Annotated in this window: 103 protein-coding genes, 6 tRNA genes and 4 pseudogenes (1 of these 113 cut by a window edge); 41 read left to right on the top strand and 72 right to left on the bottom strand. The window is 39.9% G+C overall.

Features of this window, described 5'->3' with window-relative positions:
* The 3 genes from F902_RS08460 to F902_RS08450 form a co-directional block, all read left to right on the top strand.
* Positions 1-693, top strand: partial view of a LysR family transcriptional regulator gene (locus F902_RS08460; RefSeq protein ID WP_005202645.1) — the 3' portion only. 159 nt of this gene lie to the left of the window's left edge; only the last 693 of its 852 coding nucleotides appear in the window; its start codon lies beyond the left edge, outside the window; the stop codon is at positions 691-693.
* A 274-nt stretch (positions 694-967) separates the two neighbouring features.
* On the top strand, positions 968-2,311 hold the full coding sequence (argG, locus tag F902_RS08455; RefSeq protein ID WP_004652848.1) for an argininosuccinate synthase: 1,344 nt from the start codon (positions 968-970) through the stop codon (positions 2,309-2,311).
* A 194-nt stretch (positions 2,312-2,505) separates the two neighbouring features.
* Positions 2,506-3,189 (top strand): pirin family protein, encoded by a 684-nt coding sequence (locus F902_RS08450; RefSeq protein WP_005202644.1) that lies wholly within the window; start codon positions 2,506-2,508, stop codon positions 3,187-3,189.
* Positions 3,190-3,235: 46 nt separating this feature from the next.
* Here the strand turns inward: F902_RS08450 and F902_RS22870 are convergent, their stop codons facing one another.
* The 8 genes from F902_RS22870 to efp all read right to left on the bottom strand — a co-directional run bounded on the left by F902_RS22870 (position 3,236) and on the right by efp (position 11,247).
* Positions 3,236-3,463, bottom strand: a complete 228-nt coding sequence (locus tag F902_RS22870) for a hypothetical protein (RefSeq protein WP_017402025.1) — start codon at positions 3,461-3,463, stop codon at positions 3,236-3,238.
* 378 nt (positions 3,464-3,841) lie between these two features.
* Positions 3,842-3,918: transfer RNA gene (locus F902_RS08440), tRNA-Val, on the bottom strand.
* 35 nt (positions 3,919-3,953) lie between these two features.
* Entirely contained in the window at positions 3,954-5,939 is a 1,986-nt protein-coding gene (locus tag F902_RS08435; RefSeq protein ID WP_005202640.1) for a transglutaminase TgpA family protein, read from the bottom strand.
* A 2-nt stretch (positions 5,940-5,941) separates the two neighbouring features.
* Positions 5,942-6,859, bottom strand: coding sequence for a DUF58 domain-containing protein (locus F902_RS08430; RefSeq protein ID WP_005202636.1), 918 nt, complete (start codon positions 6,857-6,859; stop codon positions 5,942-5,944).
* 13 nt (positions 6,860-6,872) lie between these two features.
* Complete coding sequence (locus tag F902_RS08425; protein ID WP_005202635.1) at positions 6,873-7,832, bottom strand: AAA family ATPase; 960 nt, start codon at positions 7,830-7,832, stop codon at positions 6,873-6,875.
* A gap of 78 nt (positions 7,833-7,910) precedes the next feature.
* A complete protein-coding gene (locus tag F902_RS08420; RefSeq protein ID WP_004770453.1) occupies positions 7,911-8,213 on the bottom strand; it encodes a YbdD/YjiX family protein in 303 nt (100 codons plus the stop codon).
* Between the two features lie 2 nt (positions 8,214-8,215).
* Positions 8,216-10,318, bottom strand: a complete 2,103-nt coding sequence (locus F902_RS08415; protein WP_005183198.1) for a carbon starvation CstA family protein — start codon at positions 10,316-10,318, stop codon at positions 8,216-8,218.
* 359 nt (positions 10,319-10,677) lie between these two features.
* Entirely contained in the window at positions 10,678-11,247 is a 570-nt protein-coding gene (gene efp / locus F902_RS08410) for an elongation factor P (RefSeq protein ID WP_004808248.1), read from the bottom strand.
* Positions 11,248-11,601: 354 nt separating this feature from the next.
* Here efp and epmB point away from each other — a divergent pair, with 354 nt between their 5' ends.
* Genes epmB through F902_RS08395 form a run of 3 tightly spaced genes read left to right on the top strand, consistent with a single transcriptional unit; the run spans position 11,602 to position 16,458 of the window.
* Positions 11,602-12,618 carry an EF-P beta-lysylation protein EpmB gene (gene epmB, locus F902_RS08405; RefSeq protein ID WP_005202633.1) on the top strand — a complete coding sequence of 339 codons (1,017 nt, stop codon included), beginning with the start codon at positions 11,602-11,604 and terminating at the stop codon, positions 12,616-12,618.
* Between the two features lie 13 nt (positions 12,619-12,631).
* A complete protein-coding gene (locus F902_RS08400) occupies positions 12,632-14,386 on the top strand; it encodes a hypothetical protein (RefSeq protein ID WP_005202631.1) in 1,755 nt (584 codons plus the stop codon).
* Positions 14,368-16,458, top strand: a complete 2,091-nt coding sequence (locus tag F902_RS08395; protein ID WP_005202629.1) for an EAL domain-containing protein — start codon at positions 14,368-14,370, stop codon at positions 16,456-16,458. Before F902_RS08400 ends, F902_RS08395 begins: the two co-directional genes overlap by 19 nt.
* Positions 16,459-16,545: 87 nt before the next feature.
* Here the strand turns inward: F902_RS08395 and rpmE are convergent, their stop codons facing one another.
* From rpmE to F902_RS08375, 4 genes are all read right to left on the bottom strand, one after another.
* Positions 16,546-16,770 (bottom strand): 50S ribosomal protein L31, encoded by a 225-nt coding sequence (rpmE, locus tag F902_RS08390; RefSeq protein ID WP_004808257.1) that lies wholly within the window; start codon positions 16,768-16,770, stop codon positions 16,546-16,548.
* Between the two features lie 199 nt (positions 16,771-16,969).
* Entirely contained in the window at positions 16,970-17,938 is a 969-nt protein-coding gene (locus F902_RS08385; RefSeq protein WP_005202627.1) for a bile acid:sodium symporter family protein, read from the bottom strand.
* A 416-nt stretch (positions 17,939-18,354) separates the two neighbouring features.
* Entirely contained in the window at positions 18,355-18,756 is a 402-nt protein-coding gene (gene gloA, locus F902_RS08380; RefSeq protein WP_004808260.1) for a lactoylglutathione lyase, read from the bottom strand.
* A gap of 2 nt (positions 18,757-18,758) precedes the next feature.
* Complete coding sequence (locus tag F902_RS08375; RefSeq protein ID WP_005202625.1) at positions 18,759-20,933, bottom strand: AmpG family muropeptide MFS transporter; 2,175 nt, start codon at positions 20,931-20,933, stop codon at positions 18,759-18,761.
* Between the two features lie 186 nt (positions 20,934-21,119).
* On the opposite strand from F902_RS08375, the gene F902_RS08370 reads away from it, so the two are divergent.
* Positions 21,120-23,750 (top strand): Lon protease family protein, encoded by a 2,631-nt coding sequence (locus F902_RS08370; protein WP_005202623.1) that lies wholly within the window; start codon positions 21,120-21,122, stop codon positions 23,748-23,750.
* Positions 23,751-23,795: 45 nt separating this feature from the next.
* Here F902_RS08370 and F902_RS08365 read toward each other — a convergent pair whose 3' ends face one another.
* From F902_RS08365 to surE, 3 genes are all read right to left on the bottom strand, one after another.
* Entirely contained in the window at positions 23,796-24,725 is a 930-nt protein-coding gene (locus tag F902_RS08365) for a LysR family transcriptional regulator (protein ID WP_004808267.1), read from the bottom strand.
* A gap of 137 nt (positions 24,726-24,862) precedes the next feature.
* Positions 24,863-25,687: a peptidoglycan DD-metalloendopeptidase family protein gene (locus F902_RS08360; protein ID WP_004808269.1), complete on the bottom strand. Its 825-nt coding sequence runs from the start codon at positions 25,685-25,687 to the stop codon at positions 24,863-24,865.
* Positions 25,688-25,806: 119 nt separating this feature from the next.
* Positions 25,807-26,577: a 5'/3'-nucleotidase SurE gene (gene surE / locus F902_RS08355; RefSeq protein WP_005202622.1), complete on the bottom strand. Its 771-nt coding sequence runs from the start codon at positions 26,575-26,577 to the stop codon at positions 25,807-25,809.
* 337 nt (positions 26,578-26,914) lie between these two features.
* On the opposite strand from surE, the gene F902_RS08350 reads away from it, so the two are divergent.
* Positions 26,915-27,289: an MCR_0457 family protein gene (locus F902_RS08350; RefSeq protein WP_005202620.1), complete on the top strand. Its 375-nt coding sequence runs from the start codon at positions 26,915-26,917 to the stop codon at positions 27,287-27,289.
* A 98-nt stretch (positions 27,290-27,387) separates the two neighbouring features.
* On the opposite strand, the gene F902_RS08345 is transcribed toward F902_RS08350, so the two are convergent.
* The gene (locus tag F902_RS08345; protein WP_005202618.1) at positions 27,388-27,750 is read right to left on the bottom strand and encodes a VOC family protein; all 363 of its coding nucleotides are present in this window, start codon (positions 27,748-27,750) and stop codon (positions 27,388-27,390) included.
* Positions 27,751-28,085: 335 nt separating this feature from the next.
* Between F902_RS08345 and F902_RS08340 the strand changes: the two genes are divergently transcribed.
* The 3 genes from F902_RS08340 (at position 28,086) to F902_RS08330 (ending at position 30,398) form a co-directional block, all read left to right on the top strand.
* The gene (locus F902_RS08340) at positions 28,086-28,487 is read left to right on the top strand and encodes an MCR_0457 family protein (protein WP_004808275.1); all 402 of its coding nucleotides are present in this window, start codon (positions 28,086-28,088) and stop codon (positions 28,485-28,487) included.
* A gap of 127 nt (positions 28,488-28,614) precedes the next feature.
* On the top strand, positions 28,615-29,763 hold the full coding sequence (gene dacC / locus F902_RS08335) for a D-alanyl-D-alanine carboxypeptidase PBP5/6 (RefSeq protein WP_004808276.1): 1,149 nt from the start codon (positions 28,615-28,617) through the stop codon (positions 29,761-29,763).
* 92 nt (positions 29,764-29,855) lie between these two features.
* Positions 29,856-30,398 (top strand): gamma carbonic anhydrase family protein, encoded by a 543-nt coding sequence (locus F902_RS08330; protein ID WP_005202610.1) that lies wholly within the window; start codon positions 29,856-29,858, stop codon positions 30,396-30,398.
* A 72-nt stretch (positions 30,399-30,470) separates the two neighbouring features.
* On the opposite strand, the gene F902_RS08325 is transcribed toward F902_RS08330, so the two are convergent.
* Positions 30,471-30,767 carry an FmdB family zinc ribbon protein gene (locus F902_RS08325; RefSeq protein WP_005202609.1) on the bottom strand — a complete coding sequence of 99 codons (297 nt, stop codon included), beginning with the start codon at positions 30,765-30,767 and terminating at the stop codon, positions 30,471-30,473.
* A 43-nt stretch (positions 30,768-30,810) separates the two neighbouring features.
* Positions 30,811-31,986 (bottom strand): formamidase, encoded by a 1,176-nt coding sequence (fmdA, locus tag F902_RS08320; protein ID WP_005202608.1) that lies wholly within the window; start codon positions 31,984-31,986, stop codon positions 30,811-30,813.
* A gap of 300 nt (positions 31,987-32,286) precedes the next feature.
* Between fmdA and F902_RS08315 the strand changes: the two genes are divergently transcribed.
* Genes F902_RS08315 through purB form a run of 4 tightly spaced genes read left to right on the top strand, consistent with a single transcriptional unit; the run spans position 32,287 to position 36,106 of the window.
* On the top strand, positions 32,287-32,775 hold the full coding sequence (locus F902_RS08315; RefSeq protein ID WP_017402020.1) for an NUDIX hydrolase: 489 nt from the start codon (positions 32,287-32,289) through the stop codon (positions 32,773-32,775).
* Between the two features lie 4 nt (positions 32,776-32,779).
* Positions 32,780-33,913, top strand: coding sequence for a tRNA 2-thiouridine(34) synthase MnmA (gene mnmA, locus F902_RS08310; RefSeq protein ID WP_005202606.1), 1,134 nt, complete (start codon positions 32,780-32,782; stop codon positions 33,911-33,913).
* 18 nt (positions 33,914-33,931) lie between these two features.
* A complete protein-coding gene (gene hflD / locus F902_RS08305; protein WP_004652818.1) occupies positions 33,932-34,663 on the top strand; it encodes a high frequency lysogenization protein HflD in 732 nt (243 codons plus the stop codon).
* Between the two features lie 54 nt (positions 34,664-34,717).
* A complete protein-coding gene (gene purB, locus F902_RS08300) occupies positions 34,718-36,106 on the top strand; it encodes an adenylosuccinate lyase (protein ID WP_005202605.1) in 1,389 nt (462 codons plus the stop codon).
* 86 nt (positions 36,107-36,192) lie between these two features.
* Here purB and F902_RS08295 read toward each other — a convergent pair whose 3' ends face one another.
* From F902_RS08295 to F902_RS08285, 3 genes are all read right to left on the bottom strand, one after another.
* Positions 36,193-37,644, bottom strand: a complete 1,452-nt coding sequence (locus F902_RS08295; RefSeq protein WP_005202604.1) for an amino acid permease — start codon at positions 37,642-37,644, stop codon at positions 36,193-36,195.
* A gap of 449 nt (positions 37,645-38,093) precedes the next feature.
* Positions 38,094-39,137, bottom strand: a complete 1,044-nt coding sequence (astA, locus tag F902_RS08290) for an arginine N-succinyltransferase (RefSeq protein WP_005202603.1) — start codon at positions 39,135-39,137, stop codon at positions 38,094-38,096.
* A 386-nt stretch (positions 39,138-39,523) separates the two neighbouring features.
* Positions 39,524-40,426: a LysR family transcriptional regulator gene (locus F902_RS08285; protein WP_005202602.1), complete on the bottom strand. Its 903-nt coding sequence runs from the start codon at positions 40,424-40,426 to the stop codon at positions 39,524-39,526.
* Positions 40,427-40,675: 249 nt separating this feature from the next.
* On the opposite strand from F902_RS08285, the gene F902_RS08280 reads away from it, so the two are divergent.
* Together F902_RS08280 and F902_RS08275 are read left to right on the top strand one after the other, a co-directional pair.
* Complete coding sequence (locus tag F902_RS08280; protein ID WP_005202601.1) at positions 40,676-42,040, top strand: hypothetical protein; 1,365 nt, start codon at positions 40,676-40,678, stop codon at positions 42,038-42,040.
* 83 nt (positions 42,041-42,123) lie between these two features.
* Entirely contained in the window at positions 42,124-43,317 is a 1,194-nt protein-coding gene (locus tag F902_RS08275) for an OmpP1/FadL family transporter (RefSeq protein ID WP_005202597.1), read from the top strand.
* Positions 43,318-43,361: 44 nt separating this feature from the next.
* Here the strand turns inward: F902_RS08275 and F902_RS08270 are convergent.
* The 6 genes from F902_RS08270 to F902_RS08245 form a co-directional block, all read right to left on the bottom strand.
* Positions 43,362-43,435: transfer RNA gene (locus F902_RS08270), tRNA-Trp, on the bottom strand.
* Positions 43,436-43,502: 67 nt separating this feature from the next.
* Positions 43,503-43,587: transfer RNA gene (locus F902_RS08265), tRNA-Leu, on the bottom strand.
* 147 nt (positions 43,588-43,734) lie between these two features.
* Positions 43,735-43,808, bottom strand: a tRNA-Trp gene (locus tag F902_RS08260).
* 68 nt (positions 43,809-43,876) lie between these two features.
* Positions 43,877-43,961, bottom strand: a tRNA-Leu gene (locus tag F902_RS08255).
* A gap of 106 nt (positions 43,962-44,067) precedes the next feature.
* Complete coding sequence (locus F902_RS08250; RefSeq protein ID WP_005202596.1) at positions 44,068-44,886, bottom strand: protein kinase domain-containing protein; 819 nt, start codon at positions 44,884-44,886, stop codon at positions 44,068-44,070.
* A complete protein-coding gene (locus tag F902_RS08245) occupies positions 44,861-46,369 on the bottom strand; it encodes a DUF3336 domain-containing protein (RefSeq protein ID WP_005202595.1) in 1,509 nt (502 codons plus the stop codon). The genes F902_RS08250 and F902_RS08245 overlap by 26 nt, the downstream gene beginning before the upstream one ends.
* Before the next feature lie 174 nt (positions 46,370-46,543).
* On the opposite strand from F902_RS08245, the gene F902_RS08240 reads away from it, so the two are divergent.
* Entirely contained in the window at positions 46,544-47,434 is an 891-nt protein-coding gene (locus F902_RS08240) for an ATP-binding protein (RefSeq protein ID WP_005183333.1), read from the top strand.
* Positions 47,435-47,535: 101 nt separating this feature from the next.
* Positions 47,536-48,636 carry a DUF6670 family protein gene (locus F902_RS08235; RefSeq protein ID WP_005202594.1) on the top strand — a complete coding sequence of 367 codons (1,101 nt, stop codon included), beginning with the start codon at positions 47,536-47,538 and terminating at the stop codon, positions 48,634-48,636.
* Positions 48,637-48,700: 64 nt separating this feature from the next.
* Here F902_RS08235 and F902_RS08230 read toward each other — a convergent pair whose 3' ends face one another.
* Positions 48,701-49,261: a TetR/AcrR family transcriptional regulator gene (locus F902_RS08230; RefSeq protein ID WP_005202593.1), complete on the bottom strand. Its 561-nt coding sequence runs from the start codon at positions 49,259-49,261 to the stop codon at positions 48,701-48,703.
* Between the two features lie 91 nt (positions 49,262-49,352).
* On the opposite strand from F902_RS08230, the gene F902_RS08225 reads away from it, so the two are divergent.
* From F902_RS08225 to F902_RS08215, 3 genes are all read left to right on the top strand, one after another.
* Positions 49,353-49,895, top strand: coding sequence for an HPP family protein (locus F902_RS08225; protein ID WP_005183342.1), 543 nt, complete (start codon positions 49,353-49,355; stop codon positions 49,893-49,895).
* A gap of 146 nt (positions 49,896-50,041) precedes the next feature.
* The gene (locus F902_RS08220) at positions 50,042-50,620 is read left to right on the top strand and encodes a TetR/AcrR family transcriptional regulator (protein ID WP_005202592.1); all 579 of its coding nucleotides are present in this window, start codon (positions 50,042-50,044) and stop codon (positions 50,618-50,620) included.
* On the top strand, positions 50,617-51,543 hold the full coding sequence (locus F902_RS08215) for a DMT family transporter (RefSeq protein ID WP_005202591.1): 927 nt from the start codon (positions 50,617-50,619) through the stop codon (positions 51,541-51,543). The genes F902_RS08220 and F902_RS08215 overlap by 4 nt, the downstream gene beginning before the upstream one ends.
* 8 nt (positions 51,544-51,551) lie before the next feature.
* On the opposite strand, the gene F902_RS08210 is transcribed toward F902_RS08215, so the two are convergent.
* From F902_RS08210 to tsaD, 3 genes are all read right to left on the bottom strand, one after another.
* A complete protein-coding gene (locus tag F902_RS08210) occupies positions 51,552-51,875 on the bottom strand; it encodes a hypothetical protein (protein WP_005202590.1) in 324 nt (107 codons plus the stop codon).
* Positions 51,876-51,999: 124 nt separating this feature from the next.
* Positions 52,000-52,503: a hypothetical protein gene (locus F902_RS08205; protein ID WP_005202589.1), complete on the bottom strand. Its 504-nt coding sequence runs from the start codon at positions 52,501-52,503 to the stop codon at positions 52,000-52,002.
* Between the two features lie 181 nt (positions 52,504-52,684).
* Positions 52,685-53,692, bottom strand: a complete 1,008-nt coding sequence (tsaD, locus tag F902_RS08200) for a tRNA (adenosine(37)-N6)-threonylcarbamoyltransferase complex transferase subunit TsaD (RefSeq protein WP_005202586.1) — start codon at positions 53,690-53,692, stop codon at positions 52,685-52,687.
* A 145-nt stretch (positions 53,693-53,837) separates the two neighbouring features.
* On the opposite strand from tsaD, the gene rpsU reads away from it, so the two are divergent.
* Complete coding sequence (rpsU, locus tag F902_RS08195; protein WP_004652785.1) at positions 53,838-54,053, top strand: 30S ribosomal protein S21; 216 nt, start codon at positions 53,838-53,840, stop codon at positions 54,051-54,053.
* Between the two features lie 29 nt (positions 54,054-54,082).
* Positions 54,083-54,529, top strand: coding sequence for a GatB/YqeY domain-containing protein (locus F902_RS08190; RefSeq protein WP_004808327.1), 447 nt, complete (start codon positions 54,083-54,085; stop codon positions 54,527-54,529).
* Positions 54,530-54,618: 89 nt separating this feature from the next.
* On the opposite strand, the gene F902_RS08185 is transcribed toward F902_RS08190, so the two are convergent.
* From F902_RS08185 to F902_RS08150, 8 genes are all read right to left on the bottom strand, one after another.
* Positions 54,619-55,026, bottom strand: coding sequence for a hypothetical protein (locus F902_RS08185; RefSeq protein ID WP_005202585.1), 408 nt, complete (start codon positions 55,024-55,026; stop codon positions 54,619-54,621).
* The gene (locus tag F902_RS08180; RefSeq protein ID WP_005202584.1) at positions 55,004-55,363 is read right to left on the bottom strand and encodes a hypothetical protein; all 360 of its coding nucleotides are present in this window, start codon (positions 55,361-55,363) and stop codon (positions 55,004-55,006) included. Before F902_RS08180 ends, F902_RS08185 begins: the two co-directional genes overlap by 23 nt.
* A gap of 40 nt (positions 55,364-55,403) precedes the next feature.
* Positions 55,404-55,769: a GFA family protein gene (locus F902_RS08175; RefSeq protein ID WP_005202582.1), complete on the bottom strand. Its 366-nt coding sequence runs from the start codon at positions 55,767-55,769 to the stop codon at positions 55,404-55,406.
* 62 nt (positions 55,770-55,831) lie between these two features.
* On the bottom strand, positions 55,832-56,326 hold the full coding sequence (locus F902_RS08170) for a GNAT family N-acetyltransferase (protein WP_005202581.1): 495 nt from the start codon (positions 56,324-56,326) through the stop codon (positions 55,832-55,834).
* Positions 56,327-56,385: 59 nt separating this feature from the next.
* Positions 56,386-57,783: a M48 family metalloprotease gene (locus F902_RS08165; protein ID WP_374755509.1), complete on the bottom strand. Its 1,398-nt coding sequence runs from the start codon at positions 57,781-57,783 to the stop codon at positions 56,386-56,388.
* A gap of 170 nt (positions 57,784-57,953) precedes the next feature.
* Positions 57,954-58,541, bottom strand: a complete 588-nt coding sequence (locus F902_RS08160) for a 1-acyl-sn-glycerol-3-phosphate acyltransferase (protein ID WP_005202579.1) — start codon at positions 58,539-58,541, stop codon at positions 57,954-57,956.
* 111 nt (positions 58,542-58,652) lie between these two features.
* The gene (locus F902_RS08155; RefSeq protein WP_005202578.1) at positions 58,653-59,618 is read right to left on the bottom strand and encodes a 2-hydroxyacid dehydrogenase; all 966 of its coding nucleotides are present in this window, start codon (positions 59,616-59,618) and stop codon (positions 58,653-58,655) included.
* A gap of 17 nt (positions 59,619-59,635) precedes the next feature.
* A complete protein-coding gene (locus F902_RS08150; protein ID WP_005202575.1) occupies positions 59,636-60,283 on the bottom strand; it encodes a hypothetical protein in 648 nt (215 codons plus the stop codon).
* A gap of 261 nt (positions 60,284-60,544) precedes the next feature.
* On the opposite strand from F902_RS08150, the gene F902_RS08145 reads away from it, so the two are divergent.
* Both F902_RS08145 and F902_RS08140 read left to right on the top strand, forming a co-directional pair.
* Positions 60,545-61,648, top strand: a complete 1,104-nt coding sequence (locus F902_RS08145; protein WP_005202573.1) for an MBL fold metallo-hydrolase — start codon at positions 60,545-60,547, stop codon at positions 61,646-61,648.
* 211 nt (positions 61,649-61,859) lie between these two features.
* A pseudogene (locus F902_RS08140) lies at positions 61,860-62,495 on the top strand (SDR family oxidoreductase).
* Positions 62,496-62,568: 73 nt separating this feature from the next.
* Here F902_RS08140 and F902_RS08135 read toward each other — a convergent pair.
* Positions 62,569-63,165 (bottom strand): FMN-dependent NADH-azoreductase, encoded by a 597-nt coding sequence (locus F902_RS08135; RefSeq protein WP_005202570.1) that lies wholly within the window; start codon positions 63,163-63,165, stop codon positions 62,569-62,571.
* 98 nt (positions 63,166-63,263) lie between these two features.
* On the opposite strand from F902_RS08135, the gene F902_RS08130 reads away from it, so the two are divergent.
* Positions 63,264-64,172 carry a LysR family transcriptional regulator gene (locus F902_RS08130; protein WP_005202569.1) on the top strand — a complete coding sequence of 303 codons (909 nt, stop codon included), beginning with the start codon at positions 63,264-63,266 and terminating at the stop codon, positions 64,170-64,172.
* Between the two features lie 22 nt (positions 64,173-64,194).
* On the opposite strand, the gene F902_RS08125 is transcribed toward F902_RS08130, so the two are convergent.
* Together F902_RS08125 and F902_RS08120 are read right to left on the bottom strand one after the other, a co-directional pair.
* The gene (locus F902_RS08125) at positions 64,195-65,493 is read right to left on the bottom strand and encodes a Y-family DNA polymerase (RefSeq protein WP_005202568.1); all 1,299 of its coding nucleotides are present in this window, start codon (positions 65,491-65,493) and stop codon (positions 64,195-64,197) included.
* A gap of 4 nt (positions 65,494-65,497) precedes the next feature.
* Positions 65,498-66,109: a LexA family protein gene (locus tag F902_RS08120; RefSeq protein WP_005202567.1), complete on the bottom strand. Its 612-nt coding sequence runs from the start codon at positions 66,107-66,109 to the stop codon at positions 65,498-65,500.
* 293 nt (positions 66,110-66,402) lie between these two features.
* Here F902_RS08120 and F902_RS08115 point away from each other — a divergent pair, with 293 nt between their 5' ends.
* On the top strand, positions 66,403-66,633 hold the full coding sequence (locus tag F902_RS08115) for a hypothetical protein (protein WP_004652770.1): 231 nt from the start codon (positions 66,403-66,405) through the stop codon (positions 66,631-66,633).
* Between the two features lie 191 nt (positions 66,634-66,824).
* On the opposite strand, the gene F902_RS08110 is transcribed toward F902_RS08115, so the two are convergent.
* The 5 genes from F902_RS08110 to F902_RS08090 all read right to left on the bottom strand — a co-directional run bounded on the left by F902_RS08110 (position 66,825) and on the right by F902_RS08090 (position 70,568).
* Complete coding sequence (locus F902_RS08110; RefSeq protein WP_005202565.1) at positions 66,825-67,052, bottom strand: hypothetical protein; 228 nt, start codon at positions 67,050-67,052, stop codon at positions 66,825-66,827.
* 251 nt (positions 67,053-67,303) lie between these two features.
* Positions 67,304-67,927, bottom strand: a complete 624-nt coding sequence (locus tag F902_RS08105; RefSeq protein ID WP_005202564.1) for a class I SAM-dependent methyltransferase — start codon at positions 67,925-67,927, stop codon at positions 67,304-67,306.
* Positions 67,928-68,057: 130 nt separating this feature from the next.
* Positions 68,058-68,387 (bottom strand): hypothetical protein, encoded by a 330-nt coding sequence (locus F902_RS08100; protein WP_005202563.1) that lies wholly within the window; start codon positions 68,385-68,387, stop codon positions 68,058-68,060.
* A 144-nt stretch (positions 68,388-68,531) separates the two neighbouring features.
* The gene (locus F902_RS08095; protein WP_005202562.1) at positions 68,532-69,431 is read right to left on the bottom strand and encodes a LysR family transcriptional regulator; all 900 of its coding nucleotides are present in this window, start codon (positions 69,429-69,431) and stop codon (positions 68,532-68,534) included.
* A 156-nt stretch (positions 69,432-69,587) separates the two neighbouring features.
* The gene (locus F902_RS08090) at positions 69,588-70,568 is read right to left on the bottom strand and encodes an MBL fold metallo-hydrolase (RefSeq protein WP_026057490.1); all 981 of its coding nucleotides are present in this window, start codon (positions 70,566-70,568) and stop codon (positions 69,588-69,590) included.
* A 118-nt stretch (positions 70,569-70,686) separates the two neighbouring features.
* Between F902_RS08090 and F902_RS08085 the strand changes: the two genes are divergently transcribed.
* Positions 70,687-71,613 (top strand): LysR family transcriptional regulator, encoded by a 927-nt coding sequence (locus F902_RS08085; RefSeq protein WP_005202560.1) that lies wholly within the window; start codon positions 70,687-70,689, stop codon positions 71,611-71,613.
* Between the two features lie 67 nt (positions 71,614-71,680).
* Here the strand turns inward: F902_RS08085 and F902_RS08080 are convergent, their stop codons facing one another.
* From F902_RS08080 to F902_RS08065, 4 genes are all read right to left on the bottom strand, one after another.
* Complete coding sequence (locus F902_RS08080) at positions 71,681-71,965, bottom strand: hypothetical protein (protein ID WP_005202559.1); 285 nt, start codon at positions 71,963-71,965, stop codon at positions 71,681-71,683.
* Positions 71,966-72,189: 224 nt separating this feature from the next.
* Positions 72,190-74,535 (bottom strand): TonB-dependent hemoglobin/transferrin/lactoferrin family receptor, encoded by a 2,346-nt coding sequence (locus F902_RS08075; protein WP_005202557.1) that lies wholly within the window; start codon positions 74,533-74,535, stop codon positions 72,190-72,192.
* Between the two features lie 524 nt (positions 74,536-75,059).
* A complete protein-coding gene (locus F902_RS08070; RefSeq protein WP_005202556.1) occupies positions 75,060-76,076 on the bottom strand; it encodes an AraC family transcriptional regulator in 1,017 nt (338 codons plus the stop codon).
* 502 nt (positions 76,077-76,578) lie between these two features.
* Positions 76,579-76,920 (bottom strand): hypothetical protein, encoded by a 342-nt coding sequence (locus tag F902_RS08065; protein ID WP_005202551.1) that lies wholly within the window; start codon positions 76,918-76,920, stop codon positions 76,579-76,581.
* Positions 76,921-77,610: 690 nt separating this feature from the next.
* Between F902_RS08065 and pgaA the strand changes: the two genes are divergently transcribed.
* The 4 genes and pseudogenes from pgaA to pgaD all read left to right on the top strand — a co-directional run bounded on the left by pgaA (position 77,611) and on the right by pgaD (position 83,600).
* On the top strand, positions 77,611-80,076 hold the full coding sequence (gene pgaA / locus F902_RS08060; protein ID WP_005202550.1) for a poly-beta-1,6 N-acetyl-D-glucosamine export porin PgaA: 2,466 nt from the start codon (positions 77,611-77,613) through the stop codon (positions 80,074-80,076).
* Positions 80,076-81,890: a poly-beta-1,6-N-acetyl-D-glucosamine N-deacetylase PgaB gene (gene pgaB / locus F902_RS08055; protein ID WP_005202549.1), complete on the top strand. Its 1,815-nt coding sequence runs from the start codon at positions 80,076-80,078 to the stop codon at positions 81,888-81,890. Before pgaA ends, pgaB begins: the two co-directional genes overlap by 1 nt.
* Positions 81,887-83,130, top strand: a pseudogene (gene pgaC, locus F902_RS08050) (poly-beta-1,6-N-acetyl-D-glucosamine synthase). Before pgaB ends, pgaC begins: the two are co-directional and overlap by 4 nt.
* A complete protein-coding gene (gene pgaD, locus F902_RS08045; protein WP_005202546.1) occupies positions 83,127-83,600 on the top strand; it encodes a poly-beta-1,6-N-acetyl-D-glucosamine biosynthesis protein PgaD in 474 nt (157 codons plus the stop codon). Before pgaC ends, pgaD begins: the two are co-directional and overlap by 4 nt.
* A gap of 84 nt (positions 83,601-83,684) precedes the next feature.
* Here pgaD and F902_RS08040 read toward each other — a convergent pair whose 3' ends face one another.
* The 8 genes from F902_RS08040 to F902_RS08005 form a co-directional block, all read right to left on the bottom strand.
* A complete protein-coding gene (locus tag F902_RS08040; protein WP_005202544.1) occupies positions 83,685-85,403 on the bottom strand; it encodes an acetyl/propionyl/methylcrotonyl-CoA carboxylase subunit alpha in 1,719 nt (572 codons plus the stop codon).
* Positions 85,400-86,986: a 5-oxoprolinase subunit B/C family protein gene (locus tag F902_RS08035; protein ID WP_005202541.1), complete on the bottom strand. Its 1,587-nt coding sequence runs from the start codon at positions 86,984-86,986 to the stop codon at positions 85,400-85,402. Before F902_RS08035 ends, F902_RS08040 begins: the two co-directional genes overlap by 4 nt.
* Before the next feature lie 33 nt (positions 86,987-87,019).
* Positions 87,020-87,835, bottom strand: a complete 816-nt coding sequence (locus F902_RS08030; protein WP_085942817.1) for a putative hydro-lyase — start codon at positions 87,833-87,835, stop codon at positions 87,020-87,022.
* 2 nt (positions 87,836-87,837) lie between these two features.
* Positions 87,838-88,602: a LamB/YcsF family protein gene (locus F902_RS08025; RefSeq protein ID WP_005202537.1), complete on the bottom strand. Its 765-nt coding sequence runs from the start codon at positions 88,600-88,602 to the stop codon at positions 87,838-87,840.
* A 35-nt stretch (positions 88,603-88,637) separates the two neighbouring features.
* Complete coding sequence (locus tag F902_RS08020; RefSeq protein ID WP_005202535.1) at positions 88,638-89,891, bottom strand: NRAMP family divalent metal transporter; 1,254 nt, start codon at positions 89,889-89,891, stop codon at positions 88,638-88,640.
* A 345-nt stretch (positions 89,892-90,236) separates the two neighbouring features.
* Positions 90,237-91,148, bottom strand: a complete 912-nt coding sequence (mumR, locus tag F902_RS08015) for a LysR family transcriptional regulator MumR (RefSeq protein WP_005183446.1) — start codon at positions 91,146-91,148, stop codon at positions 90,237-90,239.
* A gap of 106 nt (positions 91,149-91,254) precedes the next feature.
* A complete protein-coding gene (locus tag F902_RS08010; protein ID WP_005202532.1) occupies positions 91,255-92,199 on the bottom strand; it encodes a DUF4424 family protein in 945 nt (314 codons plus the stop codon).
* A gap of 196 nt (positions 92,200-92,395) precedes the next feature.
* On the bottom strand, positions 92,396-93,922 hold the full coding sequence (locus tag F902_RS08005) for a TerC family protein (protein WP_005202529.1): 1,527 nt from the start codon (positions 93,920-93,922) through the stop codon (positions 92,396-92,398).
* Positions 93,923-94,588: 666 nt separating this feature from the next.
* Between F902_RS08005 and mutS the strand changes: the two genes are divergently transcribed.
* From mutS to F902_RS07980, 5 genes are all read left to right on the top strand, one after another.
* Complete coding sequence (mutS, locus tag F902_RS08000; protein ID WP_005202524.1) at positions 94,589-97,228, top strand: DNA mismatch repair protein MutS; 2,640 nt, start codon at positions 94,589-94,591, stop codon at positions 97,226-97,228.
* A 101-nt stretch (positions 97,229-97,329) separates the two neighbouring features.
* Positions 97,330-97,896: a GNAT family N-acetyltransferase gene (locus F902_RS07995; RefSeq protein ID WP_005202516.1), complete on the top strand. Its 567-nt coding sequence runs from the start codon at positions 97,330-97,332 to the stop codon at positions 97,894-97,896.
* 298 nt (positions 97,897-98,194) lie between these two features.
* On the top strand, positions 98,195-98,524 hold the full coding sequence (gene fdxA, locus F902_RS07990; protein ID WP_004652744.1) for a ferredoxin FdxA: 330 nt from the start codon (positions 98,195-98,197) through the stop codon (positions 98,522-98,524).
* A 124-nt stretch (positions 98,525-98,648) separates the two neighbouring features.
* A complete protein-coding gene (locus tag F902_RS07985; RefSeq protein ID WP_004808415.1) occupies positions 98,649-99,362 on the top strand; it encodes a D-Ala-D-Ala carboxypeptidase family metallohydrolase in 714 nt (237 codons plus the stop codon).
* 138 nt (positions 99,363-99,500) lie between these two features.
* Positions 99,501-100,169, top strand: coding sequence for an O-methyltransferase (locus tag F902_RS07980; protein ID WP_005202514.1), 669 nt, complete (start codon positions 99,501-99,503; stop codon positions 100,167-100,169).
* A 119-nt stretch (positions 100,170-100,288) separates the two neighbouring features.
* Here the strand turns inward: F902_RS07980 and F902_RS07975 are convergent, their stop codons facing one another.
* The 13 genes and pseudogenes from F902_RS07975 to F902_RS07915 all read right to left on the bottom strand — a co-directional run bounded on the left by F902_RS07975 (position 100,289) and on the right by F902_RS07915 (position 111,840).
* Positions 100,289-101,131 (bottom strand): universal stress protein, encoded by an 843-nt coding sequence (locus tag F902_RS07975; RefSeq protein ID WP_005202513.1) that lies wholly within the window; start codon positions 101,129-101,131, stop codon positions 100,289-100,291.
* 106 nt (positions 101,132-101,237) lie between these two features.
* Positions 101,238-101,855 (bottom strand): acyltransferase, encoded by a 618-nt coding sequence (locus tag F902_RS07970; RefSeq protein ID WP_005202512.1) that lies wholly within the window; start codon positions 101,853-101,855, stop codon positions 101,238-101,240.
* A complete protein-coding gene (locus F902_RS07965) occupies positions 101,845-102,447 on the bottom strand; it encodes an IMPACT family protein (RefSeq protein WP_005202511.1) in 603 nt (200 codons plus the stop codon). The genes F902_RS07970 and F902_RS07965 overlap by 11 nt, the downstream gene beginning before the upstream one ends.
* A 91-nt stretch (positions 102,448-102,538) precedes the next feature.
* Positions 102,539-103,729, bottom strand: a complete 1,191-nt coding sequence (locus F902_RS07960; RefSeq protein ID WP_005202510.1) for an HlyD family type I secretion periplasmic adaptor subunit — start codon at positions 103,727-103,729, stop codon at positions 102,539-102,541.
* A 17-nt stretch (positions 103,730-103,746) separates the two neighbouring features.
* Positions 103,747-104,832 (bottom strand): annotated as a pseudogene (locus F902_RS07955) (ATP-binding cassette domain-containing protein); the annotation flags it as partial.
* A gap of 14 nt (positions 104,833-104,846) precedes the next feature.
* Positions 104,847-105,524, bottom strand: coding sequence for an IS1595 family transposase (locus F902_RS07950; RefSeq protein WP_005202474.1), 678 nt, complete (start codon positions 105,522-105,524; stop codon positions 104,847-104,849).
* Between the two features lie 47 nt (positions 105,525-105,571).
* Positions 105,572-106,618: pseudogene (locus F902_RS07945) on the bottom strand (ABC transporter transmembrane domain-containing protein); the annotation flags it as partial.
* Positions 106,615-108,105 (bottom strand): TolC family protein, encoded by a 1,491-nt coding sequence (locus tag F902_RS07940; RefSeq protein WP_004808428.1) that lies wholly within the window; start codon positions 108,103-108,105, stop codon positions 106,615-106,617. The gene F902_RS07940 and the pseudogene F902_RS07945, both read right to left, overlap by 4 nt.
* Before the next feature lie 345 nt (positions 108,106-108,450).
* The gene (gene lptB, locus F902_RS07935) at positions 108,451-109,197 is read right to left on the bottom strand and encodes an LPS export ABC transporter ATP-binding protein (RefSeq protein ID WP_017402170.1); all 747 of its coding nucleotides are present in this window, start codon (positions 109,195-109,197) and stop codon (positions 108,451-108,453) included.
* Positions 109,197-109,745 carry a lipopolysaccharide transport periplasmic protein LptA gene (gene lptA, locus F902_RS07930; protein ID WP_005202505.1) on the bottom strand — a complete coding sequence of 183 codons (549 nt, stop codon included), beginning with the start codon at positions 109,743-109,745 and terminating at the stop codon, positions 109,197-109,199. Before lptA ends, lptB begins: the two co-directional genes overlap by 1 nt.
* On the bottom strand, positions 109,729-110,280 hold the full coding sequence (gene lptC / locus F902_RS07925; protein ID WP_004808434.1) for an LPS export ABC transporter periplasmic protein LptC: 552 nt from the start codon (positions 110,278-110,280) through the stop codon (positions 109,729-109,731). The genes lptA and lptC overlap by 17 nt, the downstream gene beginning before the upstream one ends.
* Positions 110,281-110,319: 39 nt before the next feature.
* Entirely contained in the window at positions 110,320-110,859 is a 540-nt protein-coding gene (locus F902_RS07920; RefSeq protein ID WP_005202504.1) for a KdsC family phosphatase, read from the bottom strand.
* A 3-nt stretch (positions 110,860-110,862) separates the two neighbouring features.
* On the bottom strand, positions 110,863-111,840 hold the full coding sequence (locus F902_RS07915; protein ID WP_005202503.1) for a KpsF/GutQ family sugar-phosphate isomerase: 978 nt from the start codon (positions 111,838-111,840) through the stop codon (positions 110,863-110,865).
* Positions 111,841-112,215: 375 nt separating this feature from the next.
* Here F902_RS07915 and F902_RS07910 point away from each other — a divergent pair, with 375 nt between their 5' ends.
* The 3 genes from F902_RS07910 (at position 112,216) to F902_RS07900 (ending at position 115,289) form a co-directional block, all read left to right on the top strand.
* Positions 112,216-113,619: a purine-cytosine permease family protein gene (locus tag F902_RS07910; protein ID WP_005202501.1), complete on the top strand. Its 1,404-nt coding sequence runs from the start codon at positions 112,216-112,218 to the stop codon at positions 113,617-113,619.
* Between the two features lie 110 nt (positions 113,620-113,729).
* The gene (cysS, locus tag F902_RS07905) at positions 113,730-115,151 is read left to right on the top strand and encodes a cysteine--tRNA ligase (RefSeq protein ID WP_005202499.1); all 1,422 of its coding nucleotides are present in this window, start codon (positions 113,730-113,732) and stop codon (positions 115,149-115,151) included.
* 62 nt (positions 115,152-115,213) lie between these two features.
* Positions 115,214-115,289 (top strand) — tRNA-Gly (locus F902_RS07900).
* Positions 115,290-115,343 lie beyond the last annotated feature (54 nt).

Below are 115,343 nucleotides of genomic sequence, written 5' to 3'. Positions count from 1 at the left end.
CCTAAAGGCGTCGAACTGACTGAATCTGGCATGAATTTATATGCCCAATATAAAAAGATGATTTTCACTTGGGAAGAAACTGAAAATAAAATCTACCAACAAGAAAGCGTTTTACGCTTTGGCACCAATACCAGTCTAGGTGGGATGCGTTTCTACCCTTCCTTTAGTCAGCTCTATGAAGCCTACCCTGATCTTTCCATCACCATGAAAACAGGTCCAACAGGTTATATTGAGGATGAGATTTTAGCGGGCAATTTGGATATTGCTTATGCCCTAGGACATCCTAAACATAAAAATCTGCAATATATTCAAAAAGCGGATGATCAACTGGTAATTATTGGTAAAAACATGATCAACCATGACAGTCTCGAAAAATGTCTGAATCATCAAAATATCTTGCTGGCTTCTGAACAATGCTGCTATGCCACCACCTTAGACAGCATCTACACCGACTATAACCTTAAAAAGGGTGAACTCACCCATATTTACGATCATGAAGCTCTAATTCACTTTACCCAGTTAGGTATGGGCATCTCGATGATTGCCAAATCTTTGATTGAAAAATATAACATTCAATACTATCGAGAAACGCCTGAACAGTATCGAGATATCGGCCTTTATCTGATTGCACGTCACGATCATGTATTTACCCCAATCGAGAAACAATTTATTGGCTTAAATGATTCACTTTGAACGAAACACTTTTTATAAACAGTGCTTGCAACCTCTTGATGTACTTTTCACGTGAGATTTTTTCAAGTTCACGACCTGTTAACGCCTTATTGTGAATGCTTATCGTAAAACTTTATATTTTTCCGATGTTAATCTATTTTTTAAATGAAAAAAAAAGAATTCCTTTCCTAACAGAAAAAAAATCGATTTGAAAAGTGATATAGTACGGGACGTATAAATTCTCTTTGGTCACCGAAGTATTAGGGTGCCTATTTCGAAATAGTTAGGACTAGCAATGACTGATAATGCAACGATCTTGCAGCATGTACCAGTAGGTAAAAAAGTTGGGATTGCCTTCTCTGGTGGTTTAGACACTTCAGCAGCTTTATTATGGATGAAACAGAAAGGCGCAGAGCCTTATGCATATACTGCAAATCTGGGTCAGCCTGATGAAGATGACTATGATGCTATTCCAAAGAAAGCTGAACAGTACGGCGCAGTCAAAGCTCGATTAATCGATTGTCGTTTACAACTTGCGCTTGAAGGTATTGCTGCGATTCAATGTGGCGCGTTCCACATCAGCACTGGCGGCGTTCCTTACTTCAATACCACACCTTTAGGTCGTGCAGTGACAGGTACAATGCTTGTTACCGCGATGAAAGAAGATGACGTCAACATTTGGGGCGACGGTTCAACTTATAAAGGCAACGATATTGAACGTTTCTATCGTTACGGTTTATTGACCAACCCTGCGCTTAAAATCTATAAGCCTTGGTTAGACCAAACCTTTATTGATGAGTTAGGCGGCCGTGCCGAAATGTCGCAATTCTTAATCGACAACGGTTTTGACTATAAAATGTCAAAAGAAAAAGCATATTCAACTGACTCAAATATGTTGGGGGCAACGCACGAAGCCAAAGATTTAGAATACCTCAATGCAGGTATTAAAATCGTAGACCCTATCATGGGCGTTGCATTCTGGAAAGATGACGTTGAAATCCAACCAGAAGAAGTGAGCATTACTTTTGAACAAGGTATGCCAGTTGCATTGAATGGTCAACGTATCGAAGATCCAGTTGAATTCATTCTTGAAGCAAACCGTATCGGTGGTCGTCATGGTCTAGGGATGTCTGACCAAATTGAAAACCGTATCATCGAAGCGAAATCTCGTGGTATCTATGAAGCACCAGGTATGGCTTTATTACATATCGCTTATGAGCGTTTGGTGACTGGTATTCATAACGAAGATACGATTGAACAATACCGTATTAACGGTTTACGTTTAGGTCGCCTACTTTACCAAGGTCGTTGGTTCGATTCTCAAGCACTCATGCTGCGTGAAACTTCACAACGTTGGGTTGCGAAAGCCATTACCGGTACTGTAACACTTGAATTACGTCGTGGTAATGACTACACCATCATGAACACTGAGTCTCCTAACCTCACGTATGAAGCTGAGCGTTTAACCATGGAGAAAGGCGATTCAATGTTTACGCCAATGGATCGTATCGGTCAGTTAACTATGCGCAACCTCGATATTACCGATACCCGTGCAAAATTGGGTATCTATACTGAAACAGGTTTACTCGCAGTGGGCCAAGGTTCTGCAATTCCACAGTTGGAAAACAAATCAAAATAAAAGATGGGTAAATTAATTTACCTATTTGAAAGGCTGAATATTTTTATTCAGCCTTTTTTATTTTATCCAAGAACATACGCATTACCGAATCATTGCATTTATAGAACAATATGTCGCAATTAAAGACTATTTATCATCATAATGAATCGATAATATAAGCATTAAGCAAAACACAATAATTTGGGAGATGAAAGATGAATGCTTATCTACATCGTAGTGAAAACCGTGGTCATGTCAAAGCAGGCTGGTTAGACACCTATCATAGCTTTTCATTTGGTAGCTGGTATAACCCGAAATATATGGGCGTCAGTGCGCTTCGCGTGATTAATGATGATACGGTTGCTGCACATAATGGTTTCGGTACTCATCCCCATGACAACATGGAAATCTTAACCTGTGTACTTGATGGCACCATTTCCCATAAAGACAGCATGGGCAATGAAGGTCAAATCAATGCAGGTGAATGGCAGTTGATGAGCGCTGGAACTGGGGTCACCCACAGTGAAATGAACAAGCATGATAAAGCGGTGCATCTATTACAGATTTGGATTCAACCGAATATACAAGATGCTGAACCAACTTATCAGCAAATTCATCTAAACCCGAAAGATCATCCAAACCAATGGCACTTGATTGCTGGTGATGAATCTGCGCCAATGTCGATCCGTCAAAATGCTGAAGTGAAAACTGCAGTCATTGAGAAAGATCAACATTTAGAAATTGCAGCACGGAAAAAAGTCAACTATGTGCATGTGATTTCAGGTGAAGTGATGATTGCCGATCATTTGGTTAAAGCGGGTGATGCCCTACTGTTTGATGAGACTGCAACGATTACTGCATTACAAGACAGTCAAATGATCTGGTTTGACTTACCTTAAACTCGGTTTAACTTGTACCTCTTACCCTCAAGGGGTACAAGCTTTTTTAATCATTATTGCTATTACTATCACAACTGCTTGAGTCAGAACTAGAGTCAGCATTAGAACCACAATTATCTATACCTTGATCATTATTATGCTGGACTGAATTGCAGCTGGATGTGGTTGAAGAATATGAATGGCTATAATCAGAAGTATCTTGTGTAGCATCTGTTTTCTTTGCGAAGAAAAACAATAAAATCAAGCCAGCCACAATAACTAAAAAAATAAACATCAGCCTCACAATCCCCTCTTGCTCCTCCAATCTTTATTTCACACTATAGCTTAATTCTTTTCAAAAATAATCGGCATTAAAAAAGCCCGATTAACGGGCTTTTCTACAACCTTGAACATTTTTAAAAACGATCTGAACCGTTTCGTTCGTTGTTAGCTGTGTGTTCAGGTTGTCATATCTTTGTTCATTTAGGCAAGATTCTCTTAAATCCCAAATAGTATATGACTTCCTTATTGATTAAATTAGCACCAATAGTGGGTTAGGTCAAGTCGCTTAATTTTCTAAAAATAAGCTGGAATAAAAAAAGCCCTGAATCTTTTCGACTCAGAGCTTTGGAGTTTTCGTAACTTCATTCGAAGCTATAAAACCTAAAAATCTTGGTAGGTATATCCAGACTCGAACTGGAGACCTCTACGATGTCAACGTAGCGCTCTAACCAACTGAGCTATACACCTAGAATGAGAAGCATCATATTCATTTTTTATCAGCTTCACAAGTTTTTTTGTGACTGTTTCAGTGCAATCGCACAGTCTTTAAGCAAGCGCTTAAATTCTTCAATATTTGCACCATCTTGCTGCTCTAAAAAAACAATTTGTTGATATAACACAATCGCTTGTTCAAACACCTGTTTATTTTCAACCTGACTTGCCAAACGCTGCATCCACACTTGAAAAGTCTCTGCGTGTTGTTTATGCAGATTTCTAGGTAGTTGCTTCTGAAACTTAAGTACAGCTCTTTGATAATCAGCTTGCTGCCTTGTTTGCTTCCACCAATAGATACCCACGTAAACCATCAAAATAGCGAATACGCCAACAATCAACACAATTGCATATGCATAACTTGAATCCAGACCTAATCGAGATAACCAGTTCTTCTGTTTGTTTGCATCATAACCAACGACTTTACTTTGCCATTGATAACTTAAATAATCACTCCAAATCCGCATATTTTTTAGAAACTTAAACTGTTGCAAACGCCAAGCTTTACTTTCATCTCCCCATACAGTTTGATCTTGTGCCAAATAATCCTGCATGCCCGTATCAATTCGTTGCGGTGCAATCATGGCTGTTGGGTCAATTCTTTTCCATTTTCCATCTAGATAGACCTCACTCCAAGCATGTGCATCCAGTTGTCGAACCTCCCAACTTTGCCCATCAGGCGCCAGTTGACCACCTTGATAACCCGTCACTACCCGTGCGGGAATACCCGCATAACGCATTAGCATGACAAAACTAGACGCATAATGCTCACAAAATCCTTTCCGACTGGAAAACAAGAATTGATCTATACGATCCCCACCTAAAGTCCCAGGCGTCAAAGTGTATACAAAGCCATTCTTTCGATACCATGACAGCACTGATTGTAGATATTGTTCAGGTTGCTTCTGACTTTTTTCAAACAGCTCATGCGCCAATTGCTGTGCTTTAAGATCCCGTCCCTCATCAAACCTAAGGTTTAACTCAAGTTGACGTGCTGACAACAAAATAGGCTCTGCCGACATGCGCCCCAACCACAACATCTGTATCGGTACATTGCGCTTAACTAATTTTGTTGGGCGAATACTATTATCTTGATACAACTGCAAATAACGTTCTTGCGGAATCGAGTATTCCAAACCCATGATCCAATTGGCTTGTTCATCTGCTGCTAAATATTGATAAGGTACGCTTCTTTGGGTGGACTGCACATTTTTAATTTGTTGATTAAAAAAACTACTGGTCCAAGTCGTTCCATCATATTGATCTAAGACTAAAGCTCTCCAGTACAATTCTGATCGACTTGGAAATTGCGACATATTTGCCACTACCCGAAAGGCCAAAGCCGAGGACTGTGATAATTGTGCAATATCTCCAGGTGACATGCGATCACTAATCCCAGTCGTGGCTTGATTAGTCTGAATTGGTACTGCCCAAAGCGGTGGCAATCGTGGAAAGAAAATAAATAAGATGAGAAAGAAAGGAATTGCTATGCCAACAAATTTAAAAATTTGCTTCACATCTTGTTTAAGTTGGTTTGATGAAAGTTTCGTTTGATTAAACAATCCCGTCTGTATCCGATACAAACCCAATAAACACATCATAAAGACTGTAAATACAATCAACGCCATCCAAAAAGCTTGGCTATGTAACAATAGGCTGGCACTGACAAATAGAGCAAAATTAAAGACAATCAATAAATCACGAGTGTTTTTAGCTTCTAAACATTTGGCAAATAAACAGGTACTTAAAAAGGCGACGCCCGCTTCCACCCCAAAGATCGTTTGATAATTGATATAAACGATACCCAAGGACAATAGAATAAAAATCACCAAAAACCATTTAGGAAAAGGCACCCAGCTTTGTTTACGATATCTACGAACCAATAACAGCCAAACCACCGCCCATAATCCCGTTAAAGCAGCAGGTGCAAAAGCGGTTTGCCCAAGTAATACAAAAGCCAAGACAGCTAAAACACAGAAGTAGATTTGCTTAGTCATCATTATGCCTGCGCCAATAAAAGTTTGGCCTGAATTAACTGAGATTGTCCTTGCCCGCTTTCTAAGCGAGCATGCGGCAAAATAAGTGCATAATCATCACCTAACTGTTCACATTGCTCGACCAAACCCATCATAAAGCTTAATTTATCTTCATGGCTTTGAGCTGGAATCTGCTGATAGTCAATTTCCAGATGCTGGTGATTAGCCTGAGCTTCAAACATTTTGATCAAAAATCCCTGCCCCCGTGCGACCTGTTTCCATGCCACATTTTGATAAGAATCACCGTGTTGAAAGCCACGTAACTCTTTAAATTCATCTAAGCTATCTTGGGCAGAAGTCGGCTTATTTTTATGCTCTTTCTGCCAATCATAGCCCTTCGGGGCAACCCAGACTTTATGTTTTGGATATAAATAAGTCCATGCGCGGACTAATCCTAATGGATAAGTAGAATAAATTTTAATGGTCTCAAATTCATAGAGTCCACGTTTGTCAGGCATAACTGCAAGCTCAACACTATGTTGTGTCTGATCTATAAAAACCAATTGCTCTTGAGCTTGCCACTGGATCCTTAGATAACGTACAGAACGAACAGGTTGTTTAAATAGCAGCTTTAAAATGATTGCTTGATCGACTTGTCCGACTTCAGGCAGCACAATATCAATTTGTAAATCATGTAATTGCTTAAAGGTCAGATAAAAACTAATACAAAGAATGGCACTGATTAAAAAGCAAAATCCTAAAATCAGATTGTTTGCATAGTTAATTCCAGCAATAAAGGTAATTAAAATCAGGACCAGATATAGAAAACCTTGTTTATAGACAAAAACCAAAACGTCCTTTTGTCGCAAGGTTTTACTACGATCCACTTGGAAACGCTTTGCGATCCATTGATTGACCTGTTGTTTAAGTCCAGTTTGCATAGTCTGTACTCACCTATAATGCATCAACTGACTGCAACAGTTGTTTTACCTCCATCTCCCCCAAACTTAAACGATGCGCAACTACAGCCACAAATACCGTCTGTACATCATCCGTGGTCACGAAACTGCGTCCTTCAACTAACGCATAAGCTTGTGCTGCAGCTTTCAGTGCCAATACTCCACGTGTAGACAGGCCATGTCGTTGCTTACGTGTTTCAGCAGCCAAATCTAAAATATAATTGAGTACGGCGTCACTGAGAAAAATCTGTTTTGCCAATTCACGCAAATGTAAAATATCGGCTTGGGTAAAGACTGCGTCTAATTGATGAATCAGGACTTGGCGAGAGCTTTGTTGTAACAGTAATTTTTCTGCTTGGCGAGATGGATAACCCAATGACAATCGCATCAAAAAGCGGTCTAGTTGAGACTCTGGTAATGTATAAGTTCCACTTTGAAACAGTGGATTTTGCGTAGCCAACACCCAAAAAGGTTGTGGCAACTCATAATGCACGCCATCGACAGTGATAGCCCCTTCTTCCATCGCTTCCAACAAAGCACTTTGGGTTTTAGGGCTACAGCGATTGATTTCATCGGCAAGTAAGATTTGAGTAAAAACAGGGCCTTGCTTAAACTCAAACACATGTTCTTTTTGATTAAAAATATTGATACCGATGACATCACTGGCCAACATATCATTGGTAAATTGAATGCGCTGAAAATGTAATCCAGCCAACCGAGCCAAGGCACTGGCTAATGTGGTTTTCCCCAATCCAGGTAGATCTTCAAACAATACATGTCCACCAGCCAATAGACAGGTCAAAGCCAGTTTGGTCTGTTGTGGCTTATCTAAAATCAGCTGATTCACTTCAATTAAAAAGTGCTCAATCTTTTGACCGAAGCTTTTAATATCTTGTTCTAATGCTTGGTTTTGTCTTTTTTTGTCTTGAATTGAAGCCTGATCCATGCCCCACATAATTTTATCCCCAAAATGAAACAGTGCATGTTTCAACATACACTGTTTTGGTTTTTTTTCAACGAAATCAATTGATTTCTAGCAAGGGCATTTTTTCATATTACCACCCGCAGAAGGATAACGTGCATCGATACAATGACGATAAAAAGTCTTGGCATCCATCGGGGTTAGATCAGGATGATGCGCTTTCATATGCTGTACATAAGTTTCATAATCTGGCACACCCACCATCAACCGAAAACTCTGCTGCAAACGCTGCCATAACACAGCAATACGCGACCAATTCTTGGGTGATAAAAGCAAATGTTTTTGCGACATGATGGTGAATTTAATAATCTTCACAATCACTGCGCTGCCTTGTCGAGCAATTTTAAAATCCATCGCTACTCTCCTTTGATGCTATTCGCCGTCATCGGGGTTTCTGAATAAACTGCTGGTGCCTCGTTCACTGTTGGTGTCGGGCTCGCCAATGCTCTGCGTACAATACCAATCGAAGCAATGATCATCACAATCGCAACAATCATAAAGAAGCCACACAGTGCAGCATTGATCTGATTTGACATCACAATCGTTTGCATTTCAGCAACGGTTTTGGCTGGTGCAAGCACCTCACCACGCGCAATTGCATCCGAGAAACGATTCGCTTGTGCAAGGAAGCCAATTTTTGGATTTTCATGGAAAATCTTTTGCCAGCCCGCAGTCATTGAAGTAATGAATAAGAAAATCGTCGGGACAATGGTGACCCAAACATACTTCTCTTTTTTCATCTTGAATAAAATGACGGTTCCTAAAATCAGTGCCATCGAAGCAAGAATCTGGTTACCAATACCAAATAACGGCCACAATGAGTTAATCCCACCAAGTGGATCAACCACACCTTGATACACGAAGAAGCCCCAACCTGCCACTGCGACAAAAGTCCCGACCAAGTTCCCAAAGAATGAACTCGATTGTTTAATCGCTGGAACCACGATACCGACTGTATCCTGCACCATGAAACGACAAGCACGTGTACCCGCATCTACAGCAGTTAGAATAAATAATGCTTCAAACAGAATCGCAAAGTGATACCAGAACGCCATCATTGAGCGATTGTTAAAAATCTCTGAAATGATATGTGCCATACCAATTGCAAATGTAGGCGCACCACCTGTACGAGACAGGATTGAACTCTCACCCACTTCCTGAGCCAATAAGGTCAACATTTCTGGACTCACCACGAAACCAAGATTACGCACAGCTTCCGCAGCGGTCTCTACCGAGGTCCCTAAAACTGCTGCTGGTGCATTAATCGCAAAGTAAATGCCTGGATCGAGTACTGTCGCACAGATCATTGCCATGATGCCGACGAAAGATTCCATCAACATACCACCATAACCGATCATACGAATATTGACTTCGTTATCGACCAATTTAGGTGTCGTTCCAGATGCAACCAAGGCATGGAAACCTGAAATCGCACCACAAGCAATGGTAATAAACAGGAAAGGAAATAAACTACCCGCAAATACAGGGCCTGTACCATCAACAAAATGGGTCACTGCTGGCATTTTCAAATCAGGCATCGCGAAGATAATCCCAATCGCCAAGCCTGCAATCACACCAATTTTAAGGAAGGTTGATAAGTAATCACGTGGTGCTAACAGCAACCAAACCGGTAAAACAGAGGCGATAAAACCATAAATAATTAAGGCCCAAGTCAATTGAGTACCACTGAGGGTAAATAACTGCCCCCAATATGGATCTTTTGCAACATCCCCACCATACACAATTGCCGCCATCATCAGTACAAAACCGATAATCGACACCTCTGCAATTTTCCCTGGGCGTAGATAGCGCATATACACGCCCATGAACAAGGCGATTGGAATGGTTGCAGCAATACTGAACACACCCCATGGACTATGCGCCAATGCTTTCACGACGACCAAAGCCAGCACAGCAAGGATAATGATCATCACCCCCAGCGTACCTAGCATCACAATCACACCCGCAAAGGTACCCAATTCCTGTTTGGCCATTTCTCCCAAAGAACGACCATCACGTCGTGTTGAAATAAATAGAACAAGGAAATCTTGTACCGCGCCTGCAATCACCACACCGACTAAAAGCCAGATCGTCCCAGGTAAGTAACCCATTTGCGCTGCGAGAATTGGACCGACTAAAGGCCCTGCACCTGCAATCGCGGCAAAGTGATGACCGAATAAAACGAACTTATTGGTCGGAACATAATCCAGACCATCGGCAAGGCGATGAGCTGGGGTTAACCGTTTAGGATTTAATTCAAAAACTTTGTTTGCAATGAATAAACTATAGAACCGATATGCAATGCTATATACACAGACTGCGGCAAGAACTAACCAGACCGCATTAACATGCTCACCACGACTAACCGCCAAGATCCCAAATGAAATTGCCCCAACGATGGCAACCAAACTCCAAAGGAGTTTCGAGGGAAGTGTTGACTTTGCTTGTGTTGTCTCCATTCAAAACCTCTCAAATACATAATGCGTGGTTAGGGTCTGTTGACATTTCACTTTACGAGCGATAGCTATCATTGCGACAGAGAACATTTTTAGAAGACATAAAGCATGTCTTATGCAATTTAGCTATTCTAAATAATGAGTAGCGATTACAGCTACGCAAGATAATGTAGTGGCAACAAAAAATGTCAGCAAGCCCTATTAGATTTCCCTTTCCATATTTTCTGTAGAAGAAATATCTTTGTAAGTTTACCTTCTAGCTTCAATTATTTATCTAATACTTTGGCATAAAAAAAGGGATGATTGTTTAATCATCCCTTCGATAATTGTATATCTTGAGTAGCTTGGCTACTCATTCACAATTATGCACGTTCTAGGTAGTCACCAGTACGTGTGTCTACACGAACGCTTTCTTCTTGCTGTACGAATAATGGAACACGTACAACTGCACCTGTTTCAAGCTTCGCTGGCTTACCGCCACCGCCAGAAGTATCACCACGTACACCTGGATCAGTTTCAATAATTTTCAACACAACAAAGTTTGGTGGATTTACGTTCAAAGGTACGCCATTGAATAACATGATCGTACATTTTTCATTTGAATCGTCCTTTAACCATTTCGCAGCATCGCCCATTGCTGTTTTATCAGCAGCGATTTGCTCGAAAGATACAGGATCCATGAAGTTCCACATTTCGCCATCGTTGTAGAGGTAATCCATTTCAACTTCTACAATATCAGCTGCTTCTAAAGAATCACCTGATTTGAATGTTTTTTCTAATACTTTACCAGAGCGAAGGTTACGTAATTTCACACGGTTAAACGCTTGACCTTTACCTGGTTTTACATATTCATTTTCCATGATTGAACATGGGTTGCCATCAAGCATAACCTTAAGGCCTGCTTTAAAATCATTTGTAGAATAATAGGCCATGAAAGGCGCACTCCAAACTTAAAAATCAAATCTTATGGGCTTGTTTAACATTCATATTTGGTTGCGACACAGGAGATTTTTTCGACGATACAAGGCATGGATGGTGAAATTTAGTTATTCTAAATGAACCATACATAACGCAGTAGCTACAAAAAATCTCCCTGTCCCGTAGGGTTATGGCTAAAATTTCCTCATACTTCGTTATGAAACTTGGCAAGGGAATAGCCATTCCCTGCGTTTCACGCCTCGCATGATTAAATTTTAACCAATAACGCAATTCATATATGAACGTTAAACAAGCCCCAATGCTAGACTAGGCACACAGCTGCGGCTAACACTATTTTTACGTATGGCATGATAAACTATTTACATCAAGAGCAAAACTGGCAATCACAACTCAGTGACCTAATTACTGATCCTTTAGAGCTGTTAAATCTGCTTGAGTTATCTACCGATCAACTATTATCAGGGGCAATCCTCGCCTCTGAACAGTTTAAATTGCGCGTGCCACGTGCATTCGTCGGAAAAATGACCATTGGCGATCCGCTTGACCCTCTGCTATTGCAAGTCTTACCCCATCATCTCGAACTGGAAGAACATCCTGAGTTTGTGACGGATCCTTTAGGTGAAGAAGCCGCAAATCAAATGGCAGGGGTTTTACATAAATATCAATCACGTTTTTTGTTGACCTTAACAGGTGCATGTGCGATTCACTGTCGCTACTGTTTCCGTCGTCATTTCCCGTATCAGGAAAATCTGCCTAAAAATGACGATTGGTTAAATATCAAACAGTATATTGAGCAAAATCCACAAATCAATGAAGTGATTTTGAGTGGTGGTGACCCCCTCACACTAAACAATCGAAAAATTTCGTTGTGGCTAGAACGAGTCGCATCTCTCCCTCAGATTAAGATATTGAGAATTCATTCACGGGTTCCGATTGTGATCCCGAATCGTATTGATGAAGAGCTGATTTCTATATTAAAAAACAGTAGGCTACGTATTGTAGTAGTGGTACACTCAAACCACGCAGCTGAACTTGATGATTTCACTTGCTCGAAGTTGCTAGAGTTGTCATTCCAGCATATAACCGTCCTAAATCAGGCAGTTTTGCTCAAAGGTGTGAATGATTCTGCAGAAACTTTAAATGCATTGAGTAGCCGTTTATTTGAAGCACGAGTAATGCCCTATTACCTTCATGTTTTGGATAAAGTTAAAGGTGCTCAGCATTTTGATTTAAGATCTTCAGAGATAGATCAGATATACAGTGATGTATTAGCGAGTTTACCAGGATATCTCGTCCCGAAACTCGTCAGGGAAATTGCGGGCGAAAAAAATAAAACACCGCTTTTTGGGGTTCAAACATTCTGAGATTGATAACACAATGATGAATAATGCTTTTTCGGATATTTTTCAAATTCCAACAGTCTTAAGACGGGACAAACTTAGCTTTTGTGATACCAATTCTAAAAGTCTCAATGAATGGATTTCAAATCTATCCATTATGCAGTTGGGCGATACCTCCAAAGCACTATTTGCAGCTTTATTAGAGCTGAGTGAACTGGAATGTTCGGAAACTTTACGTTTTGACTTGGTTCAGGTTCTGCACCCAACCATTGAAAATGTTTTGGGAAGTCTGGAAAAGAACTTTTTCAATCAGGGCGTGATTAGCTCAGATCGTAATGAGCATATCATTGAACTAGCAATGTTATTGCGTTGCTACTTTGCAGCAATCTATATCAATATTGTGCGTCGCAGTAATGACCAGCTTGATCAGCAAAAGTTTTCTATTTTCGCGCTGAATCAAAAGAAAAATCTGCAAACGGCAAGAACCTTAGCCACCTTTCAATCGCTACAGCAATTAACCCAATTGCTCTATCAACAACATATGTTGTATAGCGAGCCAGTTGCTGGGCAGTGGTTAATTGCCCATCAACTCTATGATGCAGCAGTGACACATAAGTATCAGCATACCAACTTAGATCAGTCTCAGGGTAAACCAAGTTCGATTACCAATATTACTCAGGCCTATGCCCAGCTGATCTTGATGGATATTTTTAATACCAATCAAATTCGTCAATCTGAAATACAAGCTCTGTTCCAGTGTAGTTTTGACTGGGCCAAAATGGTCCAAATCTTGGCTAAAGAAACTGATTTAACCAAGTATGTCGTAGATACCAGCAAAGACCATCCACCGATTTATAATAAAAAACAAAGTTCTGGCTTCAACCCAAACATCTTTATCAGCACACATAGTTTGTTGGATCATGTCACAGCAACACTGCATAAAAATGCAGAATATATTTCTAAAAATGAAAAAATCTATTTAACCCCAGCACTGAAATTTCATGTGCAAACTATTTTAGGTACAACTGCAGAACGCCGTCATGAGCGTTATGAATACTCAGCGCAACTGCATATTTGCTTTGGTTTACTGACTGCGCACTTCTATCTCTCCAAAGCTAAGAATTTCGCAGAGACCTTATTGCTAGACCACAGTTATGGTCTACAAAATGAATCGAAGTTTATGTCGGCTTGGGACAAAAAAAGTGCTTCTGACAACCAAGAGTCTGCGATTCAACGTTTAAGTCGTGAAAGTAAAGCCGTTTATCAAGCTGATATTCTAGATATCAGTGTCAATGGTTATCGTATTAAGTGGTCTGGAGAAGCACCAAAGAATCTAAGAACTGGCGAATATATTTTAGTCAAAGAAACATCACATGGGCATTGGCGTGGAGGCGTAATCCGTTGGCTCAAACAATCAAGCGAGAAAAGTCTAGAACTCGGTTTAGAAGTATTGGCACAAGAGATCTTCCCTTGTGCTGTTCGCATACAGGCTGATCGACATATCAGTAATTATCATCCAACACTTTTATTAAAAAACCAAAATCTGGATGAAACAAAAACAACTTTAATTTTACCAGGTTCACAAATTTTTAGAGAACATCAAGCTGTTCATTTAAGATTGGGGAAAGAGGAAGTCAAGGTGTATTTATTAAACGCACAATTAATTACCCAGAGTTTTGTTCAATTTGAATTTGAACTGCTAAATGATGAGGAACTTCCGGTTCTTCAAAAATATATGGCACAAAAAAATATGGACACAATTGATCAAGATTTATGGGAAGCATTAAAGTGAGAAATTCTTTACTGTCTAAGAAACTCAAACGGACAGAAACCCGTTTACTAATTATTGACGACAATCAACTTCGTTATAATCAAATTGCCGCGATCTTTAAGGCGCAAGATCATCAAATTCATGCCACCTTATTAGATGATCTTAAAACATTTGAAAAACAGTTAAATTTACCCTGGGATATTGTGATTTTTGGTCGTGCTTATGACTTAAAAATCGAACAAACTCTATCCTTGATTCAAGCTTCATCGCAGCCAAGCTTGCCTGTGTTGTTACTGGAACCTGATGACTATAACCATGATCAATATCAGACCTATATTCACAAAGGCATCTATGATGTTTTGAATCTTAAAATACCTGAAACGTTCTATATTAGCATGATCCGTGCATTGTCTTATAGTCGTCTGGTTCAAGCTGAACACCGCTTGCTCAATGAGCTTGAAGCAGCACAAACGCAAGCTCAATCCTTAGTCGCAGAGACGCATAAAGCTGTTGCCATTTTACAAGAAGGTATTCACATCAGTGCCAATACTGAATATGCCAACCTATTTGGATTTGCGAGTGAAGATGAACTGATTGGCTTACCGATCCTCGATGTTTTGCAACCTGAAGATTTAGCACAATTTAAACTGCGCTTTAAAAAGATTTCTCAAGGTCAGTTCGAGCAAGGACGTTTTGAGCTGCGTACTCAAAATGCAACTGTGAAGAACAACCCATTACATCTTGAGTTTTTACCTTCAGGCAATGAAGAGGAAATTCAACTCAATATTGAATGTGGAACATCATCACAAGTAACTGCAGCACCTGCAACTGTCATTTCATCTGAGAAAGTATCCAATTTAAATAGTGCTTTACAACAGATTAATCGACAGCTGACCAATCATCCAGCCAATGCCAATGCAGTTGTGCTGTTTAGCCTGAGCAGTTGTCCAAATGAGGTTTTTCAAAGTGATTGGCGTAGCACCAAAGCGTATTTTGCCAATATCCAAAACTTTATCAAAGAACAAGTCAGTGTTCCTGTTTATCCAGTCGATAGCACACTCTACGTTGCATTGTTTCAAGCTGAATCCAAAAATGTTTTGAATTCACTGCTGATTGGTTTAAACAGCTTGCAGAAACCACAACTTTTAGCGACTACTCAGCACACCTTCCCTTTACACCTTAAATTGGGTTATTGCGAACTTGCACAAGCCATTCCAGATGAAGCGGTTTTTGAGCAGGTCCTAAGTAAAGCATTCACTGCAGCTTTACCAGTATTCAATAGTCCAAAAATTGATACTGATATTGGTTTAACAACCGAACACATTCCAACAAAAGTCCAGTTAAGCTTGTTACAAGAACTGAAACAGAAACTGGATATCGGTGATATTCATCTTAAATATCAGCAGCTTTATGATAAACAAGATCAGCATACACATACTTATGAGGTTTCTGGCGGCTTTATCTATAACAATCAATGGCAAGACTTAAGTGATCTAGCCGATCTTAAAGATGATGTTGAATTATCAGTTCAACTAGACCGCTGGATTCTTGTTGAGGCATGTAAGCAATTACATAACTTCATCACTCAATATCCAAAAGCCAAGCTGATTGTCAACCTCAATCATCATGTGTTATTGAATGATCAAAAACTCCCAGAGTTAGTTGCAAAATTACTCACTATTATTGGCAGTAAACAAGCACACCCATTAATTCTGCAATTTTCTGAACAAGCACTGCAACAGAACCTATCGCAAGCACAGCCACAAATTGCCTTGTTGCGTCAACATGGTGCTGAAGTTTCGATCCGAGGTTTCGGTGATTCACTTTATAGTGACTCGATGCTGCAACAGATTGATGCTCAATATTTGAGTCTACATGGCAAATTGACCAAAATGCTTGCCTCTGAAAAAGACATGGCAAACTTACAAGAAAAAATCCTGCATTTTATTGGCCAAAAACCTGTGGAAATTTTCTTGATGGAACTCAATGACATGAACCTGTTTGCCAATGCATGGAATGTTGAAGCACGTTTTTTACAAGGGAACTACTTCCAGAAAAAGCTTGATCGCTTAACCGATGTACAAGACCAATAAGGTCTTGTACACCACTGTCTATATACATTATCGATAAAATATAGGCACAAAAAAACGGGCATATCGCCCGTTTTTTCTTTCTTGATATTAACGTTTGACAGAACGTGACATACCAGAGAAACGTTGTTTGAATTTGTCGATACGACCGCCAGTGTCCACATTCTTTTGTTTACCAGTATAGAATGGGTGGCAAGCTGAACATACGTCAAGGTAAATTGTTTCTTTACCAAGAGCAGAACGAGTTTCGATTACGTTACCACATGAACAAGTAGCAACTAAGTTTTCATATTTAGGGTGAATATCGGCGCGCATGGTCGATGCTCCTATTTAGTAAGAAAGGCTTAAGCTGTTATCGCAATTGATCACTCTCAATTTGAGGAAAGCAAAGTGTTTTCACACTTGCAGATCAACACCACAACAGACCATTTCTTTTGACTCACCGAGACTCTAAAGGTCAGAGCAAAGCCAACAAGTGCCGAAGATTATACGCCAAAAAATTAAATTTTGCGAACTATTCCTGATTTGATTTTGACCAACGATTCGCAATCACCCCACAAACCATCAACTGAATTTGATGGAAAATCATAATTGGCAGTACGATCATACCTAAAGGCTGCCCGATGAACAGGATTTGAGCCATGGGTACACCGCTCGCTAAGGTTTTCTTGGAGCTACAGAAGAAGATCGTCACTTGATCAGCATGATTAAAACCTAACCACTTAGGTACATACAACGCAAGCAACATCACGAGAGTCAATAATACCGAACACGCAAGTACCAGATACAACAAGGTTAAACCACTGACCTGATGCCATAAACCTGCTACTACAGCACTACTGAATGCCCCATAAACCACCATTAAGATCGATCCCTGATCAAACGCTTTGACGATACTAGGTACTTTGACCATATATGGAAAAACATACGGACGTAATAATTGCCCTAAAATAAAAGGCACCAGTAGTAACAAGGTGATTTGAATAATTGATGTGGTCGGATCAAAACCATGTTGGCTTTGTCCCAAAATAAAATAGCTCACCAAAATCGGGGTAATAAACATCCCGATAATATTGGAGAAGGATGCGCTACATACAGCGGCTGCCACATTACCCTTAGCCATCGAAGTAAATGCAATAGAGGATTGTACTGTTGATGGCAAAAAGCACATAAATAAGAAACCCCAATACAACTGCTGCCCCAGTAGAGGTTCCAACACAGGTTTAGCCAGCAATCCAATCGCAGGAAAAATCACAAACGTAAAAGCAAACACCAAAGCATGCATTTTCCAATGCAGCATCCCTTCAACCACGGCTTCACGTGATAACTTAGCGCCATGTAAAAAGAACAGCACTGCAATTGCGACCGTGGTTAAAATATTAAAATAATGTGCAATCTGACCTGAGACGGGTAAAAAAGTCGCCAGTACTACCATTGCGATTAATAATATTGTAAAGCGGTCCACTGCCAGTTGCTTCAACATAACTTATCCCTATCTACTCACTAAAACTAAAAAGCCCAATATGATGTTGTTGATCATTTGATCGCACCATCATACTGGGCTGAATAAATAAAGCTAGGGCTTTAGATTAGAAATCTTGGACCCAATAGACCAAAGAGAGGGTCTATTGATATTTCAGCCATGCCTTGCGTTATCGGCTAAAATGACATAAACAAGGCATGAAACGCTGGCAATGGCATTCCCTTGTCAAGTTTCATAACGCGGTTTATGGAAGTTTTAGCCATAACCCTACGGGACAGGAATGTTTTTTGCCACTAGTGTGTTAGATCTTGCTTACCTAGAATAACTAGGTTTCACAAAACCAGCCTTGCACCGTCTAAAAAACATCCTCTGTCGCAATGAGAGCTATAGCTCGTAAAGTGAAATGTCAACAGACCCTAGTTATTACGTGCGTTTTGATCCTGTTGAATCAATTCAACTTTATAACCATCTGGATCTTCAACAAAGGCAATCACTGTAACACCACCTTTCATTGGACCCGCTTCACGTACGACTTTTCCACCACGTGCTTTGATTTCTTCACATGCTTTATAAGCATCATCTACACCAATAGCGATATGACCATAAGCATTACCTAAATCATAGCTGGCTGTATCCCAGTTATGCGTGAGCTCAAGCACAGTATTGTTTTCTTCATCGCCGTAGCCAACAAAAGCCAAGGTAAAACGCCCTTCTTCGTAATCACGTTGGCGTAGCAATTTCATACCAAGTACCTCAGTGTAGAACTTCAAAGATTGTTCTAAATTACCTACTCGTAGCATCGTATGTAACATGCGCATAGTTATTCACCTGTCTGTTGAGTTGTTTGGTTTTCATGATCGCGCAACAGTTTCGCAACCCATACCACTAAAACTAAAATTGGAATACCAATTAAAGTCGTCATTAAAAAGAAATTCGGATAACCAATATTGCTGACAATCGTTCCTGAATAACCGCCCAATAATTTTGGTGTTAAAGTCATTAATGAACTGAAAATCGCATATTGAACTGCGGTAAATGATACGCTGGTTAAACTCGATAAAAAGGCAATAAATGCCGCACCAGCTAAACCTGAGGCTAAATTATCGACAATAATGGCAAAATATAACCATAACGAGCTATAACTTTTAATCACCTTACCAGACAATTCAACCATACCTGATTGAGCTGGATCAACCACAGTAATCGGTTGAATATCCACATTTAAATCCGTCTCTGCATGAGATGCCGTATCGACGCGATATTGTCTGGTTGCCAACAATTCACTGCCCGTATTGTTGGTTAAATTAGCCAAAGCCGTAATGGTCTTGGTCGGTGATGCTTGCAAAATTTTGCCATCAATCACGCCTGTGAATAAGCCATTTTGATCCACTTTCGCTACAAATTCCTGCCCATCTAATGTTAAAACAACAGGACTTTCTGCATTGAGTTGCTCAGCTTTTACACCGGCTAACTGACCTTTGATTACCAGACTTTGTTTTAACTCTTTCGGCGTGAGTTGATCATCACCACTCATTGGTAGCAGTTGAATCTGGGCGTGTTGCGCATTCACCAGATAAGAAACTTCAAACTGAGCCTTCGAGTCTGCTTGGTTTTGATATTGAGTACTGACCTGAACCGTATTTGCTTTAGCTAATACTTCATTTGGAACTTGTAACTTCCAATATCCCACCTCATCGGTCTGCACTTGATAATGCTGAGCGCCCACTTGGACTTCAACCTGATCCAATGGCTTGCCAGATTTAACTAAACCGATAAAGATCAAATTGGTTGAGCTTGCCAATACCGCACCAACGAACATGAGTTTCATAATGTTCATACGTTGCGCCAACAGGCCACCTAAGAAGCCACCGACCAAACTAAATATTACACCATAAATTTTGACTGCTTCAGCAATCTGCTCTTTACTAAAGTTTAGATCTTGATAGAACACATTTGAAATCACCCCTGCAATAATGTCAGAGATACGAAAGAAACCAATTAACAGTAATAAAACCAATGCCAGTTTAACGCCATAGCGCTTAAAGAAATCCAGAATCGGGGCAACCCATGTTTCTTTCGCCATTTGCTGATTGACAACACCCATTTTAACCAGCCCAAAACCGATCAATAAGGCAGTTGCGGTTGCAGTTAAAAAGCGCAGCGCTTCTAAACCAAATAATGCAGCGGTGTCTTTAATTGCTGCTGCCTTGGCAATGGCTTCAGTAACGTTACCTGAATAAATATAGCTCACCACAAAAGTTGCAACCGCGATAAAAAACACAAACACCAAACGGTAATAATCCGTGGTTTTATAATGCTTATAAACGCGATTCACTTGCGGTTCACGAACACATAAGGTGGTGATAATACCCACCACCATCACTGCGGCCATGGTTAAATAGGTATATTTCCAAGCTTCGTAGATATAATTACCTTTGGCCGTTCCCAAATAGGCTGCTAGGAATAACGCTCCTGCACCAGCAACAATCATCCCAATACGATAGCCCGCATTGTATGTTGAAGCCAACACAGTTTGCATTTCAGTTTCAGCTAACTCAATACGGTAAGCGTCAATCACAATATCTTGTGTTGCAGCTGAGAAACCCAGTAATACTGCACCAAATGCCATTTGGATTAAATAGCTTTGACCAAGCGCAGGATCTGAAAAAGCCATAATACAAATTGCACAGATAATTAAACATTGTGCAATGAGCAACCAAGCACGGCGACGACCTAAACTCTTGGTTAAAAATGGGACGGGTAATTCATCAATTAACGGTGCCCAAACAAATTTAAAGGAATAACCCAAGGCGGCCCAACTAAAAAAAGTGACCGCACTTTTATCAATACCAGCCTCACCTAGCCATAACGACAAGCTAGAAAAAATCAATAAAATTGGAATCCCTGCGGAGAAACCAAGAAATAACATAATCAGAGCACGGCGATCTAAAAATGCTTTAAATGCCGATGCCCAACCAGAGGCTTGAGTTGTCATTGGTTATTATTTTCCATGAACATGCGTGAATGTGCTTATTCAATCGTTTCTTGCCCTTGCTTGCAAGTTGCTTTATGCAATCATTCTTTTGTTTTGTCGATAAAAAACACAAGTTCGCTTGATCTTTAGGGCTAAAACTGTATACCTTTAATTACTCAACTTTAGTTTATTTGTTGGATAGCAACAGTGACCCAAAAACTCGATCAAATGACTGCAACAACTTTATCATTAACACCAACAAACACTATCACCGCAAATATAAACTCTTTACCAAGCGCATTTGACCAGACGGACATACAAGCAACACTGATTAAAACCGCACTACGTGCAGACCAACTCACTCATATTCCAGACCTAGCTGAAATACCAAGTTCGACCAAACGCATCAAGCCGCTCAATAATTTTTTAGGGCAAGATCGCGCACGTGCCTCTGTTGAAGCTGGTATTTCATTACCCTACTCAGGATATAATATTTTTGCTGTTGGCACGGCAGGATTGGGTAAACGTACCATGATCAAGCGTTTGCTGCAGCAACACGCCAAAACCATGCCGACACCAAATGATTGGGTCTACGTAAACAATTTCAAAAATCCAAGACAACCAATCGCGCTGCACTTTCCTGCTGGACAAGGCACCAAATTTCAAAATACATTGCAACAAGCATGGCAAATCATTTTGAAACAATTGGAACGCCGTTTTAGTGCAGAAAGCTATCACAACCGTATTGAGCGTATTCGTCAAGATACCGGAGATGTACAACAGCAAGCTTTGGTTGAACTCACTAAAGAAGGCGAAGAACTCGATTTAAAATTAGTTTCTCGCAATGACAAACATGTCTTTATAGCAATGCAGTTACGAAATGATGAATATCATGAATTAACGCAGAATGAGCTCAATGCACTCCCAACCAAAGAACGCACAGAAATTAATTCTAATATTCGTTATATGGAGAAAAAGCTAGAGCGCTTAGGTTTACATCTAGGTGATTTAGAAGATGATGCACGCGATCAAGTTTCGAGCCTCAATCGAGATATTGCGACGCAAGTGGTCATGCCACGCATTGAGTCCATCTTAAATAAAAATAAAGAGGTGAAAGGCTTAGATTTGTTCCTAAAACACTATGCTGAAGACATTATTGACAATGTTGAGCTGATCTTAGAGCAAGAAGAAGATGACTTTACCCCTGCCTTATTTAATCGTGTCCCGTCACGTTATCAAGCCAATGTGATTGTTGCCAATAAACCGAATAGCGGTGCTCCCGTTATTTTTGAAGACTTTCCAACCCACTACAACTTATTGGGTCATGTTGAGCAACTCACACATAATGGTACGATCACGACTGACTTCACTTTGATTCGTCCTGGCTCGTTGCATCAAGCCAATGGCGGCTTTCTCATGCTTGAAGCTGAACAATTGCTTGAGCAGCCGTATGCATGGCAAGGTTTAAAGCGTGCCTTAAAATCAGGACAACTTAAGCTCTCATCACTCGAACACATGCTGACCTTAACAGGGAGTATTTCAATTGAGCCAGCTTCAGTTCCGCTTGATATTAAAGTCATTTTATTGGCCGAACCTGAAATTTATTATGAAATTCTGGAAGTTGAGCCAGAGCTAGGCAGTGTCTTTAAAATCCGTGCTGACTTTACCGATACATTACAACGTAATGACAGTAACGAACAAGCGTACATGCAGTTGATTGCCGATTATGTACAAGCTGACAAGCTCCTTCCATTTGATCGCTCTGCGCTCGCAGCTTTACTGACCGATTCAAGTCGCCAAGCCGAAGATCAAAGTTCACTATCACTCCATGCCTCAACGCTGGGTGATTTAATTCGTGAAGCGCATCATCATGCTTTTAAAGCGGATGACAAGATCGTCACTGATCAGCACGTTAATCAGGCCTTACATCATCGTCAATACCGCTTAGGCTATTTACGTGAATTGTATTGGCAAGACCTGTCTCGTGGAACACAGCTGATTGAGACTTCAGGACATCGTCTTGGTCAGATCAATGCCCTCTCTGTGATTCACTATGCTGATGTTGAGTTTGGTCTACCTTCTCGTCTGACCGCATCTGTGTATCAAGGTGGCGGTGATATCCTCGATATTGAGCGTAGTGTAGAACTCGGTGGTTCACTGCATGCCAAAGGCGTCTTACTGATGTCGAGCTTCTTAAAAGCTCATTTTGGTCGTGAGCAAATTTTACACTTCTCTGCTGCATTAGCGTTTGAACAGAGCTATGGGCAAGTCGATGGTGATAGTGCTACGGTTGCAGAACTTTCAGCGCTTATCTCTGCGATCTGCCAAATTCCAATTGATCAGTCTTGGGCAATCACAGGCTCGATGAACCAGTTGGGTCAAGTACAGCCAATTGGTGGTGTCAATGCCAAAATTGAAGGCTTCTATGACGCTTGTAAATTGCAAGGCTTAACTGGCAAACAAGGTGTCATTATCCCACGTCAAAATATGCAGCACTTGATGTTACGTCAGGATGTAAGCGATGCTGTCCAAGCAGGACAATTCCATGTTCATGCGATTGATACCATTGATCAAGCTTTAGAAATTTTAATGGCACGCCCAGTCGGAACCCTTGATAAAAAAGGTCGCTATAGCAAAAACTCGATCTATGCTGCGGTGATGGAGCAACTTGAATATTGGCAAGCGATCGAGGATGGCGAAGCCGTTGAAGACGAGGAACCAAAGAAAAAGAAGAAGCGAAAAAAAACCAAGAAGGATGAAGTTACGGCGAAAACTTCTGAAGAAACAGCTGTTGAAGCAAAGAGCTTAAAACCACTCAGCAAAAAGAAACGAAAATAGAGCTAAAGGAAAAGCCATGTTCCTGACGGAACATGGCTTTTTTTATTAGGCTACGCCCTGCAAGGAACGCCCACCAGGAAGTTGAGCAAAATATTGCTTCAGCGCATCAATACAACGATGTACTTTCATTGGGTATTGCTCACGCTTAGAGGTTAAAGCATGCAAGGTATACGCTGGCAATTGCCAATCGGGTAATACCTCAACTAAAGAACCATTAATCAATTCTTTTTGAATATCCATATACAAAATACGTGCTACGCCATGCCCTTGTTGGCATAGTGATTTTGCGACAAAGACATTATTCGTACCTAAACGTGATTTCATATCCACATTGACAACTTCACCACTGGTACCATGACGGAATGCAAAATGTTGATAGCCTTGCATTAACGTGATTGGCAGTAATTCATGGTGACGTAAATCTTCAGGACGAGTAATCGGCTGAGCTTGATTGAGATAACTTGGTGAAGCAACTAACACCTGATCTACACGAGCCAAAGGTACAGCTGCTAATTGATGATCATCAACTTTCAGACTCATACGAATCGCAATATCAATACGTTCTTCGATTAAATCAATATAACGGTGATCCGCTTCAAAATGGATGGCTAAGCCTTTATGCGCTGACATCCAATGAGAAAGTGCGGGAATGACATGTAGTGCACCCAACTCTGGCGTAGTTGCAATACGTAAATCTCCGACGAGATCGTCCCGTAATTCATTGATTCTGATTTTGCCACGTTCAGCCGCAGCTAACATTTCTTGGCAACTTAAAAAGAATGCTTGTCCTGCTTCAGTGAGACTGAGTTTTCGAGTTGAGCGATGGAGTAACGTAACATCCATTTCTTGTTCTAAAGAACGGATTTGTTGACTGACTGCGCTGGTTGTAATTCCTAAGTCTCTTGCTGCACCACTAAAAGAGCTTTTTTCCACAACACAGGCGAACACCCCCATTGCACGCAATTGATCTAGCATAGACTTCCCTCTTACCTTAATTTATTAATATGCTTATTGTTCTAATGAAAGCAATCTCATTTCAGTATACAAGGAAGTCTATTTACGCACTAGAGGATTATTAATAAATAATTGAAATATTGTTAATAATCCTAAGGTTAATTTGGTAAAACTGTGACTGGATTCACAGGTTTTCCGTCTAAGCGGACTTGGAACTCCATCATGACACGTGAAGCGCCCGATGAACCCATTTCTGCAATTTTTTGCCCCGCAGTCACGGTATCGCCACTCTTGACTAACATTTTGCTGTTATGCGCATAAGCCGTGATATAACCATCGATATGTTTGACTAAAACAAGATTACCGTACTCTTTTAAACCATCTGCGGCATAGACAACTTGCCCATTTGCTGCTGCGAAGATTGGATCCCCTTCATTACCACCGTAACGCGTTCCTTTTACATTACTCGCCATATTATAGCTTTGAATAATTGGTCCATTCGATGGCTTCACCCAACGTAGACTTGATGCTAAGGTCGTAGATGGATTAACAGGCACTGCTGGAACCACTGGTCTTGGGATCACAGGCTGTGTTTTTGGAGCCACAGGTTGCTGAGTCGGTAAATTAATGCTTTGACGTTGAATTGGTGCGGTCTGTGTCATTGCTTGCGTAGAGGTTGTACGTTGTGCGACAGAACCTTTTAAACGTAGAGATTGATTGACATAAATACGGTACGGCGGCGCAATACCATTCAAAGCTGCAACATCTAAGTAGTTCAAGCCATAACGATTTGAAATCGCGCTTAAGGTATCGCCAGAGCGAACCGTATAATAATTTGGTGCTTGCACATAACGCGCGCCACCATTTACTTGCGGTTTAGATGCACAACCCGTCATAACTGCCACTGTTGCAACCGCCATAGACAAAACGATTGTTTTAATCGTTTTCTGTGATAGAAAAACCGAGACATGGTTTAAGTGCATCTTCGCCCTCATCGAAAAAAACCTTAATTCATTATTACATTTGCGCCTAAGAGTACCAAAAAAGTGAGAAAAAACGAGTTCTCACTTTCTATATTCACAAAGTTATAACATTCATACGGCTAACCATTTACATGAGCATGCAAATTTTCAAGCACAGCATAGTTGGTTGCATCCATCTGGATTGGAGTAATGCTGACATAACCGTTCGAAACCGCAAAGAAATCGGACTGAATATCACTGGATACCGCTTGTGGATCGGTAATCGCCTCTCCTGCCAACCCAATCCAATACACCTGACGACCACGCGGATCAACATGACTACTAATCGGCTTGGATTGAGCACGTCGCCCCTGATAGGTTACCTGTGCGCCCTTAAGCTGTTCAATATCTGGAATGTTAATATTAAAGATATGACGTGGTGGCAAAACAGGGAGCCCTTTGGCAATAAAATCATGAACCCACTGCGCTGCCACTGCATAATGTTGTGGGTGTTCATAAGAACGTACATTTGATCCTGCTAAAGAAACGGCAATCGCAGGATGTTTCATCAAGCGCCCTTCAAAAGCTGCACCCACCGTACCTGAATATAAAACATCATCGCCAAGATTTGCACCACTATTGATGCCACTCACGACAAGATCAAATTCAAAATCGAACAGCCCATTCATGGATAAATAAACACAGTCCGCAGGTGTTCCATTGACTGCCCACACATCTTCAGAAATTTGTATTGGTCGTAAAGGGCGATCAAGTGTTAAAGCACTAGAATAACCGCTGCGCTCACTTTCTGGCGCAACCACCACAACGCGGCCCAAAGGTTTTAATGCTTGCGCTAAAGCTTGTAGCCCAGGTGCAAACACACCATCATCATTTGCTATTAAGATATTCACTGGAATCTATTCTCTATTTGGGGATAACTGGTATTTCAGCCACTCCCTGTGTTTAGGCCAACATAATTTAAATCAGGCATGAAACCTAGGCAATGACACTGCCCTTGTCAAGTTTCATCCTCAAATTAGAGACAATTCTAATAAACTGTGCGCGAAGAACCTGACACAAATTGATTTGAACGTTCAACAAAGTTGAGAAGATAAACTGAATACGACCCATGCCATCAACATCGTTGAACTGTCAACTGACCTCAGCTTACTCAACAGTTTTTCCAATTGAATTATTCCTTGAATTATATATATTTAGGTCTTCATAGTATTAGAAATTTATACAGCCATGAGACATTTATCTAATTTTATCCGAATTTTTGGGGTGAGTTTCACACTTTTAGCAGCACCTACTGTTTTTGCTGATGAAGCGGTTTCTGTAAAAGAAGCAGATGCATTGATTAAAGATGATATCGCCAATGCACAAGTACTGGTTGAAATGTGCCCGAACTTGATTGGTAAAAATGCTAAATTTGACCAAAATATCAAAAAAATGATGGGTTCATATTTAAGTAATTATTCTGATAAATCTGCTTCTTTGGACAGCTTACAGAAAGATGCTGAATTTAAAACTTTGCTAAAAGATGCTCGTGAAGCAGCATCTGAAGTGGATAAAGCCGAACAAAAATCAGTATGTGAAGAAGTAATTAATTTTGAAGGTTAATCACTTTTAGAAATCTGATGTGGTTTTAACGATTAAATGAGTTAAAACCACTTCGCTGTATCTAATTGATAAAAGTTCTGATATTGCTCGAATAATACTTACCAAGCATCCGGTTCACGAACCATATGAATAATATTAGCTGGACTAGTAATCCACCCTCCTCGAAATCCCTCTGTTAAGGGTTCAATTGCATCACAACGAATTACACCCGCCGCTTCCAAATATTCAGCAGCTTCGGAGAAATTATCGGTAAACAATTCAAGCCAAAGCTCAGCTTGACTCATCTCAGGTGCCGCAGCGATCCATAATTTAACGGGTCCAAGTTCAAAGCCTATATCAGGCAGCTTATCTGTAATTTGTTTAAGGCCAATCACATCACGATAAAACTTAACGGTAGCTTCAAATTGATGTGGTGGAAGTTTAAGTGCAATATCAACACCGCCTGTGAATTTTGCTTTCATCTTATTACTCCTACTATCTACAGATTTCTTATTTTCTCTCACATTTTTATTTACTTTGCGTGCCTCTCTTGTGGCGCAGTGGCTTCATCCATGCTCATCGCAACCCTATTAAAACAAACTCATCTTAAATCGCCTACTTTTAAAGCAAACCATGTACAAGCAAGCATGTCAAAACATGGCTCATCAAACCTCAAAAAGATCACTACGTTTTATATTCTGTATATCTATACCCACATTTTCTCCACGCTTCCTACAGCAAACATACATTTTTTAACATGCTTTTGTGCTATAAGTTGTTCAAATTCTTTAAGTCTTGTTTTTGAGTTTGATTTGTTATGAAGAAAAATGTTTTTAAAACACTAGGTTTATCATTCCTCATCGCCTCAAGTGCACTTGCGCCAACAGCATTTGCAGCTGAAAAAAAGTCAGAACCTGAAAAGATTGAAGTCACGCCTATGTCTGATAGTGTGACCAAGCAAGAACTTGCTGCTATCTATGTTCTTTCTGAAATTTGTCCAAGTTTAATTGGCAAAGATTTAAAATTTAATAAAGCCTATGACAACCTCGTTAAAGCTTATTTAAACAATGAAGCGAATGCCGTTGAAACCCTTAATAAACGCGTCAAAGGCAAGGACTACCAAGAGGCATTAAAAGAAGCGCGTGCTGACGCAAAAGCAGCTTCTGATGATGATAACCGCCAGATTTGTGATGATGTTCGTAATTATTACTCGAAATAATCCGACCAATTAAGCTTCAGGTTACAATACTGTATGAAAAAGCCGACTTCCCCCGTAGAAGTCGGCTTTGCTTTGTCCTAAAATGCTAGGCTCGTCTGCTTCATACAAGATATTGGAACCACCTAGAATGACTCAAAAAAGCGCTCTTGCTGCATTACTCCTTTTGCCAAGCTTTTCATATGCAGCAACTGTCCTATCTGCTCCACCAGAATTAAATAATAAATCTTATGTATTGATGGATTACGAGACTGGACAGATTCTCGCTGCTAAAAACGAAGATGAAAAACTTGCACCTGCTTCAATGACAAAAATGATGACAAGCTACATCATTGAGCAGAAACTTTTAAAGGGTGAATTGACTGAAAACGAACAAGTACGCATGAATGAATCTGCGTGGTGTCGTGGTAGCAGTTCTGAATCATGTATGTACGTTCCTTTAAATGGCACGGCAACAGTTTTAGAAATGCTACGTGGTATTATTATCCAGTCAGGTAATGATGCATCTAAAGCAATGGCCGAACACATTGCGGGCAATGAAGGTACTTTTGCCCACATGATGAACCAAGAAGCAAAACGTGTGGGTATGGTGAATACGCATTTCATCAACTCAACAGGTATGCCAGCTGATGGTCATTATTCAACAGCAAAAGATATGGCAATTCTTGCTCAGCACATTATCAAAGATAGCTCTAAATACTACCCAATCTATTCTGAAAAAGAATTTACTTTCAACGGGATTAAGCAAGGCAATCGTAATGCCCTTCTTTATACAGATCCAAGTGTTGATGGTTTAAAAACAGGTCATACCAATGAAGCAGGTTTCTGCTTAACCACGTCAAGTAAACGCGGTCCAATGCGTTTGATCTCGGTGATCTTTGGTACACCAAGCATGAATGAACGTGCCAGCCAAACACGTACATTATTGGCTTGGGGCTTTGCAAACTTTGAAACTGCAAACGTTCAACCTGCTAACCAAGTTCTTGCTAAAGCAAAAGTATGGTTTGGTAAACAAGACGAAGTTCAAATTGGCTTAGCTGAAAACTTCAATGTCACCATGCCTAAAGGCCAAGCAGACAAGATTAAAACTCAGCTTGTGGTTCAACCAAAACTGAATGCACCTTTAGCCAAAGGTCAAGTGGTTGGTAAATTAGTCGCGAGTCTCGATGGCAAAGTGATTGCTGAAAAACCACTGGTTGCATTAAAACCTGTTGAAGAAGCTAGCTTCTTTGCACGTATGATTGACCATATCAAAATGTTCTTCAGTAACTTATTCTAAATTTTAGAAGAGTACGATTAAGCATTCATGCTCTTGGGCATGGATGCTTTTTTATTTTATAATTCCTTTAAATTTTCCGATCGAAAGCCATTATGCCAAAGAACATCCGTCCTTATTTAGACCAAAAACCTGACGTTGATTCAAGCTGCTATGTAGATGAGATGTCAGTTGTAGTTGGTGATGTCAAATTAGCAGAGAATGTTTCCGTCTGGCCTTTTGCTGTGATTCGTGGTGATGTAAATTCGATTCAAATCGGCAAAAACAGCAATGTGCAAGATCACTGTATGTTGCATGTCAGCCACAAAAATCAATCTAAACCGAATGGTTCTCCGCTGGTCATTGGAGAAGATGTAACTGTTGGGCATCATGTGACTTTACATGGATGCACCATTGGTAATCGTGTCTTGATCGGGATTAATACCGTGGTGTTAGATGATGTTGTTATTGAAGATGATGTGATGATTGGTGCAAGTAGTCTGGTGCCGCCACGCAAAGTCTTAAAAAGTGGCTATCTTTATGTCGGGAGCCCAGTACAGCAAGTTCGTGCGTTGACCGAAAAAGAAATGGAATTCCTTCCTTATTCAGCACGTCATTATGTGAAAGTGAAGAATAATTATTTAGATCAAGAGAAGTAATTTTAAAATCAGCATATAACAGGTGTTAAATGCTGATTAAATATGTGTCTTAAACACTAAAATAGTGAGATATTAAAGCTCACATAAAGAACAATTCACACCTCGGCAGTTATGCAACACTGAAGTCCGAGCACTTTTTTTGCTGGTCCCAGGCCCTTCAACCAAGGGCCCTGCCAGTTGCTCGGCACTCGATGAGGGTCGCCATTTATTTTTGACTGAGATCTTTTGATGCCCTGTAATCATTGGTTTCAACAACATGGATTTCTGGCAATACGGGCAAGATGTGTTATCCCTTGCAATACTGGCCATTGGGACACTCTGCTCAAAAATCCCTTCACAACACTCACATCTAAAATCATACAGTGGCATCTTAAAATCCTTCTTTAGCGATCAATCTTGCATTCACCCAAGACTAACGATATCCCCAAAACTTATTTTCGTTTAAGGCACCTTGCGGCAAAATATTCTTCTCAAAGATAGAAGTTGGTAAAGAAATTGTGCAGGCACAGTTTGGAATATCCACAATGCCACCGATACGCCCTTCAACAGGTGCAGCGGTCAGCAACATATAGGCTTGAGATCCCGTAAATCCAAAATTCTCAAGATATTTAATCGCTTTTAAACAGGCCTGACGATAAGCAACCGTGGCATCCAAGTAATGATTTACCCCATTTTCCACGCTAATACCTTCAAAGGTTAGCCACTGATCGTAATTAGGTCTGACATTGCTTGGAACAAAGATCGGTGAATCAATATTATATTTTTCCATTCCTCCTTTAATCAGGTCAAAACCAACACGCGTTACCCCATCCATTTCAATCGCACCACAGAATCCGATTTCGCCATCACCTTGTGAGAAGTGTAGATCACCCATCGAGAAGCCAGCGCCTTTCTGATACACAGGAAAATAAATACGACTGCCCGCAGCTAGATCTTTAATATCGGTATTACCGCCATGTTCACGCGGCGGCACTGTACGAGCAGCTTCAACTGCCATCCGATCAAACTCTGCCCCTGTCACACCTCGTAACACCGCAGTTCTTGGATCAGGTGGATTTGCCTGTCCCTTAGGTACCAATAACGCCTCTCTACGATTCCACTCTTTTAAAAGCTCATGTGAAGGAAGCGTCCCCATTAATCCAGGATGTTTTAAGCCAGCAATACGAACACCAGGGATATGACGTGATGTTGCAAATAATCCTTTTAAATCCCAAATTGCCTTATCTGCTTCAGGGAAATAATCCGCTAAAAAGCCACCGCCATTTTCTTTCGCAAACACACCTGAAAAACCAACTGCTGAGATCGGTTGAATATCCAAAAGATCGATCACCAATAAATCGCCTGGCTCAGCACCCTCGACATAAAAAGGTCCTGTCAAAGGATGTGCTCGAGTGAGATCAACATGTTTTACATCAGACACATCATCGGTATCTTTAATTTGAGCGTCCAGAAAATCCAGACTTTCAATGAGAATTTCTTCCCCTGGTTTCACCGATGTTAAAAATGGAATATCTGGATGCCAGCGATTATGGCCAATCTCTGCTTGTTCTGCTAAAGCGACACCAGGTTTAATTTTAATATGTTGCATAATACTTCAACTCCGTGTGCTGTATATGAGCCTAATTCTTCATCTGTTCTACTTCTAAATTATTGAAAGGCCTAAGCAAATAATACATCGCTTAGACGGAATTATTATTTTTACCTTGCGGTCAAAAAACACACTAGCACATTCTGTTTTTTTGAAGCAATTCCTTTTCGATTCTCAACACATCAAATACACACGGATCACAACAAATATTTTTCTTCCGCTTTAGCCAATTAACCTTCCTATGTAGCCAAAAACAGTCAAATTTTGTAGAATACGTTTTTTAAAATCATGGTGCTTTCTATGACCGCTTGGACACCTCATGTCACAGTCGCCACTGTTGTCGAAAAAGACGGACGTTTTCTGTTTGTTGAAGAACACAGCGAAGGCTTTGTACATACTGTGTTTAATCAACCGGCAGGTCATGTCGAATGCGACGAAACCATTATTCATGCAGCGATCCGTGAGACCTTAGAAGAAACAGGTCATCATGTTGAAATTGATCATCTGCTTGGGATCTATACCTATACCCCACCAATGTTTCCTGATCGTACCTACTACCGTTTTTGCTTCTTGGCCCATGTCACGGCAGTTGAAGAAAATGCGCAACTGGATACAGGTATTGTTGGTGCTGTATGGATGAACTTGGATGAGTTACAAGAAACAGCACGTGCACGTAGCCCATTGGTTTTAAAAGCCGTTGAAGATGCCCTAGCTGGCAAAAAATATCCTTTATCGCTTATTTATGAGCACCCTTTTTCTCCCTCATTAACTTCTCATTTGGATGCTTAATTAGATGCAACAACGTGTCATCGTCGGTATGTCTGGTGGTGTAGACTCCTCCGTTTCTGCCGCATTATTACTTCAACAAGGATATCAAGTTGAAGGCCTTTTCATGAAAAACTGGGAAGAAGATGATGGTACGGATTACTGCACAGCACTGGAAGACTTGGCAGATGCTCAAGCCGTTGCAGATAAAATTGGCATCAAACTGCATACTGCCAACTTTGCAATGGAATATTGGGATCGTGTCTTTGAGCACTTCTTGGCTGAATATGCTGCAGGTCGCACACCAAACCCTGATATCTTGTGTAATAAAGAAATTAAATTCCGTGCCTTCCTCGATCATGCCATGACTTTGGGTGCAGACTTTATTGCAACAGGTCACTATGCACGTCGTGGTGCGAGCATGCAAAACTCGCGTGGCGAAACCTATGCACCATTACTCCGTGGTGTTGATAACAATAAAGACCAAACCTATTTCCTACATGCAGTTCATGGCCGTGAAATTAACAAAACCCTGTTTCCTGTCGGTGAAATTGAAAAGCCAGAAGTTCGTCGCATCGCAGAACAACTTGATTTAGCAACAGCCAAGAAAAAAGACTCAACGGGTATTTGTTTTATTGGTGAGCGTCGCTTTACTGACTTCCTTAAACAATACCTACCTGCACAAGCCGGAAAAATTGTTTTGGAATCAGGTAAAGAAGTTGGTGAACATCATGGCTTGATGTACTATACGCTGGGTCAACGCGGTGGTATCGGTATCGGTGGTATGAAAGGTGTACAAGAAGGTGCATGGTTCGTATTACATAAAGATATTGCCAATAATCGCTTGGTGATTGGTCAAGGACATGAACACCCACTGATGCAAAGTACGCAGCTTTGGAGTGAGTCAATTGATTGGGTTGCAGGTGAACAGGACATTCCATCGGCTGGATTCCGCTGCACAGCGAAAACCCGTTATCGTCAGCCAGATCAAGCGTGTACCATCTATCGCGATGAACAGACTGAACATGGCATCCGTGTTGAGTTTGATGAGCCGCAACGCGCTGTGACTCCAGGACAAAGCGTGGTGTTCTATTCTGGAGAGGTCTGCTTAGGTGGTGGTGTTATTCATCATACCAATGCACCTGAACCAGATTTTATTTAAGGAAATTGGAAGCGAAGCATGGTCGAGTTACCCTTTCAGCACACTCAAGCGTTGAATGTTAGACAGAACCGTGCTCTAGCATTGGCCGCAGTCTTTCAGGCAACTCAGTTAACACATATGACTGCGATGGCTGGTCAGCAAAGCATTGGTGATAGTGGTAATTTCTATTTTGAACTATTGATTAAAGCCAGTCTAAATATTCGTCCTGCGGCAAACAATGCCACTCAGACCTTAGATTTTTTTAATCAACTTGCAGACATTTCACTCGGATTAAAAACATTAGAAGGCTGTATTACTCAGCCTTTTAATACCGCACCAAAATCCCGTGTTCCAAAAATGTCGACAGCAAAACTACCCATGTCCTATGCGATGGCCCTGTTGCAGTTGGAAAAGAAAGTCTACAGTAACCCTGAATACGTAAAAATTATAGAAAGCTCGCAACAAAAAATCTTAAAGCAACTCTCCTTTTTCGATAATAACTATTTACACCCAAGTATCATTGCCAACCTTGCACAAACCTATGTAGAAACGGCAGGACAGATTAATCCGCGTATTTTAGTACGTGGTAATGCCGAAGCATTTAAAGACATCAATCATACCAACCGTATTCGTGCATGCTTATTTACAGGCTTACAACTTGCGCATTTATGGAAACAGCTCGGTGGAAGCTCTTGGAGTATGATCTTTAGTAAACGCAAATTATTGCAAGATATTCAAGCTCTCGCTCGTTTGCAGTATCAGGTGGTATAGACCGATGCTACAACGAATTTATTTTTATGTTTATTCCAAAATTAAGGAATCTGTATGAATGCTTTAACCGCACTCTCGCCACTTGATGGACGTTACGCTAGCAAATGCGATGCCCTACGCCCTTTTTTGTCTGAGTTTGGTTTAATCCACGCTCGTGTCACGGTTGAAGTGCGTTGGTTACAAGCACTTGCAAATCGTGCAGAAATTATTGAAGTTGCGCCATTTTCAAATGAAACCAATGCTGCTTTAGATGCAATCGTTTCAAACTTCTCTGAAGAAGATGCAAACCGCATTAAAGAAATTGAACGCACTACGAACCACGATGTAAAAGCAGTTGAATATTTCCTTAAAGAAAAAATTGCCAACATTGATGAATTACAAAATGCAGGCGAATTTATTCACTTTGCTTGTACTTCTGAAGACATCAATAACTTGTCTCATGCGCTTATGCTGAAAAATGGCCGTGAAGTTTTAGTTTCAAGCATGAAGCAACTTCTCAATGCGATTTCAGCTTTGGCAACAACACATGCTGAACAACCAATGTTGTCTCGTACACATGGTCAAACTGCAAGCCCTACTACCTTGGGTAAAGAGATGGCAAACGTTGCATATCGCTTGGCCCGTCAAATCAAGCAGTTTGAAAATGTTGAGTTACTCGGCAAAATCAATGGTGCTGTAGGTAACTACAATGCACATCTTTCTGCATATCCAGAAATTGATTGGGCTGCACATGCACAAGCATTTGTCGAATCTTTAGGCCTAAGCTTCAACCCATACACCACGCAGATTGAGCCACATGATTATATGGCTGAATTGTTTGATGCTCTACGTCGTTACAACACCATCTTAATCGACTTTAACCGTGACGTATGGGGTTATATCTCGCTTGGTTACTTCAAACAAAAGTTAAAAGATGGTGAAGTTGGTTCTTCAACTATGCCGCACAAAGTAAACCCAATTGACTTCGAAAACTCAGAAGGTAACTTAGGTATTGCTAATGCTGTTTTAGGTCACCTAGGTGAAAAGCTTCCTGTTTCTCGCTGGCAGCGCGACCTCACTGACTCAACTGTATTACGTAATATGGGTGTTGGTTTTGCGCAAAGCTTAATTGCTTTTGATGCTTGCTTAAAAGGTGTTGGTAAACTTGAGCTGAATGCTGCTCGTTTAAATGAAGATTTAAACCAAGCCCAAGAAGTTCTTGCAGAGCCAATTCAAACTGTTATGCGTCGTTATAACGTTGAAAAGCCATACGAAAAATTAAAAGCTCTTACTCGTGGTCAGGCAATGACACGTGAGATGATGGTGAACTTCGTCAATGGCGATGAACTTGCACAAGTTCCTGCAGACGAACGTGCTCGTCTAGCTGAATTAACACCTGCAACTTATACTGGTAATGCAGCTGAACAAGCAAAACAAATCAATGATTTGATCAGCAAGATCTAAAACTGATTGACTCGAAAAAGCAGAGCTTCGGCTCTGCTTTTTTATTTTTACAAGTATCTCAATCTATAATCACCAATCAACCCAGCTTAAACATAGTCCACTGTTCTGGTTTTTATCAGATCAAGTTGCAGCATCTTTTTCTTTTTATAGCGATAGGCGATCAATAAACCAATAAACCACACTGGTGAAAGCCCCAATGCAATAAGAGTATCGTGGTCTAAAGCAAGGATCACAATTGTAAATATCAAAAATAGCATCGTCAGCCATGCCATGACCAAACCGCCAGGCATTTTAAACTTCGACTGTAAATGTAACTCTGGAAATTTCTTACGATAGCCAATATACGAAAGAATAATCAGCATGAAGGTAAATACACATAGAATTGAGGTCAATGCTGAGATAATCGTAAACGCCGTCATGACATTCGGCACAATAAATAAAATAGAGGTTCCAATGGTGACGCAGGTCATTGAAAAAACTAGACCTCGAATAGGTACTTTTTTCTTCGATAATTTACTAAAACTCTTTGGTGCATCATTATCCAACGCCAAACCATAGAGCATCCGACTAGTCGCAAAGATGCCGCTATTTGCAGAAGATAAGGCAGAAGTTGCAACGACAAAATTAACCAGTCCAGCAGCAATCGGCAAACCAATCAACGTGAACATTTCAACAAATGGACTTTTTTCAGGTGAAATTTTTGCCCAAGATGTGACCGCGATAATGCATATCAATGCGCCAACATAGAACAATAAAATACGTAATGGGATTGAGTTAATCGCTTTAGGCAGAGATTTATGCGGATCTTTAGTTTCAGCGGCGGTAGTTCCGACCAATTCAATTCCAACAAAGGCAAAAATTGCAATTTGGAAACCTGCTAAAAAGCCGGTGATGCCATAAGGAAACATCGACTGAGTTTCAAACACATGGCTCATAGATGCCTTAACACCATTGGGTGAAGTAAAGCCAGTACTGATTAAATAAATACCCGCAAGGATAAACAAAATAATGGCGGAGATCTTAATCAACGAAAACCAAAACTCCAACTCACCAAACATTCGAACAGCAACAAAGTTCAATATGGTCAGAATAGCCAACGAGGTAAATGCAGGTATCCAAACAGGTACGTCAGGATACCAAAACTGCATATATCCCCCAATCACGATGACATCGGCTATTGCAGTAATAATCCAGTTACACCAATAAGACCAACCGAGGAAAAAACCCGCCCAAGGACCGATATAGGCTGTCGCAAAATCGGCAAAGGTCTTAAAGTTGGTATTTGCCAGCAATAGTTCACCCATTGCCCGCATAACAAAGAAAAAGAAAAAACCAATAATTAAATAAGTTAAAACAATTGAAGTACCTGAAATACTTAAGGTCTTTCCAGAGCCCATAAATAGACCTGTACCAATTGCACCGCCAATTGCGATCATTTGAATATGACGATTGGTCAGCGAGCGTTGTAATTTTTCTTCGTCTTGCGAACTTTCCTGCAAATCTTCATCCAGAAGTTGCGTTCCTTTATTCTGACTCATGTCATCCTTACTCCAGTTTGCAGCAACCGTTATAAATGCTTAATAAAAATAAAATATTTTTAAAATGCTTTAATTTAAAAGTTCCATTTTTCTAAAATTATTTTGAAATTAATAGCTTAATCAACACACCTCACTTGTAAATGGTTCGTATTAGATCCCTGTTCTACACACTAAAACCTGTTGTTATTGATCAAAGATATTTTAGCCGCAAGCATCATATCTCATCCCCAAACGAGTTGAAGATGATGCTTTTCATTTTCGCTCAATTATTACCCAATTAACATGAAATATGCTCTATTATCCTAATTTCACTCCATCTGAGAAAGATATGAATATCGAGGATAGTAAAAATTATGCATCGATATAAATAAAAATATGGCTAAAAAATACAGTAAAAGTGTTGTGAATTAACATCTAAATCTGTGAATTTTCTACTTATACATAGCCCATCAACGCTTGTTCTGATTTGCAATATTGATATTGAGCAAACGTACCGATGCACCCTCTTTCACATGTAACTGATGGGCTTGTTCTACACTCAACGTCACTTGGTTTGAGTCTGGCTTGCTATAGGTCAAAATGGCGCGATAATTTTCATAATCATCATTGGCTACAATATAAGGTTCATCACCGAGCATAATGAGATCAGATTGTTCAATATGGACAGTTAACACATGGCTGTCTTTGATGGCTCTTAGATTCTCGATATCTGCCTGCAAGGTTGCACCCGCATCAAAGATATCGACATAGCCCTTATAACGTAACCCTTCTTCAATCAAAAGGTTATACGCGGGTTCTGTATTAGGATGAACTGCTCCAATCACCGCCTTCGCTTCATCAGGCAGCATATCGACATAGAGTGGATGCCGTGGCATGAGTTCCGCTATAAAGGCTTTTTTGCCTGTACCACTTAGATAATCTGCTTTGGTAAATTCCATATCAAAGAATTTATGACCGACCGCATCCCAAAATGGTGAATGGCCATTTTCATCAGAAAAACCCCGCATTTCAGCCACAATGGTTTCTTCAAAATACTGTCTAAACGCTGATAAAAACAAAAACCGAACCTTAGACAAAAACTTGCCATTCTTATTTAAACGATAATCGGGATCTAAAAATAAGGTACATAGCTCACTACAGTTAGTGTGGTTATTACTCAGATATAAGGTCGGCAATGATTTATAAACATTCAAGGGTTCGGAAGAATGAACTTGTGTGCCGATGTGAAAATTGTACCAAGGTTCTTTTAGACCTAAGGCAACCTCGATTCCGCATACACCAACTACTTTATGCAGTGAGGTATCTTCCAGCACAAATAAATAGCCCTGCTCCGACTTATCCAGTTTGCCTTCAACCGTTTTAATCGCCCGATCAATTCGTGCGGCCAGTATTTCCATATCTGGTTGTAAAGAGGTCAAACCAAAGCCTGCTTTTTGTGCCAAGTGGTAAAGATCATGAATATCTTTTTGTTTGATATAACGAATCATCATCATGTCTATTCCCCCTTATTTTCAATCAGAACAAACGAGACACAGGCGCTGATTGTACTCTTGAGTAAGACATCCAATTCATTTTTTCTATGCTGAACCATGCACAATCCCGACATGTGTTATTCCTTAATTCTTAAATTTTTCCCTAGCATCAGCTCATTGATGATCGAGCTGGCTTTATTTATCTAAGCCTTTTTTGTGACTTATTTCATCAAGCTGAAATCTAACTTGAATAATCTAAATTGATTAACAGCTAAGCTGATTACTCTATTATTCAAAAACTAATTGGCACAAAAAATTGAAAATTAAGCAAAAAATGAGCTGTTTTTTAGCATTTTATTGATTGACAGTGACAATATGAAAAAATTAGGAATGGGTCTAAAGTAAAATCAAGTATTCTTCAGTTCAAACCATTCTCGAATCATATCTAAAAATAGTTTCATGCCGATCGAATGAATGCTAATCGATTTATAAACAGCACATGCATGCCATGAAAAAGTAGGATTTTGATAATTTAAGACCGTGACATCCCGCTCCCCTTGTAATGACTGAAATAAATGGCTTGGCCCAGCCGTAATCGCATCACTATGCATGACATAATGAAGCAATAAGTCATAGTCGTTCACAGTTAAACTAATATGAGCTGATCGTCCTGCATGTGTTTGGGCTTTTAGCCATTGCTTTTTTTGCTTAGCAACTCTTGGTAAAGCAAATGGGTAATCAATTAAATGTTCAAACTTAAGATCTTCTATTTCCAACAAAGGATGTCCAGTTCGCACTACAAAAACGGTTGGATCTTGCAGCAATGGAATCGAGATAAACTCATCAGTAAGATCAACATACTCTGTACTTAATATCCCTAGATCTAGAATGCCATTTTCTATTTTCTCAATAATAGTTTTAGGATGATCAACATATAGATGTACTTCAATTTCAGGATATTGCTTTGAAAATAAAGGAATCACATCTTTCATCAATGCATGCATAATGACAGGCCCTGTTCCTATGTGTATTTCACCAACTTGACCACTTGAAAGGAGTTTAATCTCCTTATGTAAGGTATCTAACTGCTGCAAAATTTGAGGGGCTTGTTTTAGAATATGTTCGGTATATAAAGTCGGTTTAACGCCTTTACTGGTTCGCTCAAACAAGGTCACACCCAAGTCATGTTCTAATTTTTTAATACTGTTAGTTAACGATGGCTGGGTCATACAAAGTGCTTCAGCCGCTTGATTGATCGTTCCAATTTCAGTTAACACCATAATTTGCTGTAGATGTCTTGGCTTAATCATTTCTCATCCCTGAATATTTTATTGTGATTCATAAACATACTAAAAAAACATTTCCATTCGCCTTTGCCTAAAAATATACCTTAATTTTATTATTTTAGATGCTATTAGGTATATCTAAAAGCTATAACTTCCATACAAAAAATCCATTACACAATATAAGTCAAACTTCCTATGCTGCTTCTAGATTAAGCACCTTTAATCCGTTCTGTTTCGATTCAGAAATTAAAGTCATATGAGCAAGGATATAAAATGAAACACACTTTAATTCCGCTACTGATCAGCAGCGTCGTGATTTCCACCCCGTTTGCAACACAAGCACAAGAAACCATAGCCCAAGCAGCTCCTCAAACACTTGAGGCTATTCCAGGACCACGCTCCTGTTTTTGGGCTCGTGGTCCTGTCAGTGCTGATCCATATATCAATATCGCCTACCCAGACGCCAATGTTTATTATTGGGCAGGTACTTTCACCATCCCTCAAGGAGCAAGTCTTAAACTTAAAGGTGAATTTCCACGTTCACGTTATATGTCTTTTATTAGTTATGACGAAGCTGGGAAACCAGTTGAGTCCGTTGCAGACTATTTAATCAAGCCAAATAATAACTCTGGCAATCCCTTCGTTTATGGGCAACAACGGAGTCCATCACAACGTGAGTACAGCTTAAACGTATCTACCACCCCTGTGACAGCACAGCGCAAGGTTGGACAGCTCGGTCAAGCCCAGAGTGTTAACCAGCTATATGCTCCAGCCTATGGAAAACAACAACAAACCGTTTTATATCGAATCTACTTACCTGATCACGGACAAAGCGTCACAGGAGGTGTAAGTTTACCAACACCTCAATTAACGCTTGCAGATGGTCGTGTATTAGAGGGTGATCAAGCCTGCGCACAACTCAAAGCCAATCAGCCATTACAACTGACTTCTGCTGCAGTCAGTATTCCTTCCAATGAATATCGCCAGTTGATCCATCAGGCAGGAAAGCCAGATACATGGCCAGCACAGAATCCAGCACAATGGTTTATTCAACTTGATCGAGAAAGCCTTTTAGGGATCTTTACGGGCAAGATCAATGAACAAGCAAGACGCTCTGAAGGTGGCTTTTATCCAAATTTAGATAATCAATACATTAGAACAGTTGTGAATAGAAAATATGGCAAGGTCTTTGTCCTGCGTGGAAAAGCACCTACTGTTTCTAAGACCTTCAACAATAAAGGGCTTTTGACGCAGGGCGATTTGCGTTATTGGTCAATCTGTTCAAACCAAGGTTTTGCCAATACACGCGTCAATGATTGCTTATTTGATGAAGAAATTCCGGTTGATCAAAATGGTTATTACACTGTTGTCGTAAGTCGAGTCGCTGACCGTCCGCGTAATGCCAAACCAGAATGTGGTATCGGTTGGTTACCTATGGCAGAAGATGGAGACGGTGCTGCTGACCCAGATATGACTATTGTCCAGATCAGACACATGCTTGCATCAAGCAGTTTTAAACACACCATTGCCAATGTCGAACAGCAAAAAGATTTAGCTTCGGTGATGGGAGAATACCTGCCAAAAACCAACTACCTAATGCCAAATCAAGTCGAAATTTTTAATCCCTGCTTTAAATAATCAATAAAACCAATCCATACAACACCCAAGAACATAATAAAAACTTGTGTGTTGTATGCCCCAAAAGGAATTTGGAGGCTCCAATGTATTCACGCATCAAACATCACACCTTATCAGCTTTAGTCACAACACCATTTATCATCAGTACTGGGTACAGTGCAGGCCTTGATCGCTCTGGACAATCCATTACTGATTTTTTTCAAAATGGAACCTATGCATCCCTCTCTTATAATTATTCTATGCCAGATGTGAGTGGGCAGGATAAAGGACTGAGTAGCCAAGGCAATCCCAATGAAATTCCTAATATTAGTGCCAATAATAGTGCTTTACGTGGCAGCATAAAAACAGATTTAAATGAAAAAATAAGTCTAGGACTCATTTATGATCAACCTTTCAATATTAACCTTCAACATCGTGGGCACAGCGACTTTGTTTCTCAATTTGAAAATAAACCCGCTGAAGGTACTCAAGCCAAACTAGACAGCCATAATTTGACAGGGCTTATCGGTTTGAATATCAATAGAAATTTAAGTGTTTACGCAGGTCCTGCCTTAGAAGAAATTGAAGGTAACATCAAACTGCGTGGACAAATTTATAAAGGTAGCGCCAATTACAATGCCGAACTGCACTCTGATTATGCAATGGGTTGGGTAACAGGATTCAGCCTGAAAAAACCCGAAATTGGGCTAAAAGCAGCACTGACTTATCGCTCCGAAATAAAACATCAGACACGCACCACAGAGCAGTTTTCAGTATTAAGTAATGATCTTTACACGCTGCCTGTTACATTTACTTCACCCGAATCAGTAAATTTTGATTTTCAAACAGGCTTAAGTAAACAAACCTTACTCAGCGCCAATATTCGTTGGGTACCATGGAAAGACTTTGAGTTTAAACCCGCCAAATTGGCAGAGCGAACTGCTCCAGCCAGTCCAGATAAAACAGGACTTTCTCTGCTCAGTTATGAAGAAGATCAATGGTCAGCACAAATTGGAATCGCGCAGAAACTTACTGATAAATTTTCAGTCTCAACGTCTATCATTTGGGATTCAGGTCTTGGTGATCCTGCTAATGCGCTTGGGCCAGTCAATGGTTACTGGGGAGGCGGGCTCGGCTTCCAATATAATTTTCTACCGAACTGGGCAGTTTCACTGGGCGGAAGATACTTATGGCTAGGCGACGCTCAAGCAAAACGTCAGAATGGTGATTTAGTTGGAAGCTTTAGCGATAATCACAGTACGCTTCTAAGTTTAAAATTGGCATACCAAAAGAAATAGACCATAAAAAAGCCCTTGTTTTCACAAGGGCTTTTTTATTTATTTGGCAGAGGATCAAGGACTCGAACCTTGACGAACGGTTTTGGAGACCGTCATGCTACCATTACACCAATCCTCTAAACTGCACGATTAAATCATATTTGACTCAATCATAAGAAAGTAAGAAATGCTTACCTTCTTAAATATGGTGGGGGCGAAGAGACTCGAACTCTTACACCTTGCGGCGCTGGAACCTAAATCCAGTGCGTCTACCAATTTCGCCACGCCCCCGATGGGTGTGTATATTAGAGATAAACGTTTCTACTGACAAGCCCTTTTTATAAAAAAACTATGTTTATGAAAGCTAATGCTTTTTTAATATACAGATAGAAACAGCAGACACAAAAAAAGGAACTTTATATAAAGTTCCTTTGAATTTGGCAGAGGATCAAGGACTCGAACCTTGACGAACGGTTTTGGAGACCGTCATGCTACCATTACACCAATCCTCTATAACCACATGATTAAACTCTATTTCGTTTAATCATAAAAAAAGCAAGATACTCTTGCTTCTTAAATATGGTGGGGGCGAAGAGACTCGAACTCTTACACCTTGCGGCGCTGGAACCTAAATCCAGTGCGTCTACCAATTTCGCCACGCCCCCGATGGGTATGCATATTAGTGAGAAACATACTCTCTGACAAGTCTTTCTATTAAAAAAACCATTCAAATGAACAGATAATATTCAAATCACACATTTATGTTTACTTTTACAACATATTAAGTTGTTTTAAGAAATCTTTTGCCACTAAAACTGAATTAAAGCGTTGTTTAATATGCTTTTGCGTGAGGCCATTAAGTAAAGGAAAAAAGCATTGCAATGTAGATGGAAGTTGAATGTGTAGTTGCTGGCAATGTAATACTGCCCAATCGTGATAAGTACTCACTTTTAATCGAGATTGAGTGAGCCATTCATACACAATAATCCCCAAGGCATACAAATCACTTTGAATGCTTTTCCCTGCCCCCTGAAAAAGCTCTGGTGCCATATAATGTGGTGTTGCATCTAAAGTATGAATCGGATGCCCTATCCGAAAAGATTGCTCAAAATCAATCAGCCGACATGAGTTTTCATAGAAACGAAAATGTTCTGCTTTCAAATCACCATGCACCCACCCGAATTGGTGCAATGCATCCAGCGCATCTAAGGCCAAAAATATCTTTTGTTTGATCTGCTCAATATTTTCAAAAATAGGAGCTTCAGCAAAAAAATCATGCGAATCAACCGTGATCATCCCTATGCCATCCTCATCTAATCCATTGATAAGATGACGTAATGGAATCATTTGGAATGGTAATAAAAACGCTTGTTCATGCTGCTGACAGTGCTGATAAAAAGCTAACTCTCGTTGGAAAGCCTGTGCCAAAACAGGCTGATCGTTGGTGTTATGGAATTTCAGCCAGTAGCGCTGCTGATCAACTTGAAAGGTGTAGACACGCCGCCCAAAGGCATAACTTTGCGCTTTGGTCACTAAGTTAAGATCGTTAAGTTGAATCTTCGGATTAGAGATCCACGTAGTAAAACTCATTCTGCTGCTTTTCTTCCTGCTTCCGCAACGATATTAGACAATGCTCAATGGTTTTTCCAATTCGTGCATGTATTTCAATAGAAGCAATTTTCGGCCATGTGGCACGCTCACCTTCTTGCTGCAAGATTTTAAACAGTTTTGGGCGTGGATTTTTCAGCATATAGCTATAATGTCGGAGTCCATATTTGGCAATAATATTGACGTCACCATAATAACGTTGCCCCAAAATGCCATAGCCATGATCCAATACACGACGAATCGGGAAGAAACTGCCCATATGACTGCGTGTTAAATCCATGACTTCCATTGCAATAGCTTTGCCTTGACGGCGCACAATCCGTTCAGGCCAACTGAGTACATCTCTACGAAAACGTTCGGTGTCACTTTGCATAAACGGCACAATATGCGGATTGACCTGACTGGCAATGGTGTAATTAATATTATATAAACGAGCCATCTTTTCCTGCGGAAAATCACTGCGCATACTGCCATCCACCCACTTGGTATTGGCGAGATATGGCGTATGTTGCCCATCATATCGCTTACTGGTCAGATGCACAGGTGGAAATAACACAGGCACCGCACAAGAAGCCAATACTGCACTCCACACCAATACATTCGGTGCGGTCAGTGCATTCATAATACGTGGATTTTGGGCTGTGTTATAGGGTGCAATCACGATATTAATATGACGTTTAGATTGTTTATAGGCCTCGGCAAACGTGACATCGCCCAAGTTCTGCATCAGAAATTTTTTCAAATACATCACATCGGCAATACCACCATTCGCCCGCAATAATTCCGTTACTTTCCTAAATTTAAAGGCATCACTAAAAAAATGTTCCCCTTGCAGCAATTCATGAACTTGATCTGGCGTAGAAACACCTAACATGCCTGTCATGATTGCCCCTGCACTTGAACCCGATAAAACTTGAGGCATCAGATCTTGTTCTATTAATGCCTTACACACCCCTGTATGAAATAAACCTAGCGTCGCACCTCCAGAAAACATCACAGCGGGTTGACCATAGGCCTTTTGACATTCTTCAAAAAACTGAATTTTTTCTTTTAGTTGAAAGGTAATACATTCACTCGAAGCCAAGTAACGTAGGCAATCACTCATTTCCTCAACATAGTTTTCAATGATTTTTTTAGTACCAATATAGGTCTGTGCAAACAACATCGGATGCCCAATGTTGGCAAAGTCATAAGACAGGCCTTCTCTTAACACATAGATCAGATCTAAAGTCCGATGCTGCATACGATATTTTTTTAATAAGTTATAGCGTTTAGATAAAATTTCCGCATCATAATAAGGCGATTCATTGTCATATTTCCATGCTTCATGACCTGATTCTTCATCCAGTTTAAGTGCAATTTCTTTCCATTCGGCATAAGAACTGGCATGTCGTAAGCGTTCTTGCAACACATCAACTCTATGTGTCTGATATGTATTCTTTTTCTCTTGAACTCTATTGAACATTCGCGATCCTGATTTTCAGCTTATTTTTTATATTCTTGCACCTATACAATGCAAAAAGCAGCCACAACAATCAAGGGTAAAATCGATTTATTTCGATATTTCTGATGATATTTTCTTTATTTCGGTAATAGCAGTGATAGTATCCCTATTCATCATTGAGTTTGGTTTATATGTATGGCTATCCTTGATTTACCCGAATCTATTCTTCAATCGCTATCAAGTGTTTTAACACAGCTTCAGCAAGTTCTCCCTGCACCAAAGCAACCCACTGACTTTTCAGCAATCGCATTCCGTTGGGAAAATCAGCAGCTGGTCGCCATACAACAACCTAAGAAAATGCATTTGGAAGACTTAAAAGGCATTGAGCGCCAAAAAGACAAGATCATTCAAAATACCCTACAGTTCCTGAATGGCCTACCTGCCAATGATGTCTTACTGACAGGTTCTCGTGGTACTGGAAAATCATCGATTGTACGTGCGCTTCTCACCGAGTATTCAACTCAGGGTTTACGCTTGATTGAAATTGAGCGTGATGATTTATCTGATTTACCCAAAATTCAAAAGCTGATTGAACATCGTCCTGAAAAATTTATCGTTTATTGCGATGATCTGGCTTTCAATGCCGAAGATGAAAATTATCGTAGTTTAAAAAGCGTCTTAGATGGTTCACTGCAATCAGGCTCAAGCAATTTTATTATCTATGCAACCAGTAACCGTCGTCATTTACTGCCTGAGTTTATGCACGAAAACACACCGGTACGTAAGGTTGATGTACCGCAATATACAGAACTCCATCCACAGGAAGCCATCGAGGAAAAAATTTCGCTCTCGGATCGTTTTGGAATGTGGCTCTCCTTCTATCCAATGGATCAACAGTTGTATTTACAAATTGTAGAGCACTACATTGTGAAAGCTGGCTTGGAATATAACGATCTGGTTCGTGGTGAAAGTTTGAAATGGTGCCAAGCTCGTGGTCAGCGTTCTGGACGTGCAGCCTATCAGTTCTCAAAGCACTGGATTGGCTCACAAAATCTAGAAAAATTGTCGAACAAAGCCTCTGCGTAAATGTCCTGAAAAGCCGTAGCTTTGTCCTTATTTCCGCTTAGCATTGGCAATTGTTTCTCATAATCTAGCTGTCACAGCATGGATTGAGTTTAGGAAACAAGATGAAGAAACAATTGCCACCGACATCCCTGACCAGCAAAATTTTGGGTAAAAGCCTGTTATTGGCACAAGGTACGCTTGATAAAGCGGTAAAATATTCAACAACACCCTTTTCAGAACCAGACATCATTCGCCCACGCACTGATGGGATTTTTTATACCTGGACACATTATGGGATCTTCTTTCCTCTGCTGCCTGAGCCTCATCGTTATTTAAATATTATGATTTTATTGGGTACACCAGGGGCACTTGCATTTGACCATGATGATATTACCTTAGGTGACCCAAGAAAGACTGCAACGTTTTTCTCTAGTACTGCTGCGGTAGATGAGCATCTACTCAAAGCTTATATCATTCCAGAACAGACCAATATTCAAGACAATGGGACAACTATTGAGCTCGGTGAAGAAGTTTCGATCCAAGGAACTCTACCGAATATTCATCTCAAAGGTGCCTACCATGGACTCAGCTTTGAATTTGATTTAGATGTCACCAATCAAATCTCATGGTTTATCAAAACCCCGATTTATGATCATTTTAGTTTATTGGCAAACTTCAAAGGTCAGCTTGAGTATCAAGGTAAAATCACGCCTGCCGAAGGCTTATGTACCTATGAATATGCCCGCGCTACAGGTGCACACGGAGTCGTGAAAAAGCTACTCCCTGAACCGTATAAATTACCACTCGATTTCTTTACCTATCAAATTATCAATTTGACGGATAGCACCCAATTATTACTCACTAAAGCTGATATTTTGGGTCAACCAGCAGCCTATACATTGCATGTTCGACATACCGACATGCCTGCTGAAGTCTATACCAATGTCGAATTCAAGGTGATTGCACATCAAGTCGATGACTATGTTTCACCAAGTGGTAAGAAAATGCGCTTACCGCAATTGTTCTCTTGGTCCGTCAAGGATGATGCTGATCAGAAAGTTTTAGATATTACCGCAGAAATTGATAGTCCATTCCGTTATGGTCATGGCATTGGCTATGCCAGTGCTTATACCTTCACAGGTGAATATTTAAATACCCCTGTTCAAGGCCGTGGTTATATCGAATATGTGGATGTAGAAGATCAGAATGCATTTAAGGATTAAATAAACTGAACACGTTGATGAGTCTTTGCTAAAACGTCAAAGGCTCATCATTTCCCTTTGCAATCTAGTTGCTCTGAGGGTTCAAAGTATCAATCAATTGGTTAATTGAATCCTTGATCTCGGCTGCCACCTTTGCATCATAACCTTCGACCAAGAATCGGCTAATGAGCCCTTCAATCAGCGTATACGTCACTTCAACCAACATCTCTGTTTTTGAATAAGATTGCAAATATTCCGTAATCAAGTTTCTAATCCAAACTTTATGTTCTTTAGACACAGAGATGATGTCTTGATCACCCAAATGCGACTCAGCCACAGCTCTGACGAATAAACATCCTTTAAAGTTATCTTCTTGAAACCATAATAAGTGCCAATCGATCAACCTGTTCAATGCCTCTCGCCCTGTTGCCTCCGCCACATAATCCAATAGACGCTGCCTAAACTTTTCATCACGTGCTTCTAAGACTGACTTCACCAATTGATTTTTGTTTTTGAAATAGGTGTACATCGTGGTTTTTGAACAGCCAGATTCATCTCGAATAAGGTCGACCCCGACACCAACAAAACTATTTCCATAAAATAATTTTTCTGCGGTATGCAAAATTTTATCAGCAGACTTCGACATAAAGATTTACTCATTTAAAATAGTACAGATCTGTACTATTTATAATTTTAGTTCTATTATCGCCATAAAGCAACCCAGTCGTGAGATCACCATGTTATCTTTATTCAACGGTAGAGAACATCTTGCTCCCTTACCCCAATCCATTGATATTATAAGAAGTTTAATTGGCGGCACCTTAAGCATCTTGATCTTAATCCTGCTCAGTAAATTCACCCACAATCTATTTATCATGGCTCCTTTTGGCGCAACCTGTGTCATCTTATATGCCGTATCGCAATCGCCTTTGGCTCAACCTCGCAATGTAATTTTGGGACATTTTGTCTCAGCATTTATTGGCTTACTGTTTCTTAAAGTTTTTGGTACATCAGCTTTGAGCATTGCGCTTTCTGTCGGTTGTGCCATCGCAGCCATGCAACTTCTGCGTTGTGTTCATCCACCTGCTGGCGCAAATCCATTGGTGATCTTGCTAACAGCCAATACCATTCAATACCAATGGAGTTTCTTATTTTTCCCCGTGTTATTAGGCTCTATTGCACTCGTCATGGTGGCATGGTTGGTCAATAACCTTAAATCCGAGAAGAAATGGCCTGTGTATGGATTGGCTTTTATCCACAGTAAGAAAAATATTGAATAATCCATCTATCGATTAAAGCGTAATGTCAGCGTTTTAATCGATGCCATCCTGTTCATCTAAATTCAATGAAATTCCAATTTCCCCTTGCAAATAATTTACTTTTCAATAAAATTAGGTAGATCGGTATACATAAATAATTTTTTACTATGAACACTAAATCAGCAAAACAAAAAATCTTGGATGCAGCTTCTACATTGTTTTATAACGATGGCATTAGCAATACAGGCATCAATAGCATTACAGAGAAAGCCAATGTGGCAAAAATGTCGCTGTACAATAATTTTGCCACCAAATCAGATCTGATCACCTGCTACATCGAAGCTCGCCATCAAGAATGGCTGGATTTATATGAAAAGAGAAAAGCTCAAATCCAAACCCCGATTGACGGTATTTTGGCGGTTTTTGATGCTTATCAGGATCACGCAGAATTTGCTTATGAAAAAGGCTTTCGTGGTTGTGGCCTACTCAATGCAGCCGCAGAATTCCCTGCACATAGTCCTGAACGTTTGGCGGTTAAACAGCATAAAGATGAAATTGAAGCGATTTTAGCGGGTCATTTACAGCAGCTCAGCACCAACCCACAACGAGTCAAAGAACTGGCACTACTGATTTCATTTATCTTGGAGGGTTCGATTGCCCGTGCCGGTTTAGAAAGTTCAAGTGACAAAGTATTTGCTGCAAAACAAATAGTTCAGAGCCTATTAGCGCAAGAGGTTTCAAAGTGAGTAGCACCTCTTTTCGCCTCAGTGCTCATTCTGGTTTTATTGCCGTCCTCATTGCCTCTATTTTATGGGGAACGACAGGCACAGCCGCTTCTTATGCTCCAAATCTAAGTCCCTTAGCGATTGGCGCAATTGCAATGGGCGGCGGTGGTTTATTACAAGCTTTATTGGCCCATAAAAATATCCGCAGTCATTTACCTCAAATTCGCTCTTACTATCCATTATTGTTGATTGGCATGGTCTCGGTTGCGATTTATCCACTGGCTTTCTATTCGTCGATGCGTATGGCAGGGATTACCATTGGTACAGTAGTTTCAATCGGATCAGCCCCTTTATTTACGGCAATACTGGAGAAGTTCTTTGATAAAAAAGCACTGTCTGGCAAGTGGTTTATCAGCTTTATCTTTGGCGTCGCTGGTGTCTTGCTGCTCTCTCTAGGAGAGTCACACTCCCAAGCATCTGCACAAACGATTGCGGCAGACCAAAAAAGCATTGGCATTATTCTTGGACTGATCGCAGCCCTAACCTATTCGTTATATTCTTGGGCTGCAAAAAAGATGATTGATCGTGGTGTCGACTCAAAAGCATCTATGGGATTAATTTTTGGTTTTGGTGCTTTAATCTTACTACCGACATTATTTTTTACGGGTTCAAACCTGTTTGATGAACCTGTGAATTTGTATGTTGTGGGCTATATGATGCTGATCCCGATGTTTCTCGGTTATCTGTTATTTGGCTATGCTTTAAAGACCATTTCAGCCAGTACCGCGACCACACTGACCTTGTTTGAACCACTGGTTGCCGCTTTGTTTGCAGTATTATTAGTCGGTGAACAACTCGCCCCGATTGGTTGGATTGGAATGGCTTTGATTTTTGTTTGTCTGGCAGTATTGTCAAAAGCAGATCGTTCAAAACAAATCAGCTAAAAGATGTTCTAGACCATTAAAATAAAAAGTAGGAATATTGTACATACCAAGTTAAATGCAATCACTTTCCCGTTAAAGAACAATGCTGCTTTTGCTGATTCTTTAACGGGTTGCTCGCCATCCTTTGCTATCGCAGACAGTACCATGCCAATAAGATTACAAACAGTCGAGACCAACAGTACCAAAAAAAAGAATAAATGAATTGGGGGCATTTCACAGATTCGATCCGTTGTACATGGAATACTGAGAACATAGATTGAAAAGCCTGTAGCCGCAATAATAAGCAGAATACTTAACCATGCACAGCCATTGGCTGCTTTAACCACCCACATGATTCACTCCTTTTTATTTATATATTATTAAAAAAATACAATATAATTATTTGATAATTAAAATATTAATTATAAAAGATGCAGAGCAATAGATTTCCTCTGCATCCATTTCAAGATTTAAAGATCAATACTCTCTGGCTAATTTTTCCAATGTGGTGAGCATTTTTCTCACTACACTTCTTTTATGATGCAACATATTCTTAATGTTGCTTGGATTGAAACCTGTCAATTTTGCGACACCACGACTGGTCATGTATTCACCAGTTTTCGCAAAGTGTTTTTCACTTAACTCAGTTTTCGCATTTGAAAATCGAACTGCCAGCTTATAATCACTAAACTCAGACCATGCACCTGTCTTATATTCGTCTGCATCAAAGCTACTCTTCTGCTGAGTAGGTTTTTCTCGAAGAATATTGCTCAAGCGATTAATGACAATTTTTTCTTCACTTTTTTCAATTATTTGATAAAGTTCAGTTTCTTCAAAAGGACGCCCTAAAGCGATATCTTTTCTATATTGTTCAACGACTTTTTCTTTTGACTCGACCTTTTTCTCACCTTGTTGAGTGAGGCAGAGAATCTTAAATAAAGACTCTAATCGGCCACATGTAAAAATATAAGAAATTTTCAACTTTTGTACTCCACAATGAGTTTTAGCTCATCAAAAATAAATAATTTATCCAATACTCTAATACGATAGCGTCGACTTTAACTCTTTGCCATGTACATAAATCAAGAATTTGATTTTTAAATATAAGAATGGTCTAAATTGATCCATAATCTAAGGATCAATTTAGAAGAATGCGTTGCATTTAGGTTGGTTGTAACTCAGTCATTGGCCATCTTGGTGTTGTCGTCACCGCCAAACCATCATGTTGCCCTGCTTTTAAACGTTGATATCCAGCAAAGGCAATCATGGCGCCATTGTCTGTGCACAATGCGGGCTCGGCATAATAAACATGTGCCTTGATCTTTGCCAGTGAAGTTTCTAATTGTTCACGCAAACGCAGATTTGCACTGACACCGCCAGCAATCACCAAACGTTTTAAACCCGTTTGTTTTAAAGCTTTCACTGATTTTTTAGCGAGTGTATCTACAACTGCCTCTTGGAAAGATGCAGCCACATCCGCATCACGATTTTCTTCACCTAACTTTTTCAGTTGTACTGAAACTGCAGTTTTAAGACCACTAAAAGAAAAATCCAAACCTTGATGCAATATTGGTCTTGGGAATTCAAATGCTTTTGCATCACCTTGCAAGGCTAACTTCGCAATATTTGGACCGCCCGGATAAGGCAGCTTCATCATTTTTGCGACTTTATCAAAGGCTTCACCCGCTGCATCGTCAATCGATTCACCAAGCAATTCATATTGACCGATGCCATAGGCCGCCATTAATTGAGTATGCCCACCTGAAACCAATAAAGCCACAAACGGAAATTCCGGTGGAGTTTCCGAAAGTAATGGTGCAAGCATATGACCTTCCATATGATGCACACCAATCGCAGGTTTATTAAATGCAAATGCCAAACTGCGGCCAAATAAAGCACCTGTCATTAGTGCGCCCATCAGTCCAGGACCACGAGTATAGGCAACTGCATCAATTTCTTGTTTTTTGACACCACTTTGCTCAAGCAGTTGATTAATCAAAGGAATCATCTTGCGAACATGGTCACGTGAAGCCAATTCAGGAACGACGCCACCATATTCGGCATGCAATTTAATCTGGCTATATAGAACCTGTCCACGTAAGCCGAGCTCGCTATCATAGAGTGCTAACCCAGTTTCATCACACGAAGTTTCTAAGCCCAAAACAATCATTAAACTGCCTTTACAACGATCAAAAGTAATATCTGAGCTATTATAGACTTGTGATCTGAGTTGTAAATGAGTAAAATACTGACCTTCACTTGCGATCTAGTGCAATAGTGCGTTAGATCTTATCCATCATCTTAGAGGATTTTACATGCCACAAGTTAAGTTGAAAGAAGGCGAACCAGTAGACGTAGCTATCCGTCGTTTCAAACGTTCATGCGAAAAAGCGGGTGTTTTAGCTGACGTTCGTAAGCGCGAATTCTATGAGAAACCAACTCAAGAACGTAAGCGCAAAAAAGCTGCTGCAGTTAAGCGTTATCAAAAGAAATTGACTCGCGAATCTGTACGTACTACTCGCCTTTACTAATTAATTTGTGATTGACTGCTGAAGAGACTATGAATACTTTAAAAAACCAAATTACTGACGTGTTAAAAAATTCAATGCGTGCCAAAGATATGGCAACAGTAACGGTTATTCGTGGTGTACAAGCAGCAATTAAGCAAATCGAAGTCGATGAGCGCATTGAGCTTGACGATGCTCAGGTTCTTGCGGTCATTGAAAAGCAAATTAAACAACGTAAAGAATCGATCAAGGCCTTTTCTGGCGCTGGTCGAGATGATTTAGCTAGTAAGGAACAAGCCGAAGTTGAGGTTATTTCTCAATTTCTACCAGCAGCTATGACTGAGGAAGAACTTGATTCCATCATTGAGCAAACGATTGCTGCTCAAGAAGCTACTAGCATGAAAGATATGGGTAAGGTGATGAATTCTCTACGTCCGATCATAGCCGGGCGTGCCGATCCTGCACAAGTATCTGCTAAAATTAAAGCAAAATTAAGCTAAGCCAAAATTTTAATGCTTACTTTTGTGTTAGTTCCAAACACTTTTTTGTCTTACTAGATCTATTTATATTTACTTACAGATCAGCAAATTTAAGTAGACTGATAAATAAGATCTGAAGAATATGCGTATATTTCGCCTTCTTCTACGCTGTCCATACTATAATACAAAATTAAATTTCCCAATTCTGAAGATACGACTCCACTCGCTTTTTCTATATGACATTCACCTAAAGCTACATATATTCTGACAGTACTATATCCAAGTAGACAATTATTTTGGTAAACAATCGCTTCAATCTTAAAATCTATTTCATCTATACAACTCTTATTTGTGACTTTTTCGCCCACATCATCATAATTTAAAACGATAGTTTTCGCTTTTGATTCTTTTAAGAAACCCACCAAGTGGCCTCTTACATCTTTAAATACAATTTCTTCTGTAAAAATATTTTCAAGCTGTTCTGATATCACCATATTATTTAAAATCACACTGAACATTATATTTCGCAAGCATTTGCATTTCTTTTGATTCAACCACCTGCTTGATTAAATCCTGCTTGCTCATGTTGGCATATTGCGTTGGTAATGATGAACGATTTTGTTCAATCGCATCAGACATATCCTGAATATAACGCTGATTAATCTGACAGTACTTTGCTTGCTGCTCAGGCGTAAATTGTGACGTTTGTGGATTCAGACTCCGTAAAAAGCTGCGGATATCCTGTGCATATACACCACGAATTTTATCCACTGAGTTTGCATATTGCTCAATCGATGCTGCTGAGCTGATCCCCACACTGCTGATCGCAAAAATAAAAACTAAAATTTTCTTCATAAATGTTCTAACTTCTCAGCAATTGCTTACGCACGTCATCTTATCTTAATTCAATAAATTTTGGTTTATGCTCCAGAAAAAATTCTTCCTTCGGTGCGGGTATATTACCTTCTGTCACAGTGCCTAGGCGTAAACGAATTACATCAGGCAAATCCTTTCGATAAGAATAGAGCGGACTGGCACAATTTTGACAAAATACACGCGCCTTGTTAACTGTATGAAAATATTCTTTCAGTTGCTCTTGCCCAGAAATTAACTCAAATTTGCTTTGCTCAATCGGGCTGTTCCACCCTGCAATTGAACCTTGTGCCTGTTGGCAATGACTGCAATAACATAAAATGCTGTTTTCAATTTCTGCATGATATTGATACTGCACAGCACCACACAAACATTGCCCTTTGATCATAACAATTTTCCCCTCAGTTTTATAAATATAAGTCGTCTTTAAGTTTTATGGTTTGATATAAGTTAAATAAGGCTCTGCTTTAGTTCAAGTATTTCACCAGCAAGCCCATCATAATCTTTGAACGCTGTATGAATGAATCCCTGACTTGTTAAAATTTTACGTGATGCGATATTGTTAGGGTCAATAATCGCAAATATCCGATGAATTGAATTTTGCTTTTTGGCATCACTCAGTAGCTGTTGACTAACTTTACGAGCTATACCTTTTCCCCAATAACTTGGTAAAAGCATATACCCCAACTCAACCTCATTGTCATTCAAGTTTTTGATTTCCAATTTCGCTAAGCCTATATATTCATTAGTATTCACATCTAATATTTTAAAATGACCAAATTTCGGATGTAATCGATTATTGACGATAAGCAACTGAAAATCTTTCATCGCCTCTTCTTCAGGAATCGCTCTTTCTGTAATCATCGCCATAACTTTTTCATTTCCAACCAGTTGGTAATAAAGCTTAAAGTCATGCCTATGAAATTTTTCTAGTTTGATTTCCATATCGTTATTACTCTTTCTAAACTGAATACGTCTCAGTAAATATCAACTAAGGAAGTCGATTACAGTCGCATACGGCGTTCATCTTGCATCTGTTTTAAACGCGCATCAATCTTGGCTGACATGGCTAAATTCCCTTTCGCCAACCGTTGTGCGTGTAACATCGATTTAATTGCATTTTCTTCGTAACCCGACCAATACTCTGCCTCTGCACGATAACCCAATACATTGACTGCTTGTAATGGTGAACTCTTATCTAAATTGGTGGCTTGTTGCAGTAATTGCCAGCCTTCTATATCACGCTGGTTTTTGTGGATAAAGCGTTGTACCAAAGTTTGTGCCTGTGCAACTTGCCCTTGGCGAATCAAAACTTCCGCCAACTTATAGGACAAGGCTCTATTCTCCGGCATGGTCTTTTGAATCGGATTAATTGTGGCATAGGCCTGATCTAACTTATTTTGGCCCAAATAAATATCAGTTTGGATCAAAGGAATCAGCACATGATTCTTGAGTTTCGGCTTTACTAAATCCAAATTGGCCTGTGCTTGTGCGTAGTCACCTTGTTCAAGATAGAACTTGCTCAATGCCAATTGTGCAGCTGTATTTTTTTGATTTGCCATTGACTGTAATTGAAGTTCAGTGGCCTGACTTGAAACCACTAAGGTATAGAGTTTTAAAATTTCAAAATCGAGATCGTAAATTTTTGACTTCACTTTCGGTAATTGATTAGCACGTAAACGTGCTTCGCTCATCCGCTCAGTGGTTAAAGGATGGGTAAACCAGAAGTCTGGTAAAAAGCTAACACGACTGGTGGCACGATGCATGGTTTCAAAATAATCTGCCATACTCTGTGGGTTATAACCTGCAGCATACATAAACTGCATCCCGATACGATCCGCTTCACGTTCCTGATTACGACTATAACTCAACTGCTTATCCATCAATGCCGCTTGGGTCCCCATCATTACCGCTGCACCCGCATTGCCATCGGCTTGAGATGCAATGGCAGCCCCAACAAGAATCCCCGCCAATGCAAGCAAACCTTGCCCCTTAAATGCTTCTTGAGAGCGGCTATAGTGTCGCTGTGCAACGTGTGCAATCTCATGCGCCATAACCCCAGCAATCTCATCCAGATTTTTAGCTGAAGTAATCAAACCTGTATTCAATGCAAATAAACCACCAGGAACGGCAAAGGCATTAATTTGAGGATCTTTAATAATCACCAAGCCAATCGGTTGACCAAGTTGAGTCTGACTTAAAATACCTGAAAAGACCTGCAAGAACTGATCCTCCAACCATGCATCTTGCACCGTTGGCATTTGACGATGTACTTCACGATAGACTTTTTCGCCAATAAATTTTTCTTTTTGTTGATCGAGTAAACCTATACCGCTGCCAATTTCAGGCACTTCTGTTTGCCCAGCACTATGCGCAGGCAAAAAAACCTCAGTGTGACTCAGTTGAGTTGTGGCGAAAAGGCCACAGGCGAGCAGGAACGATCTCAAGTGGTTTCTCTATGATTTTAATAAAGAAATTTAATATAGCATTGAAAAAAGGAGAAATTTGCAACAAAGTGTTATAAAAGGCAGGAAAATCCCGCCTTACTTTATGATTTTTGAAATCGACTGAATTACTCTGCCGCGACGTAACGCTGATCTACACTAAATTTCTCTGGGAATTTCGCATTGATCGTGGCATAAAAAGACATGATCTCGGTCATATCCTTTTCATAATCCCCTGTAGGATAAACAATTTTTCCTACACCTGTTTTTTTCTTGGCATAGTCCATATACGCAAGTGCAATCGGTACACCCGCTGTTATTGCCAAATGATAAAAACCAGTTTTCCATTGCTCTTGTTTAGCACGCGTTCCTTCTGGAGTCACTAGCATGACTAACTTAGGGTGCGTCTTAAATAAATCACTCATCAGCTGAACCATACTTGGACGTTCTTGACCTTCATGCTTGGCACGACGATCAATACCGATCCCCCCCATTGCACGCACAAAAGGACCAAATGGCAATTTCATATAACTGTCTTTGATGGTCAGGCGCACATTAACACCCAAGGCTTTCAATGCTAAACGGGCATATAAAGCATCCCAATTGCTGGTATGCGGGGCCGCAATCATGACGCATTGGTCAATATTTAAATCCCAATGATTGTCAATTTCCCAGCCCATTAAACCCAAACTTTGTTCAGCTAATTTCTCGAACACCAGACACCCCAAGACGAAGTCACAAAGGGCGCAAGTGTACCAATATTAATCAATTTAAAAAGATGAGGCCGCACAATAATGCAGCAATCAAATGATCAGCATTGTAAGCAATTATTCAAACTTCGGATTCACTAAATAGCGAGGTGTACGATCTTCTAATGCATCAATCAAATTCTGATAGGCAAGGTTGACCATCTTCTGACGTGTTTCAGCAGTTGCCGAACCGATATGTGGTGCAGTCACGGCATTTGCTAGCTCAAATAATGGAGAACTTTGTAGTGGTTCCTTGGCATACACATCCAAACCTGCGGCAAAGATTTTATTTTGCTGTAATGCTTCAATCAATGCATGTTCATCCACCACCGAACCGCGAGCAATATTCACAAACACTGCATGTTTCTGCATTAAATCAAACTGTTCTGCACCAATCAGTGCTTTAGACTCAGTATTCAAATCAACGGCCACTACAATGAAATCAGATTGCTGCAATAACTGATCTAAATCACGATACTGTGCATTGAAGGCCTGAGCCACCTCAATCTTTTCACGGCGATTATGGTACAAAACATTCATATTGAAACCATAAAAACCACGACGGGCAATCGCGGCTCCAATATTACCTAAGCCAATAATACCAAGGGTTTTGCCGAAAACATCTACCCCAAATTGTTCCGTCGCAACGGTACGCTTCCACTGCCCTTGCTTAGTCCAAGCATCTAATTGTGGAATCTTACGTGCGGCACTCAGTAACAAGCTAAAGGCTAGATCGGCTGTGGTTTCCGTTAAAACGTGTGGCGTATTGGCAAGCCAAATTTTCTTTTGATTGAGATAGGCGACATCATAATTATCATAGCCAACCGACACGGTCGAAATAATTTTAAGTTTTTGTGCAGGTGCTAAGTTGCTTTCATTGAGTAAACGCCCTGCACCTATCATGGCATCGGCATCAACGACTTCGGCCCGAATCTGTTCATTGATATCACCAAGCTTAGGATTGAGCACCACCACCTGATAATCTTGCTGTAACTGCGCTATCACGTCCTGATCTATTTGGCTGAATACAACGACTTTCTTCATGATTCGATTTCCGTTCTTTATTGCATGAGCTGCCACAATCGTCTTTTCAAGACAGGTTGAGCCAGCATTTCTTCTAAACTCGCTAAATGTAATATATTAGAATGCTGAATAAAGTCCAGTTGACCTAAGCATAATATCTTTCTGCCGCTTGCAGTAGCATCCAGAAAGCCTTGAATATAGGATGGTAGTCCTCTGCTCTCTTGAAATGCAGCCAAGGGAAATGGCCATTTCAACTCTGCGTATTGACCCAATCGTGCCTTTTGAATATTTTGCCAGAGCTGCCTTTGTGCATCGCTGAGCTGACTGCTTTCCAACAAAATGGCACAGTTTTCTAAAACATACATTTGCAGTTCAAATGCCTGAATCTGCGTTGTAATAACAATCTGTTCTTTTTCAACAACAGCTTCTTTTACAACAGGCTTGGCAATAATTTCTGTAGGCTGAGGAATTTCTTTTTCAGTGATCGCTAATGTTGGTCGCGATGCAACTTGAATTTCTTTTGGCGTTGGTACGACATCTAATATCGGTGTCAACGGTTGCGAAGCTTCTTCAACAATTTGATCTCGCCATAGGTTCGGTGCAGTATTTTTTTGACATACCACTTCTCTAGGAATCCAAACATCTATTCCTAAAGTTGCCAATATGTTTCTTTGCTGCCCGATCATGCTACCTACTCGTTGTCTTGACTCACAGTGATTTACAACACTGTAACCTTGCATAGTCTAGCATAAACCAAGTCCTGCTAAATGACTTCCTTTTGCTCAATCACATCAATACACATTCAATTCTCGTTCGTTTAGGCAAATATTCAATAACAATAGGCAAGTTTTCATTCATCGACTTTTAGACAATATTTCATCATTTTGTCGCTTTTAGTTTTTATTAATATCGTATCGAATGCTCAAATGAAAAGGTTGACTCCATTTATGCTTATTCTTTTTGTTGCGATCGCCGTGGCCCTGCTTATTGCAGCGAGTGTTATATATGCACAACAACCCTTATTCGGTAGAATCCCTTCTGGTGAACGACTACAAGTCATTGAAAGCTCTCCCAACTATCGCCAAGGTCAATTTCGAAATTTAATTGAAAAATCAGGCATGAGCGAAGGCTCTAGTATTGCGGTTGAACTCTATAAAACCTTTATTAAAACCATTCCTCATCGTAATCCGATTGATCCCATTCCTTCCATTAAAACCAATCTACTTGCTCTTGATCCAAAACAAGATGTCATGATCTGGTTTGGACACTCATCGGTATTTATGCAGTTGCATGGTAAAACCTTTTTGATCGACCCTGTTATGAGTGGCAAAGCCTCTCCTTTCCCTTGGGGCACACGCGCCTATAAAGGGACTGATATCTATCGGGTTGAGGATTTACCTGAGATTGATTATTTGCTGATTTCGCATGATCACTATGACCATTTAGATTATGAAACGGCACTTAAACTCAAAGACAAAGTTAAATACGTGATTACTGGTCTAGGCGTCGGTGAACACTTTGAATACTGGGGTTATCCCAAAAATAAACTGATCGAGCGAGATTGGGGTGATCGAATCGAGTTTGATGATGGGATTAGCATTATCACTGAAACCACCCATCATGATTCACGACGTGCCTTTGATGGTGGTAAGAATTTATGGGTTTCTTTCGTGATTCAATCCCCGAATAAAAAGATTTTCTACACCGGTGATGGTGGTTATGACAAGCACTTTGTCGAGATTGGACAGAAATACGGTCCCTTTGATTGGGCATTAATGGAAAATGGGCAATATGACGCCGCTTGGCGTTCAGTACATTGCCATCCTGATGAGGTTGCCCAAGCCACTGAAGAACTGAATGCGCGTAATATGATTCCTGTACACCATTCAAAATTCAGTTTGGCCAAGCATGCTTGGTATGAACCGATTACCCGTATTGTTGAATATTCAAAAAGCAGAAAATATCGCCTTGCGACGCCGATGATTGGAGAATTGGTTGAGCTGGATAATGAACAGCAACCGTTTAAACAGTGGTGGAAGAATATTCGCTAATTCAATCATAATTGTTATATCAGCCTCATTTCGATGGGGCTTTTTTATGGATACTGCAAAAATCGACAAGCTCATCAAATTAGGCAAACAACTGAGCATTTCAGGTCAATCCTTTTCGTATTTTTAAGCTTAAATAAAATCATCAAAGATCAAGAAAATGACATTCACATGTGTTTTCTTGAATGAAAAAGTGAAATAAAGGTAGTTCAAAATGAAAAAAGTATTAATTCTTGGCGCATCAGGTCAAATTGCTCAATGGGTCATTAACATGTTAGCCAACGAGCCTGAACTGACTCAAACGCTATTACTCCGTGATGCAAAAAAATTAGGCACTGATTTGCCGAACAATGCAAAAGTCATTGAAGCGGATGTTTTAGATCTGGAAAAATTAAAACAGATCGTCCAAGGTCAAGATATTGTTTATGCCAACCTTGCTGGTGAATTAGAACAGCAAACACAGAATATCATTGAAGCTATGCACGGCGCAGGCGTTAAACGTATTATTCTGATCAACTCCTTAGGCATTTATGATGAAGTCAAAGGTAAATTTGGTGAATGGAATCGCAATGAAATCGGCAAATACCTTGGCCCATATCGTAAAGCAGCAGATTTATTAGAAGCCTCTGATCTGGATTATAGTATTTTGCGTGCGGCGTGACTCATGGATGAAGATGAAATTGACTATGAAACAACGGAACGCCATGAGCATTTTAAAGGCACGGTCATCTCACGTAAAAGTGTCGCTGCCTTCGTGGTGAAAATTATTCAAACGCCAGCATTAGCCTCTAGAAAAAACTTAGGGCTCAATAAACCACACTCAGATGCCGATCAACCTTATTTCATCTAAATATGAAAAAATCGGACAAACAGGCACCCTGCGTGTCCGATCCTACCAAGTCTCGGTAGTAAGGGGTATTTTTTTAAACAGCAACCTGTTGGGCTTTTAGATGTGCATCTTTTAATGCATCCACCTTTAAAGCAGGAATATCCAGACCTTCCGCATAAACGAAGCTCACTTCATGAATCCCCATTAAGCCTAAAACAGACTGTAGATAAGGCGTTACTGCATCCGTCACTTGCCCAAGGTGAATACCACCACGGCTGCTCATCACGATTGCCTTGACACCTTCAACCAGACCTTGAGGATAAGTTTCGGTATATCTAAAAGTATGGCGGGCACGCGCCACCAAATCGAACCAGTTTTTCAACTGTGTTGGCACATTCAAGTTGTACATCGGCGCGCCGATCAACAATAGATCCGTTGCTTTAAGTTCTGCAATCAACTCATCCGATAACTGGACAATCTTTTGTATCGGCGCTGCAACGTGTTCTGCACCACGCAGTGCATGGAAAATTTCAGCATCCAGTACAGGTAAGTTAAGCGTGGTTAAATCACGAATGATTACTTCATCCTGTACGCCTGCTTCTGCACGTTGTTTTAAAAATGCATCGATCAAACGGCTCGTCTGTGATTGATCACCCATAATGCTTGATTTCAATACCAACACTTTCGCCATGTTTGTTCTCCATATCTTGATGGAGCTATCTTACTATTACATTTTAATCGCCAGTAGTGATACTATTTCAGTGAATTGATTCCAAAAATTCTACAATCATGCAAACTGAGCTGAGTACGATTTCAATCTTTGTGACGGTGGTCGAGGCAGGAAGCTTTAGCAATGCTGCTGAACAACTACATCTGACCCGCTCGGCTGTGAGTAAAAGCATTGCGCGTTTAGAACAACGTTTGGGCGTGACTTTATTTAAGCGTACTACTCGAACCCTCAGCTTAACAGCCGAAGGTACGCTGTTTTATGAGCACAGTCAGCGTGCTATTGCAGAAATCCATGCCGCTGAAAGCTTGTTGGATCAGGGTAAAATCAGTGCAACGGGCTTATTAAGAATTTCGGCCCCAGTTCTGTTTGGACAACTCTATGTTGCCCCAATGATGATTGAACTGGCGCAACAGCATGCTGATTTGCAGGTAGAACTCTCTTTTAATGACCGAACTGTCGATTTGGTCGAAGATGGTTTTGATTTAGCTATTCGTATCGGCGCTTTACCAGATAGCCATCATTTGATTGCGAGAAAGCTAGGCGATCATCGGATGCTACTCTGTGCCACACCCAAATATCTACAGCAATCAGGCACAGTGAAGGACTTGGATGATCTACAACAGCACACGGCCATTGCTTATCCTTATTCTGGGTCCCCACCGAAATGGCATCTTCAAGATAAAAACAAACAACTGTATGCCATCAAACCCAAAGCAAAATTGCTGTTAAATGATATGCAGGCGATTAAAAATACAGTGTTATTAGATCAAGGAATTGCATGGCTTCCTGACTGGCTGATTCATAAAGAACTACAGGATGGCAGTTTAGTTCAGGTATTGGCAGAGTTTTCCAGTGTCGATTTCCCGATTCATGTGGTTTGGCCTGCTTTAAGCTATATGCCACTTAAAACGCGTTTAGCCATTGATCTGTTGGTCGCGGTATTCCCATCTCAGCTCAGTGCCAATTAACCACCCATCTATACAAAAATCATTATCCAATCTTTAAAACTTGATCCCAATTAGTCAAATAACTTGGTGATTTATGATTTTGCGTCATACGCCATGCCCTCCCATGAGGGGTGATTAAACGCCCCAACGTCATGGTGTCCCGTCCGAACTTTTCATTAATTCCATCGAAAGTTGTAGAGAGGTTACGACGAGCAATCAGTTCATCGGTATCATGAAATAAATCCACAGCATGGCTATGTTGCGGAATGATGTCTAACAAGATCACTTGCGCTTTTTTATAACGATGCCCAGCTTGAAAAATGCGATCAAGCCCCTGCTGTACCGCTTTGATAATCTCTAAACGATCATCACTGTAGTCAGGCAAATAGACGACCGTATAAGGTCGATAATACTGATCCTTATTAAAGCGGTTAGTACGAATACTTACCCCAACCGCCTTACATAATAGTTTCTGATGGCGTAAGCGCTCTATGGCACGTAAACTAAATTCAGTCAGTGCGCCACTTAAATCACTTTTCTCCTGAATCGGCTGTCCAAATGAACGACTACTCAACACCTGTTGACGGTCTGTCACAACATCCTCAAGTTCTAAGCAAGCCATACCTTGTAATTCTTTGACGGTATTTTCCATCAGCACTGAAAAATACTTTCCCATCATTTTTGCATCTGCTTGCAGCAAATCCATCACCGAGTAGACATTCATTTTTTCCAAACGTTGTCGAATCTTACGACCCACACCCCACACTTCCCCTACGGGCATATGCTGCAACAAATCTTCAATCACGCAGGGATCTTCAGCAACGATATTACAGACACTATTAAAACAGGCATGGGTTTTGGCGAGATTATTGGCGAGTTTTGCTTGAGTTTTGGAATAACCAATCCCGATACAGCACGGCAAGCCTAACCAATTTTTGACGGTATCTAAAATCTGATGCGCATAAGCAGTAAGATCATAACTTTGTTGATAGGCGGTTAACTCTAGAAAACATTCATCTATTGAATACACTTCCTGCTCGCATGGATCGACAAAGCTGCCCAATATATTCATGAAACGGCGCGACATTTCCGCATACAAGGCATAATTACTTGAAAAAACTTCGACTTGATGCCGTTGAATAATCTCTTCAATCTGAAAAAAAGGCACAGCCATCCGAATACCGAGCTGTTTCGCCTCATAAGAACGGGAAACCACACAACCATCGTTATTGGACAACACCACCACAGGACGATTTTCCAGCTTTGGATTAAACACGCGCTCACAACTAACATAGCAGTTATTTACATCAATCAAAGCAAAAATACGTTGTGGCAGACTCATGGGCTTATCTCATCGGTTTCAGGTTATAGGTCACAACACCCCAGATCAGTAACTCTTGTCCCTCGCTAATATAAATATTCTGGTAGTCAGGATTCTCAGCTTTTAACCACACTTTAGGTGGGCTGAAATGGTGATCAACCATTAAACGCTTCACGGTAAAATCATTGTCAATCAAGGCAATTACAATATCCCCAGATTTGGCAGGAAGACTACGATCTACCACCAAAGGATCATCGATATCAATGCCTGCATCTAACATTGAAAGTGAATTTGCTTTCACAATGAAAGTAGAATTTTCGTTACGAATTAAAAATTCATTTAAATCTAAAGCTTGTTCAACATGGTCTTGGACAGGCGACGGAAAACCGGCGGCAACACGTTCCGTTGCCAATGGAATGTGATAAAGTCGATCATTCTTAGCTTGGACATTCTGTATTTTCATTGATGTCGTCAAATCAGTTTGAGTACCAGTTTTGACATTATTCAGTAACCAATTTTTGATGAAATCAACTTGAGATTCGGGAACACGGATGACTTTGGTCGGCTCAGTGAACTGTGCCTTCCGCCCAGCATTGCTTCTTGCCCCTCCATGCTCAAATTCAGTTTTTTTGGACATAACTTCCCCCTACCCAAGCTTAAAATACTTTCAAATAATTTAACTTGAAAAAGTTACAAATTCAAGTTGACGTACAATTAATTTTGCATAACAATGAATCCATAGATCAGATTTTAGCTTGTTTAACTTAGACAAGGATGTATAAGACAAACTAAAATTAATGTTTTAAATGAATGACTTATCTTATTTTTACTCAGCTCAAAAATGTTAAGCCATTGATCTAATTCATTAATCTATTTGATCTCTCAGCAGTTAAGTTTTATTCAAATATTTTTGATGTGGAGACATGAAAAATGAACAATCGACGTGATGCTATTCTTGGTTATGCTGACGAACAACATGCTTTCTTTATTCGCCTGATCGAGAACAATACTGTGTTAGGTGATAGCTACGGACTATTTTGTGACAACCAAAATAGTGAAGCCGCAGAAAGTATTATGACCACACTTTTTTTAAAGAAATCTTTTTGGTTAAATGGTTCAGAGTTTAATGACATTGTTAAAGGTCTTAACCCCATTCATTGATAAAAACATATCGATTCAATATGACCTTGCGCTATAAAAAGAGCTTGTACCATGATCTCACTCAACAAGCTCTTTATTTTCAACTTAAATACGCTTCAACTTGTACATTATTTTAATACTCTCAAATAAAAACCCACAGATTGCAATCGCATCAGTGGGCCTTTTTATAAGGTTGAATCATCGGTTTAAATTCAGATAAATCTTTTGTCATTCACAGGTGCAACCAACTTATAAATTTTACCGTCAGTATCACTTTCAAAAAGTAAGTCAATATTCGGAAAAATGATATTTCCTTCTACTTCAATATGTTCAACCCGTTTAAAAAAAGGAATATCACGATCTTCTAAATCATTCAGCTGTGCAACGACAATCGATTCGTTTTCTTCTTGGTCCTTGACGATGACTGTAATCTTATCCATAACAGTTCTCCCAATATCTATAGGTTCATAGGACTATGGGAAATTTTCGATAACTTGTCGATAAAATCGTTGTAACAAGAGTTATAAGTATTATCTTTTTATTGTTTAAACCGCTAAGCCATTGAAATTAACTTTTAATTTATAAATTCCGTTAATATTTAATTAACCATCGAGTTACATTTACGTTTAAAACGTTTCAAAATAATTCACCTCTCGTCATCATTTAAATGAGCGGTAGATCTTTTAAAATATTAGTTTCTGAATTGCCAGATCGTATTGAGAAATTTTTGCTCTGTGCCCCAAGGGGTAATATGTAGCTCTATCTCGTGATGTAGCAATATAAAATCCTTGTCCAGTTTGTGACTCAACTTAGCCAAACTATAACGCTCTACCGTTAAGCCACTACATTGTGTTGGCCCATCTTCAGCAAAAGTAGACAAAATCAGATATCCGCTTGGCTTTAATGTTTGACGTAGATTGTGTAGATATTGTTCCTGTTGTATCTCTGTCAGCATAAAATGAAATACCGCACGATCATGCCACACATCAAAAAATTGAGACGCAAGTGCAACCGTACACACATCTGCAACTAACCAATGCACATGGCGACTGTCTAAGCTCTTTGCAGTTAACCTTGCACGGGTTATATCTAATGCAGTTTCGGATAAATCAAGCACATATAAAGATTGATATCCAGCTTCAAGCAGATGATCAATCAAGAGAGAGGCGCCACTGCCCACATCAATCAGCTTGGCATGCAACGGCACATCCAGAGATTGCATCAACTCAATTGTTTTACTTGGGTGTTGCTGATACCAACTCACTTGGTCAGCTTGTTTGGATTGATACACTTCTTCCCAATAATTTCTGCTCATTTGAGTTCCTTCTCAGCGCTAATCGGACACTCCAGCATCAGCGAAATGAAAAATTATCTGGTGATTATGGCACTGGCGTGAACAGCTTGATAGCTACAGAATTAATTTGTCCCCAGACATCAAATAAAATCTACTTCTGTGTCATCACATTGGATATTTCTTTCTGATTTTTGGTTTTATCATCGGGCTGTTCACGGCTCTCTTCTATTTCATTTTTTAACTCAAGGTATTGTCTAGCATCTTCTCGACGATGAATCCCACCTAATTTCAAAGCCTGAGTATCAACTTCTTCATCAATATCTGCTTTTTTCGTAGACTGTTTAATCAGAGAATCCTTGCTTTTTTGTAATGCTGAATGAATAGGAGCAACTCGCTCACCCTGCTGTTCCACTGGTAGTTCAGTTGCAAAAATCCCCGTTGATGCGATCAGAACAGACATCAAACCTAATGTTCTTCTCATGCTCAAGCCCTAGCTTGTTTTTAATTTTGATGCTTTATCTTAACATGTGTGCTTACGCTTATTGCTTTAAATCTTATCCCCCAATTTGCAGCATTTGAGCTTTTTTCTTAAAAGAGCAAGTCCAATCTTTGCCATGCTAACTGGCTAGAAGTATCGCTCTTTCACAATTTTTGCGAAATAATTCACTTCTTTCAAATGACGCTGATCAGCATAAATAATGCCTACATTAACACTAACATTAAAATCTTCGAGCGCCACAATTTCAAGGTCAGAGTTAAATGCCGAGTGCTGATCTATAAACGGCTTTGGAAAAATCCCCAAACCATCTCCATTTAAAATACTGTGTAACTGCGGTTCTATCCCGAAGATTTCTTTATTGGCATATAGGAACAACTTTCGTTCCTTTAGTTCTTTATTTAAGCATTCTCTAAAGCAACATCCTTCAGGGTGGATCACCCAACCTTTCTTACTGCATCGCTCCAAACTGGTATGTTCTTTCACGCCAGTTCTGGCCGAAACCACGACTAAAGGTAAAGTCCCAATGTTCAAGAAAGATAAATGGTTCGCAAGATTAAGATTGGAAGGAATCATCACAATGGCAAGCGGTAACTCACTCTCAGCGACTCGCTGAATTAGACTTCGCCCCCAACCACTTTGTATCTCAACACCTGTCAAATAATGGTCGTGCTTATACCTTTCATAAATATATTCAGAGAGATCATCCACCAAGGTAATTGGAACACCGATGCTCACTTTTTCTTGATTTGGAAGAACCTCTTGCTGATGAAAATACTCTAATTGTTCCATTTGCTCGAGGATATAACGACCTTTAAAGTATACCTGCTCTCCCAAATGCGTAAGCTGCAAAGGTCGGCTTTTACGATTGAATAGCTTTCCTTTTAGTTTTTTCTCAATATTATTGATGCGTTTGGTTACCGTAGATTGATCAATACCTAGCTTTTCTGAAGTTACAGTTAAAGAAGAGTTTTCAACAGCATATATAAACGTTTCTAAATCTTTAATTTCTAACACTTTAACACTCATTCATCTGTTGTTCAGACGCGTTCCAAATCAATTCCATCACTGGTTTTACATTTCAGCATAATGCATCACATGAATTTGCCTATTCAGACCAAATCATCAGACTCGATACAAACTCCTGCTTCAACAGAAAAGCCCTTATTTTATCTGACCATATGGCTACCAGTTCCCCCGACGATGATTGGCTACCCAACGATACATGCCTTGAATATTCGGTATTTTCATCGTACTGAAACCGATCCAGTCCTGAACTTCGGGGCTAACTTTGACATTACGATAGAGCTGATCCCACGACTGTCCTGCACGAACCAAATCCAAAACTTGTTGATGCAAGTCGACAATATAATGACGCAATGCGATCTGATCTTCACGTGTGGCAGGGCTATAATGTCCAACATCAATAAAATCGACATCTTGCTTGATCACCCAATCCAGGCTATCAATCCAGCCTGTGTAATAAAAATCTAAAAAATCATTGTATGGCATGCTTTTACTTTCACACACATCGGTACATTGCAGTGCTTTATATTTTGGAAACAGTACCATGACCATACTGTCTGAATGGCTCGGTGCAACGTAATGTAATAAAACCTCCTCGCCCCCTAAACTAATTTTCATGTCCTGATCAAAAACGCGATCTGGTAATGCTGTGGCTAACTTCTCCCCCACGATCGGTTCAAGACTACGTTGATTAGCAACAATAGTTGCACCATCTGCTTTAAAGATTTGCCCACCACTGATATGGTCCGCATGTGCATGGGTATAAACCACATATTTTACAGGCACATCAAAACGTTTCTTGATTTCATCTTTTAGCCATGTCGATGTGCAGGTCATCGCTGGATCAATCACCAAAGCACCTTCTTTAGTGATCAAAACTAAACCGCTATGTACGGCTAAGCCTGCACCCGTAGTATGTCGGTACAGATTACCTCTGACTTGCGTTAAGCTTCTTGGATTATCTGGACAGGATGCCGCGGTAAAATCCGCTAACACAGCACGATTCCGATAGATAGATTGATCTACGGCAATCCCATTATCTTTCGCAAAAACAGGGCTTAGAGGCAATGACAGCAATAATGCTACAAAAAATTTATAGCTCAAAAATACCCTAATTATTTGATTTTTAAACGTGCTCACCGACAAACCCTGCATAGATTTCACGGAGATCAATCTAACAAGTTCAGGCCTCTGACAAAACCCACAAAATCCACAATATACTGTCCTAAAATTAGCAACAATAATGGATTGGGCCGCCATGCAAAAACTGGATGATCTCTTATTATTCGTTGAGGTGGTCGAGCATGCTGGATTTTCAGCTGCGGCACGTGATTTAGGCGTACAGCGCTCTAAACTCAGTCGACATATTGCAGAACTGGAAAATAGAATTGGTGTCCGTTTATTACATCGCAATACCCGAAATGTTGTTCTGACGCCAGCAGGTGAAGAAGTCTATATTCATGCAAAAGCATTAAAACAAGCTGCACAAAATGCTTTTGCGGTTGCAACAGACCTTGCTGGCGACCCTAAAGGGACATTAAGAATCGGATGTTCCTCAACATTTGCACAAGAAGCATTGCTGCCTATTCTTGATTTGTTCTTACAAAAATATCCTAAGATACGCCTGATCATCAACACATCAGATCACAATATTGATTTGATCAGTGCACAAGTCGATCTGGTTTTTCGAATCTCTTCCAAACTCCTCAATGACTCGAGTTTAATTATTCGCCCTGTCTGTGATTTACCGATGATACTGGTTGCCAGTCAGGATTATATGAGTGATAAAGAAAAAATTGAGCTTCCAGAACAACTCAAACAGTTAAATTTCATTGCTTTAGGCGTGCAAAAGAACCTAACTTCTCAGATATTCACCAGTCAAAATAATGACTTAAATACAGTATTGCTCGAGCCTTATATCAGTTGTGGCAATATGTCAGTACTTAAATCGGCTGTGCAACAAGGCATGGGAGCTGCTGTTCTGCCCTGGTATTTATGTGCTCATGAATTGAATTCTGGCCAATTTGTAAATGTCTTTAAACCTGATTCGCCATGGTCACCTCAAGCATCTTTAGTGAATGCACTTATACCAACACGAGAAAATATTTTATTGGCAACAAAACTCTTTTTAGATTTTTCAATTCCGCGATTACGGCACACACTACATCCAGCATTAAGCGACTAAGTAGTTCCTTTTTTGATCCCAGTCATCCCCAATAATGTTATTTAATATCAAAATGCTATTATTCTTATTAGTCATGGAGGGAACAGCTACATTTTCCGAACATATTATAAATAAAATCAACAGGTGCATCGATCGGATATACATCCCGATCAAGTAAGTAAAAAATTTCTCCTTCATCCAATATGGTTAAAATTTTGTTTTTCCGTTTTAAGATAATGCCGTGTTTTATTATTTTCTGAATTTCTTCTGCATCAATTTTAAACTGATAAAAGAAAACAATTTGGCCTGTTTTCAAATTATCTGGGTCAATTTTTTTGTACTTTCCACAGGTCAAGCAAATCCATTTTTTCATTATCAATGCTCTGCAAAAAGCTCCCTTTATTGTATAAAAAGCATTCACTGAAAAATTAACATCAAAGCATTAAAAAATTATCATTTAGTGAAAATTTAAATATTTAATCATATTAGGACATTGTTATATTCTAAATGAAAAGTACAGATGCTTAGATACTCCTTCACATCTGTACCCGCTGGATAAATGCTAAAATTCACGCTAAATACGACTCTTTACGACCACTAGAATCGCTGTGAAATACTGAGCTTATAATCACGACCTGTACCGGTCATATATTCACCTAAATACATTTTATAGTCTCGATTAAATAGATTGTCGATTGAGAAATTTAAAGTAGGCCCTTTTTCTCCAACAGGTTGCCAATCCGCATAAATACCATGCAGTGAATATCCTTTAGTTTTGGGTAATGAAAAAGAGGATGCTGCAATCGATTTATCATTATCAGACAGGCTACGATCCTGTTTAGCAACAAATATCCCTCGCCAGCCCATTGTTAAATGATGCTCAGGCACATTCACACCTAAGGTTGCTGTTGCTTTTTTCGGAGGGATATCCGTCATCCATGTTTTTTGTTCAAACCATGGGTTTACAGGTGAATTATCACGTTGACCACGGATATAAGAATAGGTTAAACCTGTGAACCAAGTCGGCTGATTGTAGAAAATCTCGGCCTCATAGGCTTTGATGGTATAGTCAGTGACATTACGGTAAAAGCCATGCTTATAGTTTCCATTACAGTCATTAATGCTGCCATTTCCACCATTGGCATTATTTTCCGCTTGTGCCTTACAAAAGGTTGATCGATTGCGGAAAATTTCATCGCCCCCCCGATTATGGTGATAAGTCAACCGGACTTGCAGATGGTCTTGTTCTGAAAAAATATCATCAAAATTCATTTCATTGCCCAGACGGATCGCCAACATCTTTTCAGGCAATAAATAGCGACTGGTTGATGGCACAGAGGTCATTGCCGATTGCACATAATATTGCTCATCAACACGAGGGGCGCGCCATGTTTTACTGATATTGGCAAACCAAGTGAGATAATCTGCTTGCTTCCACGCCAAGGCCAAACGTGGTGACCAGCCTGTATAGGTCTTGCTGGAATAATCATGCCCTGCACTTGGGTCATTATAACGTGATGCTCGGTTTGGATGACCTGTATTGGTAATATGATCATAGCGAAGCGATGGGGTAATCGTGAAATTATCAATCTGGTATTGATCTTCTACAAATGTACTCAACATTTGCTGTTTGCCTGAAGGCATATAATTTGGCTCATAATAACCAAAATTATAGTCTGGTTTTTTGGCGTTGTTCTTATCATAGATGAGTGAGTTCTGCTCCATCTTTTGATATTGTGCCCCAACTTTTAATTTATGTGTGCCATAGTCAGTTGTAATATCACTGATATTACTAAGCTTAAACGCTGTATTGGTATAAGTTACCCAGCTTTCATTGCCCAGTGTAGCCGCCGATCCAGTCACGCTCGGTAATCTTTGATCATGTTGATCGGTCTTTGAATACGATGCTGTTGCTTTTAAATTTACATAAGGATTTGATTCAGGATTTAATTCATATCCAACTGAATAGCTGCTATCGTTTTGATCGCGATAGACCAAACGACGTTTCCATGCCTCCTCATATCCATATTTTTTAATATCCGCTTCTGTTGGAACGGCATCTTGATCACGCATTGCTGCAAAAGGTTCCCAGCCCTTATGCCCACTTTGCATCGCATTCAAACTAATTTTTTGGCTGTCTGTCGGATGAAAATTGAGTTTGGCCAAATACGTATCCTGCTGCTGCGCAGAATACAAAAACTTGCTGCCATCAGGGCGTTGAACATCGCCACTATCTCGATTGGTATAGTAGAACATCCCATCCATGACACCATTTTCACTCTTTCCATACACAGCACCTGTATAGGTATTTTGTGAATTATTGGAGAATCGCGAATATTTCAAAAAAGCACCGATATTTTTATCATCAACCAATAAATCAGCGGCATCCTTGGTTTCTAAGGTGACTTTCCCTCCAAAACCACCATTTCCAACTTCAACATTATGTGGACCTTTATCGACCGTAATTTTCTTTAACAGTTCGGGTTCAATAAACACTGAGCCTTGTCGATATTTATCGAAACTTTTAACCGAGTCATCCAAGGTAATCGGAACATCCTCAACCCCGCCCATACCAAGGATATTAATGGTTTGCCCACCTGGTCGCGGTGAACCTGCCGAACCCACACTTGGCATATGGTCCAGCAATTGTGCAACATTGTTGGCTTGATAACGGTCAATGGCCTTTTGATTTAACACACTCTGACCAAACTGGATGGTATCTTCCTTATCCGCCTGTACAACAATTGGCGTCATTTGATAAATTTGATTCTGAGCATTGCTCTTAGACAATGTGTCTTGTACGGTCGGTACTTTTGTGACGGTGTTTGCCAGAACAACCTTGGTATTATCTGCATAAACAGGTATGGTCGAGGCATACATAGATAAAGCAATAGCCAGTACAAGAGGCTTAATCACCTTTGTTTGAGAGGGAGATTGGGACATAAACTTCACCAGAAGATAAAAATCATCAGCAACCTAAACGAGGTCCTAAAATAATCGACGTCTTAACGATATAAAAAATAATAAAAATTAAGCTTCAATAAAGCGCTTGCAGCAAACGCCAAATCATTCAGACTGCAAACCTAATTGACTAGCGTCTGACAGCAGTATGACGTCGCTCTGTGGAGAACGACGATGAATCAACTGCTGTCGAGGAGGATTGAGGGAAGGTATCTCATTCAATTCAATAAAACGACACAAACAATATTGATTATCACTTGCATTTAAATAAATGTAAATGGATCGATAGAATTTTTAAGACATCTAAAATGCTCTCATCCGTTGTACTGCAATTGTTTTTGTTTCAATCATTGAAGTAGAGATTAACTATTTTCAGAATTTGATTTGTGCCCCACTTATGATGCTTTTGATATATAGCCAATAAGTGATGATTAGGACAAGTATTGGCTAGATGGCCTAAAGTTGAACCTCCTACACAGCAACATTGCAGTAGGAACATGCCAGAATCAAGAACGATGATTTAAAATTTTTTTCTTCCGATATTGTAACGGACTCATCCCAGTCCATGACTTAAATGCCCGGATAAAAGAGGTCTGTTCTTGGTAGGCCAATAACATTGAAATGTCCAGAATGCTCAAATTGAGATCGGCAAGATAATCAAAAGCCAAATCTCTACGAACCTGATTCAATCTTTCTTTGAAGGTATATCCTTGCTGCTTTAATTTCAGTTGAAATATCCGAGCTGGTAAGCCCAATTTATTTGCAACCTCCTCCACGCTGATATTCCCCTTACTTATAGCTTGAATAATTGTTTTCTGTATTAACTCATCAAAAAGATCAAGCTTAGGACGTTTTGACAACAATACATTTGCCTGCTTAATTAAAATATCATTTAACACAGGATCAGCATTAAAAACCTCTAAATCAAGGCTGGTCATGGAAATATATATTTCAACATCTTCACTTTCAAACTCGATAGGACAGCCAAAAAAATTTTCGTAGTTATAAAAAAATTTGGTTTTCTCTGTACTAAAACTGACTTTTTTCACTTCTATTCTATTCGGATGTACTAATTGATCTAAAAGTTTATAAAAAACCCCCATTAATAATTCATCTACCAAATGATTATTTTTAAGATAAGGGTCAAATCCCCACCGAATGACAATAAACTGATCGGAAATAGACATCTTTGCAGGCTTAGCCTCACAAAAGAGCCTTTGGTATTTTATAAATACATTTAATACATCTAATATATTTTCACATGATGAAGCAATATATCCTAAAATACCAAGATGTTTAGGTTGAGTATATTTTGATATTTCTAGTCCAAGTGTTGGTTTAGTCTGTTTTTGATTAATTTCCTCTAATAGTTCAATCCATTCCCCGATTGGAATCAGTTCACTTGTTTTATAATCACTCAAATATTTTACATTTTTAAGATTATTTTTTACACAAAAATTAATCAACAAATTAAGCATCGAACTTGATATTAATTTAACCTGATTAGGATGACTCAAAACCATTGCTCCCCACTCATATCATATCTAAAAGCCCACCTCAGAGAAGGAATCAAAAAACCAGTTACACAAGTACATTATTTAATCGACCTTAAAAATTAACGATAATCCAGTTTTCCATTTTTCATACTAATGCGGCAAAAAATCCATTTTTTGTGATATCAATCACAGATAATGCTCAAAATCTACTTTAAAATTCAATAAAAAAATTATCATTTCTATAAAAAAACTTATCATTTAAAGGAAAGTTTCAAGATTGCAAAAGTCTCTTCACGAAAGGGAGAGTTAAAAGTGATTTTTTATTCAACAATTAGATTTTTATATTTTTTATATTTCATTTTTATCATCTACATTATTTCATATTTATGAATACTGACTATTTTCAAAAAATTTTTAATTATTTTAAAGCGCTAAAATGACGACACACCGCCTCAATTTGGTGCAAAAATTTATAACATATCAAGACCGATTAAAGTCCTGTTTATTCCCCTATACGATAAATTCAAAATTATTTTGACGAAAAAAAAAGCTCAACAATAAACATTAAAAAGGAAATAGAAACAATCAAGCCAAAGCTAAATAACAAAGAAAATCCAACCAAAAAGTAGTAATCACTCATTTTCTCAAAAATATAATTCACAAAATACAAAAACAGAAAAACATAGCCAATATTTGAATTCCACAAGCACATGACCAGTAAAAAAAACAAATTATAATTCAGATATTTTTTACTTACTTTAACTTCACTTCCTTTATTTATCTTCCGATAATCGGATACTGTAATTTTTTTATATACCACATTTACACCTTGGCTATATAATATAAAAGTTAAAATAACGCCTTTGCTCATAAAATAATTAGCATTTAATACACAAAAGTTATCATTTTTTCAAAAAACAGTTTACCAACGTCTTTAGCAAAATAATATTTATTATATAAATTCAATTAGATACAAAAACAACTATTGAGAAAAGTCTTCAACAAAGCCCATCAAAGTAGCTAACTTTTTGAAAATAAAATTTATAAAAAAACTTAAATAAATATAAAATACAAATATTTAAAGTGTTAAAGGCAGTTAAATTAAAAATAGAATAGGTTTATTTTTTGTAATTATAATGCAAAAGCAAAGTTAATTTATATTTATGATTTTCGTCGGCTCAATACTTCATCTAGAGCAAACATGTACATGTCAAATAAATGATACAATCACATGATTTTACTTAAAAATATATTTATTAAAACTTAACTATATATCTTAAATATTATTATTTAACTTATTTTCCCACTCAGTTATTCATATTTTTTGTTCAATCTACACGACTCAAATACAAAACATAAAATACACAAACGCATGGACAGAAAAAACATAAAAGCCCTGTGAAAATCTAGATCTTGAAAACCAATGAATAAATAAAATACTGATTAATATATATTTATTTAAATAAAACCAATCAACATTGCCGTACACAAGCAAAACAATATGTGATTTAAATCACATATTAAAATAAAAAAGATAATTAACATACGCTTTAAACACTTTATGCAAAATTTTCACACTCTCTTTCCAGCCAGCCTGTTATTTTTTTTTATGTCTAATATTTCACATGCACATCCATCTGATTTTTTAAGAGAAAAAGCAGTTTCGCAAATTAAGAATGGACAACCTATACAAGGGTTAACAGCACTTGAATCTTTATTGCGGCAGTACCCAGATCAACAGTACATCCTAGCTGACTACTTATTATCTGCCTCACGCATTCAAGCTCTGCCACAAGTGACCCTAACTGATTTAACCCAACGTATTCAGCCAAGGCACTTCCCAGAATATGCTCAACTCGCAACAGTTAAACTTTTACGGGATCAAAAGCAATTTGCTGCAGCATTGGCACTATTAGATAAATTTGAACCTTATCAAATACATAACAGCATGCAGGTCACAATTCTTAAAGCGGCGCTATTTGCAGAAAATAAACAACCGACTGAAGCAGCACAGCAATTAAAGAATCTTGATACAACGCAAATGAATGCTGAACAGTTGGTCTTAGCCGCTTATGTTTATCGGTTATTGCAACAATACACTTATGCATTACAAGCCATTCAGTTGGCCTATACCCAACAACCGAATAATGAAGCCATTCAACATGAGTATTTGAATATTTTGGTGGCACTGGGGAGCTATGAAATGACAGCTGCTTTTTCTGCAAAGCACCACCTATCTGATAAAAACCAGAATTTTATTTGGCAGAATAAAATCGGAGGCTTTTCACAGCATGTGAATGAAGCGATTAAACAACAGAAATATTTATCCTCCCGTGCGGAAAGTGACCGTAAAAGCTTTGCCCAACTCGATCAAGTCTTGAAGCAGTCAGAACAAATCGCGCAACAGATTCCAGCTGATCAAGCCATGTTTAATCGCTTCTATTATGACTATCTCTACGCCTTAAGTTATCGAGGCAAAACACAACAGCTTTTGAGCCTATTAAATCAAGTCACCGTACCACCAGTTGAACAAATGCCTGCCTATACACGGCATGCGATTGCAAATACATACCTTGCAAATCAACAACCTGCCGAAGCCGAGAGAATCTACCGCAGCTTGCTCACGGAGAAAAACTATCCCGATATCAGCCTGTATACATCACTTTATTATGCATTAATCGAACAAGAAAAATATAAAGATGCAAATACCTTGATTCACGTCATTGATGACCTGATTCCCACATATGAATACAGTGAAGCGAAAGGTGTCGACAAAAGTGTACATGCAGATCGAAATGAATATTTGTCTTTGCTGGCTTTAAATATGGCTTATCGCAACCGCCTGGATTTATCAGAACAATATCTAAATAACACCGTAGCCAAAGCTCCGAATAATGCGCAATTTTTAAATGACCTGGCCAAAATCCAACGTTGGCGCGAAAAACCTCGTCAAGCTCAACAAACGATTGAGCGTTTAAATGGTTTACAACCTCAATCAAAATACACACGCATTAATGTCATGCAAAACACTCAAGCACTTGGCGATATCCAAGCTTGGCAGCAACAAACTCAAGCACTTATTGAAGACTACCCAAACGATAGCAGCGTCATAAAAAGTCGTAAAGAATTGAATGATCGTAATCACGCCAGTATGAGCCATGAAAGCCGCTTTTCACGTAGCCGCTCTGAGCAAAACCAATTACTCCAATCACTCAAAGGAACGGGTGATCGTGAATCCAACACCACCTTATATTCACCTTGGCTCACAGACAATTATCGCCTCTTGGTTGAGCATCAAGATATTTGGGGAAAATACGCCGATGGTGATTTACAAGAACAACGCTTTGGTTTAGGCCTGCAATGGCAAGACAAAGGTAAAAATTTGGTGCTGCTTGCCTCTCAAAATACTGAGGGTCAGCGTCAAGGCCTAAGAGCAGATTGGTCACACCAACTCAATGATTATTGGCAGTACGCATTATCCATCAACACCCAAGCCAATATTCCGTTACAAGCCATTGAACAAGACGAAAATGGCCAGTCTTACGGCGCAGCAATTCGATGGCAACAACATGAATCCCGGCAAGTCGATGCAGGATATAGCTATACCAAGATCAGTGACGGCAACACACGCCAAGACTTTTTTGCAAACTACCAGCAACGTATTTTCCAAGCTGCTCATCACACCACACAAGCAGGCTTTTCTGCATTTCTAGGAAAAAATCGTTTAGATAATGTTGCTTATTTTAGCCCTAAACAAAGTTATAGCCTTGCGATTAACATGAGTCATGACTGGTTAACTTGGCGAAGTTATGAACGTCATTTTAATCAAAATATTTCTATTGATGCAGGACTGTTCCAGCAGCAGGATTACGCTGCCAAACCGATTTTTGATGTGCAATATCGACATGAATGGCAATTGTCACGGATCTGGGCATTGCATTATGGCGTTGGTTGGAAACTACATCCCTATGATGGCATCAATGAAAAACAAAGTTATGCCCTATTCGGTTTTGGAGGGCGATTCTAATGAATTTTTTGAATATTTTTAAAATACTCTCCGCTTGTGCAGTTCTGCTTCCAGTTCATCTTGTTGCAGCGGAACCTGCTAAATTCGACGCTCATCATTTTGTCAGTTTGACCTTTCATGATGTGCGTGATGATGTTTTGAAGAATGGCGACCGAGATGTCTATGCAATTAATACCCAAAACTTAGTGCAGTTTTTTGAATGGCTGAAACGTTCTGAATGGACTCCAATTACCCTCAAACAAATTATGGCATCTCGGGAACATGGTGTTCCATTACCGAAAAATGCAGTTTTAATTAGTTTTGATGATGGTGCCCTAAGCGGATACAGCCATGTTTATCCTTTAGTAAAACAATATCAAATCCCTGTGGTCTTTGCTTTGGTGACCAGTTGGACCGAAGGCAATACTCAAGCAGCTTATGAAGCCTATGGTCAAAATAATTTGATGAGTTGGAAACAACTCCAAGATATCCAAAAATCAGGTTTAGTTGAGTTTGCCAGCCATAGCCATGATTTGCATAAAGGCCTATTGGCCAATATGCAGAAAAATGAAAAGCCTGCCGCCTTGACTCGACAATACGATCCGATTCAAAAACGCTATGAAACTGAGTCAGAATATAGCCAACGGATCTACACTGATCTGGTGAAATCCAAGCAGGTGTTACAGCAAAAATTAGGAATAGATCCGCTTGCAATCATTTGGCCCTATGGTGCGGTCAATCAACAAGTCACTAAAATTGCCAATCAAGCAGGTTTTCCTCTGTCTTTTAGTTTAGGGACGGAAAAGTTAAATGACAGCAATGACGCAACCTTTCAACGCGGTATTATCTCAAATAACCCAACAGCTGAAAATCTACGTGAACAACTCACTGGTTTTATGGAATACGCTCAACTACAAGATTATGAACCTATTCGAGCTGTACAATTTGACCTAGCTCAATTCTCACAAGACAATACACAGTTTAATCAGCAGTTAGGCAGTTTATTAAATAATTTAAGTGCCTTAAAAACCAATACTTTAATCGTTAATGCATTCACTGATCAAAAGAATGCTGCATATGCTCAGAGCTACTTTCCAACAACTCATCTAAAACTGGCTCAAGATATATTAAGCCGCACCCAATGGCAGACACGAACACGGGTTTTTCATCGAGTTTATACCCAGATGCCGATTGCCCCAGACCCAGAACAAGCGCATTTAGTTATCGATTTAAGCAAAGATCTGATTCGAAATAATCCCAATCTGGATGGCATTATTTTAAAAACAGACCAGCAACTGGCTTGTCGTTATAGCTCTGTTGTGAATACAGCTTGTCTGGAAAAAGAGGCTCAAATCGTAGAATTAACACAACAACTAAAAGTGGCTGTCGCACCTTATCTCAATCAAAGTAATACCTTCCAGTTAATCTTACAGCTCTCTCTGACTGATTTAGCAGATCAGGGACTAAAGCAAATTGTTAACACCTATCTACCCTTCGTATCTTTATTGAATATTGAAATTGATAGTCTAGACAATATCAATAGCTATCAAAAATTTATACAACAAGTGGGTCATTTAACTGCTTCACAAAAAGCCAGACTGATGGTGACTTTAGTGAATCACAATCCATCTTCGCCAAAGCAACTACAACGCTTGCAGCAACACTATTTAAATTTACAAAGACATGGAATTCAAAAATTGGTTTTAAGCAATTACCGTTTTGATAATGCAAAAGCGGTACATGAACAACTATTTACACCACTCAGTTTAAATGACAGTCCAATGAGTTATCGCAATCCATTTATCCAGCAGCACGTAAATGGAGAACAACCATGACCTTAATGGAAATTCTTTTCCTATTTGCCTTTATCTATCCCTTAGTCATGGCATGGACATGGATGGTTGGTGGTTTATGGTTCTACTTTAAACGCGAATATAAGCAAAACAATTACCCGAGATTTCAGAACAAGGATGCAGCATTATCATTCCTTGTTTTAATGAACAAGCTCAAGTTCGAGAAACCATACGGTTTGCACTACAAACACAATATCCAAAATTTGAAGTTATTGCCGTCAATGATGGCAGTTCAGACGATACCGCAAAAATTTTAGATGAGTTGGCGCTTGAACATCCAGATTTACGGGTTGTGCATCTGGCAGAAAATCAAGGCAAAGCTTTTGCCTTACGTTCAGGCATGATGGTCAGCCAATATGAATACTTGATTTGTATTGATGGAGATGCCTTGCTGCATCCCCATGCTGCGATTTGGATGATGCATCAACTCACAGCTTTTAATCAGGTCGGCGCCGTGACTGGTAATCCTCGGATTTTAAATCGCTCCAGTATTTTAGGAAAACTACAGGTCGGTGAGTTTTCATCCATTATTGGTTTAATTAAACGTGCCCAACGGACTTATGGACGTATTTTTACAGTCTCAGGTGTGATTGCAGGCTTTAGAAAAACGGCACTCATGCAAGTAGGATTATGGTCAGAAGATAAGATCACTGAAGACATTGATATCTCATGGAAACTTCAGCTCGCTGAATGGGATATTCACTATGTTCCCAATGCGCTGTGCTACATCTATATGCCTGAAACATTTAAGGGGCTGTGGAAACAAAGATTGCGCTGGGCTCAAGGTGGTGTCGAAGTCATTAAAACCTATTTTCCCAAACTCTTTAAGATTTCAGCACTCAAAATGTGGCCTGTCGCGCTTGAAGCGATCATCAGCATGGTCTGGGCCTATGTCATTTTGCTGATCATTGTCCTGTTTTTCCTTGGGTTGTTTGTTCCGCTATCCGCAGAATGGCACATCAAATCATTATTTCCACAGTGGTACGGCGTAATTCTAGCCATTACCTGTCTGATTCAATTTTTTGTGAGCTTGTTCATTGACAAACGATATGACGGAAACCGTTTCCTTAGAAATTACTTTTGGGTGATTTGGTATCCCCTGTTTTTTTGGATGCTCGGTGCAGCAACAACTGTGTTTGCTGTTCCCAAAGCTTTATTTACACGTAACAAAAGAGCGAGATGGGTCAGCCCAGATCGTGGTTTTAAAGGTGAGGCCGAATGAACAAATCACATTTAAATATCATTGAGGATGTTTCACAGCTAGATATTCCTGAATATATCGACCAACATCGGTATGTAAAAAACAAAGGCGCGCATTATTTGCTGCAAGGGATCGGTTGGGCACTCTGGACACTGCTATTTTTACCGTTATTGGCGATATTTTTATGGCTATACCAAGGTAAACTGATCAAAAACTATATTTTTGCAGAACAGATGAGCGTACAGATCCACAATTTCTTTTGGCTCGCCTTGATGGTGATGATCTGTTGTGCCTCTTTGTTGTTATGGGCGAGCTATAACTGGTTGCGATACCGAAACACGGAAAAAACGACAGTGGTTAACGTGAGCCATTCCATTCTTGCTGAGGGATTTTTGATTCCAAAGGATGAACTATCCAAAATTCAACGCTCAAAAAACATTGTACTGCACTATAACCAGGAAGGTATTTTAGCTGACTATGAACTGAGATAAATATTCACGAACGAAAATGAAAAGAGGCAATCAATTGCCTCTTTTCATCGCTTCAATTTCAAGCATACCGACTGGTGTCGAGTATCATTCGATCATGCCAATAATCGATTCTACCTGATAACTGTTTCCCTGTTCTGCCACGATTTGAATGACCCCACTTCGATGTGCAAGCACAGGCACTTCCATTTTCATGGCTTCCATAATTGCGACAACCTGACCTTCGGTCACCTGCTCACCCTGTGTAACTTTCCATGCACTCATCACACCATTAATCGGTGCCAGTAAATGCTCTGCACTCACTTCAAGCTCGGCAGTTTGTGCTTGGATTGCGGTTGCTGGGCCTTGTGCAAACATGCCCGCAGGTAGACCTAAACGGTGTAACTTGCCATCAATTTCAATATAGCTCAGCAACATGGGTTGTTGATGGTTTGGAATACCACGTTTAGTTGGCTTTAAATCTTGTTTAAAGTCATTTTCGATCCAACGCGTGTGTACATTAAATTCATCGGTAAAGTCAGGTTCATTGAGTACAGCACGGTGGAAGTCTAAAACCGAAGCTACACCTTCAATTCTAAATTGCTTTAACGCACGTTTAGCACGGGCAATTGCCACTTCACGGGTTGGGCCCGTCACAATCAGTTTTGCCATCAGTGAGTCAAAATGACTGGAGACCAATGACCCAGTTCGGACCCCTGTATCGACGCGTACACCATGACCAAACGGCGCTTCAAATAAGCTCAGCACACCAAATGCAGGAATGAACCCACGTGCTGGGTCTTCGGCATTGATACGAAACTCAATCGCATGGCCTTGTGCTTTTGGAGTTTCTTGAATCGACAAGGTATGCCCTTGTGCGACACGGATTTGTTCTACCACCAAATCAAATTTTGCTGTTTCTTCAGTAACAGGATGCTCGACTTGCAAACGGGTGTTTACTTCTAAGAATGAAAGCTTGCCGTCACGACTCAGTAAGTATTCAACTGTTCCTGCACCCACATAGTTTGCAGCCTGACAAATGTTTTTTGCCGAGCTTAAAATTTGCTGATAAATCTCATCGCTAATAAATGGCGCTGGCGCTTCTTCGACTAACTTTTGGTTACGACGTTGCAACGAGCAATCACGCGTTCCAAGTACCACAATATTGCCATGTTGGTCAGCTATCACCTGTGCTTCGACATGGCGCGGTTGATCTAGATATTGCTCAACAAAACATTCACCACGACCAAAGGCAGCTTTTGCTTCCCTTACTGCCGACTCATAAAGCTCTTGAACTTCTTCGAGTTTCCATGCCACTTTTAAGCCACGGCCACCACCACCAAATGCCGCTTTGATGGCAATTGGTAAACCAAACTGTTTAGCAAAATCCAAAGCTTCTTCTGCATTATTGAGTGGGTCTTGGGTCCCCTGCACCAACGGTGCGCCCACTGAAGCCGCAATTTTACGCGCTTCGATTTTATCGCCTAATTTTTCAATGGCACTCGGTGATGGCCCGACCCATTTTAAACCTGCCTCAATCACGGCTTGGGCAAACTCAGCACGTTCAGATAAAAAACCATAACCGGGATGCACCATGGTTGCCTTGGATTTCTTTGCAATCTCGATAATGGCAGCAATATTTAAATAGGTTTCACTGGCGTTAGCACCAGCCAAACCCCATGCTTCATCTGCAAGTTCCACATGCATATTGCCAATGTCGTCATCAGCATATAACGCGACCGATGCAATTCCCATATCACGGCAAGCATGGATAATACGAACGGCAATTTCACCACGATTGGCAATCAGTAATTTTTCATTTTTCATCTTTCATTCTCAAAATCTGTAAATTCGGCAATTTTTTTAAATTTGATGTGACAACCTGCTGGAATCTGTGCCACCAAGTCCCAATGGTGTTTAGCAACAGAGCCAATAACAGGATATCCGCCCGTTAAAGGATGATCATTCATAAACAAAACAGGTTGGCCACTCGGTGGAATCTGCAAAGCACCAATACATGTGCCTTCACTTTCCAGTTCATGTGTAATTTTGCGAGTTAGAGACTGCTCACCTGACAATCTGAGCCCAACTCGGTTGCTTTCGTTCGTTACCAACCATTCTTGCTGACAGAGCAGTTCAATACTATCTTGTTCAAACCAGTCAGTACGCGGCCCCATCACAATATCTAGCTCAACCACTTCGCCAGCTTTGGGCAAATCGCTTTTGCCTACTTCATTGACACTAATGTTGGCTGCCTTTATCTGTCCTTGGTAAATGGTATCTCCGAGCTTTAACGGCTCTGGCCCTAATACCGCTAAACTGTCAAATGAAGCACTATTCAGTACAGGCTGAACATCGATACCACCACGAACTGCCAGATAGTTTCGTAAGCCTGCTGTCGGTGGCTGAATTTGAAACTCATCGCCTGCGTCCAGATCAATCGGTTGATCGCTTGCAAAATCTGCGCTTTGACCATCGGCAAATTTCACACGAATATTTGAAATAGCACCTGCAATTGCAATAACACCCGCAGACTGCATTTTGGCTTTTAAGCCACCATTTAAAACTTCAATAACGGGTGTATCGGTTGGATTCCCCACAATACGGTTAGCACTGTGCATGGCAGATAAATCCATTGCACCTGCCATTCCAACACCAATCTTGGTCTGATTTAAGCGCCCTTCATCTTGAATCAGCATCTGTAAACTTGGTGCAGTGATCGTAAACAGCGGTATCGATTGTTGAGGTTCAACTGTATGGGTGATTTGCTGTGGTACAGTCACTGTGGTTGGACGATGCGTGACATCTTCAAAATGTACGGTCATACCTGGTAACAGCAAAGCAGGGTTTTTACGCTCTAAATCCCACATTTTTTCCGATGTGCTCCCAATCAACTGCCAGCCACCTGGGCTGTCTTTGGGGTAAATACCAGAGTATTTTCCAGCCAAACCCAAAGAGCCTGAGGGTATTTTTTTACGCGGAACCGTTAAGCGTGGGATATCGGTAAATGGTTGATCGGGACTGCTCATATAGGCAAAGCCCGGCGCAAAACCAATAAAAGCCACATTCCAGATGCTTTGCTGATGCGTTCTAATCACATCCGAGATCGATAACCCTTGCAACTCTGCCACCTGAGCAAGGTCTTCGCCATCGTAGCGAATCGGCACAATCACTTCTTGGTTGTTACGCTCAAATCCAACATCAATTTTGAGGTTCTGAATTGAAGCAACCAGCGTTTTAAAATTAGTTTCGATCTCATTAAAGAAAACCAAAATTGTTTTTGCAGCAGGGACTAAGTCTTTAATTCCATTCAATGGCGTATGTTGCAATTTATTGTACAACGCCAATGTTTCTTCGAGGCTCGCAAGCTCAATCAGAAAACAATCGGCGTTTACCGATAAAAAACGCATTTGCTTATCCTTTTTAAAGGTTCTTTAGCCCAATTAGCCCATCCAAGCACGGTCAGGGATGTCGGTAATCAACATATGACCTGGTGCATGACTAATCGCAAAAGGAATTTTCGAGTTCATAACAGCGGCTTGCGGTGTTACCCCACATGCCCAAAACACAGGAATCTCACCTGCTTCGATACGAGAGGCATCGCCAAAGTCAGGCTGATTTACATCTAAAATTCCTAAGCTTTCAGGATGCCCAATATGTACAGGTGCGCCATGCACGCTTGGCATACGTGATGTAATTTTTACCGCTTCACTAATTTGATGCGATGGAATTGGTCGCATGGAAACCACCATATTGCCTGAAATACGCCCTGCTGGTTGGCATGGAATATTACTGAGATACATCGGCACATTGGTGTTGTCATGAATATGACGAACTTCAATCCCCGCTTCTTGCAAAGCGGTTTCAAACGAAAAACTGCAACCAATCAGGAAAGTCACCAAATCAGGATGGGCATTATAAATCTCGCTGGCATCAGTCACTTCTTCAACCATTTCACCCTCTTTCCAAATGCGATAGCGCGGGAAATCAGTTCGAATGTCTGAGTCTGCTGCAAGCTGAGTTGCATAGATACCTTCTTCGAGCACATCAAGTACTGGGCAGCTTTGCGGGTTACGATGCGCATAGAGTAAAAAGTCATAGGCCCACGCTTTTGGCACTGAAATCATATTCACCTGTGTCATGCCCGCGGCCATCCCTGCTGTCGGTTTATCGAAACCTGCACGGACTTTTAAACGCGCATCTAAAGCGGCTTCAAGCTGAACTGGATCGACTTTAATATCCTTATACATGGTGCTCATCCTTATGCTTTGTTTACAAATGGGCGAATTTCAATCTTGTTTTTCACAAGCTCAGCTTTAATGGCTGCCGACATTTCTAGTGCACCGTCGGTGTCACCATGTAGGCAAATCGTGTCGGCTTGAATTGGGGTAAAGACACCGTCAATTGACTCGACCCCACCATTTTTAAGCATTGAAACTACACGACTGGCAACAAATGCCGAGTCATGTAAAACCGCCCCTTCTAGACGACGAGATACCAATGAGCCATCGCTGTTATATGCACGATCTGCAAATGCTTCAGACACCACGTTTAAACCAGCAGCACGTGCCTGCTCGACCAAGTTCGACCCCGCCAAAGCCACTAAAACCAGTTCAGGATTGTACATTTTAATCGCATCAATCACTGCGGCTGCCTGAGCTTGGTCATGGGCAATGGTGTTGTAGAGTGCACCATGCGGTTTTACATATTGCACTTTTGAGCCTGCCACTTTTGCCAAACCATCCAGTGCAGAAATTTGATACAGCACATCGGCAATCAGTTCGTCACGTGACACATCCATATTACGGCGGCCAAAACCAACCAGATCGGGATAAGACACATGCGCCCCAATCTTGACGCCCAATTCAACGGCTTTACCAACCGTTTTTAAAATCCCCAAAGGATCGCCTGCATGAAAACCACATGCGATATTAGCACTGGTCACCACAGGTAAAATCTGGTCATCATTGCCCATTTTCCATGAGCCAAAGCTTTCGCCCAAATCACTGTTTAAATCTACAAACATGGCATCATTCCTTTTTCGCTGTACGATTATCTGGCTTAAAGTTTGGTCAAATAGTTAAACACGGTCGTAAATGACATATAGCCCATCCACCACGTCAATACACAGGTGAGTGCACCTAAAACAATTAACCATTTTGGATAATTATAATTGCCCATCAAGTCTCTACGGCAAGCTGCAACATACACAAAAATTGTAAGGCCAATCGGCAACACTAAACCATTAAAACCACCGACAAAAATGAGTAGACCTGCTGGCGTTGCCCCCAATACCACATAGAGTAATAAGGCTAAGGCAATAAAAGTGATGGTGGTATAGTTGCTTTGTTTTGGGGTTAAATTCTTTTTAAATGCACTAAAGAATGAAACCGAGGTATAGGCTGCACCAATGGTGCTACTAATACCCGCTGCCCAAAAGATCAGGCCAAATAATTTATAACCAAATGTGCCCGCAGCATACTGGAATGCTTGTGCCGCTGGATTGGCATTATGACTAGCGAGATCTATGCTTGCACCGCTCACCACCACACCCAAGAAGGCTAAAAATAAGACATAGCGCATGATCCCAACCACGACAATGCCCTTGGTCGCAGCTTTTGCTACTTCATCAATATTTTCAGGGCCAACTGCACCTTTATCGAGTAGACGATGCGCGCCTGCATAGCAGATATAGCCCCCCACCGTGCCACCAACAATGGTGGTAATAATGGCAAAGTCAATCTGATCTGGCGCAAAGGTTTGCTGTACCGCTTGTCCAACAGGCGGCATCACAATCACAGCCACAATGATGATCAGGATGATTTTCAACAATCCCAATACGATCATGCTTTTATCCATCGCAAGCGTGGCTTTTCTGGAAGCGAAAATCAAAATCGCCAATGCACCACTGAGGATACCGCCCCATTTGATATCCAGACCAAACAATGCATTCAAACCTAATGCAGCACCTGCAATATTTCCGATACTAAAGAAGAAACCGCCTAGAATCACCAGAAATGCAAGTAAATAGCCACTGCCTGGTAAGGCCTTATTGGCAATATCGGATGCACGCATTTGCGTCAGTGTCACTACACGCCAAATATTCTGCTGTACCACATAATCAATCAAAATTGAAACTAAAATGGCAAAACCAAATGCAGCCCCTAGTTTCACTGTAAATACAGCAGTTTGGGTTAAAAACCCGGGTCCCATGGCAGAGGTTGCCATCATAAAGATCGAGGCGACAATGGCCCATTGGCGATCTGATAGCAAAGAAGATTTCAGTAAAGACATATTGATGCGTTCCTCATCCATTTGAGCTCAATAACGCGATTTTTGACTTGATCCAAGAGCATCATTTTGTTTATAAACGATCTTCTTTAACCCTTTTTAAATCACAAAGATTCCCTGTTCTCCCACTCAGCGATGGGTAATCAAATCTTCTCGTTCAAATAAAAACATATGCAAGCCAACTGAACAATACGACTTTTTAGATATAAAATTATAACCAATCCATTGAATTTAATTACTTTTTATTTATGATTAGTTCGAAGATAAATTTTACTTATCACTCCTGATAAGCTGCTTTTATAATTTTTTAACTCAGCAGCTGTTGGATTCCCACATACACGGCTCTTACAGAAGCTTACTTTAAGTACCTCAAATTTTTATTTTCTCATTCAAGCTTTTCATCGCGCTCTCAGAAACCATCACGGCGACATCGGTTAATTTTTCTTTCAATGCAGCATCATTGCCTTGAATATAAATCGAGGTAAAGTGAAAGGTCTTTAACTTGATTGGCGTATTTAATATTTCTAATCGGCCATCGGTAATTTCTTTTAAAGCGGTTAAAGTCGGCACCACAGCGATCCCCAAGCCTTGCTCGGCAAGACGTAATAAGGTTGCCAAAGAATAACTGGTGATCGAAAGCGGCTCATCCAGTCCTTGTTCCTTCATTTTGGCTTTCAGCTCTTTATAGGGGTAGGTAATTTTTGGATAGGTCAAAATGGTATGAGACATTAATGTCTTAAATGACATTTGAGCAATCCCTCCTTTAAATGAAGGTGAAGCCAAGAAGCTAAGTTCAAAATCACACAGTGCCTGTTCAATACATTCAAAAGCCAGCGTTGGTCCGAGTAAAAAGGCCATATCGAGATCACCTGTGCGGACGCCTTCTTGTAAATTTGGGGTTAGATCAACCACGATTTCTACAGAAACTTTAGGGAATTCTTGCTGAACTTTCTCGATATATTCCACCAACCATGTGTAGACAATGGTTTCCGAAACGCCCAAACGAATTGTGCCAGTCAAATGCTGATTTTCAGTTAATTCTGCGATCAGTTCTGTTTCTAAACGCATCAACTTTTCAGCATATTTAAATAAGGTCATCCCCTTGTGCGTCGGTTTCAGTTGGCGAAAACTTCGATCTAAAACTTTAAATCCAAGGTCATTTTCAATCGCGGTGATTTTCTGTGATACCGCTGGCTGAGTAGTTTGTAATTTTGTCGCTGCCTTATTAAAACTATTCAGCGTCACCACCCAGTAAAATGCTTCTAGATTCTTTAAATTCACTTTAAACCAAAGCTCGCTATCCTTTTCTCACTATATAGTATGGGAGTGATCCGCCTGATTAAGCTACCTATTTATTGATTTTTGTTGCAGTCATTTGCAAACCGACTTATTTCACACTCACAAAGATGATATCTAAATCCTGTTTGGGAACGAAGTTGCGCTTGGTCATCTGAAATTGCGTTGGACTAATTTTTTCGACTTTGCCATTCCAACAAAATGAGACCAATTCATTCTTATCACGCTCAATCGTCAATTTAAAATTTTCAATCGGTTTAGCCCAGTTTGCCCCCGTGGTCAGAATATAGCTTAAAGCATTAAACGGTGAATTCTCTGCTTTGGCTTTTTTTAAGCCCTGTTTAAATTGCGCATCCATACAAAAGTTTTGATTATATTCATCAGGATATAGAGCAACCGCGCCACCCACCAAAGGTTGATATTGATGCTGAATTTTGGTCAGAGCATTGGCTTTAAAGGTTTGCTTCCAACTATAAATCACTTGAGACGACCATGGAATTTCATCATCTTTTTTAAAGTTCGCCAATATCTTCTGCATTTGTGGCTGCTTACATTGCTTTAATTTATCGACAAAATAGCGATCGTCATCATTGTTACGCATCCAAGGATTAAGCATGTCGGTTTGACTAAAACCACATTGTTTAAATAGATCTGTTGCATCAATCAACGGCGACTTTTCATCCTTTTGGATAAAAGTACGCACATGCATTTCTGGCTGAATATTTTGACCATCAACAATAATTTTAAAGCTTTTTAGCAATGCTTCGGTATGGGCAAAATCCGCTTCAAAGAAGTTATCGATACGTGGTAAGGGAAACAAAATGGTTTCCGTCACATCTTTATTGCTTAAGTTTTTATAAAGATAATTCACTTTAATCAGTTTTTTGCTAATAAATAAGTCTTCACTTTGCATCGCAACATGCTCATTTTTAAGATAGGCCACTCCGCCCGTTCCCACATAGCCTGTTGAATCATTAGCTAGGCTATAGGTCGGTATTTGCAGCAAAATAGAACATGCCAAGATGATTTTTTTCATTTTTAAGTGTCCAATTTAAGACTGTCATTATCAGGATCAATCATAGCGGCTTAAAGGCGCATATGTTTACTTTTTTACTTATTGTACATTTAAAAAAGGAGCAGTCTGTTGATCACAAACTACTCCCCTGATTCAAACTTTTATATTCAAGTTCAAAATTTTATCAAACCCTGAACGCTGCTTTTAGCAAGATGATTTACTTTAATCGAATCATTACCGTTTTAATCCGATTGCTCTCCATCTCGACCACTTCAAATTGTAAGTCTTGATAGTCCAGCATTGAGCCAACTTCCACTAGGCCGTTACTTTTATCGAGAATAAGTCCCGACACGGTAATATAAGCGGTCTCTTCATCGACTAAATCGACGCCTAACTGTAATTCAAGTTGATACAAATCTAACGTGCCTGCAGCTTTCCAAGTACGTTGATCAACTTGAATCAAATCAAGCTGCTCATCTGCATCTGGAAACTCACCGGCAATGGCTTCAAAAACATCCAACGGTGAAATTAATCCCTGCACATTTCCAAATTCATCATTAACCAGTACCAATGAGCCTTTAGAAGTCCGCAATGTATTGATCACATCAATCACTTTCATTTTTTCAAAAATAAAGATCGGACGTTGTGCTTTGATCAAAGATTTTAATTGCGCTTCATCATCCAGTACATCCAAGATTTCCTTGGCGCGAACCACACTTAATACTTTATCCAAACTGCCACGACATACAGGAAATAAACTATGCGGTACAGATAAAATCTGTTCGCGTATTTTTTCAGGCGTTTCGTTGATGTTAATCCAAGAAATTTGACTACGTGGCGTCATAATTGAAGCCACAGATCGTTCTGCCAGTGTTAATACGCCCCCGATCATATAACGTTCTTGGTCATCAAATGTTTGTTGTGCTTGCAAATGTTGCAGCGGATTGGTCGCAGTGGTTTCGGCCTTGCCACCCATAAGCTTTAAAATCGTATCCGCAGTTCGATTACGTAGCGGAATCTTCGACTCATGCTTTGAACGGTTACGTTGCGTAAACTGGTTGAATGCCTCAATCACAATCGCAACACCAATACCCGAGTAGATATAGCCTTTAGGAATATGGAAACCAAAGCCTTCAGCAATCAAGCTAATACCAATTAACAGTAAGAAACTTAAGCAGAGAATGATAACGGTTGGATGTCGATTGACGAACTCTGTTAAGGGTTTAGAAGCCAGCAACATCACCAACATGGCCACAACCATTGCCACCATCATGACGTAGATATTATCCACCATACCAATGGCGGTAATCACCGAGTCTAATGAGAATACGGCATCCAATACCACAATCTGGGCGACAACTGCAGTAAAGCTTGCATAGACCACATTGGTGGTAATTTTGACTTCTGCTTTGCCTTCCATCCGTTCATGTAATTCACTTACCGCTTTATACAGTAAGAATAAACCACCGAATAAAAGAATCAGATCTCGGCCCGAAAAAGACCAGTCAAAAATAAAAATAAGCGGTTTGGTTAAGGTGACTAACCAAGAAATGGCGAACAGTAAGCCCAAGCGCATAATCAAGGCGAGCGATAAACCAATGACTCTGGCTTTATCACGTTGGGAAGGAGGAAGTTTATCTGCCAAAATGGCAATAAAGACGAGATTATCAATCCCTAAAACAATCTCTAAAACGATCAGAGTAAGCAAACCTACCCAAATCCCTGGATCTAATAAAAATTCCATTATTTACTCCTTACATAAAAACAAGGAGTCATGAAATTGTATTTTAACTTTGTACCCGGCGAGGGATCCATTTATGTTAACCTTTTTGACAATAGTTGCTCTGATTATGCCTAATCTTTCAGAATTGAGTTTATTTTTTTAAAAATCATATACAAGCTAAACAAATATGAACAAATCAATTAAATATCAATATGATATATAGAATTAAAGCTCATATTTTAATTATATTTTGAATAATTTGTTACATATTTTAAGCAATGAGATTCACAATAAAACCCATTAAACCAAACAATTAAGGACATTATTTTTCAGATTTAAAAGAGACCTAAGCAAATAATCTAAGCTATTTTTGCTTACCAATTTTAATGCTATAGCGACACTTGGCCGATTGCTCTAGTTCATCGAGTACCATTCTTTTGCTGTTTATTTCTTCACACATCGCGGATTCCTTTTTGTGAATCTTTCTCAATTTGTTAAGATGAGCGACTGAGGAAGTCATTTAATTTCTCATACCCTGTTGACTTAATTTTGACAGAAAAGAAGGCCTTTCAAAGGTATACTTTCTTGGCAATTAAGTCGAATTTTACAGTGGTTGTTAGAATTGGCGAGACAGCCAAACGTTCAAACTAAACTTATTTATTATTTAAATTTAAGGATTTAACATACATGAATAGCGCTGAAATCATGGCTGACCTTTCATCTCATACGCCGATGATGCAGCAGTATCTCAAAGTCAAAACAGACTATCAGCATGCATTGCTGTTCTACCGTATGGGTGACTTTTACGAGCTATTCTTTGAAGATGCGCATCTAGCAGCCAAACTTTTAGGTATTACCCTGACTCATCGTGGCAAAGCCAGTGGTCAACCTATTCCTATGGCTGGCGTTCCTTATCATGCAGCAGAAGGTTATCTCGCGCGTTTAGTCAAAGCTGGGCGAACTGTCGCGATCTGTGAACAAGTCGGTGAAGTCACAGGCAAAGGTCCTGTAGAACGTAAAGTTGTCCGTATTTTAACGCCAGGAACCTTAACCGATGATGCCTTACTTGGCAGCTATCAATCGTCAAATCTAGTCGCACTGTGTATTCAACAAAATCAAATTGGTTTTGCTTTGCTCGACTTGAGCGCAGGTATTTTTAAAGTTCAGCAACAAGACTATAAACCAGAGCAACTTGCAATTGAGCTGGCGCGTTTAATGCCAAGCGAAATCCTCATTGACGAAGATCTTATTGATAAGAATATTATTGAACAGATTAAAAAAAATCTGGACTGTCCAATCACCAAACGTCCAAACGTTGATTTTAATTTGAATAATGCACAAAAAACATTGTGCGATCAGTTGAGTGTTTCAACGTTATCTGGGTTTGGATTAGATCCGATTCCACTCGCGAAAGCTGCTGCCGCAGCGTTGATTCACTATGCGAAAGAAACCCAAAAAACAGCTTTACCCCATATTCGTTCAATTCAAATTGAACAAAGCACAGACTTCATTGCACTTGATCCAATCACGCGTCGTAATTTAGAAATTATTGAACCGTTGTTTGATCATGGTACATCGCTGTTCCAATTGATTAATGACTGCCAAACTGCCATGGGTGGACGCTTACTAAGCCGCACGTTAATGCAGCCTATTCGTGACACGGCAGTTTTAGATGCACGTCTTGATGCAACCGAACAACTGTTAAAGGGCTATCATGAATCGCCACTTCGTCTAGTTTTAAAAGAGATTGGCGATATTGAACGTGTGCTAAGTCGTGTTGCACTCGGCAGTGCTCGTCCACGAGATTTAGTACAACTGCGTCAAGCTTGTGCACAAATCCCTTACCTACGCCACGCCTTAGATCCTGTTTTAAAGACCCAGCAATCTAAGTTATTAATTCAATTAGATGAAGAGCTTGGTGACTTTAAGAGTCTGCATCAACATTTGATGGCTGCAATTGTTGAAAGTCCACCCGTATTACTACGTGATGGCAATGTAATTGCAGAAGGTTATGATGATGAACTGGATGAGTTACGTAAAATCCGTGATCATGCTGGACAATTCCTGATTGACTTGGAAATAAAAGAGCGCGAACGTACTGGGATCAATACCCTTAAAATCGGATACAATCGTGTCAGCGGTTATTATATTGAACTCACCCGTGCGCAGGCAGAACAAGCTCCAGCGGACTATATTCGTCGTCAAACCCTCAAAAATGCAGAGCGTTATATCACACCTGAACTGAAAGGTTTTGAAGATAAGGTTCTTTCTAGCGAATCACGTGCCCTCGCTCGTGAAAAGCTTTTGTTTGAATCATTACTCGATGAATTGCGTCAAAATATTGCACATTTACAGATGATGAGTGCTGCAATTGCCTATATTGATGTGCTAGCAAACTTTGCACATCAAGCTCGACTCAACAATTGGGCTAGACCTGAATATACGCCTGAAACCAGTATCAAAATTCAGGCAGGTCGCCACCCTGTTGTTGAAGCTTTAAATAAAGCCCCATTCACCCCAAATGACACCTTCCTAGATAGCCAACATCGTATGGCGATTATTACAGGACCAAACATGGGGGGGAAATCGACCTTTATGCGTCAGACCGCCTTGATTAGTCTGCTTGCCTATTGCGGTAGTTTTGTACCAGCTAAATCAGCAAAACTGGGTTCGATTGACCGTATCTTTACTCGTATTGGTTCTGCTGATGATTTATCGACAGGTAAATCGACCTTCATGGTGGAAATGACCGAAACCTCTCAGATCCTGCACCATGCCACCAGTCAGTCTTTAGTGCTGATGGATGAGGTTGGTCGTGGTACCAGTACTTATGACGGTCTTTCTTTGGCCTGGGCATGTGTGGTTGATTTAACCAAACGGGTGAAATGCCTGTGCCTATTCGCAACACATTATTTTGAATTAACAGAATTAGGTGGTGAAGCGGGCATTGATAACTATCATGTTACCGCACAAGAACTCAATGGCAATTTGATTTTGCTGCATAAAGTTCAACATGGCCCGGCTAGCCAAAGTCATGGTTTACAGGTTGCCAAATTAGCTGGTATCCCTGCCAACGTGATTAAAGAAGCACAAAAACGTTTGAAGATCTTGGAAAAACAACAGCATCAACATTTGCAAAGTAGCGTGCAGAATGATTTGTTTAGTGCAGTTGAACATGAGATCGAAACTCAAGTCATTGAGCGAGTTATTGAGGTTGAAAAACCATCACCTGCTTTAGAATTATTACATCAAATCGATGTCGATGATTTAACACCACGTCAGGCATTAGAGCAGCTTTATTCTCTAAAAGCTGCTCTGAAATCTTAAATGTACTTTCTGGAACAAGTTGATCATTACAGCTTGTTCCAGAACCATTTTCTGTTTATTTTTGACTGATATCACTCAACCTAAAAAGACTGAATAGATTTTTGTTCAGTATCCAACTAAGGGAAAGCACAATTAATATTCTGTTTAAGCCACTCGAACACTCAGAAATTGATTTAATCTGGCAACAGATTAGTCGGCGTGAACTGATCACTCAAATGTATATACAGCAGAGTTTAAATTTACAATTAATTGATTGTTTTTATGATGAGCAAAATTGGGATGCCTATCATTTGGAAAATGATCCCCCTTTACTCAAAAATTTACATCAACAAGGAGCTTTATGCGTAGGTGGATTTGACGAATCTAATCGACTGATTGCTGTACAGGTCGTTTCCAATCAGCACATTGCTGATTATCCTGAAGCAAAGTTACTGCAATATTTTTATGTGGATGCCGATCACCAAGGTTTAGGTATCGGTACTCAGTTGATGCAAGCTGCTATCGCATCTGCAAAGCAACTCAATGCAAAACAACTCTATATTTCGGCTACCCCAAGTAAGCGCACTGTAGACTTTTATCTTAAACAAAGTGCCCAACTTTTAGCACAACCTGATCAGCAGTTGTTTGAACGAGAACCAGAAGACATTCACTTGCTCTACACGCTTTAAGTGCTAACCAAGCAGAAATGAAAGCATGAAGATGGCTCAACCTCGTTAATTAGCTGTTTTAACTGAGAATAAAAATAAGATTCAGTTGCAATGATTAGGTCAATTGAGCTGACCATCACTTTATTTTTTAGTCAAAAAATCTTAGCACCCGATAATATTTTCTTTATTATCAATATATTAATTCATTTTTCATATGTATAAATAAACAATATCAATAAAAGCAATTGTTTGTTTACCCCTTTTTTGCCTACAATACCTCATTCCAAACAAAAAACCGTATTTTTAGGTAGCTGTCGCCATGACCTTTGTTGTCACTGAAAATTGTATTAAATGTAAATATCAAGATTGTGTTGAAGTTTGCCCTGTAGACTGTTTCTACGAAGGTCCTAACTTCCTTGTTATCAATCCAGATGAATGTATCGACTGTGCTCTATGTGAACCAGAATGCCCAGCAAATGCAATTTTCTCTGAAGATGAATTACCAGAAGGTCAAGAAGTCTTTATCGAACTCAATGCTGAATTATCAGAAAAATGGGCGGGTAATAACATCACGCAAATTGGTGAACAGCCAGCAGACCGTGAAGAATGGAATGGTAAGCCAGACAAGCTACAATATTTAGAAAAATAATTCAAAAGGCCAGTTTTACTGGTCTTTTTTATACCTGAACCACACATTTCTTTGCAATTACATCATTATTCATGCGCTATTTTGCATTAAAATAGTACGCCTACAGATTTTGAACTGCCTTTTTATGATGCGAAATAAATTACAGGGTCTATTATCATTATTTATCATCCCTGTGATGATGGCGGGCTGTACCAGCTCAACGACAAAAGTAAATCAGCAGCAAGGTAAAAGAATTTACATTCCCCAAGAACAAGTCACTTTTACCCGCCCCATCCCAAACAAAGTTGAACCTGCCTCTTATCGCCAATGGCTGAATCAAGGTGAAAACTATGCACGTGTTCGAGAATATGAACAATTTCTAACCCGTAATAATGTGGCACATATTATTCCAAGTTTTGAATTATTACGTACTGCTCGGGACTGGCAAAAATGCGGTCGTACTGAATATATGGTGCCTAACCGTGAATTGTGGAACAACTCCCTTTCGACCTTACGTGTCTTTAAATACTTAATTGCAGCCAAAATCTTGACCGATTTTGAGGTGACTTCTGTCTATCGAGACTTGCCACTCAATCAATGTGCAGGTGGTGCTGGCTCGTCGAAACACTTATTCAATTCAGCCATCGATTTTCGTATTGGACCTGAATATCCTCAACCGCAAGACTATGCCTATATTGAACAAACCAAGTTTAAGCTATGTCAGTTCTGGGCCCAGCATGGTCAAAGCCTAGATTTAGGCATTGGTTTATATAGTTCTGGTCAAATCCATATCGATACTCAAGGCTATCGGACATGGGGACCTGACTTGACCCGTAATAGTTCAATGTGTAATTTCTAAAACAGATATCTGAATAAAAAGAGATCAAAATGATCTCTTTTTTTGTTTCAATCATGCGGATTCATGCCGCAATAAAATTGCACTCTGAGCATAAACGTTTAAAATGCAGAGCTAACAAATTGGTAGGTAAACTTGATTATGCAACAGATGTGGACCGAGATTGATGACTATATCAATTCACATTTAATTCCCACAGACCCTAGACTTCAACATGCATTAGATAATACTGATACTCAAGGCTTTTCTAATCATTTGGCTGTTGCACCTAATCAAGGTATGTTTTTGCAAATGTTGATTCAAATGAATCAATGCAAACGCGTATTAGAACTCGGTACATTCGGTGCCTATAGTACCATTTGGCTAGCCAAGGCCCTTCCTGAAGATGGCTATCTACTGACGGTTGAAGGACGCGATACTCACGTGGTTATCGCTCAAGAAAATATTGATTATGCCAATATGCCGACCAATATCGAACTCAAAAAAGGTCGTGGTGCCGATATTATGAATCAGCTGATTGCTGAAGACAGCGAAGCATTTGATTTGATCTTTATTGATGCCGATAAGCAAAGCTACCGAGAGTATTTTGAACTCAGTCTAAAACTGTCTCATCCAGGCACAATCATTGTATTAGATAATGTGATTCGTGCAGGTGCGATCATTGATGAAAATAACAAGAAACCAAGTATTGAAGGAATCCGTGAAGCATTCACCGCTTTGAAAGATCATCCTCAGCTGCTTTCTTGCACAGCTTTGCAAACGGTTGGTTCAAAAGGCCATGATGGTTTTGCCATTGCAATCGTAAAATAGAGATTAAAAAACAACCTATTTAATTTAGTTGTGCAATATCAATAAATTATATTTATCTCCAGTGCTTTTCCATACAGTTATCCACAGGAATTGCGGATAACTATATGGAATAAAATGAATCACTTAGCAACTAATAGTGGAACATTGGCATTTCGGAAGATCGTCGTCGTGATACTGCCCAAGAAGAATTGATGAATTTTACTGTGACTAAATGCACCTAATACAATCAATTGAATATCATGTTCTCTTTGATATTCAAGAATATTTTGTGCTACATCACCATAACGATAGACTGAAACCACTTCCAGACCTGCATCAGTGAGATACTTTTCAGGTTCGGCCAACATTTCCGGATGATCACCTACATAGAGCAAATGGCATTGTAATGTTTTCAACAAGTCACTTTGAGCAATGCGTTGCAACATCTTTTGGCAGGTCGGTGAATATTCATAAGCAAAGATAAAGCGTTTCGGTGGCTGGAAATGTTCCCCAACGGTAATAACCGTACAATTTGCACCACGAATAAAGTTTTCAACATTACTTCCAATCGGCTTGTTCTTCTCAGCAGCTCGCTCACCCACTCGACCGATAATCACCACATCATTTTCATTGAGAAGATTAAAGCTTTGCTCAAGAAAATCGCCTTTTTCCTGAATTTTGGTACTGCTTAGACCGTACTGTTTTTCGATCAACTCAGAAATGTGATTCAGCAAATTATTACTATAATCGAGTGCTAACTCACTCTGTTTTTGTTCCAACTCTGCGAGTTCTTTAAGTAGCATGGCATTACTTTCAAAGCCAATCACGCCACTGATTTCACCTAAATGGTAGCTAGCTGGGTAATAGTCCAGGATTTGCAACAATACCAACTCTCTTTGCGTTTGTTTCGCAACCCATACTGCTGCTTCTGCAACAGCATCAATGCAGGGTGAAGAATCAATACATGCAATTACACGGTTCATTTTCGCCTCTCTCTAGGTATGTACCTTAGGTCTTCTACTTATTTTTAACTTAACATAGATAAAAGCATGGTGGGTTAAATTTATGTATCGAATCTCATACACTTTTTTATTCGCTTCGGTAACGAATTAATTTTGCGGGGTTCCCTGCAACCACTGCATAATCCTCAACATTTTTGGTCACCATACTGTTCATTCCAACCACAGCATGATCGCCAATTTTGACTCCATCTTTAATTCCGACGTGCGCTCCTAGCCAGACATCTCGACCAATCTCAATGCCTTTAGACGTAACAGGTTGTTGATAGATCGGACGATCCATTTCCATGCCATGATCAAATGCATATAGATGACTATAAGCCGCAATTCGAACTTGATCATGCAACTTAATCCCTGTACGACCGCCATCTAAAATACAATGATGGTTAATTGCCACTTCATTGCCAATTTCTAAAGGGCCATGCAAAGTACAATCTGCAGCAATAAAGGTATTATCTCCGATACTGATCTTGCGACCACGTTCAGCAAAGATATGGGCCAAGGGTGAAATAAAGCAGTTTTGACCAATTTCAACCGTTTCCATATCCATCAAATAGGCTTGGTACTCGGCTTGCCATGCTTCAGCCCATTCGCGATGTTTGGGTTTTAAAGTCCAATATAACCATGGCATATAGTTCAAACGATGCTTATGCTGCTCTCGGTATTTTAATAAAGGATCATTCATCATGTGCGTGTTCCTCTAGGACTTTCAGCTGCTCACGTCCTCTACTCACATCTTGCAGTTTTAACCTTAATGGTTCAATTTGATGCACTTGAACTCGTGCCTCAATCACGACACCTGTTTCGGTATATTGTTCTTGATACTCGATCTGCTGCTGCATCAGCTCATATTGCATAATCGCCCATTCATTGAACAAACACGCAAAACGAATTTCTTGCTTTTCAATCAATTCGATTTTTTCTGCCAAGAGCAAACATTGTCCTGCGCAACCACCGTAGGCACGAACCAAACCACCTGTACCCAGTTTAATTCCACCATACCAACGATTCACTAATACAATCACATTGGTTAAATCATTACCTTCAATGGTGGCAAGTATTGGCCGCCCTGCTGTTCCTGAAGGTTCGCCATCATCATTAAAACGAACATGATGGCCGATCTTCCATGCCCAGCATTGATGCGTGGTGGATAAGTCTTTGTTTTGTTCTAAAAAAATTTTCACTTGTTGTTCATTTTCAACAACTGCTGCAATCGCTTGGAAACGACTTTTTTTAATGTCTTCTTCAAAAGTTACCGAACTGGCAAGGGTGAATGGCATAGAACATGATTAAAAATTTAAAACGCGATTATAGCTTTTTACAGCACAAATAAAAAACCTCGCATCAAGCGAGGTTTTCAATCAGCACAAGTTAGCGTTCACGCAATGCTTCTTTGGCTTTATTAAACGGTTTCAACAAGTAATCCATAATGGTTTTTTGTCCAGTACGAATATCCACTGTCGCTACCATCCCTGGAGTAATACTGAATGCCTTACCCGCTTTGTTATATAAACGGTCAGAATCAGTACGAATGTATACACGATAATAGAACTGATCTTGCTTGACCTCATCACGAATGGTATCTGGGGATATCACAGTCACTTTACCGTCTAACCCGCCATAAATTGAGTAATCATAGGCGGTAATTTTGACTAAAGCTTCTTGCCCCGGGCGAATAAACGCAATATCACGCGGTGAGATACGCGCTTCAATCAGCAATTTATCCTCTAAAGGAACAATGGTCATCAACTTACCATTCTGAGGAATAACACCACCTAGGGTCGTAACATCAATTTCTTTCACTACGCCACGTACAGGTGCTTTAAATACCGCACGTTCTAAACTGTCATTTCGACCATTCACAATCTGCTGCTGAGTTTGAATATCGGTATTCGCCTTAGACAATTCTTCTCGTGCTTTGACATAGTACTGGTTGCGCGTATCATTGATTTTATTGTTTAAATCATTGGCTTCACGCTTTAAACGTAATACTTCAACCTCACTGGCCGCCCCTTTTGCCACCAATGGTTCTGTCATTGCCAGTTCTTGTCTTACCAACTTAGCTGCTTGCTCGTAACCTTCAATTGACTGTTCCAAATTAGCACGTCGTGACAAATATAGCGCTGTTTCTTCTTGCACCAATTTAGGACTCTTTTGCACGTCTTCAGGAAAACTTAATGGTGAACCCGTCACTTCAGCACGTAAACGTGCTGCAGTTGCCTGTGCTGAAGTCAGTAAAGACTTTGACTCTCCAACATTCGATGCAAATCGGGTTGGATCAAGTTGTGCAAGAATTTGCCCCTTTTCAACCACATCACCTTCATTGACATCAAGTTTAGTGAGAATTCCCCCTTCAAGTGATTGAATAATCTGCTCTTTTGAAGAGGGAATCACTTTCCCCGTACCCGTTGAAACCTCTTCTAGATTAAATAACCATGCCCAGATTAAGAGTGAAAGTAAACCAATCCCAATCATCCAAACAACAAGCGTCGAACGAGGTAACTTTGGTTCATTATAAGTTACGTTCATGGGACGACTGCTGTTCTGTTGTTGTTCACTCATAAAATTTCCTCAAAGTATTAAACTATTTTTTGTTTTATTGATGATTGTTGTAAAACTTGATCTACAGGTCCATCCATGACGATCTTGCCTTCATTCATGACAATAATTCGGTCAACCAATTCCAAAACTGCACGTCGATGCGTTGCAACAACTAAAGTTCGATAACCAAGCCAAGTTTTTAAGTGATCAATCAATTGCTTTTCGGCCACATCATCAATGGCAGCAGTTGGTTCATCTAGCAATAAGATATTCGGCTGACGAATCAATAAACGCGCCAACAATAAGGCTTGTCGTTGTCCCCCAGAGAAACCAACGCCACCTTCTAATACCAAATGATCTAGGCCTTCTTTCTTTTCATGCACAAAACTCAGTGCACCAGTCACTTTTAGTACCTTTAATATATCCTCGTCACGCGCTAGAGGTGCGCCAAGGGTTAAGTTTTCACGGATGGTGCCATAAAATAGATGTGCATTTTGATTAAGTAAGCCCATATCACGACGCACATCGGCAGGATCAATCAAACTAATATCCAGATCATCTAAATACACTGAGCCAGAATTCGGAAACTGCATCGCAGATAAAATCTGTAATAAGGTCGATTTACCTGCACCATTGCGTCCTAGAATTGCAATACGCTCACCTGCACGAATCTTAAGTTGTGGAATAACCAAACTTGGGCGTGGGTCATCTTCCGTATATTGGAACACCACTTTTTTCAACTCATAATCGCCATGCAACACTTCTTTATGTACCAAATGTGCTTGATCTGGTTGATCGACAGGTTTCTGCATTAACTCATCTAAGCTTTTCTTCGCCACTTTTGCCTGTTGCAAACGTCCCAAAATACCCGTGATTTGTGAAATTGGTGCCAACATCCGTGAAGATAAAATCGAACACGCCACCAAAGCACCTGTGGTCATATCGCCTTTCATCACCGCAAAACAACCCACTAGAATCACAGCTGCATAAGTTAGCCCCTGAATCTTTTGCGTCCACGCAGTCAGTACCCCCACAATCTTACGTTGCTGCATACTGATATCAGCAGACACTTCGTTCATATGGTTCCACTGGTTTTGGAAACGTGACTCCGCGCGTAATAATTTAGGGGCTTAGGAAGTTAAAGAGGATCATTGCGGAGTAGTTTCAGCAAATCGAGGTATAAATTACTATGCCGATGATTGAAGCGATACTCCGTTTCTTTAAGATGTAGATAAAACATCTTTTTGTCAATCCCATTAAACTTAATAAGCCTTTTCTTAGCATAGCCCCAGAATGATTCTATACCGTTGATATGACGCTCTCCACAGGCAAATTCATTGTCACCATGATTTACTCTTAAGTGCTTATCAAAGCCAATATCTACTAAACCATCATATCCCCGCCATCCATCTGTATTAATGACTGAATCAAGTTCTATATGCCCACGGATAATGCCTTGTAGCGTAGCTTTGGAGCAATCTGGTACAATTTCTGTGTATACATTTCCATCTCGTTTAAGCAAACCAAATACAATGGTCTTTCCTGACGCCCCACGACCTCGTTTACCACGAACACGACGAGCACCAAAGTAAGATTCATCCAATTCAACGATACCATTGAAGGGAGATATTTCTTCACATTGGATAGCAATCTTTTTACGCAATTTGATATAAATTGTATTGATAGAACGTACAGAAATATTGGTGAGTTTAGCGGTATCTGAAGCAGTAAAATCCATGGCAAAAAAGCGAATGATCTGCCTGAATTTTGCTTCTGTGATTCTTGAACGGGAATAGTATCTATTTTTTGCTTTCATATAAGGAAGTTACCATACTTTTTAATATGCTTAACTTCCTAAGCCCCTAATTTAATATCTTCAATACCCTGTACTGCTTCTACTAAAATTGCATTTCGAATCGAAGATTCACGCATCCCTTCTTGTGCAAGCTGTGCCAATTTATTTTGTGCCAAAATTGCAGGCAAGATCATTAGAGGCACGACCAATAACATGACCCAAAATAAGTTACCACCAATGATTGCGAAGATAATCAGGAATAAAAAGAAAAAGGGTAAATCGGCAATGGCCCCCATGGTCGTTGATGTCACTAGATCTCGAACACCTTCTAACTCACGGATCTGAGAAATAAAGGTTCCCGTTGACTTAGAGCGCTCACTATTCTTAATCCGAATTGCATGACCAAATACGCGATCAGAAATTCGTAAATCTGCCCTTTTACCAATAATATCTGAGATATAAACCCGTGAAAGTCTTAATACAAACTCAAAAATCGCAGCAATGAGTACACCACTCGCAAGTACCCAAAGTGTTGGAATCGACTGTGATGGAACAACTCGGTCATAGACTTGCATTGAAAAAATAATCGTGGCCAAGGCCAAAATATTGGCAATCATTGAGGCCAACATGATATCGATATAGCGTTTCCAGTCTTGCAATACAATTGACCAAAACCAGCTTGCCTCGTATGGTTTGATATATTCATCAATACGCGCATCGGGTACTGACTGTTCAGGGCGGAGCACATATACATTTTTAATAATATGCTTCAATGCGCCAACGGCAAATTTTTGGGATAGACCTTGATCGCCACTTAGTTGAACACTGACATGGCCTGAACCGTCAGCTTTATCAATAACACCAACCTGCCCGTCGGCTAATTCTACCAATACAGGTAAACGCCAAGGGTTAATCACGTCGTCGCTAAAGGCAACTCTTCTAAGGTTTAATCCAACCTGTCTGCTGATTAACACTAAAACTTCATCTAGATTCTGGTTTTGATTCCAGTCAAGCTGCAGGCGAATCCGTTCCTCAGAAGGTTCAATTCGATAATGCTTTGCAATGGTCAGTATGGCTTGTAACCAAGGCTGATAGTTTATTTTTGTAGTAATCATGGTTGTACCTCAAATCCTTGGATTTTTATATTATTGAGGTCATAGGCTTGGCGAGAACGTCCTGTTGCAGCAATATATTGAGCAATACTGCTGTAAATGTCATAACGTGCTGTTTCTGCCTCTGAATTCGCACTATGAATCGCCTGTTCTGCATTTAACAGATCAACCAGAGTCCGTGTTCCCAACTTATATTGTTCTTGATAAAGTTCTCTTGTTCGTATTGTTGTTGCTTGTTGTCCTGCTAAAACCTGCATTTGACGTTGTTTGTTTTCAATTTGTTCTCTGCTGGTTCGAATCTGATCCAATACTTTTAAATACACCGCATTGACTTGTGCTTTTGCTGCCTCTTCAGCAAAACTAGCCGCACGAGTTTTCGAGGATGTGGCCCCACCTTGATAGAACTGGCTACTAGCTTCCAACATAATCGCACTATCGAACCCACCCTCTTTATCATTTCCAGGGTTCCTACCATGTAAAGCTTGACTCAGTTCTCCTTTTACAGATAGTGTCGGATAATTACTAATCTGTGTCTGTAATTTTTGATTACGGGCAACCTCAATTCCAGCCTGAGCTGCGATCATTTGTGGAATGGTATTGAACTGCGGTGCAGCATATAAATCTGATTGTTTTACAAAATCTTCTGAAATCGCCCATTGTACATTTCGTGTATCAAAACCTAATAAGGTATACAAATGCTGCTGATATTGGCTCAGCAAAGATTGTTGCGCGATCATCGCTGATTGAGCGGATTGCAAATAAGATTGGGCCTGTATCGGATCAGCCTGACTACTAATTCCCGCATTAGCACGCAGATTAGCCATCTCTTGGATACGCTTAATCCCTGCGATTTGCTGATTCGCAATCTGGATCAGTTTTTGATAACGCTGAATATTAACAATTGTTTGCGCAACATCTAATGAAATATCATCAATTTTCACTAGAACATTCGCTTGCCCAACCACAACTTTGGCTTTTTCGACATCAACACCTGATTTAACTTTACCAAAGTCATAAAGCATTTGTGCAGCACTTAAAGTGAGTAACTGTTGGCCTCGAGTACTTTTTTTGCCCAAATCACCTGTGCTGACCCCACCACCTATCTGTGGATAGTAGCCAGATTTGGCAACATCAATATTGGCATTTTGTGAGGCTAATGATGAAATTCCTTGCGAAATTTCAGGGTTCCGCTGTACCGCAATCTGTACCGCATCTTTGAGTACTTTTCGCTGATTCTGCCAGAAAGCAGCAGGAACGGTATCGACTTGAGGACGGCCTGATCCAACCACAGGCAAATCACTCCCGAGTGAAGCATCAACAGAAAAATTACTTAATTTCTGCATTTGTGCCACTTTAAACTCATCACTACTTTTTGGGACAAAAAGCTGAGAAATATTGTTCTTTAAAGTGTGATACTGTTCACTTGGAGTTGTTGCATGTGTCATTGGCACAGACAAGGTTGCTACATAAAGTAACCACTTAAAATCCATACTTTTTTTCCATGATCCATTATTCACTTTTATATCGTTGTGCAAGTTCATATTTTTTTCGTATTGTTATCATTTCAGCATTTTCATTTTAAGCATTTTTTTATAAAAAACACTACGTTCCGCACATAATTTCATCGCTAGATATATGTATATTTTTGTAAAACAGTTCGCATTTTAATAGATTATGCCTTTATAGTGGAATCTATAAAATATATATTTATCATACAATTAGGATAAAATATAAGCCACCCCTTCATCAACAACTCAATATTTAACCATTTATTATTTTATTTACCCCAAAAAAAGAACCTTACGGTTCTTTTTTAAAAGTGATAATCGGCCGATTTAAACGACGAAATCATCACCTAAATATACTTTACGCACTTGCTCATTATCTAGAATTTCTTGTGGTGTGCCCTCTGCAATTACAGACCCTTCACTCACAATATAAGCTTTTTCACAAATTGCTAAAGTCTCACGTACGTTATGATCCGTGATCAGAACCCCAATACCACGATCCTTAAGTGTTTGAATAATATCTTTAATATCACCAACAGAAATTGGGTCGACACCAGCAAATGGTTCATCTAGAAGCATAAACTTAGGATCGGCAGCCAAAGCACGAGCAATTTCAGCACGGCGACGCTCACCACCAGACACACTCATCCCCAATGAATCCTTAATATGATTAATTTTAAAATCATTTAATAATTCATTCAGGCGTTGCTGACGTTGTTGCTTATTCAAATCTTTACGCGTTTCTAAAATTGCCATAATGTTTTCAGCAATCGTCAACTTTCTAAAGATTGAAGCTTCCTGAGGCAAATAACCAATACCTTTACGTGCACGCTCATGCATCGCCAGATCAGACAAGTCCAGATTATCTAAATGAATCTCGCCTTTATCCATACGAACCAAACCGACGACCATATAAAAGCTCGTCGTTTTACCTGCACCATTTGGCCCAAGCAGACCAACAATTTGTCCACTTTGCATAGTAAAAGAAACATCTTTTACTACCCAACGTTTACTGTAGTTCTTCGCTAAGTGCTTGATACAGAGCGTCTGTGGTTGCTGCATTGATTGTTCCATTAATCACGCGCCCCTGGGAAACTTTTTGAACTTGAAGGTGGAATAATAATTTGCACACGGTTAGTTGAAGATCCTTGTGCCTCTACATCACCTTTATTCATGCTGTATTTTAAGCTATTACCACGAATGCTTGAGCCATCCTGATAAAGGTATGCTTTACCCGTTAAAGTAAGAATACCCGTATCTGCATTGTACACGATCGTCTGTGCTTCACCTCGAGCTAAGCCCTTATTGGTATCCATTTGCTGCTGGAACTTTGCTGGCTGACCTTTGGCCGTAATGATTTGAATTTCTTTTTTGCTATTTAAATTTGCAACAAGTGAATCAGCTTGAAGCTTCATGGTGCCTTGTTCGATCACAACATTGCCTGTATAGGTCGTTATACCTGTTTTATCATTATAGGTTGCACGATCCGCAACCAAAGAAAGCTGTTGGTTACGATCCGATGGCAAAGCAAAACTAGCTGCAGAAGAAAGTGCAACAACAGCAACGCAGCTTAGTTGTTTAAGGAAAGTAGAACGAGATTTGGAATTAAGAACTTGGCGCATACTTTCCTCGAATTTTATAAAACTCATATTGACCATTATTTAAATTAGCCTTAAGACCTTGACTCACAAATTCAGCAGATGGTGATTGAACTATCACCTGATGTTGTGTTTCAAGCTCTCTTGTTTTTGGGTAACCAGTGAGTTCATCCGTATGAAACTCTAATTTGTTACCTTGATCGGACAGTTTCGTTGCAACAACATCTCCAAGCAAAATGACTTTAGTATTATCATCATAGCCATTTGCTTGTTTTGCATAGAATGTTGCATCAGGTTTGCCCTGTTTGTACATCACCGCATTCAGTTGATCAAGCTGGGAGGTTTTTTGTTGCATATTCTGTTGTAGCTGTTTAACTTCAGCTCGCATATACAAATTGCCCTGCTCGTCAGTTTGAGTTAAATGAACACCCTGGGCTGAATAGGTCATATTCTTGGCTGAATCAACATCCAACTTTTTTGCTTTGCCACTGTAGTAATAGTAGCCACCACTTATAGAAGCGACTACAACAGCAACAACATATAAAACTTTGGTATCCATAAACAGGGTTACCTAACCTTTGAGCGAATCAACACTATATTAATGTGGTACAGCAAGATATTTTTCAAGCAGTTCTTGGTAAACACCTTTTGCCATCAACAACATATCGCATACTTCTCGTACAGCACCACGACCACCCATCGCTTGGGTCACTAAATTAGCACGACGACGTACTTCTTCATGTCCATTAGGCACAGTAACTTTCATACCAGCGATAGCAAATGCAGATAGATCAGGCCAGTCATCGCCCATATAAATACAATCTTCGGGCAATAGATCCAATTGAGCACAAGCTTCACGCAATGCCACCCCTTTATCTTCACGTCCTTGGAATACCAAATCTACACCAAGATCAGACATCCGTTTTTCAACAATCTGACTTTTTCGACCTGTGATAATAATTACTTTCATACCCGCTTGTTGAACCAGCTTCATTCCCAAGCCATCACGGATATCAAATGATTTAATCTCATCACCTGAATTGGTTAATGTAACAAAGCCATCGCTTAAAATCCCATCCACATCAAGTACCAGTGCTTTTAAATGACGTGCTTGTTCTTGTAAAGCATAAGATGCCATGGCTTAATTTACTCCTGCCTGAATGAGGTCATGCATACTAATCACACCAATCACTTTATTGGCATCATCAACAACTACAAATTGATTCACTTTTCTGTCATGCATTTTTTCTAAAGCTTTCACCGCACGCGCTTCTTGTGAAATCGTTAGTGGATTTTTAGTCATTACTTCAGAAACCGCTAAGTTCACATCGAAGCCTTGTTGCTGGTCAATCATACGACGTAAATCACCATCGGTAAAAATACCCAATAAGGTATCATTTTCATCGACAATCGTGGTTAAACCCAGACGCTTATCAGAAATTTCATATAACACTTTATTCATTGGTGTATCTGGGCGAACCTTTGGTAATTCTGAACCTGTATGCATCAAATGCTTCACATGCAAAAGCAACCGTTTACCTAGGGCTCCAGCTGGATGTGAACGCGCAAAATCATCCGCAGTAAAACCGCGTGCTTCTAATAGCGCAACAGCTAATGCATCCCCCAACACTAATGTTGCTGTAGTGCTTGATGTTGGTGCTAAGCCTAAAGGACAAGCCTCGTCAGCTAAACCTAATGTCAATGCCACATCTGCATTTTGAGGCATTGGTCCTTTATTATCCCGACTAATGGTAATTAAAGGCACAGCTAAATGCTTGATTAAAGGCATTAACATCATGATTTCATCACTCTTGCCTGAGTTAGAAATTGCAATCAGTACATCACCACGCACTAACATTCCTAGATCACCATGGCCTGCTTCACCTGGATGCATAAAGAAAGATGGTGTTCCAGTCGATGCAAAGGTAGCTGCCATTTTACGACCGATATGACCAGACTTACCCATACCAGTTACAACAACACGTCCTTGGCATTGCAAAAGGATTTCGCATGCAATATCGAAGCGTTCATCAATTTGCGCAGTTAAGACATCTATGGCTTGTTGTTCGACACGCAACGTTTCTAATGCGCTTTTTTGGAAATCTATAGTGTGTGACATATGAGTTTGACTCAAAATAATACTCTATCCACCTGATGGTAGATGATTTTAATCAAAAGAATGGTGGCGATTCTAACATATCTGCAAATCATACACGTTTCTAAATGTATAAGTTTTCATGAAAAATGAAGAGATGAAGTATGAAATAGGACTCATAATATTTGGGCTATACACCCATATGTTGAATCCCAATTTAGTTAGGCATATGTACATTCATTCTTAATCGTAGATCCCTTCTATACTTCACAGGAAAACTTGCTTATTATTAACTCAAGTTGTATATACATATACAAATAAGATCATACATGATCATACCTAAGCAATAATTAGGTATTTTTTATGACGAAAAGTGCTTCAAGGATACGGAGTAAAAAGATGACCTCAGTGGATGGGAAAGAAAAACATCAATTTATTGAAAACCGCAGTATTGATTTCATTCCAGAACACGAAAGACATGGCAGTGTTTTCGGCCAATTTACCCTGTGGTTTGGTGCTAATTTACAAATCACAGCGATCGTTACAGGTGCTTTGGCCGTTGTACTGGGTGGTGATGTGTTTTGGTCGATTATCGGTTTATTGATTGGCCAATGCTTCGGTGCCATCGTCATGGCATTGCATGCAGCACAAGGTCCCAAACTTGGCCTTCCTCAAATGATTTCAAGCCGCGTGCAATTTGGCGTATATGGTGCATGCATTCCGATTCTCTTAGTTTGCTTAATGTACATTGGGTTTACAGCCACGGGTGAAGTTCTCGCAGGTAAAGCGATCGCACAACTCATCAATGTCAGCAATAGCACTGGAATTTTAATCTATGCGGCTTTTATTGTGATCTTTGCCACCATTGGTTATCGCCTAATCCACTGGGTCGGAAAAGTTGCAAGCGTTATTGGCATAATTGCCTTTATTATTATTTTGACTCAAATTTTAACTCATTCAAACTTTTCAGAATTAATTGCCGTTCAAAAGTTTAGCTGGTCCTCATTTTTGTTAGCAATTTCGCTTTCGGCCTCTTGGCAAATTTCATTCGGTCCTTATGTAGCCGATTATTCCAGATACCTACCGTCAAACACCTCCTCCACCCGTGTCTTTTTGGCTGTTGGTTTAGGTTCACTCCTCAGTTCGCAAATTTCCATGACTTTGGGTGTATTGATTGCACAGATTTCACAAGGCGGCTTTGTCGGAAATGAGGTGCAATATGTCGTGGGAATGAACGCCGTCGCACTGATCATTACGTTCTTATATTTCAGTATCGCCTTTGGTAAGGTCACACTCTCCACGCTGAATGCTTATGGATGCTTCATGTGTATTGCAACCATTTGGAATAGCTTCAAACCGCGCTATCAAATTTCAAGAATGACGCGTTTAGGTATTGTACTGGCTATGGTTGCCATTTCTACAATCATCGCAATTGCTGGTGAACATACTTTTTTAAACAGCTTTAAAGCATTCATTCTGTTCCTACTCACCTTCTTCATTCCTTGGAGTGCAATTAACCTTGTAGACTACTATTTCATCTCTAAAGAAGAATGTGATGTTGACGCCTTATATGATCCAGATGGGAAATATGGCCGCTGGAATCATATCGGCATTGGCTGTTATATCATGGGCGTGTTACTACAACTTCCGTTTATTCATAGTAAAGTTTACACGGGTCACATCGTGACCATGTTAGGTGGTATTGATATCTCTTGGTTGGTCGGCATTCTGGCAACGGCTGTGATTTATTATTATTTCGCAAAAAAAAGTTCAACTTCGGACAGTGAGTCAAATTGGTTTTGAATAAAGAAATATTGCAAATGAAAGCCATCTTTTTTCTGCTGATAACTTTATGAAATATGGTGCATACGTTATGATGAATAACGATTTTTGTAGAGTGTTTGAAAACCCTTATGCAACCTTTTGTTCTATATAACTCTGAGCAACGTAAAAAAGTTGAATTTGTCCCACGTAAAGAAGGTCAAATCGATATGTATGTCTGTGGTATGACGGTTTACGATTACTGTCATATCGGGCACGCTCGGGTTATGGTTGCATTTGACTACATCATTCGCTTTCTGCGCAGCCAAGGTTGGAAAGTTCGCTATATTCGCAACATTACCGACATCGATGACAAGATCATTGCCCGCGCCAATGAAAATGGTGAAAGCATCCAACAACTCACTGCTCGTTTTATTCAGGCAATGAATGAAGATGCGGCTAACTTAGGTTGTGCTGAACCAGATGAGGCGCCCAAAGCAACTGAATATATTGATCAAATGCAAAATATGATCGGTACATTGGTTGACAAAGGGGCTGCATACCCTGCTAGCAATGGCGATGTTTATTTTGAGGTGAGCAAGTTCAATAAATACGGTCGTTTATCTGGTCGTAAATTGGATGATATGCAAGCGGGTGCATCTGAGCGTGTGGATGTTGAAGTTGAAAAGAAACATCCCTTTGACTTTGTACTGTGGAAACATGCCAAAGCAAATGAACCTGCTTGGGCTTCACCTTGGGGTAATGGCCGCCCAGGTTGGCATATTGAATGCTCTGCAATGTCGACTTGCTGCCTAGGCAATCATTTCGATATTCATGGGGGTGGTTCAGATCTGATGTTCCCGCATCATGAAAATGAAATCGCACAAAGTGAAGCATCGACTGGTGAACAATATGTTAATTATTGGATGCATGTTGGTTTCATCAATGTTGATGGCGAGAAAATGTCTAAGTCTTTAGGCAACTTCTTTACCATTCGCGATGTGATGGAGAAATTCCATCCTGAAGTGATTCGCTACTTCATCGTGTCTTCGCATTATCGCAGCCCAGTTAACTTCTCTGATGTGGCTTTAAAAGAAGCAAAAACTGCGCTAAGCCGTTTTTATCATTCATTTAAAGCCTATCAACAGGTGTATGGTCAAAAAACGGTTGAGACATTAGAGCAAAACTTTGTAGAACGCTTTAACAATGCGATGTGTGATGATTTCAATACCGCTGAAGCAATGGCGGTATTGTTCGAACTGAATAAAGAACTTAATCGCGCGGTGAAAGAAGAGCAAGCGGAACAAGCAACGCTGCTTTACTCTACTCTGCGTCATTTAACCAACATTCTTGGTCTGGTTCAGCATGATGTAGATGAATTCCTAAAATCAGATATTGGTCAGGAAGCACTTAGCCTTTCCGATGCTGAAATTGAAAGTTTTATTCAACAGCGTGTTGATGCGAAAAAGGCCAAAGACTTTGCTCAAGCTGATGGCATTCGCCAGTCTTTATTGGATCAAGGTGTGGTTTTGGAAGATACACGTCAAGGAACAATCTGGCGACGTGCTGATTAATTAAACACTTAGCATTATAAAGAGTTGACACTTGAATGAAACTCTCTATAATGCGTCCTATTGCGGGAATAGCTCAGTTGGTAGAGCATAACCTTGCCAAGGTTGGGGTCGGGAGTTCGAGTCTCCTTTCCCGCTCCAGATTCAAAAAAGCCCTTATCGAAAGATAAGGGCTTTTTTATTATTAACATTTAC

The sequence above is a fragment of the Acinetobacter higginsii genome, from assembly GCF_000369525.1.
Classification (GTDB): Bacteria; Pseudomonadota; Gammaproteobacteria; order Pseudomonadales; family Moraxellaceae; genus Acinetobacter; species Acinetobacter higginsii.
Note: the sequence above shows the minus strand (reverse complement) of the source record. Positions and strands in the feature narration are given on the sequence as shown.

Bases quoted from the DNA above. Each gene is read 5' to 3' on its own strand.
- F902_RS08185 (WP_005202585.1), bottom strand. From the start codon at position 55,026: ATGTTCAGTGTGATTTTAAATAATATGGTGATATCAGAACAGCTTGAA.
- F902_RS08430 (WP_005202636.1), bottom strand. From the start codon at position 6,859: ATGCAAACTGGACTTAAACAACAGGTCAATCAATGGATCGCAAAGCGT.
- F902_RS08030 (WP_085942817.1), bottom strand. From the start codon at position 87,835: ATGAGCACCATGTATAAGGATATTAAAGTCGATCCAGTTCAGCTTGAA.
- F902_RS08130 (WP_005202569.1), top strand. From the start codon at position 63,264: ATGCAAACTGAGCTGAGTACGATTTCAATCTTTGTGACGGTGGTCGAG.
- F902_RS08125 (WP_005202568.1), bottom strand. From the start codon at position 65,493: ATGAGTCTGCCACAACGTATTTTTGCTTTGATTGATGTAAATAACTGC.
- F902_RS08325 (WP_005202609.1), bottom strand. From the start codon at position 30,767: ATGCCACTGTATGATTTTAGATGTGAGTGTTGTGAAGGGATTTTTGAG.
- efp (WP_004808248.1), bottom strand. From the start codon at position 11,247: ATGGCCTATTATTCTACAAATGATTTTAAAGCAGGCCTTAAGGTTATG.
- F902_RS07940 (WP_004808428.1), bottom strand. From the start codon at position 108,105: ATGGATTTTAAGTGGTTACTTTATGTAGCAACCTTGTCTGTGCCAATG.
- F902_RS08085 (WP_005202560.1), top strand. From the start codon at position 70,687: ATGCAAAAACTGGATGATCTCTTATTATTCGTTGAGGTGGTCGAGCAT.
- F902_RS08145 (WP_005202573.1), top strand. From the start codon at position 60,545: ATGCTTATTCTTTTTGTTGCGATCGCCGTGGCCCTGCTTATTGCAGCG.
- tsaD (WP_005202586.1), bottom strand. From the start codon at position 53,692: ATGATTGTTTTGGGCTTAGAAACTTCGTGTGATGAAACTGGGTTAGCA.
- F902_RS08450 (WP_005202644.1), top strand. From the start codon at position 2,506: ATGAATGCTTATCTACATCGTAGTGAAAACCGTGGTCATGTCAAAGCA.
- mutS (WP_005202524.1), top strand. From the start codon at position 94,589: ATGAATAGCGCTGAAATCATGGCTGACCTTTCATCTCATACGCCGATG.
- F902_RS08350 (WP_005202620.1), top strand. From the start codon at position 26,915: ATGAGACATTTATCTAATTTTATCCGAATTTTTGGGGTGAGTTTCACA.
- F902_RS08365 (WP_004808267.1), bottom strand. From the start codon at position 24,725: ATGCTAGATCAATTGCGTGCAATGGGGGTGTTCGCCTGTGTTGTGGAA.
- F902_RS08295 (WP_005202604.1), bottom strand. From the start codon at position 37,644: ATGAGTCAGAATAAAGGAACGCAACTTCTGGATGAAGATTTGCAGGAA.
- F902_RS08240 (WP_005183333.1), top strand. From the start codon at position 46,544: ATGGCTATCCTTGATTTACCCGAATCTATTCTTCAATCGCTATCAAGT.
- dacC (WP_004808276.1), top strand. From the start codon at position 28,615: ATGACTCAAAAAAGCGCTCTTGCTGCATTACTCCTTTTGCCAAGCTTT.
- F902_RS08340 (WP_004808275.1), top strand. From the start codon at position 28,086: ATGAAGAAAAATGTTTTTAAAACACTAGGTTTATCATTCCTCATCGCC.
- F902_RS08105 (WP_005202564.1), bottom strand. From the start codon at position 67,927: ATGAGCAGAAATTATTGGGAAGAAGTGTATCAATCCAAACAAGCTGAC.
- F902_RS08020 (WP_005202535.1), bottom strand. From the start codon at position 89,891: ATGGATGAGGAACGCATCAATATGTCTTTACTGAAATCTTCTTTGCTA.
- lptA (WP_005202505.1), bottom strand. From the start codon at position 109,745: ATGCGCCAAGTTCTTAATTCCAAATCTCGTTCTACTTTCCTTAAACAA.
- F902_RS07970 (WP_005202512.1), bottom strand. From the start codon at position 101,855: ATGATGAATGATCCTTTATTAAAATACCGAGAGCAGCATAAGCATCGT.
- pgaD (WP_005202546.1), top strand. From the start codon at position 83,127: ATGAACAAATCACATTTAAATATCATTGAGGATGTTTCACAGCTAGAT.
- fdxA (WP_004652744.1), top strand. From the start codon at position 98,195: ATGACCTTTGTTGTCACTGAAAATTGTATTAAATGTAAATATCAAGAT.
- hflD (WP_004652818.1), top strand. From the start codon at position 33,932: ATGGTCGAGTTACCCTTTCAGCACACTCAAGCGTTGAATGTTAGACAG.
- F902_RS08065 (WP_005202551.1), bottom strand. From the start codon at position 76,920: ATGAGCAAAGGCGTTATTTTAACTTTTATATTATATAGCCAAGGTGTA.
- F902_RS08415 (WP_005183198.1), bottom strand. From the start codon at position 10,318: ATGGAGACAACACAAGCAAAGTCAACACTTCCCTCGAAACTCCTTTGG.
- F902_RS08280 (WP_005202601.1), top strand. From the start codon at position 40,676: ATGAAACACACTTTAATTCCGCTACTGATCAGCAGCGTCGTGATTTCC.
- pgaB (WP_005202549.1), top strand. From the start codon at position 80,076: ATGAATTTTTTGAATATTTTTAAAATACTCTCCGCTTGTGCAGTTCTG.
- F902_RS08285 (WP_005202602.1), bottom strand. From the start codon at position 40,426: ATGATTAAGCCAAGACATCTACAGCAAATTATGGTGTTAACTGAAATT.
- F902_RS08040 (WP_005202544.1), bottom strand. From the start codon at position 85,403: ATGAAAAATGAAAAATTACTGATTGCCAATCGTGGTGAAATTGCCGTT.
- F902_RS08330 (WP_005202610.1), top strand. From the start codon at position 29,856: ATGCCAAAGAACATCCGTCCTTATTTAGACCAAAAACCTGACGTTGAT.
- gloA (WP_004808260.1), bottom strand. From the start codon at position 18,756: ATGCGCATGTTACATACGATGCTACGAGTAGGTAATTTAGAACAATCT.
- F902_RS08345 (WP_005202618.1), bottom strand. From the start codon at position 27,750: ATGAAAGCAAAATTCACAGGCGGTGTTGATATTGCACTTAAACTTCCA.
- rpmE (WP_004808257.1), bottom strand. From the start codon at position 16,770: ATGCGCGCCGATATTCACCCTAAATATGAAAACTTAGTTGCTACTTGT.
- F902_RS08435 (WP_005202640.1), bottom strand. From the start codon at position 5,939: ATGACTAAGCAAATCTACTTCTGTGTTTTAGCTGTCTTGGCTTTTGTA.
- F902_RS07950 (WP_005202474.1), bottom strand. From the start codon at position 105,524: ATGAAAGCAAAAAATAGATACTATTCCCGTTCAAGAATCACAGAAGCA.
- F902_RS07980 (WP_005202514.1), top strand. From the start codon at position 99,501: ATGCAACAGATGTGGACCGAGATTGATGACTATATCAATTCACATTTA.
- F902_RS08395 (WP_005202629.1), top strand. From the start codon at position 14,368: ATGGGAAGCATTAAAGTGAGAAATTCTTTACTGTCTAAGAAACTCAAA.
- argG (WP_004652848.1), top strand. From the start codon at position 968: ATGACTGATAATGCAACGATCTTGCAGCATGTACCAGTAGGTAAAAAA.
- F902_RS08175 (WP_005202582.1), bottom strand. From the start codon at position 55,769: ATGATCAAAGGGCAATGTTTGTGTGGTGCTGTGCAGTATCAATATCAT.
- F902_RS08245 (WP_005202595.1), bottom strand. From the start codon at position 46,369: ATGTTCAATAGAGTTCAAGAGAAAAAGAATACATATCAGACACATAGA.
- F902_RS22870 (WP_017402025.1), bottom strand. From the start codon at position 3,463: ATGTTTATTTTTTTAGTTATTGTGGCTGGCTTGATTTTATTGTTTTTC.
- F902_RS07975 (WP_005202513.1), bottom strand. From the start codon at position 101,131: ATGAACCGTGTAATTGCATGTATTGATTCTTCACCCTGCATTGATGCT.
- F902_RS08070 (WP_005202556.1), bottom strand. From the start codon at position 76,076: ATGGTTTTGAGTCATCCTAATCAGGTTAAATTAATATCAAGTTCGATG.
- F902_RS08100 (WP_005202563.1), bottom strand. From the start codon at position 68,387: ATGAGAAGAACATTAGGTTTGATGTCTGTTCTGATCGCATCAACGGGG.
- F902_RS08385 (WP_005202627.1), bottom strand. From the start codon at position 17,938: ATGTTGAAGCAACTGGCAGTGGACCGCTTTACAATATTATTAATCGCA.
- F902_RS07965 (WP_005202511.1), bottom strand. From the start codon at position 102,447: ATGCCATTCACCCTTGCCAGTTCGGTAACTTTTGAAGAAGACATTAAA.
- F902_RS08075 (WP_005202557.1), bottom strand. From the start codon at position 74,535: ATGTCCCAATCTCCCTCTCAAACAAAGGTGATTAAGCCTCTTGTACTG.
- F902_RS08035 (WP_005202541.1), bottom strand. From the start codon at position 86,986: ATGCGTTTTTTATCGGTAAACGCCGATTGTTTTCTGATTGAGCTTGCG.
- F902_RS08275 (WP_005202597.1), top strand. From the start codon at position 42,124: ATGTATTCACGCATCAAACATCACACCTTATCAGCTTTAGTCACAACA.
- F902_RS08220 (WP_005202592.1), top strand. From the start codon at position 50,042: ATGAACACTAAATCAGCAAAACAAAAAATCTTGGATGCAGCTTCTACA.
- lptB (WP_017402170.1), bottom strand. From the start codon at position 109,197: ATGGAACAATCAATGCAGCAACCACAGACGCTCTGTATCAAGCACTTA.
- pgaA (WP_005202550.1), top strand. From the start codon at position 77,611: ATGCAAAATTTTCACACTCTCTTTCCAGCCAGCCTGTTATTTTTTTTT.
- F902_RS08110 (WP_005202565.1), bottom strand. From the start codon at position 67,052: ATGGATAAGATTACAGTCATCGTCAAGGACCAAGAAGAAAACGAATCG.
- F902_RS08425 (WP_005202635.1), bottom strand. From the start codon at position 7,832: ATGTGGGGCATGGATCAGGCTTCAATTCAAGACAAAAAAAGACAAAAC.
- F902_RS07960 (WP_005202510.1), bottom strand. From the start codon at position 103,729: ATGAGTGAACAACAACAGAACAGCAGTCGTCCCATGAACGTAACTTAT.
- lptC (WP_004808434.1), bottom strand. From the start codon at position 110,280: ATGGATACCAAAGTTTTATATGTTGTTGCTGTTGTAGTCGCTTCTATA.
- F902_RS08400 (WP_005202631.1), top strand. From the start codon at position 12,632: ATGATGAATAATGCTTTTTCGGATATTTTTCAAATTCCAACAGTCTTA.
- F902_RS08230 (WP_005202593.1), bottom strand. From the start codon at position 49,261: ATGTCGAAGTCTGCTGATAAAATTTTGCATACCGCAGAAAAATTATTT.
- F902_RS08315 (WP_017402020.1), top strand. From the start codon at position 32,287: ATGACCGCTTGGACACCTCATGTCACAGTCGCCACTGTTGTCGAAAAA.
- F902_RS07910 (WP_005202501.1), top strand. From the start codon at position 112,216: ATGACCTCAGTGGATGGGAAAGAAAAACATCAATTTATTGAAAACCGC.
- F902_RS08010 (WP_005202532.1), bottom strand. From the start codon at position 92,199: ATGAAAAAAATCATCTTGGCATGTTCTATTTTGCTGCAAATACCGACC.
- F902_RS08210 (WP_005202590.1), bottom strand. From the start codon at position 51,875: ATGTGGGTGGTTAAAGCAGCCAATGGCTGTGCATGGTTAAGTATTCTG.
- F902_RS08190 (WP_004808327.1), top strand. From the start codon at position 54,083: ATGAATACTTTAAAAAACCAAATTACTGACGTGTTAAAAAATTCAATG.
- F902_RS08420 (WP_004770453.1), bottom strand. From the start codon at position 8,213: ATGGATTTTAAAATTGCTCGACAAGGCAGCGCAGTGATTGTGAAGATT.
- F902_RS08115 (WP_004652770.1), top strand. From the start codon at position 66,403: ATGAACAATCGACGTGATGCTATTCTTGGTTATGCTGACGAACAACAT.
- F902_RS08095 (WP_005202562.1), bottom strand. From the start codon at position 69,431: ATGAGTGTTAAAGTGTTAGAAATTAAAGATTTAGAAACGTTTATATAT.
- F902_RS08225 (WP_005183342.1), top strand. From the start codon at position 49,353: ATGTTATCTTTATTCAACGGTAGAGAACATCTTGCTCCCTTACCCCAA.
- cysS (WP_005202499.1), top strand. From the start codon at position 113,730: ATGCAACCTTTTGTTCTATATAACTCTGAGCAACGTAAAAAAGTTGAA.
- mnmA (WP_005202606.1), top strand. From the start codon at position 32,780: ATGCAACAACGTGTCATCGTCGGTATGTCTGGTGGTGTAGACTCCTCC.
- F902_RS08250 (WP_005202596.1), bottom strand. From the start codon at position 44,886: ATGAGTTTTACTACGTGGATCTCTAATCCGAAGATTCAACTTAACGAT.
- F902_RS07915 (WP_005202503.1), bottom strand. From the start codon at position 111,840: ATGTCACACACTATAGATTTCCAAAAAAGCGCATTAGAAACGTTGCGT.
- purB (WP_005202605.1), top strand. From the start codon at position 34,718: ATGAATGCTTTAACCGCACTCTCGCCACTTGATGGACGTTACGCTAGC.
- F902_RS08170 (WP_005202581.1), bottom strand. From the start codon at position 56,326: ATGGAAATCAAACTAGAAAAATTTCATAGGCATGACTTTAAGCTTTAT.
- F902_RS08375 (WP_005202625.1), bottom strand. From the start codon at position 20,933: ATGACAACTCAAGCCTCTGGTTGGGCATCGGCATTTAAAGCATTTTTA.
- F902_RS08080 (WP_005202559.1), bottom strand. From the start codon at position 71,965: ATGAAAAAATGGATTTGCTTGACCTGTGGAAAGTACAAAAAAATTGAC.
- F902_RS08180 (WP_005202584.1), bottom strand. From the start codon at position 55,363: ATGAAGAAAATTTTAGTTTTTATTTTTGCGATCAGCAGTGTGGGGATC.
- F902_RS08360 (WP_004808269.1), bottom strand. From the start codon at position 25,687: ATGCACTTAAACCATGTCTCGGTTTTTCTATCACAGAAAACGATTAAA.
- F902_RS07985 (WP_004808415.1), top strand. From the start codon at position 98,649: ATGATGCGAAATAAATTACAGGGTCTATTATCATTATTTATCATCCCT.
- F902_RS08155 (WP_005202578.1), bottom strand. From the start codon at position 59,618: ATGAAGAAAGTCGTTGTATTCAGCCAAATAGATCAGGACGTGATAGCG.
- F902_RS08120 (WP_005202567.1), bottom strand. From the start codon at position 66,109: ATGTCCAAAAAAACTGAATTTGAGCATGGAGGGGCAAGAAGCAATGCT.
- F902_RS08235 (WP_005202594.1), top strand. From the start codon at position 47,536: ATGAAGAAACAATTGCCACCGACATCCCTGACCAGCAAAATTTTGGGT.
- F902_RS07920 (WP_005202504.1), bottom strand. From the start codon at position 110,859: ATGGCATCTTATGCTTTACAAGAACAAGCACGTCATTTAAAAGCACTG.
- astA (WP_005202603.1), bottom strand. From the start codon at position 39,137: ATGATGATGATTCGTTATATCAAACAAAAAGATATTCATGATCTTTAC.
- rpsU (WP_004652785.1), top strand. From the start codon at position 53,838: ATGCCACAAGTTAAGTTGAAAGAAGGCGAACCAGTAGACGTAGCTATC.
- F902_RS08135 (WP_005202570.1), bottom strand. From the start codon at position 63,165: ATGGCGAAAGTGTTGGTATTGAAATCAAGCATTATGGGTGATCAATCA.
- fmdA (WP_005202608.1), bottom strand. From the start codon at position 31,986: ATGCAACATATTAAAATTAAACCTGGTGTCGCTTTAGCAGAACAAGCA.
- F902_RS08150 (WP_005202575.1), bottom strand. From the start codon at position 60,283: ATGATCGGGCAGCAAAGAAACATATTGGCAACTTTAGGAATAGATGTT.
- epmB (WP_005202633.1), top strand. From the start codon at position 11,602: ATGATAAACTATTTACATCAAGAGCAAAACTGGCAATCACAACTCAGT.
- F902_RS08005 (WP_005202529.1), bottom strand. From the start codon at position 93,922: ATGGAATTTTTATTAGATCCAGGGATTTGGGTAGGTTTGCTTACTCTG.
- F902_RS08025 (WP_005202537.1), bottom strand. From the start codon at position 88,602: ATGTTTGTAGATTTAAACAGTGATTTGGGCGAAAGCTTTGGCTCATGG.